We start from the raw sequence: 114,768 nt of genomic DNA, 5'->3' as shown, positions 1-114,768 counted from the left end.
CGAGCCTGGAGACATGTCCAGCGCGTTTCCGATTGCGTTCTTCATGTTTCTGCTCGTCGGCACGGCCTTGTGCTACCTGATCCCCGACCGCGACGTCCCCGAGGCCACCCCCGAGTCCGGCGAAACCGACGAACGTCTGGCCACCACCGAGGACATCCTCGCCATCCGTGCCGAGTTCGACCGGATGCTGGTCGGCAAGGGCCTGGTCACCGACGGTCAACTCGAGTTGATCCGGCATGGCACGAAGTCGCGCGCCGTCGTCACGGGAATGCGGACAACCGGGCATACCCGCGAGGATTTTCGCGAGGTCGAACTCGACGTGATCGTGAAGCGTCCGGAAGGCGGACAGTTTCCGGCCCACGAGAGGGCGCTGATTCCCGCGTCGGCGATCATGAAGGTCTCCCCCGGCAGCATCATCGAGACGTACTACCGCTCGGGCGACGAGTCCGCGGTGGCCGTTTGCGTGTCGCCGCGCTGATCACCGGGCGCCGTCGACGGCGAAGGTCGCCAGTGCCGCCCAATAGAGCGGACTTGCCGTCAGATCGCCATCGCTCCAGCGCCGCAACTGTTTTCGCTGCCAGTCGTTGACCGCACGCCCGGCGTCGGGGGCTTCGTGTGCGTCATCGACGGCGAGGATCGCCTCACTCATCGGGTCGGCGTCGGCGCTCTCCTGCGCGAACAGGCGATAGCCCGCAGCCGTCGGCAGTGACCAGAGGGTGGCCGTCACCACCTCGGCGCCGCCGAGAATCATCGCCGCGACCAGTCCGGTGGCCTCGTCAAACCGGTAATCCCCGCCGGAGGCACACGCCAGCAGGCCGACACGGGGCGGCATCGGCAGCTTCAACGTCATGAGATCCGATGCGGTCAGTGGCTGCTCGTCGGCCAAATGGAGGGCGGCTCGGTCGGCGTGGCCGACGTCGCCGTCGGCAGCGGTCGCGTGGCCCACGTACAGCAGCCGACTGGGCGCCTGGGCCAGCAGCTCCTTCAGCCAGTCACGGTCCGCGTCGGAGCGCCGGAACAGCTCGACGGACGCCGCAACGTCGGGCAACACGTCTCGCCGTTGCATCACTTCGGCGAAGTGCCTGGCCAAAGGCGTGTCGGGCGACGGCCGTCCGAGTACGGAGCCCAGCGGAGAGTCCGGTCGCTGGCCGGGCACCCGGGGATCGAGGACCAGCAGCGGCGGATTGGTCTTTCTGCCGCCCCAGCCGGCGGGTTCGCGCGGCGAGTGCACGATGTTCGGTGGCGCCGCCATCAGCACGTCGACGAGGTCGATGAGGCGGCGTCCATCGTCGTCAGGCATCGCAAGCAGCCCCCAGGGAACGCGGGCCAGTCGAGCGCTGGGTGACACGAACAAGCACGCCCTGGGCGTGGACACGCGGTCCGTCAGCAATTGCCACGCCTCGGGCACGAGCAGATGGGAACCCAGTGTGCGCGCGATGGTGAATTCCGTTGCGGGCGAGCCGAAGGCACCTTCGGTGATCGCGCGTTCGAGTGCATCGCGACGGGTCTCGTCGTCGATTGGATCCGGCAGCGCACCGCTCAGCTCGTCGACTGCGACCTTGAGCGCCGCCTCCTCCAGCACCCACGTCACCGTCCTGGCGGGCTCGCCCACGACGCGCAGGCTGACATATGTGGCGACTCCGACGTCCGCGAATCGCAGGACGAGAGTGGCGGTTTCGGCCATTGTTTCGGTCACGGCCACGTTGCCCACATCGGACCGGGGGCCGTCACGGCGCGACCGTACCGCGCGGCCGCCAGTTCGCGATAGCGGGTCAGTATCGCGCCGGTCCTCGGGTCCATCTGCAACGGCGGCAGCGGGCCGAGCCGCGTTAGCGCCGCGCGTCTACCCGGCACCGACTCCCCGGCGGCGACCAGCGCATAGTCGTCGACGGTCTCGAGCGGCACCGAGACGGTCGCGGTGCGTGTCCAGTCGGCGGGTTCCCGGTCGGGTTCGGCGCTGAAAGTTCCTCGCGCACTGTGATACTCGACCAGCTCGCTGAGCAGTTCGGCGCTACCCCACTCCCAGGCGACGGCGAAGGCGCCGGAGAGCATGCGGGCAGACACGTGGGCGGCCCAGCGCATTCGAGCGTCGGCGTCGGCGATGGCATGTCGCACCGAGTCGACGGCCAGCGCTGCGGGCACCATCAGCTCGGCGGCTATCTCGAGTTTTTCTGCCCTGTTCACCGGGTCGGCCAGGGCGTCGGCCCGCCAGATGCTGCCAATGTGGAAATGCAGGCGGGCGTACTGCAGCCAGCTGTGTCGCGGCCACGAATCGAGCAGTTGGCGCGCTTCTTCGGTCCGCCGGCGCGCGGCGTCGAAGTCGCCGCGGAAGATGTCAACCCAGCTGCGCTGCAACAGAATACGATGAATGTGTATCGGCTTCTCGATCTCGCGCCAGTGCCGCTCGGCGTTTCCGAAGCGTTCGTCGGCGTCGTCGAGCTCCTGGATGGACAGCGAGATCAGCCCGAAGTACAGCCAGCACCGCGACACATCATGTGCGCGCAGCCCCTCGGCGATCGCGGGATAGGACGCATGTGCCAGATCCTGTGCCAACCGACGATCCCCCACCGCCCATGCCACAGTGGCCCGTTCGAACTTCGCGCGTGCCGCACCCAATGCCCAGCCGCGCGCCTCCGCCCGTGCGCCTGCCCGCCGCAGCCACGGTTCGGCTTGCAGCAGTCGGCCTGTCTCGACACAGAACCTGCCGTAGGAGGTGGCGCCGAAAACCAGCAGATAGTCGTCGAACTCGTCGTCGCCGTGCATGGCGTCGATCGCGTCGATGACCTTCTCCCACAGGTGAACCGACTGCACGTGCAGATCGTCCTCGCAGAGCGCGTTGGCGCACAGTATCTGCGCGAACGTGATGTATCGGCGGTGCTCGTCGGCGAGATCCGGAAAGTCGTCGCGGGTGTCCTCGGTGAGGACCAGCAGGGCGGCCTCCGCGGCTTCGTGTTCGCCGTGCGCGGCGGCCAGGCCTGTCTGCAGGAACTGCGTCCGGCGCGAGTATCGACAGATCATGTGGTCGATCTCGGCGTCCGACATCGTCACCTGCGGCACCAGATCGGGCCGGGTGCCCGCCCGGATAGCCGTATACGTGTCAAGGCATTCGCGGATGCGCCGCACGGACTCCTCGGTCCCCTCGTATGCCGTGCGCACGAGGTAGAGCTGGCCCAGCTGCGCGTAGACCTCGAGGAGCCAGTCGTCGCGGCCGGCCGCTTCGATGCCGGGGACGAGGGAGAGCAGCAGATCCTTGGCCGTGAACTCGTCCGCGGCCAGTATCAGGTGGCGTGCCCGCTCGAGGTCGGCCACGATCGTCATTCCTGAATGATAGGAAGCGGCGGACGTGGAGGGTACGTCCGCCGCTTCCGGCAACCTGCCGATCAGGTGCAGGTCACCTTGATCGTGAACGGCTTGGTGATCATGCCGGCCATCGGATTCGCCAGATCGGCGCCTGCGGCCTCACCGGTGATGGTGTAGGTGCTGCCGTCCACCTTCACCTCAGCGGAGCCCGTCTTCGCGCCCATCATGTTGGTGACGGCGAGGGCGTTGCCGTCCACCGTCATACCCAGCGATTCGACGGTCGGTGTCGCCTCGTCCGTCATCACGACGGCAAGACCGGCCTGGCCGTTGATCGCAGCGCTCGCAACGTTGATCTTGCCGCCCTGCTTCACGCAGGTCACCGTGTTCAGGTCCAGACCGGCCAGGTCGCTACCGCCAACCTTGACCTCGGTCGAGCCGCTCGTGCTCACCGAGGTGTTTCCGGTCGCCGGACTAGGCGCGGCCTCTGGCTTCTTATCGTCCGAGCAGCCCACCAGAACGGCCGTACCGAGAGCCAGTCCGACCACACCCGCGACAACTCGATTCATCGATCTTCCCTTCGTCATACGTCGCCCCACTGGCGTCGTCGTGCTGCCCAGTCAAGGCGGCGCAGACCGCTACCGATCCCAAATTTTGTCGGTCTTCGCAGGTAGCGTTCGCAGGCGATGCGGTCATTCACGGTTGCCGAACGGCGGGCCCGGCTCGCGAGGCGGCACTTTCTCAGCGCACCCGCCCAGAGTCCGGTCGATGTCGCAGGCCGTGTCGTCGGGCTGCACGCCACCGATCCGGCGACGCCGTATCTGTCGTTGTGGGCGCGGGTGCCCGGCTTCGCGGTCGCCGATCTGGATGTCGCGCTGTACGAGAGCCGGAGTCTGGTGAAGCATCTGGCGATGCGGCGGACTTTATGGGTGGTGCGGGCTGAGGATCTGCCGCTGATCCAGGCGGCGGCCAGCGACCGAGTCGCCGAGAACGAGCGCCGCAAGGTGGTGGCCGACGCTCAGAAAGCAGGGGTGTGCGACGACGGTGACGCATGGCTGGCTGCCGCCTCCGATGCAGTTCTGGGCCATCTTGCCGAGCATGGACCGACCAGCGCCAAGGATCTGCGCGCGGCGCTTCCCGAGCTGGCGGGTCAACACGATCCGGCACCGGGTAAGCGTTGGGGCGGCGAAACACCCTTGGCGCCAAGGATTCTGACGGTGCTGTCGGTGCGGGGCGACATCGTCCGCGGACCCAACGACGGGGCCTGGACGGTTTCGCGGCCACGTTGGGTGTCGATGGCCGACTGGCTTGGTCCGACGCCCGATGCCGCACCCCCGGAGGCCGCGCGGAACGAGCTGGTGCGCAGGTGGCTGTGGGCGTTCGGCCCGACGACGATTACGGACATCAAGTGGTGGTTTGGCAACACGCTCACGTGGGCACGCCAGGCGCTGGCCGATCTCGAGGCCGTCGAGGTGGATCTGGACGGGACACCGGGCGTCGCGTTGCCCGACGATCTGGAGGAGGAGCCGGCGGTCGAGCCGTGGTGTGCCCTGCTGCCCGCGCTCGACGTCACGACGATGGGGTGGTTCGACCGCGACTGGTATCTCGGCGGGCATCGCAGTCAGGTGTTCGACACGAACGGCAACGGAGGGCCGACGGCGTGGTGCGACGGTCGCATCGTCGGCGGCTGGGGTCAGGACGCCGACGGCAGAGTCGAGGTGCGATTGCTCGAGGATGTCGGCCGTGCCGCGACGAAGGCGCTGCAGCGGCGGGCCGACGAGCTGACCGAGTGGCTGGACGGCGTGCGAATCAGTCCGCGCTTCCCGTCGCCGCTGTCGAAGGCGCGTTGACTTCCCCAGCTGCGCGTTGACTCTGCGTCCACGTCACTGAAACGTTGCGAAACACCGCCCTCAGCGCAGAGTGAACGCGCGCGGCGGCGAACCTTGGGCGCCGAGACTGCGGAGAGACCGCGAGTTGGGGGGGCGGGCGAAATCGCGATCTCGCCGGGCCCACACCGAAAGTAGGGACAGCCTCGGCGAAGTTCGCGAACCGTCACAGGTGCTTGTCCCGGCTGAACGCCCAGGCCTCGCACTGACGCTGACCCCATTCGACGGCGAACGCGGTGACGGCTGCGGCGATCGACGTTGCGATGAAGATTGTCATGGCGACCCCCTCGGACGCTTTGCTGACTATCTGACCAGCGTCACCCACAGCGTCCGCAGTGTCTCCACAGCTAGCGTCCAGACTGACGATGCGTAACCAGAATCCTCAGTACCGGCTACCCGGTATCAGGCGCTGACCTTGCTTCGCTTGCGCTTCTTCGGCGTCGGCCGCGCCACACCCAGCGCCTCGGCGAGGAAGTGGCCCGTATAGCTGTCGGGATTGGCGGCGACGTCCTCCGGCGTGCCCGCCGCGACCACCGAACCACCGCCGGCTCCCCCTTCGGGACCCATGTCGACGATCCAGTCGGAGGTCTTGATCACGTCGAGGTTGTGCTCGATGACGATCACCGTATTGCCTTTGTCGACAAGGCCGTTGATGACGGCGAGCAGCTTGCGGATGTCCTCGAAGTGCAGACCCGTCGTCGGCTCGTCGAGGATGTACACCGTGCGCCCGGTCGACCGCTTCTGCAGTTCCGACGCCAGCTTGACGCGCTGCGCCTCGCCACCGGACAGCGTCGGCGCGGGCTGCCCGAGCCGGACGTAGCCGAGCCCGACGTCGACCAGCGTCGCCAGATACCGGTGGATCGAGGTGATGGGCTTGAAGAACTCCGCCGCCTCCTCGATCGACATATCGAGCACCTCGGCGATGGTCTTGCCCTTGTAATGCACCTCGAGCGTCTCGCGGTTGTACCGAGCGCCCTGGCACACCTCGCACGGCACGTACACGTCGGGCAGGAAGTTCATCTCGATCTTGATGGTGCCGTCGCCCGAGCATGCCTCGCAGCGGCCACCTTTGACGTTGAACGAGAACCGACCCGGCTGGTAGCCCCGCACCTTCGCCTCGGTGGTGGCCGCGAACAACGTGCGGATCTTGTCGAACACACCGGTGTAGGTGGCCGGATTGGACCGCGGCGTGCGCCCGATCGGCGACTGGTCGACGCGGACGAGCTTGTCCAGCTTGTCCAGACCCGTCACGCGGGTGTGCCGACCGGGCACCTGCCGCGCGCCGTTGAGCTTGTTGGCCAGCACCGACGCCAGGATGTCGTTGACGAGCGTCGACTTGCCGGAACCGGAGACGCCGGTGACCGCGGTCAGCACGCCCAGCGGGAAGGACACGTCGATCTCGCGCAGGTTGTGCTCGCGGGCACCGACCACGGTCAGCTGACGCTTGCGGTCGGTGGGCCGCCGGATCGCGGGGACCTCGATCTCTTCCTTACCCGAAAGATACGCTCCGGTAATCGAATTCGGGTTGCTCAACAGTTCCTCGTATGGCCCGCTGTGCACGATCTGCCCGCCGTGTTCACCCGCTGCGGGCCCGATGTCGACGACCCAGTCGGCGTGGGCGATGGTGTCGAGGTCGTGCTCCACGACGATCAGGGTGTTGCCGAGATCCCGCAACCGAATCAACGTCTCGATGAGCCGCCTGTTGTCGCGCTGATGCAGGCCGATGGACGGCTCGTCGAGCACGTACAGCACGCCGACGAGCCCGGACCCGATCTGGGTGGCCAGCCGAATACGTTGTGCCTCACCGCCGGAGAGTGTGGCGGCCGCCCGCGACAGCGACAAGTAGTCGAGACCGACGTCGAGCAGGAACCCGAGCCGCGACTGGATCTCCTTCAGCACCTGACCGGCGATGGCCTGCTCCCGCGCGCCGAGCGTCAACGCGTTGAGGAACTCCGCGCACTCGGCAATCGACAGCTCGGACACCTCGGCGATCGACTTGGCGCCGAAGCCCTCGGCCGTCATCGTGACCGCCAGGATCTCGGGCTTGAGGCGCGTGCCCTCGCACTCGGGGCACGGCACGTCGCGCATGAAGCCCTCGTAGCGCTCCTTCATCTGCTCGGAGTCGGTTTGCTCCATGCGGCGTTGCAGGAACGCCATCACACCTTCGAAATCGGCGTAGTACGAACGGGTTCGGCCGTAGCGGTTCTTGTACCGCACGTGCACCTGTTCGTCGCAGCCCTCCAGAATCGCCTTGCGCGCCTTGGCGGGCAGCTTCTTCCACGGTGTGTCGACGTCGAAGCCGAGCTGGCTGCCGAGACCGGCCAACATTCGGGTGAAGTACTCGGCCGTCTGCCCCATCGACCACGGCGCGACGGCGCCCTCGGCGAGGGTGAGGTCCGGGTCCGGGACGACGAGTTCCGGGTCGACCTCCTTGCGGATGCCCAGTCCGGTGCATTCCGGGCAGGCACCGTACGGCGAGTTGAACGAGAAGGACCGCGGTTCCAGGTCATCGACGGCGAGCGGGTGCCCGTTGGGGCACGCCAGCTTCTCGGAGAAGCGCTGCTCGCGGTGCGGGTGGTCGTCCTCGCGGTCGACGAACTCCAGGACCACGATGCCGTCGGCCAGGTTCAGCGCCGTCTCCACCGAGTCGGTCAGCCGCTGCTTGGCGGTGGCCTTGACCGTGAGCCGGTCGACGACCACCTCGATGTCGTGCTTCTCCTGCTTTTTCAGCGTCGGCGGTTCGGTGAGCGAATACACCACGCCGTCGACCCGGACGCGGCTGTAGCCCTGAGAGTTCAGCTTGTCGAACAGATCGACGAATTCACCCTTGCGGGTGCGCACGACCGGCGCGAGGACCTGGAACCGCAGGCCCTCGTCCATGGCGAGCACCTGGTCGACGATCTGCTGCGGCGTCTGGCGGGCGATGCGCTCACCGCACACCGGGCAGTGCGGGGTGCCAGCGCGTGCATAGAGCAGACGCAGGTAGTCGTAGACCTCGGTGATGGTGCCGACGGTCGAGCGCGGGTTGCGGTTGGTGGACTTCTGGTCGATGGACACCGCGGGCGAGAGGCCCTCGATGAAGTCGACGTCGGGCTTGTCCATCTGGCCCAGGAACTGGCGGGCGTAGGCCGACAGCGACTCGACGTAGCGGCGCTGCCCCTCGGCGAAGATCGTGTCGAATGCCAGAGACGACTTCCCGGAACCGGACAGGCCGGTGAACACGATCAGGGCATCGCGCGGCAGATCAAGATCAACGCTTTGCAGGTTGTGTTCGCGCGCACCCTTGACAATCAGGCGATCAGCCACACGCATTCTCTTTCAAGAAGAAGTCCTCCGAAGACATAGTTGAAGCCCATGCTATGTGCCGCCACCGACAAGTTCTGGGCCAGTGTGCGCCGGGCCGGATACCGTGAGGACATGACCGTCGTCAGCGACAACTACACCGGCCATGTTGACCCCCAGACCGCAGCCAAACGGACGCTTCCGGGTGCGTCGATCGTCAAGGTTTCGGTCGGCCCAATGGACAACAACGCGTACCTGGTGACGTGTTCCCAGACGGGAGAGACGCTACTCATCGATGCGGCCAACGACCCCGAGATCCTGCTCGAGCTCATCGAGCGCTTCGCGCCGAAATTGAGCCTGATCGTCACCAGCCATCAGCACTTCGACCACTGGCAGGCGCTGGAGAAAGTCGCCAAGGCGACCGGTGCGCCAACCGCGGCACATCAACTCGACGCCGATCCGTTGCCGGTCAAACCCGATCGGATCCTGGCCCACGGGGACACCGTGAAGATCGGCAAGCTGTCGTTCGACGTCATCCACCTGCAAGGCCACACGCCCGGGTCGGTGGCGCTGGCGCTCGACGGGGCCGACGAGGCGACGCACCTGTTCACCGGTGACTGCCTGTTCCCAGGCGGCGTCGGCAAGACCTGGCAGGAGGGCGACTTCGAGAAGCTGCTCGACCACGTGACCAGCCGGGTGTTCAACGTCTACGGCGACTCGACGGTCGTCTATCCGGGCCATGGCGACGATACGACACTCGGTACCGAGCGACCCCACCTCGGAGAGTGGAAAGAACGCGGTTGGTGAGCCGTACGAAATTCGTCCGATCAGGCATTTCAGCCGCATCTTGAGGTGACACTGATCGTGTGGAGGGCACGCGGTGTCCCTCATGTGACACCGAGCTAGGCGCGACAGCCAAGTTCTGCAGCGAATGCGGAACGCCGGTGACGCGCGCGGCAGGAGCGGCGGAGTACAAGCAGGTGACCGTGCTGTTCGCCGATGTCGTCCACTCGATGGACATCGCCAGGTCTGTCGGGGCCGAGCGGCTACGCGAGATCATGGCGGGCCTGGTGGACACGGCCACCTCCGTGGTGAAGCGATACGGCGGCACGGTGGACAAGTTCACGGGCGACGGCATCATGGCCGTCTTCGGGGCACCGGTGGCGCTCGAGGACCACGCACTGCGCGCATGCCTGGCCGCGTTGGGAATTCAGGAGGAAGTCGGACCACTCGAGTTTCAGCTGCGCATCGGCATCGATTCCGGTCAGGTCATAGCCGGTGAAATTGGTTCCGGCGCTCTGGGTTACACCGCGATCGGCGAACACGTCGGCATGGCGCAGCGGATGGAAACGGCCGCTCCCCCGGGCGGCGTCATGCTGAGCGCGTCCACGGCCCGTCTCCTCAATGGTGCTGTCACCCTTGGTGAGCTGGAGCTGGTTCAGGTCAAAGGGGCGGAGTACCCCGTTCCCGCGCGCCGCCTGCTCGGCGTCGGCACCGGGAACCACGCTCCCCCACGGATCGAATCGAATCTCGTCGGCCGTCAATGGGAGATGACGGCGCTCGAAGGGCTGCTGAATCGGGCCATCAACGGCCAGGGAGCTGTTGTCGGTGTCTCGGGGCCTGCCGGGATCGGCAAGAGCCGGCTATTACGCGAGCTCACCGCCATGGCGGCGAACCGCGGCCTGCAGGTGTTCACGGCGCACTGCGAATCGCATACCAGCCAGGTGCCGTTTCACGCGGTCAAGACGCTGTTCAGAGCGGCGAGCGGGGTCGAGGGGCTCGACGCGGCTGAGGCCCGCGCGCGGATTGCCGCGCAGCCCCGGGATGTCGATCCGGAGGATCGGTTCTTGTTCGAGGACCTGCTGGGCATCGCCGACCCCGATACCCCGCAACCTCAGATCGACCCTGACGCACGACGGCGGCGACTGACGGCCATGGTCAACTCCGCATCGCTTGGCGTGGCGACTTGCGCGGTCTACGTCATCGAAGATGCCCATTGGATCGACGAGGCCAGCGAGTCGCTGCTGGCAGATTTCCTCTCCGTGGTGCCACAAACACCGTTACTGACGTTGATCACGCACCGCCCCGAGTATCGAGGCGCTTTATCGCAGGTGGTGGGGGCACAGTCGTTCGCTCTGGCACCGTTGAGCGATCGCGAAACGACGACGTTGGTGGCCAGCCTGCTTGGCCCCGATTCGTCGGCGCAGACGCTCGGCGAGACGATCGTCGAAAGGGCCGCGGGCACACCGTTATTCGCCGAGGAGATTGTTCTCGAATTGGCGGAACGCGGCGTACTGCAAGGAGAACCCGGTGCCTACGTAGCGACCGTCGAGGCCGCAGAGGTCACAGTTCCGGCCACCTTGCAGGCCACGATCGCCTCGCGAATCGATCGACTCGATCCCAGGGCGAAACGCACCCTCGGCGCGGCCGCGGCGATCGGTTCGAGGTTCGGCGCGGAACTGCTGACGGCGCTGGGCGTGGAGCCCGCCTTCACCGAGTTGCTGGCAGCCCGGCTGATCGATCAGGTGACATTCACCCGCAGCCCTGAGTACGTGTTTCATCAACCGCTGATTCGCACGGTTGCTTACGAGTCGCAGTTGAGGTCCGACCGCGCCGACTTGCACCGGCGGGTGGCGGCCGCGATCGAAGCCAAATCGGTTGGCTCCGCTGATGAGAACGCGGCGCTGATCGCCGAGCATCTGGAAGCAGCGGGCGACCTGGAATCGGCATTCGACTGGCACATGCGAGCCGGAACGTGGTTGAACAACCGCGACTTCGCCTCGGCGCGGGTCAGTTGGGAGCGTGCCAGTCACGTCGCCGACGCACTGCCGACCGACCATCCGGGGCGCCTGGCGATGCAAATCGCCCCGCGTACCGCGATCTGTGCAACTGATTGGCGTCTCCACGCCGATGACTCCAATGAGCGCTTCGATGAGCTGCGGAAACTCTGCGCGCTTGCCGGCGACAAGACCTCGCTCGCCCTGGCCATCATGGGGCCGATGTCCGTGCACGCGCAGCGTGGCGAGGTGCGCGAATCACAACGACTGGCCTCCGAACTAATCGCACTTCTGGACTCGATAGGCGACGCCGCTCTGGCTGCCGAGGCGGCATTCGGAGCGATAAGCATGAAGGCGCAGGCCGGTGAGATGGAAACCGTGTTGCGTTGGGCTCAGGCCACGATTGACTGGGCGGACGGCGACCCGACGAAGGGCGGCCTGATCGTGGGTTCGCCGTTAGCGGTGGCGCGGGTGCTGCGTGGTCTAGCGCGAGCGTGGCTCGGTCTACCCGGATGGTGCCGCGATCTCGATGACGGTGTTGCGATGGGTAAGCAAAGCGGGGAACCGATGACGCAGGTGGTCACCGTGTCATGGAAATGCGGCACCGGACCGTGGCACGGCCTTCTGTGCGCCGACGACGACGTTGTAAACACCGCCGACGACGGGCTGCGCACTGCGCAGTCATCGGGCGACGATTATGCCGTCGCTATGGCGGAATACATATTGGGCTCCGTCATGCTGCTGCGAGGCCGTCGATCCGACCGGGAGAGCGGGTACGCAATGCTGACGCGCCTTCGCGAGGATTGCATCCGACGCCGATACCTCCTGTCGGAACTTCCGGTGTTCGACACTTACATCGGCCGCGAACTGACCAAGCGCGGTGACGTCGAAAGCGGCATTGTGATGATGAGGAATGCGCTGGACGACATGACGCGAAATGGACAGGTCGGCTACTACATCCCGACTGCCGGCTTTCTGGTCGAAGCGCTGTTGGAGCGTGGCGACAACGGCGACCTGGTCGAGGCCGAATCGGTCGCCGCGGCGATCGGAAGCGCACCGGCCGATGGCTCGGTGGTCCGCGACATCTGGGCACTGCGCATGCGTGCGCTACTGGCCCGAGCACGCGGTGATGGCGCCGACTACCGGCAGCTGCGGAATCGATACCGCGAGATGGCGGCGTCCCTGGGCTTTGAAGGCCACATGCGATGGGCCGCGGCAATGCCGTGAACGCGCTGTCCTAGGCTGATGCGCAGGACTCATCGAGGAGATATCCCAGGAGAAATGGTGAACCAGGATCAGTTGAAGAAGGCGCAAAGCGGCGCCGGTTTCATCGCAGCACTCGACCAGAGCGGTGGCAGCACCCCCAAGGCGCTCAAGCTCTACGGCATTCCCGAGGACGCCTACTCGGGTGATGACCAGATGTTCGACCTGGTCCACGAGATGCGCACCCGCATCATCACCAGCCCCGCATTCGACGGCGACCGCATCATGGGCGCGATCCTCTTCGAGATGACGATGGACCGCCAGATCGAGGGCCGACCCACTGCCGACTACCTCTGGAACGTCAAGAACATCGTTCCCTTCCTCAAGATCGACAAGGGCCTGAACGAGGAGAAGGACGGCGCGCAGACCATGAAGCCGATGCCCGGCCTGGACGAACTGCTCGACCGCGCGGTGGCCAACGGCGTCTTCGGCACCAAGGAGCGCTCCGTCATCAAGCTGCCCGGCGCCGGTCTCGACGCCGTCGTCGCCCAGCAGTTCGAGGTCGGCCAGCAAGTGCTCGCGAAGGGCCTGGTGCCGATCATCGAGCCCGAGGTCGACATCAAGAGCCCGAAGAAGGCTGAGGCCGAGGAGCAGCTCAAGGCCGCGTTGCTCGCCGGCGTGAACGCCCTTGGCGCTGACCAGAAGGTCATGCTCAAGCTCACGCTGCCCGACACCGACAACCTCTACAAGGAGCTCGTCGACCACCCGAACGTGCTGCGCGTGGTCGCCCTGTCCGGCGGCTACAGCCGTGACGAGGCCTGCGAGCGGCTGGCCCGCAACAACGGCGTCATCGCGAGCTTCTCGCGCGCCCTGACCGAGGGCCTCACCGCGCAGCAGAGCGACGAGGAGTTCAACGCCACCCTCGACGCGGCGATCGGGAGCATCGCCAAGGCATCCGCTACCTAAGAGCTATACGGGGCTACCCGGCGGCACTGATCGCCGGTGCCCTACTTGCGCTGGCCTTCCCCGCGCCGTCGTGGTGGTGGCTGGCGTGGATCGGCCTTGTGCCTCTATTGCTCGTCCTCCGGGCGGCACCCACCGCCGCGCAGGGCGGCGGACGGGCCTGGTGCGGGATGGCCGGATTCGTTCTGGCGACCCAGTACTGGCTGGGGCCCAGCGCGGGCCCGCTACTGGTCGTATTCGCGGTCGCTATCGGCGCGCTGTGGTTTCCGTCGGGCTGGGCCGCGCATCGGCTGCTCTCGGGCGACGTCGCGGCACGGCAGGTCCTCACCGCGGTCGCCGTACTCCCCTCGGCCTGGGTGATTGCCGAGGCTGTCAGGTCGTGGCACCGCCTCGGCGGACCGTGGGCGCTGCTCGGCGCCTCGCAGTGGAATCAGCCGGCCACGCTCGCCCCTGCGTCGGTGGGCGGCGTATGGCTCGTGAGCTTTCTGCTGGTCGCGGTCAACACCGCGGTCGTCGGCGCGATTCTGCTTCGCTCCTGGCAAGCCGTGGCGCTCCCGGTCGTCCTCGCCGTCGTCGGCCCGGTGTGGTTCTGGGCGGGACCGGCGCCAGAAGCGGGAGCCACGGCGCGGGTCGCGCTCGTCCAGCCCGGCGACATCGCGGAGTCGACGGCACGACAGGCGGCGAGCGAAGCGCTCACCGAAGGCTTGGCGGGCCAGCGGGTCGACCTCGTGGTCTGGGGCGAGAGCAGCGTCGGGGTCGACCTCGAGAGTCACCCGGAAGCGCTGCGCCGGCTGGTCGACCTCCGCCGCCGGATCGGCGCTGACCTGTTGGTCAATGTCGATGCGCGGGCGCCGGAAGGCGGAATCTACAAGTCATCGGTCCTCATCGGACCCGACGGGGTGCGCGGTTCGTACGCCAAGACCCGGTTGGTGCCGTTCGGTGAATACGTCCCGCTGCGGCCGCTGCTCGGTTGGGCCACCCGTCATACGAAGGCGGCGGGCGAGGACCGTCGGCGCGGTACCGGGCCGGTGGTGCTGAACACCGGACCGCTGACCGTCGGCCCGCTGATCAGCTTCGAGACGACGTTCTCGGACCTGCCGCGACGGGCGGTGCGGCTGGGCGCGGAGTTGCTGGCATACCAGAGTTCGACGTCGAGTTATCAAGGCAGCTGGGCGCAGCCGCAACTGGCGAGCCTCGTCGCGGTTCACGCCGTCGAGGTGGGTCATCCGGCCGTGCATGCCGGGTTGTCCGGCGTCAGTTCGGCGTTCGACGCACGCGGCCACAGACTGGGCTGGCTACCCGCCACTGAACGCGGCGTGTTGGTGGTCGACGTTCCGCTCGGGTCGCGCTCGACCCTCTACGACAAGTTCGGCGATTGGCCGATTGTCTTGGCGGCGTTGGTCTTTACGGCGTGGTGTGCACGATCAGCACGTCGGTCTTAGACCGGCGCGCCACGTTGGCGGGCACCGATCCGAGCAACCGACCCGCGATGGTGGACAGGCCGACATTGCCGACGACGAGCAGATCGGCCTTCACTTCATCCGCGAGGTCGACCAGCGCATCGACGGGGGCCCCGACGATCGCCTTCTCCTCGACGTTCTTCGCTCCCGCCTGGACCGCGCGATCGCGGGCCTCACGCAGGATCGCGTAGATGGGGGCGTTGCCGGACATCTTGTAGCCCTCGTCCTTGAGCACGTCGGCGGCGCGCTGATCCTCGCTCTGCGGGAAGTACGCCGTCGCCACGACAACCTTGGCGTCTGACCCGGCGGCGATCTGGCCGGCCCTCTCCACCGCGCGCAGCGACGAATCCGATCCGTCCGTGCCGACAACGATGGTGCTGTAGCCGCTCATCCAAGTCCTCCCAGTGTCAGTTGGATCGCCACCCGAGACAGTAACCCGTTGTGATGGGAACATGGGTGCGAATCACCACACCTGAATACCATTCGCGTGCCCTTTCGCAAATGCCTCCGGCGCCAACATCACCCCGATGCGGCCGACGTGATCCGGCCTACACACCTCTTCGGACGGCAGAAATGCTGCCGGAGAACAGATTCGATGAGCGCGTGCGTCAATTGTCGTGATGTGCGGCGGCGCTGCGCACGTACTCCCGCGGGGAGCAGCCGTTCACTCGGGTGAACGCGGTCGTGAATGCGCTTGCGGACTGGTAGCCGACCCGGTCGGCGACCTCGGCGAGCGACGGCCGTTCGGCGCGCAACATGTCCTTGGCCAGAGCCACCCGCCACTCCAGCACGTACTGCATCGGCGGCATACCGATGGTGCGGGTGAACCGTTCGGCGAACACCGCTCGCGACATGTTCGCGGCCCGTGCGAGCTTCTCCACCGTCCATGGGCGTGCCACGTCGGTGTGGATCTCGCGCAACGCGCCGGCAAGGCCGGGATCCGACAGCCCTGCGATGAGGCCGTGCTCTCCCGGCGCGGGCCGTTCAGTTCGGAACCGGCAGGCCTCGATCAGCAGCACCTCGACGAGCCGCTCGAGAATCACGTCGCGGCAGGGATGTTGCGCTATCGCCTCCTCGGTGATGAGGTCGACGATCCGACTCAGGCGGGCGGAGCCGGGTTCGCCGTGGCGAACGAGAACCGTTGGCGGCAAAAGCTTTACGAGCAGCGCGGCGTTGGCCCGGTCGAAGCGGAAGTATCCACCGAGCATGCGCATCGGCGACGGGCCGTCCTGGGAGCCGTAATGCGCGTCGCCCGGCGGGTAGAGATCGACGTCGACGGGCTCGAGGGTCAGATCACTGGCCATCACGAAGCTCGGCGTCGCGGGAAGCAACAGGAAGTCACCCTGATGGAGCTCGAACGGGTCGATCCCGTCCGGCTGGAGCCAACAGCTTCCCTCGATCATCAGACAGAAGGACGGATCGGCATATCGCGGCTTGCGGACGCTCCAGTCCCCGGCGCCATTCACCACTTTCGACAGCACAACCTGCGGGCGCAACAACGGAATGATCGCTTCGAGCGGATCGGCGGCTGGTGCGATATCCGTCGGCGAGACGGGCATGCCGACAAGATATCGCTTCCGCCGGTACCTAGTGGGCCGCGGCGTTGTGGGCGTCGGTGTTCGCCAGCTCCACCGCGTCGGCCCCAGCCGGAAACCGCAGCTGCCCCGACGTGTCGGTCGCGGCGCGGTACACAGTCTCGGCGACGTCCGATTCGGTGGTGAAGACGCTGGCCTGCCCAAAGGACTCGAAGACCGGGGCGGCGAACGCCTGATACGGCTCGGGCACGAGCCCGTCCATCCGGGACGCGCCGTTGCGGGTGAAGCTTGTCGACGGGCCGTAACCCGGCTCGACGAGCTTGGCCGTGACGTTCACGGCGTCGAGTTCGAGCGCCAGCGACGCGGTGAACCCTTCGATCGCCATCTTGCTGGCCGTGTACACCGCGGCCAGTGGCATCGCCGTCAACGTCACGCTGGAGGTCACGTTGACCACCACACCCGATCCGCGTTCACGCATCTGGGGCACGACGGCCTGTGTCACCGCCATCACCCCAAAGGTGTTGGTTTCGAACACTTCCCGGATCGTCGCCATCGGCATGGGCTCGAATGCGCCGACGACTCCGATACCGGCGTTGTTCACCAGCACGTCGATCGGTCCGCTGGCCCCGATCGCCGTGGTGATGCTGTCGGGTTTGGTCACGTCGAGCGGCAGCACGCGGATTCGGCCGGATTCGGGCAGTAGACCCTCGCGCGGTGTGCGCATCGTCGCGATGACGTTCCAGCCGTTCGCATGGAAGTGGCGCGCGGTTTCGAGTCCATAGCCTGAGGAGCAGCCGGTGATGAGAACTGTTTTCATGCCCTCGACGCTAGGGACGCAAGGTCAGACGATCAATGGCGTAGAGTCCGGAAAACATTACAGAGCGTCTTGGATTGCGGTTTCGATTGCCGGGTATCCGCATGGCATGGCAGTCACTGCGGACGACTTCGTGCCGGACAGTCGCGACCTCACCGAACTGGCCGACGCCGCGCACAACTGTAAAGGCTGCGACCTGTACCTGGACGCCACCCAGACGGTGTTCGGCGCGGGCTCGGCCAACGCCGCCCTCATGCTGGTCGGCGAACAACCCGGCGATCAGGAGGACAAGGCGGGCGCACCGTTTGTCGGCCCCGCGGGCAGGCTGCTGGACAAGGCGCTGGTGGCCGCGGGCGTGGACCGTGACCGGCTGTACGTCACGAACGCGGTCAAACATTTCAAGTTCACGCTGCCGGAGCGCGGTAAGCGCCGCATCCACAAGACTCCGAGCCGGACCGAGGTGGTGTCGTGTAGGCCGTGGCTGATGGCCGAGTTGGACGCGGTACGGCCCGACGTGCTGATGCTGCTCGGAGCGACGGCCGCACAGTCGTTGATGGGCAGCACGTTTCGACTGACAGCCCATCGCGGAGAGGCGCTGCGTCTCCCGGAATCCGACGAACTCGGCGTCGATCCGACTGTGGTGGTCAGCGCTCACCCGTCGTCGGTGTTGCGCGGTCGCCCGGAAGACCGCGACAAGGCGTTCGAGGCGCTGGTATCGGATCTACGATTCGCCGCAGGGCTTCTGGACTGAGCGCCGACCGCACGCTTGTTATACGCATCGCCCGAGAAGGGCCGCACACAAGCGTGCAGTCGGCGTAATCCCAACGCCGCAGGCACTATTGCGCTGTCGGCGCGTTAGCAGACGGCCGGCGGCACCCAACCCGCTACGGCCGGTGGTACCCATGGGCAGGGGCCAGGGCCGTAGTAGTACGGAGGCGGCGGCGGAGCATCCCAGCGAGCGCCACGCCAATGGTCAGGACCGCGCCAGTCATCCCAATGAGGCTTGGGCTTGTTGAGCTTCCACGTCACTGCGGGTGAATTCGGTAGCGCCTCTTCAGCGTTGGCGAGACCCGCGCTCACCCCGACTGCCGTGAAACCCAACATTCCGATAAACGCCGCACCAGCGGCGATCTTCTTCATCTTCACGATCAACCTCAACTACCGCATCAATTTCAGTTCCGACCCGACATAATCTTAACCCCGTCGCGTAATAAATATTCCGTCGCCACAGGCGTGGGAGTTTCAGCAAACAGGGCGGACCGGGCAATGAACACGCCTCTGCCGCAGACGAATTGGCGATATATCATTTTCGTTCGCGTCAATACTACGATGGTCGCAAAGACTCGCCAAGGGGTGAAAGCTCAGCTGTACAGCGACTCGAAGCGCTCGATCGAGCGCTCGATGTCGCCCTTCACCGCGCGTGCGGCCACCGCCCCGATCGGCCCGAACAGCGGCCTGCCCCCGAGGTCGATCTTGACGGTGAAAGCACAGCCCGACTCGGTCGGCGCGACCGTCATCTTCAACGCGTACTTGGTGCCGCCGACGCCGTCTCCGGTGATCGCGAGCAGCTTCGGCGGGTCGAATTCACGCACGGTCCACTTGACGCGATTACGCATGCCTTTCGCACCTGCGACGCCGACGATCGTCGTGCCCACCGCCAGTTCCGACGGCACGACGCCCCGCCAGCCCTCGTGCATCTGCAGCCAGTCCCCGAGGTCGGACAGGTTCGACGCGTGCTGCCACGCCTCGTCGGGACTCAGCGACAACTCGCGAGTCAACTCCAGCTTGGCCATCCAGAGATACTAGGCAGCGCCGGGCGCGAGATGACGGCGAGTGCGGTGACGCATGGACGCCGAACCGACAGATGCTGAGCGCCGTCAACGAACGTCAGCAACGCTTCGCCGACTGCTACGCCGATCAGCACTCGCAGGCGAGGCCATCCTGATCCCGGTCGAGCCACGGCCCGTAGTACGGGCTACTCGACGGGATATCGCAGTAACCCGACGCCTTCGCCTGCGTGCAGTTCTTAAACGGTGTCTGCGCACTAGCCGTTGGCGCCAAGCCAACAGCGATAGCTACCACCAAACCCCCGACGACCATCATCGAGCGCGACACACGCCACATGTGAATCTCCTGAATACGGCAATGGTGGGCGCAGCTTACGCCCGCGTCAGCAGCTACCGCGCCAGAATTACGGAAGCAGTCCTTGAACAGCAAGAACATTAGCCTTGCCAGCGCACGGTTACCCGGCCGTCAGTGTTTGGGCGTGGAACTTGGGGCACAGGTTGCCGGTTGCGGCGAGGATTTACCTTCATTGACCGTTCCACGCCCACGCCACGGTCGCGCTGTCCGCTCCGATCTGCGGCAGGCCGCGATTCCATCGAGTCCATCGCGGCGTCCATATGCGGACACTCGCGCGGCCAAGTTCCTCGAATATCCAACGGAATCCGCAAGAGCAGGCGAGCGGACCCGGCGGCTGCAGACGCGACCGCCAATCCCGCGACTCCAGACGTAACGATCTTGAACATGCCACGGCAATAAGTCAGCGCTACGCACTGGGATGACCTCGGCCAGCTTCGCCGCGCTGAGCAAGCTCCGGATCACCGCACCTACGCCGCATCTAGCAGCAGATATAGCCCGTATGACAGCCAATCGCGGTCAAGCGTCGTTCAGACGCTACGAGCGAGTGGCGGGATTCGAACCCGCGTAAACGGCTTTGCAGGCCGGTGCCTAGCCACTCGGCCACACCCGCAGCGGAACCGACCCTGCCACGGTGCGATCGGCCGGCCCACCGTTCTGATCGTCGTGAGGCGAACACCGACCGCTCGACTTAGGCCAGAATGCACTGTGACCATCGGACTCATCTGCGCCATCCCGCAGGAGCTTGCCGCCCTCCAGAGCGCCCTGACTGAGACGCACTCCGAAGCGGTGGCCCACACGCGATTCGTCACCGGGGTGCTCGACGGTCACGACGTCGTGCTCGCCGGGTCCGGCATGGGCAAGGTCAACGCCGCGATCGTCAGCACGCTGCTGGCCGACCGATTCGGTTGCAGCACAATCGTTTTCTCCGGCGTGGCGGGTGGTCTCGATCCCGCGCTGTCGATCGGCGACGTGGTCGTGGCGGACCAGATCGTCCAGCACGACGCCGGTGTGCTGGAGAACCAACAGGTCCGAACCTACCAGCCGGGCCACGCACCGATCATCAACCCGTCCGACCGGCTCGGCTACCCGGTTGATCCGGAACTGCTCGCCCGGGTCAAGGAACGACTCGCCGGGTTCCCGCTACCGGGCCAAATCGTCTACGGCACAGTCCTTACCGGTGACCAGTACCTGAACTGCGACAGCACACGGCAGCGGCTGCTCGCCGAACACGGCGGCCGGGCCATCGAAAAGGAAGGCGGCTCCGTCGCACAGGTCTGCGAGGCGTTCGGTCTCCCCTGGCTCGTCATCCGCGCGCTATCCGACCTCGCCGGTGGCAATGCGTTGTTCGACTTCACCGAATTCGTCGAACAGGCGTCGGCGACGTCGGCGAGCATTCTGCGACACCTGCTGCCCGTGCTGTGACCGCCGGGCGCTGGCGCACTAAGAATTGGCCGCGCGACTACCACTTCTCGTAGACGCCACGAGGCCGACGACAGCCAGGACCGCGAACGTCACGAACATCCAGCGCGCCGCCGTTGCATCCCCGCGGTCGGTGGCATTGACCACGATGCCCGCCAGTCCGGCCCCGAACGCTCCAAAGATCAGCTGCACGGTGTTGATGGCCGCCGCCGCGCGGCCGCCCTCGCTCACATCGTCGACGCAGCCCATCGCCCACGCCGACAGATGCGGCCACGCCATGCCGACCCCGGTGCCCGTGAGCGCCAGCGCGACCACCCAGACCGCGATCACCAAGCCCGGCGCGTCCTCGACCTGAGTGACCGCCGCCAGCGCCAACCCGGCAGCCATCACCAGCGGCGCCACCGCGACGATGCGCACGACGACCTTCGTCCTGGTCACCGATGCGCTCACGATCTCGCTCAGCGTCCAGCCGACAGCCAAAGCCACCCCGAGAAACCCCGCCGCCACCGGCGCCAGATGCGCGAGCCGCTGGCCGAAGAACGGCACGTAAAGGTCGACCATCGTGGCGGCCATCAGCATGCCAAGGGTGAGGTAGATCCACTTGAGCGGGCCGGGCCGAAAAGCCGTGGGCGGCAGCACCGCTGCGCTCACACGGCGGTCGACGATCAAAAACACCGCGACCAGCCCCGCGCCCACCCCGACCAGGGCAACGGTCCAGAGCATGTTGCGAGGGACACCCGCGATGCTGATCGCCAGCGCCGCCGCGCCGAGCAGCAGCAGCGACCACACCGGTATCCGGTCACGCACCGCCGGGGCATCGGTGCGGGCGGGCAACGCGAACGGCACCAGCACGGCGATGGCTACGGCCAGCACGACCAGCACACCGAATGCCCAACGCCACGAACCGTATTGGGCGAACAGACCCCCTGCCGCGGGGCCGAGTAGGGTGCCGACGCCCCACATCGCCGAGACAAGGGCCGACGCTTTGGTCCACAACGACTGCGGCAGAGTGGAATTGATGACCGCGTAGCCGAGCCCCGCGAGCAGCCCGCCCGCCGCGCCCTGCACCACGCGGCCGACCAACAGCAGTTCCATCGTCGGCGCCAGGGCGCAGAACAGGCTGCCGAGCCCGAACACGCCGAGCCCGGACAGGTACGCCCAGCGAGGCCCGACCCGTGCGAGCAGGGCACTCACAGTCGTCGCCGCCACCACCGATGCCACCAGGTACACCGTGGTGACCCACACGTAGAGGCGTTGGCCGCCGATCTCGGCGACCGTGCTCGGAAGCAGGCTGATGGTGAGGAACTCATTGGTGGCGTACAACGCAACACCACCGGCCAACACTGTCGAGGCTCCGAGGTACTTCGGGCCCAACAATTCACGCCAGCCGCCGGCGGCTTTCGTTGCGGATACGGTCACGCCGCTCACGCTAAGAGCTCAACCGCGGTTGAGGTCAAGTTATTCCAACACGCGGTCTCCGGACCGCGAAAGTCCCTGGTTGACGCTAGGTTGCAACATATGTTGCGAGCTTTGGCATGCGTTCTCGTCGCTGTCCTGATGGCCGGCTGCAGTCAGAACGGCGACGCCCGAACTGAGCCCGATCCCGTCGCCCCGGATTCCACCGGCACCGTCGGCATCCGACAGGTCGAGTTCGTCGACCGCGGCACGGAGGGGACAGAACGCCATCTGGCTTTGAACGTCTTCTATCCCGCCGAGGCCGCTCCGGCCGACGCCGAGCCGTTCCCGATGCCGTTCTACACCGATGTGACGGTATATCCCGACCTGGCGCCCGCGGACAACGAACGTCACCCGTTGATCCTGTTCTCGCACGGGCGGGGCAGCAACGGGTTGATGTATGCGTGGTTCGCACAGGAACTGGCCAGCCGCGGCTACATCGTCGCCGCGCTGAACCACTACCGCGCGAACACCTATGACTCGTCGATCGTCTACCTCGCCAACAAGCTGTGGCAGCGACCTAAGGACCTGACGCTCACCGCGAATTTCCTTGTCGGCGACGCCTTTTGGGGGACGTTGATCGACGAGGATCGAATCGGGGTATCCGGACATTCGCAAGGCGGGTTCACCTCGCTGTGGATCGGCGGAGCCCGGGTCAACGCCGAGAAGTATCTGGACTTCCAGCGCGGATGGAAGAACAACCGGGCGGTGCCCCAACATCTACGCGATCAACTACCGCTCGACGCCGCTCCCGCGCTCGACGTCGCGGATCCGCGGATCAAGGCGGTCTTCGCCATGGCGCCGGGGATCATCCAGGCGTTCGGGATGGACAAGGCCGGGCTGCACGAACTGAAGTTGCCGACCTATCTCATCGTCGGCGCCCGCGACACCCAGACGCCGCCGGACGAGAACGCCGAATTCGCGGCGCAGAACGTTCCCGGATCTGAGCTGAACATCCTGCCCGGCGACGTCGACCACGAGATCTTCACCAACGAGTGCAACCAGATCGGTCGCGACGAGTTCCCCGAAGCCTGCATCGACGCACCGGGTGTCGACCGGACGGCCCTGCACCGCGAGATCGCCGACGCCGCAAGCCGCTTCTTCGACAGCCACCTGCGCGGCTGACTACTTCAGGCCCGCGGCGTCCATCCCGCGCAGTTCCTTCTTCAGGTCGTGGATCTCGTCGCGGATCCGTGCCGCCAACTCGAACTGCAGATCGCGGGCCGCGGCCATCATCTGCTCGGTCAGATCCTTGATCAGGTCGGCCAACTCGGCGCGAGGCATGTTCGTGGTGTCGCGGCCCTCGATGATTCCCGCGCTGACGGCACGGCCCGGCTCACCCTGGGCGCGGCGGCCACGCGACGCGTTGCGGCCCGAGCCGCCGACCTCGACGTCGTCGGCCTCCCGGTACACCTGGTCGAGAATGTCGGCGATCTTCTTGCGCAACGGCTTTGGATCGATGCCGTGTTCCTTGTTGTAGGCGATCTGCTTGGCCCGCCGCCGGTCGGTCTCGTCGATGGCTTCCTTCATCGAGTCGGTGATCTTGTCGGCGTACATGTGCACCTCGCCTGACACGTTTCGCGCGGCACGGCCGATGGTCTGGATCAGGCTTCGGGGTGACCGCAGGAAGCCTTCCTTGTCGGCGTCGAGGATCGCGACCAACGACACCTCCGGCAGGTCGAGGCCCTCCCGCAGCAGGTTGATGCCGACGAGGACGTCGTAGTCACCGAGCCGCAGCTGCCGCAGCAGCTCGACGCGGCGCAGCGTGTCGACCTCGGAGTGCAGATAGCGCACCCGGATACCCATCTCGAGCAGGTAATCGGTCAGGTCCTCGGCCATCTTCTTGGTCAGGGTGGTGACCAGCACGCGTTCGTCGCGCTCGGCGCGGATGCGGATCTCCCCGATCAGATCGTCGATCTGGCCCTTGGTCGGTTTCACGACGACCTTCGGGTCGACCAGGCCGGTCGGGCGAATCACCTGCTCGACGAACTCGCCCGCGGACTGGCTCAGCTCGTAGGGCCCGGGCGTGGCCGACAGGTACACCGTCTGCCCGATCCGGTCGGCGAACTCCTCCCACGTCAGCGGCCGGTTGTCGATCGCCGACGGCAACCGGAACCCGAAGTCGACCAGGTTTCGCTTGCGGGAGATGTCGCCCTCGTACATGCCGCCGATCTGCGGGACCGTCACGTGCGACTCGTCGATGACCAACAAGAAGTCGTCCGGGAAGTAGTCCAGCAGCGTGGCGGGTGCCGAGCCGGCAGGCCTGCCGTCGATGTGCCGCGAGTAGTTCTCGATGCCCGAGCAGAACCCGACCTGGCGCATCATCTCGATGTCGTAGTTGGTGCGCATCCGCAGCCGCTGCGCCTCCAGCAGCTTGCCCTGACCCTCCAGCTCCGCCAGCCGCTCCTCGAGTTCCTGCTCGATGGTGGAGATCGCGTGGGCCATCCGCTCAGGTCCCGCGACGTAGTGGGTGGCCGGGAAGATCCGCAGCGAGTCGACCTTGCGGACCACGTCACCCGTCAGGGGGTGCAGGTAGTACAGCTCCTCGACTTCGTCGCCGAAGAACTCGATGCGCACCGCCAGTTCCTCGTATGACGGGATGATCTCGACGGTGTCGCCCCTGACGCGGAACGACCCGCGGGTGAACGCCATGTCGTTGCGGGTGTACTGCACGTCGACCAGGAGCCGCAGCAACGCGTCACGCGGGACCTCTTGACCGACCTTCAGCTCCACCGACCGGTCCAGGTACGACTGCGGGGTGCCCAGACCGTAGATGCAGGACACCGACGCGACCACCACGACATCACGCCGGGACAGCAGGCTGGACGTCGCCGAGTGCCGCAGCCGCTCCACGTCGTCGTTGATCGAGCTGTCTTTCTCGATGTAGGTGTCGGTCTGCGCGATGTACGCCTCGGGCTGGTAGTAGTCGTAATACGAGACGAAGTACTCAACGGCGTTGTGCGGCAACATCTCCCGTAGCTCGTTCGCCATCTGCGCGGCGAGCGTCTTGTTGGGTTCCATCACCAGCGTCGGCCGCTGTACCCGTTCGATGAGCCACGCCGTCGTCGCCGACTTACCGGTACCGGTGGCGCCGAGCAGCACCACGTCGTGCTCCCCCGCCTTGATCCGGCGCTCGAGCTCGTCGATGGCGGCCGGCTGGTCACCGGCCGGCTCGTACGGGCTGACCACCTCGAACCGGCCCCCGGAGCGCACGATCGAGTCGACAGGGCGGTACTCCGAGTGCGCCAGGACGGGATGTTCGGTAGCGAAAGCCATATTCACCAGGGTAGAACCCCGCACCGACATGTTCTGTTCCACAGCCCCGAGCGACGTAGGCTGTCCTCATTCATCCGCCCAAGCACGAGACATTCGACCTGCTGGCCCGCACCAATACCGATCCGAAGGGCATTGTGCGGGCCGTGGACGTCTACACCGTCCAGCCGTGGGGTCTGTACATGGCCCGGCCAGCGCCCGGCCGGGCTCAGTTCCATTACCTGGAGTCGTGGCTGCTGCCCGAGCTGAGCCTGCGGGTCACCGTGTTCCACTTCAACCCCGGCCATGAACGCGACCAGGACTTCTACCTCGACGTCGGCCGGTACACACCCGGCGAAACGGTGTGGCAGTCAGAGGATCACTACCTCGACCTGGTGGTGCGCAACGGGATCGGGGTCGAGCTGGCCGACGTCGACGAGCTGCTAACCGCCGTCCGGCACCGGTTGCTCAGCCCCGAAACCGGTGAACACGCAGTTCAGACCGCCGTATCGACCATCGAGGGACTGTCCCGGCACGACTACGACCTCGACCGTTGGCTCGCCGGTCACGGTGTGGTTCTGACCTGGCGGGATGCGACGTAACGCCTGCTCGATCTTGATCGATGACCAGGTGATGACTACTCATGCTGACGACGACTCCGTCGTTCTGACGTGGGCAAAGCCGGTAAAGTCGGCTCTCATGAGTTCTACCAAGCGCCGGTGGCTTGCTCTCGCCGCCGTCGCCGCCGTCGGCGCGGGCTCACTGTGGTCGCCAGCGTCCGCACTCGCGCAGCCCGGCAGCGAAACCGAGGTGCCGCCGACCCCCGCCGCCTCCGAGGATCCCCCGCAGGTGCTGCACAACGTGATCTACCGCGCGCGGGCCGACGGCACGTCGCGTGACGCGGTGGTTGCCTACAAGCAGGACGATCACAACGTCAACAGCGCGACGCCGACGATGCTGCCCGGCCAGACCTTCGAGGTGAACACCGTTCTCGACGATCCCAAGCTGGCGGGGATGGAGCTGTCCATCGGGTGGCCCTACGGATCGAACCTGCATTGCGAGATCCTGGTCGACGATCAGATCGTCGCTCAGGCCGACCAGTTCATCGCGCCGCGGTTGTTCCGCGTCAAGGACGATCCGCTGTACGGCACCCTGCAATGCGGCGCCCCGCTGAACATCCCGAATCCGGTTGCTCCGGCACCCGACTCCGCACCTGCCGAACCGTCCACCGCGGCTTCCGAAGCGGCGGCGACGCAACCGGCCGCCTAATCTCTAGGGCCGCCACCCGGTGGTGTCCGCCCACTCCCACGCCCGCCGGTAGGCGTCGAGGAACCACGGCTCCTTGGCATCGGCGTACGCCCCGGTGTTGACGTGCCCCTGCGCCGCCACCCGCCGTTTCAGCGCGACGTAGTCGGCCTGCGCCGACGGGTTGGCCCGCAACCAGTCGACGAACAGCAGCGCGAACTGCTGTCCCGGCCATCCGTCGACCCGAAGATGGACATGGGTCGGCCGACCGGGGTCGGCTGAGCAGTGCAGTCGCTTGTGCCACAACGCTTCATCGTTGGTGTGATCGAACGCGGCGACGGTGCTGCGGGCATCGGGCTTACCCACATCCGCGGTGATTGGCGTGTGCACGTAGCCCGCGTTGACCAGTGCCTCGGACAGCTCGTCGGCCACCTCGAGCGAGGCGACCGTCACCTGCATGTCGATCACGTCCTTGGCGTCCACCCCGGGAACCGCCGTGGACCCGATGTGGTCGATGCGCACGGCGCGGTGACCGCACGCGGTGTTGAGCCGGGCGGTGATCCGGCGCGCCTGGTCGGGCCACGACGGGTCGCTGGGCACGAGCACCGGCTCGGTGTGCGCGGGCTGCCCGTGGTCCAGGTTGTGGGCGAACGGCAGGATGCGCTGATGCCATAGCTCCCTGGCCTTGCCGATGAGGTCGGCTGTGCTGCCCGAGTTGTCCAGCCACACGTCGGCCACGGCGCGGCGCTGCTCCTCGGTGGCCTGCGCCGCGATCCGGGCCCTGGCATCCTCCTCGGTGAAGCCGCGATGCTCGATCAGCCGCTTCACCCTGACGTCCTCGTCGGCGTGGACGATCACGACCAAGGGGAACATGGGAGCCATCCCAGACTCGACAAGCAACGGAATGTCCTCAACGATCACGGCGTCCTCGGCCGCGGCGGCGATCAGTTCCGACCGGCGGTGCGCGACCAGCGGATGCACGATGCCGTTCAGCAGCTGTCGTTTCTCCTCGTCGCTGAAGGCGATGGCCGCCAGCGCGGGCCGGTTCAGCGCTCCGGCCATCGGCCCGCTGTCGTGCAGGATGTCGTGCCCGAATGCGTCGACGAGCTTGGCCAACCCCTCGGTCCCCGGTTCGACAACCTCCCGGGCGATGACATCACCGTCGACGACGATCCCGCCGAGCTCACTGAACGTCGCGGACACCGTCGATTTTCCGGCGCCGATACCGCCGGACAGGCCTATACGCAGCACCGCACCAGTTTGTCAGTACCCGAAAACAACGAACGCCCCAGCTCTATCGAGCCGGGGCGCACGTTGTGTTCTGAAGGATCAGGCGTTCCCTGCGAGCTTCTCCCGCAGCGCCGCCAGTTGGGCGTCGCTGGCCAGCGAACCACCCGCCGCGGGCTCCTCCTCGGAGCGCGACGAACCGTTGGCCGACGCCGGCTTCGCGGCCTCGGCCGCTTCGGCTGCGGCGAACTTCTCCATCTGCGCGGTGTGCATCTTGTGCCTGCGCTCCGCCTCGGCGTAGCGCGACTCCCACTCCTCGCGCTGCTTCTCGAAGCCCTCGAGCCATTCGTTGGTCTCGGGATCGAAGCCCTCGGGGAAGATGTAGTTGCCCTGCTCGTCGTAGCTGTCGGCCATGCCGTACTTCGACGGGTCGAACTCCTCGGTGTAGTCCTCGTTGGCCTGCTTGAGGCTCAGCGAGATACGGCGACGCTCCAGGTCGATGTCGATGACCTTGACCATCGCGTCGTCGCCGACCTGGACCACCTGGTCCGGGACCTCGACGTGGCGCTCGGACAACTCGGAGATGTGCACCAGGCCCTCGATGCCCTCCTCGACGCGGACGAACGCACCGAACGGCACCAGCTTGGTGACCTTGCCCGGCACGATCTGGCCGATGGCGTGGGTGCGGGCGAAGTGGCGCCACGGATCTTCCTGAGTCGCCTTGAGCGACAGCGAAACCCGCTCGCGGTCCATGTCGACGTCGAGCACCTCGACGGTGACCTCGTCGCCCACCTGCACGACCTCGGACGGATGATCGATGTGCTTCCAGGACAACTCGGAGACGTGCACCAGGCCGTCGACACCACCGAGATCGACGAACGCGCCGAAGTTGACGATGCTGCTGACGACGCCCTTGCGGATGGCGCCCTTCTGCAGCTGGTTGAGGAACTCGCTGCGCACCTCGGACTGCGTCTGCTCCAGCCAGGCGCGGCGGCTCAGCACCACGTTGTTGCGGTTCTTGTCCAGCTCGATGATCTTGGCCTCGATCTCCTTGCCGATGTACGGCTGCAGATCGCGGACGCGACGCATCTCGACCAACGACGCGGGCAGGAAGCCGCGCAGGCCGATGTCGAGAATCAGGCCGCCCTTGACGACCTCGATGACGGTGCCCTTGACGGCCTCGTCCTTCTCTTTGAGCTCTTCGATGGTGCCCCAGGCCCGCTCGTACTGAGCGCGCTTCTTGGACAGGATCAGGCGGCCTTCCTTGTCCTCCTTGGTGAGGACCAGAGCTTCGACCTCATCGCCCACGGAGACGACCTCGTTGGGGTCGACGTCGTGCTTGATGGAGAGCTCACGGGAAGGGATGACGCCTTCGGTTTTGTAACCGATGTCGAGCAGGACTTCGTCACGGTCAACCTTGACGATGGTTCCCTCGACGATGTCGCCATCGTTGAAGTATTTGATGGTTTTGTCGATGGCGGCGAGAAAGTCCTCGGCCGAGCCGATGTCGTTGACGGCTACTTGCGGCGAGGTGACGGAGGGACTTGGCATGTGGTGGGTTGCTCCGGACAGGTTGGGTCGTAGGGACAGTTGTTAAGGGTGTTACCCGCCATAGACCTATAGAAAAACCACAGACAGGTACCCGTAGAGGTTACTCGACTGGGTACATGCAGGACAAACTCGGTCCCAGTAGCAGCGCAACCCACCCCTTCCTTGATTACCCTGCCTAGGTGGCATACGCCGGTCCTCCGCCTCAGTCATGGCCCACTCACCCACCTTTTCAGCGCAAGATCCGCAAAGTCGGCGCGCCGTTGGGTGTGCTCATCCTGCTGGGCGTCATCGCGGGGCTGATCGTCATCGGCCTGACCGCGCTCAACCCGGTCGGCGCCTCGGTCGGGTTCGTGCTGTCCGGGGTGGCGATGGCCGTGGTCGTGTTCGCCTACATCTGGCTAGACCGGTGGGAACCCGAACCGCCTCGACTGCTGATCTTCGCGTTCCTGTGGGGCGCGTCGGTCGCGGTGATCCTGTCCGTGATCATCGGTCTGGTCCTTGAGTCGATGCTCGCCGGGGGTGTGTCGGAGGACGTGAGCTGGGTGTCCGTCGCGGTCGGCGCACCCGTCGTCGAGGAAGCCGCCAAGGGGGCGTTCCTGCTGCTCATGATGACGGGGCGGCGGCGCCACGAACTCAATTCACTGACCGACTGCCTGGTGTACGCCGGCCTGGTCGGCGCCGGTTTCGCCTGGTTGGAGGACATTCTCTACATCGCCGACGGCACGTCGCTGGGCGACTCGCTGCTGACGGCCGCCGTCCGGCTGATCATGGGACCGTTCGCCCACTCGCTGTTCACGACGATGTTCGGCATCGGTGTCTGGTTCGCCCTGCACAAGCGCAGCTCGCTGGCGAAGGCCGGCTGCATCCTGCTGGGCTACCTGGCCGCGGTGATCATGCACGCGCTGTGGAACGGGTCGTCGCTGATCGGACCCGAGACGTATTTCGCGGTGTACTTCTTCTGGATGGTGCCGGTGTTCGTGTTCGCGATCATCCTCGCCGTTCAGAGCCGCAGGAAAGAGCAGCGGATCGTCGCCGAGAAACTGCCGGGCATGGTGGCCGCCCAGCTCGTGACCCCGAGCGAGGCGACGTGGCTGAATTCGATCCGCAACCGCAAGCTCGCGATCGCACACGCCCACCGCATCGGCGGGAAACCGGCCCGCAAGGCGGTCGAGAACTTCGCCGCCCAGGTGGTCGAGCTGGCGTTCGTCCGCGACCGCATCGATCGCGGGTTCGGAGACGAGCGGGTCTACGCCATGCAGACCGAGGAGGCCTACGCGGTGCACGCCGCCCGCATGTCCGCGCCCGCCCTGGCCGGGCTTGCCGGGTTTCACGCGCCGCCGGTCCGATAAATCGTTTGGCGGCTCGGAGATACTGCTCGCATGCAGGTGCAGCATCTGATCGACGTCATGCCCGCGTTCCTGGTCGCGTGCGTGATACTCGCCGCCCTGCCGGGGCCTGCGACCGCGTTGTTCCTGCACCGCTCGATCCGTGACGGCCGTGCGGCCGGTCTGGCCGCGGTGGTCGGCAACGAGATCGGGATCTTCGGCTGGACGCTGGCCGGCGGCGCGGGACTGTCGATGCTGCTGATGGCCAACCGCGCTCTCTCGCTGGTGCTGCACGTCGTCGGCGCGGCGATCCTGATCTGGCTCGGCATCAGCGCGTGGCGCAACGCGAAGCATCCCGCCGAAATCACGGTGACGCTGCCACCCCGGGGCAGAACCCCTGCGGCCGCCTTCCGTGCGGCGCTGCTGTCCATCGCCGCCAACCCGAAGGCGGCGGCGTTCGGCATCGTGGTGCTCCCCCAGTTCCTGCCGTCCAGCGGCCCGCTGATTCCCACGCTGCTGGCGCTGGCGGTCATTCAACTGGTAATTGACACCGCGTGGTGTGCGGGTGTGGTGCTTGCGGCATCGCGTGCACGAGAAGTGTTGAGCCGCACACACATTCGTCGGCGCATCGAACGCGTCATGGGCGCCGTGTTGATGGCACTGGGACTGGGACTGGCCGCCGACGCGCGCTGACTAGTGGGCCGCGGCGTCCCAGCTGCGGCCGTACCCCACGGAGACCTCCAGCGGCACGTCGAGCGGGTACGCGTTGCCCATCTTGTCGCGGACCAGCTTCTCGAGCGTGTCCCGCTCGCCCTCGGCGACCTCGAAGAGCAGCTCGTCGTGCACCTGGAGCAGCATCCGCGATTTCAGACCCGCCTCTTTGAGCGCCGCATCCACGTTGATCATCGCCATCTTGATGATGTCGGCTGCGCTGCCCTGGATCGGCGCGTTGAGTGCGGCCCGCTCGGCGGCCTCGCGCACGTTGCGGTTGCTGCTGTCCAGCTCCGGCAGGTAGCGGCGCCTGCCGAACACCGTCGACGTGTAACCGTCCTTGCGCGCCTGGTCGACCACGTCGCGCAGATAGTCCCGCACCCCGCCGAACCGGTCGAAGTACTGCTCCATTTGCACCTTGGCTTCCTCGGTGGAGATCTTCAGCTGGGCGGCCAGTCCGTACGCGGAGAGTCCGTACGCCAACCCGTACGACATCGCCTTCACACGACGCCGCAGCTCCGGGGTGACTTCGTCGATCGGCACGCTGAATGCCCGCGACGCCACGAACGAGTGCAGGTCCTCGCCGGTGTTGAACGCTTCGATCAGGCCCTCGTCCCGGGAGAGATGCGCCATGATCCGCATCTCGATCTGGCTGTAGTCGGCCGTCATGAGTTCGGAGTAGCCCTCGCCGACCACGAACGCGTCGCGGATGCGCCTGCCGGCCTCGGTGCGGATCGGGATGTTCTGCAGGTTGGGCTCGGTCGACGAGAGCCTGCCCGTCGCGGCGATGGTCTGGTTGAACGTGGTGTGGATGCGGCCGTCGGAGGCCACCGAGTTCAGCAGGCCGTCGACGGTGACCTTGAGCCGGGTGGCATCGCGGTGGGCGAGCAGGTGCTGCAGGAACGGGTGTCCGGTCTTGTCGAACAGCGACTGCAGCGCATCGGCGTCCGTGGTGTAGCCGGTCTTGGTGCGCTTGGTCTTTGGCATCTCTAGTTCGTCGAACAGCACGACCTGCAGCTGCTTGGGTGAGCCGAGGTTGATCTGCTTGCCGATCACGCTGAACGCCGACTCGGCGGCATCGCGAATCTGATCGGCGAACTCGCTCTGCAGCTCCGAGAGCAGGTCCAGGTCGACGGCGATGCCTGCGGTCTCCATTTCGGCCAGCGCCCGCTGCACGGGCAGCTCCATGTTGTTCAGCAGCGGCAACGAGTCGATGCGTGCCAGCTCTTCGTCGAGCGCGTCGGCGAGGTCCATCACGGCACTGGCGCGCAGGATGACCGTCTGGACCGCCTGGTCGTCGATGCCCTCACCGTCGTCGAGCAGCGAAAGTTGTTGCTGCTCAGGGTTATCCGCACGGAGCTCGCGTTTCAGGTACCGCAACGACAGGTCGTCGAGCGCGAAGCTGCGCTGGCCGGGACGCACCAGGTAGGCGGCCAGGGCGGTGTCGGAGGTGACACCGGCGAGCTCCCAGCCGCGCCCTTCGAGGTCGTGCATCGCGAGCTTGGCCTCGTGCAGCGCCTTCGGCTGCTCCGGGTCGGCCAGCCACTTCGCGAGTGCGGCCTCGTCGTCGGGGTGCAGGGCCGCAGTGTCGATGTAGCGGCCATCGCCGTCGGCGGCGACGATCGCCAACGCGGTGGCGTCGGCGTCGAACGCCAAATGCGTACCGACGACGGCCATCCCGAACCGCTTGCCCGATCCGTGTTCGGCCAACCAGCCGGCCAGCTCGCCCTCGACCAGGGCGCCGCCGCGGACGTCGAAGCCCTGATCCACCTCGGGGTCGGCGGATGCCAGCGTGTCGAACAGCCGGTCGCGCAGCACGCGGAATTCGAGGTCGTCGAAGAGTTGGTGGATCTGCTCGCGGTTCCACGGCAGCATCCGCAGCGTGTCGGGCGTCTGCGCCAGCGGCACGTCCTTTACCAGATCGGTGAGTTCACGGTTGAGCACGACGCTGGACAGGTTGGCGCGCAGCGCGTCGCCGACCTTGCCCTTCACCGTGTCCACCTGGTCGACGAGCGCCTGCAACGACCCGTACTCGGCGATCCATTTGGTGGCCGTCTTCTCCCCCACACCCGGGATGCCGGGCAGGTTGTCGCTCGGGTCGCCGCGCAGCGCCGCGAAGTCGGGGTACTGCTGCGGGGTGAGCCCGTACTTCTCCAGCACGGCTTCGGGCGTGAACCGGGTCAGCTCGCTGACCCCCTTGCGAGGGTAGAGCACCGTGACGTCGTCACTGACCAACTGCAGGGAGTCCCGGTCGCCGGTGACCACCAACACCCGGTAGCCCTCGTTCTCGGCCTGCGTCGCCAGCGTGGCGATGACGTCGTCGGCCTCATAGCCGGGCTCGGCCAGCACCGTGATGCCGAGCGCGTTCAGCACCTCCTTGGTGATGTCGATCTGCCCGCGAAACTCGTCGGGCGTGGCCGAACGGCCCGCCTTGTACTCCGGGTACTTCTCGAGCCGGAACGTCTGCCGGGATACGTCAAATGCCGCCGCGATATGAGTCGGCTGCTCGTCGCGCAACAGGTTGATCAGCATCGCGGTGAACCCGTAGACCGCGTTGGTGGTCAGCCCACCCTGGGTCTTGAAGTTCTCGGCGGGCAGCGCGTAGAACGCCCGAAACGCCAACGAATTGCCGTCCAGCAGCATCAATGTCGGCTTTTCGGTCGCCTTCTCGGTCGTTGCGCTCGCGGTCACGGCCCTACTCTATGCACGGCCGCTGACACGCGCTGTAGCCGCCGAGCACTAAATCGGACGTGCCCCGGGCGCCCCGGAACCCGGGACGGCACCCGGCGGCGGTGGACCCAGCTGACCGGTACGGATCCAGTCGATCGCCATATCCACCGGATTCTGCGGATCGACGTACACCGCGAGGGTCATGCCCGGTTGCATCCGTGCGACGTGCATATCGGCCACGACCTCATCGAAGACCGCACCGTAGGCGGGAGCGCCGTCCTCCCGCTGCACCCGCACCTGCAGCCGCAGCACCGGCGACATGTTGAGGTAGGACCCGACCTGCCACACACCTTCGACGGTGACGGTGGCGGGCAGGCCGCCACCGTTCGTCAGCTGCGAGTGCCGCATCATCTTCATGCCGATCTCGCTGGCATCGGCCGCTTCATGGATGCGGTTGGGAATGTCCCCGATCTGGCCGAAGAACGACGACGGGCGGCCCTGCGATTCCAAGTACTGCTTGTTGGCGCCGTACATTCGCGCCCAGTCCTTGAACGGGTTGGGCATCCGGATCAGCCCCGATCAGTAGCCGAGGAACTTGCGGAACTGCTGGCCGACGGCCATCGACTGGCCCATCCGCTGCACCCATCCGTCGAGCGCGGCCTTGGTGTCGGCGGGATCCCACCCGCGCTCCTGGGCGAGGGTGATCATGCCGGCCTCGTCGTTGATGCCCCTGGCCTGCGCGTCGCGGGCCAGCTCGGCGTAGTCCTGAAGCGAGATGCCGTTGATGGGCTGCCAGATCGGATCGTCATTGGCGACCGAACGGGTCGACGGCCCACCCATAAAGGAGGGATCGATCATGCCTCCGGCGCCCTTCACATGCACCCGGCCGTCGTTCTGCGGCGGAGCGAATGCCTGGCTGGCCTGCTGCGCGGCTTGCTTCGCCTTGTCGAAAAACCCCATCGCTGTCTCCAGATCTCTCGGGCGTCCGCCCCGTTGGCGTCGCCGGTGCTGATCAGTACAGACCGTGGCCGTGGCTACCGATCCCAAGAACCACCTCGTCATTTTCGTCCCGCTACGGTCGTCACCGTGGGGAAATGACCGCCGCGAAGCGACTCCGGGTGAAGCACCCCAAACTGGAACACGTTTCAGTTTGGAGCTCGAACTGGGTACGCTAACCGCGTGTCAGCTTCTACTCAGCCCGCGATCGAGGGGTGGTTCGCCACTGATGAGTCGGGTTCGGCGTATTTGATCGGTAGTAAGTGTCATCAGTGTGGGACCTACGTGTTTCCGCCGCGCGCCAACAACTGCCCCAATCCGGGCTGTGTGGGCGACGAGTTGGCACAGGTGCCGTTGTCGCGGCGCGGAACGCTGTGGAGCTACACCGAAAACCGTTATGCCCCACCACCTCCCTACCCCGCACCGGATCCGTTCGAGCCGTTCGCCGTGGCGGCGGTGTCGTTGGCCGAGGAGGGTCTGATCGTGTTGGGCAAGGTCGTCGAGGGCACCCTGGCCGCCGATCTGAAGGTCGGCATGGAAATGGAACTGACCACGATGCCGCTGTATGTCGACGACGAGGGCATCGAGCGCGTCGTGCACGCCTGGAGGATCGCCTCATGAGCCCGCAACCGGTCTACATCCTGGGTGCGGGGATGCACCCGTGGGGCAAGTGGGGCCGCGACTTCACCGAATACGGTGTGGTGGCCGCGCGCGCGGCACTGGCCGAGGCCGGTCTGGACTGGCGCCAGATCCAACTCGTCGCCGGCGCGGACACCATCCGCAACGGCTATCCCGGATTCGTCGCCGGGGCGACGTTCGCCCAAAAGCTGGGCTGGAACGGCGTGCCCGTCACCTCCAGCTACGCCGCGTGCGCCAGCGGATCCCAAGCCCTGCAGTCCGCGCGGGCCCAGATCCTGGCCGGGCTGTGCGACGTCGCGCTGGTCATCGGCGCCGACACCACCCCCAAGGGGTTCTTCGCCCCGGTGGGTGGGGAACGCAAAAACGACCCCGACTGGCAACGCTTCCACCTGATCGGGGCGACCAACACGGTGTACTTCGCGCTGCTGGCGCGCCGACGCATGGACCTCTACGGCGCCACCCTCGAGGACTTCGCCCAGGTGAAGGTCAAAAACGCCCGCCACGGCCTCAACAACCCCAACGCCCGCTACCGCAAGGAGAGCTCGGTGGCCGACGTGCTGGCCAGCCCGGTGGTCTCCGATCCGCTTCGGCTGCTCGACATCTGCGCAACCTCCGACGGAGCAGCAGCGTTGATCGTGGCCAGTAAGGCGTTCACCGAAAAGCATCTCGGCTCGGTCCACGGGGTGCCCTCGGTACGTGCGATCAGCCTGCAAACCCCGCAGTACCCGCAGCATCTGCCCGAACTACCCGACATCGCCACCGATTCCACCGCGGCGGTGCCCGCACCGCAGCGGGTGTTCAAAGATCAGATCCTCGACGCCGCCTACGCCGAGGCCGGGATCGGCCCCGACGACCTGAGTCTGGCCGAGGTCTACGACCTGTCCACCGCGCTGGAGCTGGACTGGTACGAACACCTCGGCCTGTGCGAAAAAGGCGAGGCTGAACACCTGCTGCGCAGCGGCGCCACCACCATCGGCGGCAAGATCCCGGTCAACCCCTCCGGCGGGCTGGCCTGCTTCGGCGAAGCCATCCCCGCACAAGCCATCGCACAAGTCTGCGAACTCACCTGGCAACTCAAAGGCCAAGCCACCGGCAGACAGGTCGAAGGCGCCACCGTCGGCGTCACCGCCAACCAAGGACTATTCGGACACGGCTCCTCGGTGATCGTCGCCCGCTAGCCGAGGCGCGTGTCACGGCCAGATGAGCGAGACAGTCGTCGTTCGGGTGAAACCCGGTAGCCGCAAGGGACCGCTCGTCGAGTCCGCGGACAACGGTGAGCTGACGATCTACGTCCAGGAGCGCGCCGTCGAGGGTAAGGCGAACGACGCCGTCGTCAAACTGCTGGCCAAACACCTGGGCGTGCCGCGCAGTCGGGTCACTCTGGTGTCCGGTGCGACGTCGCGACTCAAGCGGTTTCGCGTCGACTAAACGCGCGCCGAGGCTACGGTTTCTGATGATATCCGGCCGAATTCCGTCACAAACCGTAGTCTCGGCGCCACGACGGAAACTCAGGCGACGCCGAGATAGGCGGCGCGAATGCTGTCGTCCGCCAACAGTTCTCGCGCATTGCCCTCGCGGGTGACCTCGCCGGTCTCCAGGATGTAGGCGCGATCGGATCGACTCAACGCCTGCTGCGCGTTCTGTTCCACCAACAGCACCGTGGTGCCCTGTGCATTGATCTCCGCGATGATCTTGAAGATCTGCGAGATCACCATCGGTGCCAGCCCCATCGACGGTTCGTCGAGCAGCAGCACTCGCGGCCGCGCCATCAGCGCGCGGCCGATCGCCAGCATCTGCTGCTCACCGCCCGATAGGGTGCCCCCGACCTGAGTACGGCGTTCGGCGAGCCGCGGGAATGTCTCGAGTACCCAGTCAAGGCGCTCGTTGTGTTCGGCTTTGGAGGCGAACTTCCTTCCGTAGCAGCCCATTTCGATGTTCTCGATCACCGTCATGCCGGGAAACACACCGCGGCCCTCGGGCGCCTGCACCAGGCCCCGGATCGCGCGATGGTGAGCCTTGACCTTGGAGATGTCGGCGCCTTCGAACCACACCGAACCCGACGTCGCGGGCAGCAGGCCCGAGATCGCGCGCATCGTCGTCGTCTTGCCCGCGCCGTTGGACCCCAGCAGCGTCACCAGCTCGCCTTCACGCACCTGCAACGAGATGCCGTGCAGCGCGCGGATCCGCCCGTACTGCACGACGAGGTCGCGCACCTCGAGCAATACCGGCTTGTCGTCATGCTTGTCTTCACTGGCTGTCGTCATCGGGCACCCCCAAATACGCGGCGATGACCTTCGGGTCCTCGCGGATCTCCGACGGCAGGCCGTCGGCGATCTTTCGTCCGAACTCCAGCACGACGATGCGGTCGGTCACCCCCATCACGAGTCGCATGTCGTGCTCGATGAGCAGCACGGTGTAGCCGTCGTCACGGATCTTCTGGATCAGCTCGATCAGCGCGGCCTTCTCGCGGGGGTTGAAGCCCGCGGCGGGCTCGTCGAGGCAGAGCAGCTTGGGCTCGGTGGCCAGCGCGCGGGCGATCTCCAACCGCCGCTGATCGCCGTAGGACAGGTTCTTCGCCTTCTCCTCGCCGCGATGGGCGATCCCGACGAAATGCAAAAGCGCCGCGGAACGTTCGATCGCCGAATGCTCCTCGCGCCGATGCCGCGGAGTGCGCACCAATGCCCCCGGCACCGACGTGAAGTGGCGGGCGTCGGTGCCGACCATGACGTTCTCCAGCGCGGTCATCTCACCCCACAGCCGGATGTTCTGGAAGGTGCGCGCGATGCCGCGTCGCGTGATCTGATGCCGCTTGATGCGACCCAGCGGGGCGCCATCGAACGTCACCGTGCCAGAAGTGGGCCGGTACACGCCGGTGATGGCGTTGAAGCAGGTGGTCTTTCCCGCGCCGTTCGGACCGATCATGCCGAGGATCTCGCCGCGCCGGATGTCGAACGTCACCCCGTCGAGCGCGGTCAAGCCGCCGAACTTGACCGTCAGATCCTTTGTCTGCAAGAGCGTTTCGCCCTCGGCCGCCTCGATTTCGCGGTGGACGCCCGCCAGTTCCTCAATACTCATTTCGCCGACTCCTTCTCCGGCGACCGCAGGAACTCGCGGGCGGCCTTGCCGTAGGCCAGCAGCTGCTGCCGTGCCGGGAACAGGCCCTGCGGCCGGAAGATCATCAGCGTCACGAGCGCCAACCCGAAGAACAGGTACTTGAGGTCGCCGAGGTTGATCCCGAGGAACTCCACGCCCAGCAGGCGGTTCGGCAGGTAGACGATGATGAACGCGCCGAACACCACACCCAGTTTGTTGCCCTGCCCGCCGAGCACCACCGCGCAGAGGAACAGCATCGAGTTGATGATGTTGAACGTCGGCGGTGCGACGAACTGCACCTGCCCGGCGTACAGCGCACCGGACAGCCCGCCGATCGCCGCCCCGATCACGAACGCCCACAGCTTGAACTTGAACGTGTTGACGCCCATCACTTCCGCGGCGTCCTCGTCTTCGCGGATCGCCACCCACGCGCGTCCGACACGGCTGCGCTCAAGGTTCCCGACGAACAGCAGGATGACGACGATCAGCACGATGCCCAGCCAGAACCACCAGGTGCCGTAGTTGGCGTCACCGATCGAATTACCGCTGGAGAACACGCCATCCGGCAACCGCTCCGTCTGGCCCGCCCGCGGATAGGCCACCTCGTTGAGACCGCGGGGACCGTTGGTGATGTCGGCGAGGTTGTCGGCCATCAGCCGGATGATCTCGCCGAATCCCAGCGTGACGATCGCCAGGTAGTCGCCTCGTAGCCGCAGCGTCGGCGTGCCGAGGATCAGGCCGCTCAGCGCCGTGATGGCCATCGCCAGCGGGACGCACGCCAGCCACGCCCACTTCTCGGTGAACCATCCGGTGGGGCCCAGCTTGTTCCACGGACTGTTCGGACTGGTGAGCAGCGCAACGGTGTACGCGCCGACGGCGTAGAACCCGACGTACCCGAGGTCGAGCAGACCGGTCTGGCCCACGACGACGTTGAGGCCTATCGCGATGATCGCGACCATCGCGAACTGCGCCATCGTGCCGCCGAAGCTGATGTTGGGCGTGTCGAGGAACGGCGGCGGGTACAGCGGCAGCAGGGCCAACAACCCGAATCCGATGACGCCGAATCCCCACTTCTGCACGCGGGACAGTTCGTCCCACCACCGACGCAGCCCGTCGCCGGGGGCCAACAGCTTGTCCGACAGACTCATCGGCTTGTCGCTGGCGCTCATGCCCTTGCCTTCCCGAGGCTTTCACCGAGTATTCCGGTTGGCCGGATCAGCAGCACTAGAACGAGGAGGACGAACGCCACCACGTCACGCCACTGGGTGCCGAACACCGTCTGTCCGTAGTTCTCCATGATGCCGAGCAACAGGCCACCGAGCAGCGCACCGCGCAGGTTGCCGATGCCGCCGAGCACCGCCGCCGAGAACGCCTTGATGCCGAGCAGGAAGCCGCCCGAGTAGATGATCCCCTGGGGCACCTTGAGCGTGTACAGCAGCGCGGCCGCCCCTGCGAGCAGGCCACCGAGCAGGAACGTGGTCATGATGATGCGCTCACGCGAGACGCCCATCAGGGTGGCCGTGGTGGGGTCCTGGGCGACGGCACGGATACCCCGGCCGAACTTGGTCCGGTTGAGGGCCAAGTCGGTGAGCAGCGCGAAGACCAGTGCGGAAACGACGACCACCACCGTGACGTTGGAGACCGTCGCCCCGAAGATCGTGAACTGAGTCTTGGGCTGCATCAGGATGATCGGTTGCTGAGCATTGCTGCCGCCGTAGCCCTTGAGCAGCTTCGGCAGCACGAAGTGCACGAATTCCTGTAGCACGAACGACATGCCGATCGCTGTGATCAGGAACGTCAACGAGCGCGCCCCCCGTTTTCGCAGGGGTCGGTAGGCGACGAACTCGAGTCCGACCGCCGCGGAACCCGACACCAACATCGCGAAAAGCATTGCGATGCCGAGATACACCACCGTCAGCAGGACGCCCTTCTGATAGGCGTTGCCGCTGGGGGTGAAGCCCAGGATGACGTCGAGGCAGAAGTAGGCGCCGAACATGCCGAGCATGAAGATCTCGGAATGCGCGAAGTTGATCAGCCGCAGGACACCGAACACCAGGGTGTAGCCGACGGCCACCAGTGCGTAGATCGCGCCCCAGGAGAGACCGTCGATCGTCAACTGCCAGAAGCCGTTTCGCAGACCGTCGAGATTGAAGTTGATATTCGCGGCCAGGCAGGCGTACTGGACCCCAGCATCTACGCACGGGTTGGTCATCCGGCGGCGGCTCCTCGCAAAATCATCGTGCTAACGAGAACGCGCCCGGGCCAGGGGCCACGGACGCGTCTCGACCAGCTTCCTACTGGACCTTGTAGATCCAGATCAACGTGTTCGTCAGTTCACCGGTGGGACCCCACTGGTACTTGCGACCGACGCCCTGACCGTCATAGGTGCGCACGAACTCCAGCAGGTCGGGCCGGGTGATCTTGCCCGAGTCGATGCCCTTCAGCAGGATCGCGCCGAGGTCGTAGCCCTCGACGCTGTAGGTGCCGGGCTCCTGGTTGAACGCCTTGCGGTACTCCTCGGCGAACTCGCCGGTGGCCGGGCCGCACGGGCAGGCCAGCACCGCGTCCTTGGACGCCTCGCCCGCCTGCTTGACGAACTCCGGATCCTTGGTGCCGTCGGCGCTGACGAACGTGCCCTCGAAGCCGCCGTCCCGCAGCTGCTGGACGAACGGAGCCGCCTCGGCGTAGTAGCCGGCGAAGAACACCGAGTCCGGGCTGGCGCCCTTGACCTGAGTCACCGCCGCCGAGAAGTCCTTGTCACCCTTCTTGACCGAGATGTTGCACGCCGAATCGGCGACCGGGCCGAGCGTCTCACGCACGGCCTGCGCGAGACCGAGACCATAGTCGGTGCTGTCGTCGACCACACAGACCTTCTTGTGGCCCAACGTGTTCTTGATGTAGTTGGCGACCGCCGGTCCCTGCACGCCGTCGTTGGCCAGCCCGCGGAAGAAGGTCTTCCATCCCTTCTCCGACAACGTGACGTTGGTGGCCGACGCGGTGGCGGCGACCAGACCGGCCTGGTTGAAGACGTCGCCGGTGGCATTCGTCTCGCCGGAGAACGCGGGCCCGATGAGGCCGATCGTGAAGGCGTCGTTGATGATCTGCGGTGCGACCTGGGTCGCCTTCTGCGGATCGCCCTCGGTGTCGAACGTCTTCAATTGCACCTGGCAGCCCGGGTTCGCGGCGTTGTGCTTGTCGACGGCGAGCTGGATCCCGTTCTTGATGTTGATGCCCAGCGCGGCGTCAGGGCCGTTGAGCGCTCCCGCCATCGCGATGGACACCGGCGGGCATTGAGCGTTGCCGTCACCCGCCGGATCGAGCGGCGTCGCGCCCTCGGGTGGCGGTACCTCGTTGCCGCTCTGATCGATCTGAACCTGCTCGACGATCTTCAAATCAGCCGGTGCGGCGCCATCCTCGCTCGGCGCGGATTGCTGTTGGCAACCCGCTACGCCGAGCACAACCAAACCAGCGCTACCGATAGCAAATGCTTTCCGTGCCACGCGACCGCGCACGCTTCACCTCCGGGTCAATGTTTTTGTCGGCATCGGCAGCCCTTCCCAGGTCGGCGCGGGCGGCAATGCTTCGGGACGACCATAGCCAACACATGGCGGTGGTGCGCGATCTTGGCCAAGGGACCGTGTCGATCAGACGGGAGATCCGCTCAAACTGCGGCGTCGGAAACGCACAATTAACGGTCGTCCCGGGTCACGGCTAGCTCGACGGTGAAGTGTCCTTGGGCGTGTCGAGGGTTTCCAGCACGACCTCGGCGACACGCTTCATGGTGGTCCGGCGATCCATGGCCGCACGCTGAATCCACTTGAACGCTTCGGGTTCGGTCATGCCCTGCTTGGCCTGCAGCAAACCCTTGGCGCGTTCGACGAGTTTTCGCGTCTCCAACCGGTCCGACAACTCGGCGACTTCCTGCTCCAGCGCGGCGATCTCGCTGAAACGGCTCACCGCCACCTCGATGGCGGGAATGAGGTCGTTGATGTTGAACGGTTTGACGAGATACGCCATGGCGCCCGCGTCGCGGGCCCGCTCGACGAGCTCGCGCTGGCTGAAGGCGGTCAAAATGACGATCGGGGCGATCCGCTTGCCGGCGATCTCCGATGCGGCGTCGATACCGTCGCGCCGCGGCATCTTCACGTCCATGATCACAAGGTCGGGCCTGAGGCTCTCGGCCAGGTCGACGGCCTCCTGCCCGTCGCCGGCCTCGCCGACGATTTCATAGCCTTCCTCGCGCAGCATCTCGGCGAGGTCCATCCGAATGAGCGGTTCGTCCTCGGCGACGAGAACGCGCCGCGGCTTTTCGTCACCAGTCGATGCCCCGGAAGCAGCTGCCATGCAACTATTGTGGCGGTAGTGACCGCGATGGGCGACCGCGGGGGCATCTGCAATCCCGTGCAATCCCGCCGAGTGCACGAATAGCGGCTTCGCCAAGCTTGCCGAGTGATCCGCCGCTCAGCGATCAGCTCGAAACAGCCCGTTAATTCACCCCATTGATTCAACAAAGTGCCCGAGGTGGGAGTCGAACCCACACGATGTTGCCATCGCCGGATTTTGAGTCCGGTGCGTCTGCCATTCCGCCACTCGGGCTTGCGAGAGCAAGGCTAGGGTACGCGAGCAGTCTCGCCACACCACCATCACGCCACCTACGCCTTACTTCACCACTACGTTTCAGCACCCACCTCGACCGAGGAATCACAGCACGGATCGCGCCTCTTACATAGACCTGCTACGGACCACATTGTGATCCGCAGCAGGTACCCCTCGTATTTACGCTGCGCCGATGAAGCGACACGGGCCGGACGAGACGGTGGGGCTTCCCCCGAAATAGCCGCCGCACGTCGAGCCGTCCCAGTCGGACAGAGCACCATTCATCGGTACGAGCAAACTGATTACATCGCTAGACACGAGGGCCTTCGGTTTCGCGGCAACTGCCAACGCGACTCCCAATCGCGTCTGTCGGCGCCTTTCCACAGACCTCATCGCCACTCGTGGTCCAATCTCGTCGAGCACTTCCAGGGACGATGGATTCAAATTACACACTTGGCGCCATCTTGGGGTGCGAAATTGAGATGAATTTTCGGCCTTTTTGAAATCCAGCACGGATAAGGCTCGCCATACCAAACTTCTACGCCAGCCTGTCGCGCCGCCAACGATGCATTCGGAAGCGAATTTGGCAACGTATGGCCCGCCATCGTCGCACGTCACCCGCACTTCGTCAAAATTGACAAAAGGCTTCATCATACCTATAAAACTGCTGGTAACGAAAGTCGGGATTGAATTTCCCGACGGTCGTCTCACTTCCCACGCTGCGTGACGCTACGCCACTATTCAAAGTTGGCAACGTTGCGCTAAAACTAATCAATCATCCGCCCGCGAATTTCGGCACGCGGTGTAAGAATTTGTACGTCATTTCTGTGTTAATTCCGCGTGGCGGAGCACGCCTAGTGCGTGCGGCTGTATGGCACTGAGTGCCAATTCCGGTGCCCAATCTTCCATGCCCCCAGGCTCGGCCCTCGAGGTCGACCCTGCCTCGGCACGGGTCCGGTGCGGGCGCCGGCTCGGCACCCACGCAAACGCCCGCAAACGCCAAGGAATGCAAGAGTCGGTCTTGGAAGCAAAACAGTAAGGCCAGAAAACGAATTAACCGCGGTTCCGGCTGTCGCGAGAGTAAAAACCGCAGGTAGTTCCGGGCGGCGTTACGCTTTGAACTGTGGCTATGAAAGCCCGGCCGGTATGCCTGCCCGACGTGGCGGTGGACGGCCGCGCACCGGGGCGTACGCCGTACCACGCCGAGCGGGCCGCACGGCACCGCCGTGTGCTGAACATGACCGCCATGATCAGCGCGGCCATCACCGCGTTCTTCGGTATCCAGGGATTCCTGATCGGTCAGGACTGGTGGGTGTCTCTCGTCAACCTCGCCAGCGCGGCCGCGTTCGTCGCGATTCCGCGACTCTGCCGTTGGGGCGAGGTGGTCGCGCCGGTGATCTTCTTCGCGGTGTCGTATTTCACGATCCTGGTGCTGTGCATCTATCTCGGCACCGGTTCGGGACTGCAGTTCTACTACATTGTTGCCGCCGCGCTCATGTTGGTCATCCTGGGCACCGACCACATCGTCTTGGCCGCAACACTTTCCGCCATCGCTGCCATCACGGTGATCTTCTTGGAGTTCTACGTGCCCAACGACACCGGCACCCAACCGGCGTGGTCGTTTCGGGTGTCGTTCGTCCTGACGGTCATCACCGCATGGATTCTCGTCGTCGCAACGATCGGATACTCACTGCGCGAGACCCGACGCGCGCGCGAGGCAATGGAAGCGGAGTACGACAGATCCGAGCAACTGCTGACCAACATCCTCCCCGCCACGATCGCCGAGCGACTCAAGGATCCGACGCGCGACATCGTCGCCGACCAGTACGACGAGGCGTCGATCCTCTTCGCCGATATCGCCGACTACACCAAGCGAGCGAGCGACATCTCACCGAGTGAGCTCGTGCGGTTCCTGGACCAGCTCTATACCGCGTTCGATCAACTCGTCGACCGGCATGGCCTGGAGAAGATCAAGACCAGCGGTGACTCGTACATGGTGGTCAGCGGGGTGCCGGAACCCCGGCCCGACCACGCCGAGGCACTTGCCTGCCTGGCGTTGGACATGGCCGAGGCAGTTGCCGACCTCAAGGACCCGAAGGGTCGCGAGGTGCCATTGCGCATCGGCCTGGCGACGGGACCGGTGGTTGCCGGCGTCGTCGGCGCGCGAAAGTTCTTCTACGACGTGTGGGGCGACGCCGTGAACGTCGCGTCGCGCATGGAGACCACGGATGTCGAGGGCCGGATTCAGGTGCCCGGCGACGTCTACGAACGCCTGAAAGGCACGTTCCTCCTTGAGGAGCGCGGCGAGGTCGACATCAAGGGCAAGGGCATGATGCGGACCTGGTACCTCGTCGGGCGGCGCGACGACCGCGCCGTTCGAGACGGTGTCGAACAAGGCGCGGTCGTCGGACCTTCTTAGACCTTGCGGTTCTCCGACTTGATCAGCCAGGCCAGTTTCTCGAGGCCGTCGATGAGCTGATGGAGGATGTCGGCGGTGCTGGGATCCTCGGCGTCCACCGCATCGTGCACGGAGCGAATGGTGTCGACGGCCGCATAGGTGCGTGCGGTGATCAGGTCGACGACCTCGCCGGTGTTGTGCTCGTACGCCGGGAACTGCGGCAGCGTCGTGCTGGCCGCCACGGTGTCGGACCGTCCGTCCGGTACGGCCGAAAGTGCCCGCATCCGTTCGGCAACGGTGTCGCTGGCCTCGCGCGCGAAGTCGACCAGCTCGTCGAGCTGCAGGTGCAGATCGCGGAAGTTGGTACCGACCACGTTCCAGTGCGCCTGCTTGCCCTGCAGGTGCAGCTCGATCAGGTCGACCAGGACCCGCTGCAGGTTCGCGCTCAGCTCTGCTGAGGCCTGGAATTCGGTTACGTCTGTTTCACTGCGTCGATTTGTACCCATGCCTTGATCAACGATTCGCAATCTGGAATGATTCCAAATTACGGCGTGACTCCGCTCACACCTGCTGGTCTTGTTGCTGGTCCTGCTTCTCGAGCAGGCGCGCGTACCCCGCGCCGAGGCCCAGCAGTATCAGGCCGACGACCATGAACACCACCACGCGGAAGATGCCATCGAGAGTGCCGAGGTCGAACAGGAACAGCTTGGCCATCGCGGCCCCCACCAGCGCCAGTCCCCCGCCGATAGGCAGGGACCGGTTGGCCCGCGGGATCCGCGCCGCGTAGATCAGCAGTGCCGCGGCCGCCACGATCCAGCAGATCGTCGCGGCCATGTGCCCGGCGAAGAAGCCGCGCTCCTCGCCGCCGATCAGCACCCCGGCGGTGACGGTGAAGCTGGTGATCGCATAGACCGCCACCACCGCCGAGCCTGCCCACAGCAGCGAATCGCGTTGGTCGGTGGTCCACACGATCACGGCGGCGAACGCGATCAGCAGCAGGCTGCCTATCAACGTGGAAACGGCTGTCGCGGTGGTGGTTTCGGTGGCGAAGGCCAGCGAGCTCGGGGGTGCGTAGCCCAGGTAGAAGGCCGCGCCCACCACGGCCAGGCCCAGTGCGACCCATCTCGCGATGGCCTCATGCCGTGCGGCGACGGCCACGACGATCGCCATCGCCAAAAGGACCGGGCCCGCGATCCGGCCGTCGAACGCGACCGACACGGCGATGGTCGCGGAGACCGCCGACAGCGCCGCCCAGACCTGACGCACGACCTTGTCGACCCCGGGCAGGCGGCCACCGATGAGCACGATAGCCAGCAATACCGCTGCGAGGACCACCGCCATCAACGCGGCGACCGCCCGGTCGGCGACCAGTCTCACGCACAGCAGCGGCAGCACACCGGCACCGGTCACCAGTGACATCAGGATGCGATTGGAGGTCCTGCGCAGAAGTATCAGCGCAGCGACGATTGCCAGGCCTGCGGCGATGGCGCATGCCGCAACGAGCCACGCGTCGCGGCGATCGTCGAAGTACAGGGCGAGCAGGGCGATGAGCAGCGGGAGTGTGGCGGCGGCGATGCGCGAGCAGTGCAACCAGATCCAGTCCTTGCCGAGCTGCACCGGCAGCGATGCGGCGGCGAGCGCGAGCATGAAGCCGACGAGCAGCAGCGTCACACCACCAGCGACCACCGGTGCCAGCACGATGAGTGGAACCAGCACGAGGACGCCGAGTTGCTGTGAGTCCCAGCGCCGCGCCAGCGTCAGACCACCGCCGCCGATGACGGCGGCGGCCACCAGACCGACGGGGGCAGACACCCAGTCATAGATCGCCGTGATGGCGATGACGTCGATATAGGCCGTCGCGATTCCCGTCGCGGCCAGGGCGATGGCACCGACCCGCCCACCGGGGCGTCGGTACAGCCAGACGCCTACCCCCACCAGCGCGGCGGCCAGCGCCGCACCACCAGCCACGCGGATCTCCGGCCGCAGAATGCCCGCCTGAGCGGCCAGGACGAGCAGCAGCGCGACGCCTATCAACGTGACCGCGACGCCTGCGATGGCGAGCAGCTTGCCGACCCAGCCCTCGTCGCGCGGCGGCTTCTGCGCACCCGCGGGCGACACCGGAATCGGCTGCTGCGGTTGGTATTGCGGCTGATAACCGCGTTGATACTGCGGCTGTGGCTGATATTGGGGCCAGTAGGACATCGGGTACGGCTGGGGCTGCTGAACCGGCTGCACCGGCGGCTGAACCGGCTGGGCCGCCGGCGTGACCTGCGACTGCTCGGAGAACATGCGGTCCAACGTCGCCAAGTCCGCCGAAACCCTCGCCATGTACTGCGATATCGCGGCGAAGTCGGCGGACACCCTGGCGATGACGGCACGATGCGGTTCGGTCATGGGTGACATCGTGACAGCCCGATGGCCGTTTTCGGATGAGTAGGACTACTCGTCGAGACCGTGTTCGATCGCGTAGCGGGCCAACTCCACCCGATTGGCCACCTGGAGCTTGCGGAACGTGGCCTGCACATGGTTCTCGACGGTGCGGTGGCTGAGCGAGAGCCTGGCGGCGATCTGCTTGGCCGTCAGCCCCTTCGCGACGTGGCGCAGAATCTCGGTCTCCCGCTCGGTGAGGCTCGGCGTCGGCGTCCCCGTCGGGCTCTTCGCCCCGGATTGCGCGATGCGCCGGTACTCGCCGAGCACCAGCCCCGCGAGCCCAGGTGTGAAGACCGCACGGCCCTCCGCCGTGGCACGCACCGCGTCGCCGAGTTCCTGTTTCGACGCGCTCTTCACGAGATAACCTGTCGCGCCTGCCTTTACCGCCTCCAGCACGTCCTCACGTTCGTCCGATGCCGAGAGCACCAGGATCCGCGAGGACGGCGACACCGCGAGCACCTCGGCTGTGGCCTGCGCCCCGTCGCCGTCAGACAGTCGCATGTCCATCACGACAACGTCCGGCAGCACCACCGCCGCCCGCCGCCGCGCGGAGGCCACGCCGTCGGCCGTGGCGACGACGTTGAACCCGTCTTCGGCGAGGTCGCGGGCCACCGCATCACGCCAGATCGGGTGGTCGTCAACCACCATCACCGTCGGGGTACTGTCAGCTCCCATTCCGTCCCACATCCCGGCGCAGTGGTCAGCTTCGCGCTGCCACCAAGCCAATCCATCCGTCCGACAATCGATTTGGCCACACCCATCCGGCCTTCGCCGACCGCCTCCTCGAGTCGGCCCTCCGCGATTCCGACACCGTCGTCGCGGATGCTGACCGTGACCGAGTCGCCCAGATCCTCGAGCAGCACGTAGGCGCGTGCATCGGGGCCGGCGTGGGCGGCGACGTTCTCCAGCGCGTTGACGGCCGCGGCGTACACCTCGTTCGCCGTGTCCGCGTCCAGTAGCACCGGGTCGGCAGGCACGCTGACCGACACCACATCCGATGCCCTCTTTCGCAACAACGCACCGAGATCGGTCTTCTCGCCGGCCCGCGGTTCGGTGTCGGCCGAGCTGACCAGCCGACGCAGGGCGCGCTCCTGCTCCCCCGCCAACTCGGCCAATTCAGCGGTCTCCCCGCCGATTTCGCGACCACGTCGCGACACCAGAGCCAACACCTGGATGGCGCCGTCATGCACCCGGCGCGACAACCTCTCCCGCTCCTGATGTGCGGCGGCCAGTCGCGCCGCCTCTTCGAGCTCGGCGTGCGCCCGGCGTGCGGTCTGCGCCGCCATCCCGACGGCGAGTCCCACCGCCAGCTCGATGACTATGGTCGCGTTGCGGCCTAGGTCGTAGTTGATGAAGCCCTTGACGATCGTGCTGGCGATCATCACCGCCACCCCGGCCAGCATTCCGGCGATGGGCCCGGACAGGATCGCCGCCGAGATCGTGGCGTTGGTGGCCCACAACGTCGTCGGCCACGACTGGTTGTCGAAGGCCCATTGTTGCGAGGCGATGAATTCGGTCGACAGGATCAGAGCGACCACGACGAGTATCTCGGCGAGCACCCAGTACACACGCCTGCCGAAGCCCTGCAGATATGCGAACGCGCACAACGCACTCCATCCGAGCAGGACGGCGAACAGTGCCCATCCGAGCGCCGGGCGGACGAGTTCGCCGTTCACGGCGATCTGGAAACCGAAGGCGTAGATGCAACTCAGCAGCCGGAAAACCTGCGCCGCCCGCCACAGCGGCGCAGCGGGATCCGGTGAGTGCGCCGGCATCCGATCTAGAGCACCTTTGACAGAAACGCTTTCGTCCGTTCGTGCTGCGGGTTGCTCAGCACCTCCCGCGGAGGCCCGCTTTCGACCACCACGCCACCGTCCATGAACACCAGGTGATTGGCGACCTCGCGGGCGAACCCCATCTCGTGGGTGACCACCACCATCGTCATCCCTTCGGCGGCAAGCTTTTTCATCACCTCGAGAACCTCACCGACCAGCTCCGGATCCAAAGCCGAGGTCGGCTCATCGAACAACATCAGCTTCGGGTTCATCGCGAGGGCACGCGCAATGGCCACCCGCTGCTGCTGCCCGCCGGAGAGTTGTGCAGGATACGCACCGGCCTTGTCCGACAGCCCGACCTGACTCAGCAGGTCCTTGGCTCGGGCCACCGCATCGCTCTTCTTCGTCTTCTTGACGTGGATCGGGGCCTCGATGACGTTTTCCAGCGCCGTGCGGTGGGGAAAAAGGTTGAAATGTTGGAACACCATACCGATGTCGCGGCGCTGCTTGGCGGCCTCGCGCGGCGACATCTCGTGCAGCTTCCCGCCGCGTTCCCGGTAGCCGATCAGTTCGCCGTCGACATAGAGCCGGCCGGCATTGACCTGTTCCAGATGGTTGATGCACCGCAGGAAGGTCGACTTGCCCGAGCCGGACGGGCCGACCAGCACCAGTACCTCGCCCCTGCCGATCTCCAGCGTGATGCCCTTCAGAACATGCAGGGCGCCAAAGTTTTTGCAGACCGCCTCGGCCTTCACCATCGGTGTCATCTGGTCACATCCCCGGATTCTGGACCTGCGCCTTGGCCAGCGCCTCGAGCTGTTTCGAGGTCAGCTTGCGCGACGCGCCGCGGGCGAAGTACCTCTCGAGGTAGTACTGCCCGACCATCAGGATGCTGGTGACCACCAGATACCAGAATGCTGCGACAAGCAGCAGCGGCACCGGCTCGAACTCTCGGGCCGCTATCTCGCGGGAGGTGATGCCGTACAAGTCGAGGGTGAACGGCACGGCGGTGACCAACGACGTCGTCTTCAGCATGCTGATGACCTCGTTGCCGGTCGGCGGGATGATCACCCGCATCGCCTGCGGTAAGACCGTGCGCCGCATCGCCATTCCCCACGACATGCCCAACGCTGTCGAGGCCTCGAGCTGCCCCTCGGGCACGGAAGAGATTCCGGCGCGGATGATCTCGGCCATGTAGGCCGACTCGTTGAGAGCCAGGCCGAGAATCGCCAGCAGAAACGGAATCGACAGGGCCTGCAGGTCGAACTCGAAGAATGCCGGGCCGAAGGGGACTCCGAGCCGGATGTCTTGGTAGATGGTGGGAATCAGACCCCAGAACACCAGCTGCACGTAGATCGGCGTGCCGCGGAAGATCCACAGGTACACCCACGAGACCGCTTTGAAGATGGGGTTCGGCGAGAGCCGCATCACCGCGAGGACAACGCCGAACGCGATCGCGAGCACCATCGAGTAGACGGTCAGCTGAAGCGTGTTGACAAGACCGACCTTCAGCACCCGCTCGTTGAACAGGTACTCCCGGAAAACGCTCCAGCGGTAGGCGTCGTTGGTGGCCGCACCATAGAGGAACAGTACGACCAGAAAGACGATGACGACCGCCGCCACCCACCGCCACGGATGACGCAGCGGAACGGCATCAATGGCGGCCGGAGCGGCAGGCGGCGACGTGTCGACATCAGTCATTTCGGGTTCCTACTTGCCTAGCTCACCGCGCCGTTGATCACCGGCTTGTCGATCATCCCGCTCTCGACGCCCCAGTTCTTGGCGATCTCCTCGTACTTGCCGGTCTCGATCAGATGCTCGAGAGCCTTCTGCAGGGACTGCGCCAGCGGCGAACCCTTCTGAACCGGCCAGCCGTACGGCGCGGAATCGAAGATCTCCCCTGCGGCCTCGAGCTTTCCGTTGCTCTGCTTGATCGCATATGAGGTCACCGGCGAATCGGCGGACATGGCGTCCGCCTGACCGAGGATCACGGCGTTGGTCGCCGCATCCTGCCCGTCGAACGAGACGATCTCGATCGGCGGCTTGCCCGCGTCGACGCATGCCTTGCTCTTGGCGGGCAGCTCGTCGGTCTCCTCGGTCGTGGTCGCCTGTACCGCAACCTTCTTGCCGCACGCGTTGTTTGGATCAATCGGGTCGCCCGGCCGCTGGGCCCAGAGGATGCCTGCGCTGAAGTAGGTCACGAAGTCGACCGACTCCTCGCGTTCCTTGGTGTCGGTGAACGATGACATGCCGACGTTGTAGGTGCCCTGCTGAATCGAGGGGATGATCTTGGCGAAGTCCGACTCGCGGTAGTCCGCGGTCAGGCCGAGTGTGCCCGCGATCGCGTTCATCAGATCGACATCAAAGCCGACGATCTTGCCGCTGGGATCCTTGAATTCGTTCGGCGCGTAGGGAATGTTGACGCCGACGATCAGCTTGCCGGACTCTTTGATCGCCTCCGGAACGGTGTTCGCGATCTCGTCGACCTTCTCGGCCGTCGCCGTCGTCGTCCCGCTCGTCTCTTCGCTCGTGTTGGTACCGCTCGCGCACCCCGACATGAGCAGCGCGCCAGTCGCAGCAAACACCGCCGCGAACTGCCACAGTTTGCCTCGCCGGTCTTGACATTCACGTAGCACGGTTGCCTCTTCTTTCTGCCTCGTGGATCCAGCGCGAAGCGCCGGTACCGGAACATTAATGGAGAGCTACCGCAGCGGCAGGGGAACGATCGGCCATTTGAATTCGGACGCGCCAATGACACAGTTTGCATACGGATCAGGCAAATAGCGGGGCTGCCAATAGCCGTTGTGCGAAACTGCGGCCATGGAAAGTCCTGCTCCTCCGAGCCTGCTGAAGCACCTGTGGTGGTCGACCCTGCTGTCGGGAGTTCTGGCCATCATCCTGGGCGTACTGGCCTGGACGTGGCCGACCCTGACCATCATCGTCACCGCGATCTTCTTCGGCGCCTACCTTCTGGTCACCGGCGTGACGCAGGTGGTCTTCGCGTTCAGCCTGCACGTGTCGGCAGGCGGCCGGGTTCTGCTGTTCATCAGCGGTGCCGCCGCCCTGATCCTGGCGCTGCTCTGCTTCCGCAGCCTGCAGGACTCGATTCTGCTGCTGTCCATCTGGATCGGGATCGGCTTCATCTTCCGAGGGGTCGCCACCGCCGTGTCCGCCATCAGCGACAGCACCCTTCCCGGCCGGGCATGGGAGATCTTCATCGGTCTGCTCAGCCTGTTGGCGGGCATCTTCTTACTGGCCTGGCCGCTGGAGTCCCTGGAAACCCTGACCAGGGTGGTCGGCATCTGCCTGATCGTCATCGGGGTGATCGAAGTCGTGTCGGCGTTCGGGATCCGGAAAGCGGCGAAGGAACTCGGAGGCGGCACGGCGCCGACGCCTGCGGCAGAAGAATCGGTGAGCTAACGCACACCGCGTTCTACTACACTCTGTCGTAGGCTGGTGGGACAGCCGCGGGAGGGTTCATGGACGCACTAGATGTGTCGCGGTGGCAATTCGGGACGACCACCGTCTACCACTTCATCCTCGTCCCGCTCACGATCGGGCTCGCGCCGCTGCTTGCCGCGATGCAGACGGCGTGGGTCGTCACCGGTACTCCGGCCTGGTACCGGCTCACCCGCTTCTTCGGCAAGCTGTTCCTGATCAATTTCGCGCTCGGCGTCGCCACCGGCATCGTGCAGGAGTTCCAGTTCGGCATGAACTGGAGCGAGTACTCGCGATTCGTCGGCGACATCTTCGGGGCACCGCTGGCGTTCGAGGGCCTGATCGCGTTCTTCTTCGAATCGACGTTCATCGGGCTGTGGATCTTCGGCTGGAGCCGCCTACCGCGGCTGGTTCACCTCGCATGTATCTGGATCGTCGCCTTCGGAGTCAACGCATCCGCCTACTTCATCATCGCGGCGAACTCGTTCATGCAGCATCCCGTCGGCGCCAAGTACAACCCGGAGACGGGGCGCGCGGAGCTCGCCGACTTCGGCGCCCTGCTGACCAACAACACCGCGATCTGGGCGTTCCTGCACGCGGTCGCCGGATCACTGCTCACCGCAGGCGTTTTCGTCGCAGCGATCAGCGCGTGGCTGATGGTGAGGTCACACAAGCGCCCGGACGAGACCGACGAGTCCCGCAGCATGTACCGGCCTGCGACGATCATGGGCAGCCTGGTGGCGCTCGTCGCCGCGGGCGGGCTGTTCTTCACCGGCGACATCCAGGGCAAGCTGATGTTCGTCCAGCAGCCGATGAAGATGGCGTCGGCAGAGTCGTTGTGCGACACCGAGACCGATCCGAACTTCTCGATCCTGACCGTCGGCACCCACAACAACTGCGACAGCGTCGAACACCTCATAGAGGTGCCCTACGTGCTGCCCTTCCTGGCGGAATCCCAATTCAGCGGCGTCACCCTGCAGGGTGTGAACGACCTGCAGGAGCAGTACCAGGAGAAGTTCGGCCCCGGCGACTACCGGCCCAACCTGTTCGTCACCTACTGGGCGTTCCGGGCCATGATCGGTTTGCTGCTCATCCCAGTGGTTTTCGCGCTCGCTGCATTGTGGTTGACGCGCCGCGGCCGCATTCCGCACCAGCGGTGGTTCGGTTGGCTCGCGTTGATCTCGATTCCCATGCCGTTCCTGGCCAATTCGGCGGGCTGGATCTTCACCGAGATGGGCAGACAGCCCTGGGTCGTGGTGCCCAACCCGACCGGCGATCAACTCGTGCGAATGACGGTGCAGGACGGCGTATCGGCTCATGCCACCGGTACCGTGGCGCTGTCGCTGACCGTCTTCACGCTGCTGTACGGCGCGCTGGGGGTGATCTGGTTCTGGCTGATACGCCGATACGTGATCGAGGGACCGCAGGAGCACGACTCCGAACCCGTCCCGCCGCCCTCGCCTGACGACGAGGACGTCGCTCCCCTGTCCTTCGCGTACTAGGAGATCGTGATGGGCCTTCAAGAGTTGTGGTTCCTGATCATCGCCGTGCTGTTCGGCGGCTTCGTTCTGCTGGAGGGATTCGACTTCGGGGTCGGGATGCTGATGGCTCCGTTCGGGGCCGCGGGCAAGGCCAGGGGCGCCGATACCGAACAGAGCAGGCGCGCCGTACTGAACACCATCGGGCCGGTGTGGGATGCCAACGAGGTCTGGCTGATCACCGCGGGCGCAGCGATGTTCGCGGCGTTCCCCAACTGGTACGCCACCGTGTTCTCGGCGCTGTATCTACCCCTGCTGGCCATCCTGGCGGGGATGATCGTGCGCATCGTCGGGATCGAATGGCGCGGCAAGATCGACGATCCGCGCTGGCGCGCATGGGCCGACGCCGGTATCGCGGCCGGGTCCTGGCTGCCCGCCGTCCTGTGGGGTGTCGCATTCGCGATCCTGGTGCGCGGGCTCCCCATCGACGCCGATGGCCAGGCGCACCTGGGGATCGGCGACGTGCTGAACGCCTACACGGTGCTCGGCGGTCTGGCGACGGCATCGCTGTTCGCGTTCTACGGGGCGACGTTCATCGCTCTGAAGACCGCAGGGCCGGTGCGCGACGACGCATTTCGCTTCGGCCGGATGTTGGCCGTACCCGCCGTCGTGTTCGCCGGTGGGTTCGGGTTGTGGACCCAACTGGCGCACGGCAAGACATGGACGTGGCTCCCGTTGGGGATTGCGGTGGTCGCGCTGCTGACGGCGGTGGCGTTGATCGCGACGCGCCAGCGTGAGGGATGGGCGTTCGCGTCGATGATGGTGGTCGTCGCCTCCGTCGTGGCGCTGCTGTTCGGCTCGATGTATCCGAAGCTGTTGCCGTCCACGCTCAATCCGGACTGGAGCGTGACGATCTACAACGGGTCGTCGACCCCGTACACACTGACCATCATGACGTGGGCATCGCTGACCCTGCTTCCGCTGGTGCTGGGCTATCAGGGCTGGACGTACTGGGTGTTCCGTCGCAGGATCACCGCCGACGCGATACCGGCCTCGATCGGATTGTCGCGGCGCAGGACGTGAGCGGCCCGGTCGACCCGCGACTGTGGCGCGCATCGACCGCCATGCGCCGCTTCCTCGCATGGTCGACCGTATGCGGTGTGCTGATGGCCGGAGCCACCATCGCCTCCGCCGTCGTGCTCGCCGACATCGTCGCCCGGGTGATCACCGATCCGGACCAGCGCAACCTCGACCACCTCCTGGTGCCGCTGTCGATTCTGTTGCTGCTGTGGACCTTCCGGACGTTGATCACCTGGCTGCAGGGCCGTCTCGCCCAGCGTGGGGCGAGCGAGGTGATCGCCGACCTCAGCAATTCGGTGCTCACCGCGACGACGTCCCTGCCGCCCCGCCGGCTGGCCGAGCGCCGCGGCGACGCCGCCATCCTGGTCACCCGCGGCCTGGATGGCCTACGCCTGTACTTCACCGCATATCTGCCCGCGCTCTTCGTCGCCGCGATCCTGACACCGGCGACCGTCGCCGTCATCGCCTTCTACGACTGGCGATCCGCGGCCATCGTCATGATCGCCCTCCCGCTCATCCCGATCTTCATGGTGCTGATCGGCCTCACCACCGCCGAGCGGTCGGCCGCCGCGCTGCGCGCGATGGCCACGCTGCAGTCGCGGCTGCTCGACCTCGTCGCGGGCCTGCCGACCTTGCGCGCCCTGCGACGCGTCGGCGGCTCGGTGAACCGGATCGCCGAACTCGGTGCCGCGCACCGCCGTTCCACGATGGCGACGCTGCGCATCGCGTTTCTGTCGTCCCTGGTGCTGGAACTGCTGGCCACGCTGGGGGTCGCGCTGATCGCGGTCAGCGTGGGCCTGCGACTGGTGTACGGCGACGTGACGCTGACGGCGGCGCTCACCGCGCTGCTGCTCGCACCCGAGGTGTTCTGGCCGCTGCGCCGCGTCGGTGCTGCATTTCACGCCGCCCAGGACGGAAAGACCGCCGCCGACAACGCGTTCCGGCTGATCGATGAGCTGCCCGACCCGCCCCGCGGAACCCGCACGATCACAGCGGCCGGCACCACCATCGATTTCACGGGATACGACGCCGCCGCCGAGCCCGGCCGGGTGACCGTGATCGCCGGCCCCAACGGCATCGGCAAGTCCACCCTCCTGCAGGCCGTACTGGGCCTCGACGAGCCGCTCTCCGGCCGGGTACGGGTCGACGGCGTGGACGTGGCCGACCTCGACCTGCCCGCGTGGTGGGCGCAGATCGCGTGGCTGCCGCACCGCCCCACGATCATTCCCGGCACGGTGCGCCAGAACCTCGAGCTCTTCGGTCCGCTCGACGACATCGAAACGGCCTGTCGTATCGCATGTTTCGATGAAGTGGTCGCCGACTTGCCCGACGGATTGGACACGATGCTGGGCAGCGGCGGTGTCGGCCTGTCGCTCGGGCAGCGACAGCGGCTCGGACTGGCCCGCGCGCTCGGATCGCGGGCACCCGTGCTGCTGCTCGACGAGCCGACCGCTCACCTCGACGCCGAGACCGAACACCGCGTGCTGGACGCCATCGCGGCGCGCGCGGCTGCCGGGGCGACGGTGATCGTGGTGGGCCACCGCGCACCGGTGCTGGCGATCGGTGACCGCGTCGTGCAGTTGGGGAGCCTCGTCGATGTTTGAGTTGCTGCGCCCGCGCCTGCCCCGGCTGCTGTTGGCGATCCTGTTCGGGGTGCTGTCGCTGGGCAGTGCCCTGGCGCTAGCGGGCGTTGCGGCGTGGCTGATCACCAGGGCGTGGCAGATGCCGCCGGTGCTGGACCTGTCCGTCGCGGTCGTGGCGGTCCGCGCGCTCGGCATCTCCCGCGGAATCCTGGGCTACTGCGAGAGGTTGGCCTCTCACGACACCGCCCTGCGCGCCGCCGCCGGCGTGCGCGAGCGGCTGTACGCGCGGCTCGCGACGGGGCCCGCCGACGCGGTGATGCGCCGACACACCGGCGAGCTGGTGAGCGACATCGGCTCGTCGGTCGACGAGTTGTCCGATGTGCTCGTGCGCGCGGTGGTTCCGATTGCGGTCGCCGCGGTCCTCGGCTCGGCCGCCACAATCACCATCGCGCTCATCTCCCCCGTCGCCGCGGCGGTGCTGGCGCTGTGCCTGCTCGTCGCGGGCGTTGCCACGCCCGCACTGGCCGCCCGCGCCGCGGTGGCCGCCGAAAACCTTGCCGCACTGCATCGTTCGCAGCGCGACACCGCCGCGATGATGGCGCTCGAGCACGCACCCGAGTTACGCGTCAGCGGCCGCCTCGACGAGGTGCTCGCCGACGCCGACAGACAACAACGCGACTGGGGTGACGCCATCGACCGGGCGGCGGCACCGGCGGCGCTGGCGTCGGCGGCTCCGATCGCGGCGATCGGCGCCAGCGTGCTCGGTGCCGTCGTGTGCGGTATCGCCATCGCGCCGACGACGGCACCTACGACGCTGGCGGTGCTGATGCTGTTGCCGCTGTCGGCTTTTGAGGCGGCCACCGCGTTGCCCGGTGCCGGAGTGCAACTGGCGCGCTCGCGCGTCGCCGCGCGGCGCCTGCGCATGCTGACCGACCCCGCTCACGACGACTCACGCCGGCCTGCGGTCCCCACGGTTCATCTCAAACCCGGCGACCGGTTGGCGGTGACCGGGCCGAGCGGATCCGGAAAGACGACGCTGCTGATGCACCTCGCGGGCCTGCTGCCCGAGGAGATCCCGTCGGGCGCCGCGTTTTTTCCCGAGGATGCGCACCTGTTCGCCACGACCGTCCGCGACAACCTTCTGGTGGCGCGCGGCGACGCGAACGACGACGAGCTGCGCGCCGCCCTGGCCCGGGTGGGTCTCGGCGAGTGGCTCGACTCGCTGCCCGACGGGCTGTCCACCGTTCTCGTCGGCGGCGACGCGGCGGTGTCGGCCGGTCAACGCAGGCGACTCCTACTCGCCCGCGCGCTGGTGTCGACCGCGCCCACCCTGCTGCTCGACGAACCGACCGAACACCTCGACGCCGCCGACGGCAGTCGATTCCTCAACGAACTACTCACTCCCGGTGGCCTCTTCCCCGCCGAGCGCACCGTCGTCGTCGCCACCCATCACTTGCCCATCGACTTTGTCTGTAGCACCGTCACGCTCCCTGCCTGCGGGTAACCTCAAGCACCATGAGCGAGCCGGACCGTCCCGAAACGCCGCCAACTCCGCCCGCACCGCCGCCACCGGGTGCGCAGCAACCCTCCTACGGCGCATATCCGGGGAGCTATCCCCCGCCGCAGCAACAGCCGCCGCCGCCGTACGGCGGGTACGCGCCGCCACCCGCGGCTCCCCAGAACGGCATCGGCATCGCGGCGCTGGTAACCGCGATCATCGCGCTGCTGAGCGTCGTCGGCGGCATCGTGCTCGGTGTCGTCGCAGTGATCCTCGGCTTCATCGGCTGGGGCCGGGCCAAGCGCGGTGAGGCCACCAACGGCGGCGTCGCGGTCGCAGGCATCATCCTCGGCATCCTCAGCATCATCGAGGCGATCGCCTTCATCGCTCTGTTCGTCTGGGGATTCCAAGAGGTGGGCGGCACCGATTACGTCGACTGCATGTCCCGGGCGGGCAGCGATCAGGAAGCCGTGCAGCGGTGCGCCGATCAGTTCACCGAGCACATCGAGGATCAGTTCTCGATCACCCTCACCACCCCGGCGGGTTAGCGCGGGAAGTGCTTGACGATCCCTTCCTGTACCACGGTCGCCAACAACTGACCTTCCTGGTCGAAGAAGTGGCCGGTGCCCAGGCCGCGTGAGTCGGCGGCCACCGGGGACGACGTCGAGTAGAGGACCCACTCGTCGAACCGGATCGGGCGGTGGAACCACACCGAGTGGTTCGTGGTGACGGCGAAGATGCGGTCCCATCCCCACGACAGTCCGTGGGTGGTGATGATCGAGTCCAGCACCGTGGTGTCGGATGCGTACGCCAGGGCCGCGGCGTTGACGGCCGGATCGTCGGGCATCGCACCGCGTGTCTTCATCCAGACCCGGTTGTAGGTCAGCTTCTCCCCTTTGTCGCGCATCACCCACGTCGGGTCGTTGGTGTAGCGCCAGTCGATCGGGCGCAGCGCGGAGGCGAAATGCGGGACGACTTCCTCGTATCCGCGCAGCAATTCATCGATCGGCGGGAGCGACTGCGGGTCCGGCAGGTCCGGCGGTTCGATGCCGTGCTCGAGGCTGCGACCGCCCGCGAGGTAGGACACCAGGACCGTGGTCAGCACCTCACCGTTCTGCATGACGTCGACGCGCCGGTTGGCGAACCGCCGCTCGTCGCGCAGGCGGGTGATGTGGAACTCGAGGTCCTTGTCCGGGTCACCGCCCGCGATGAAATGCGCCGACAACGCGGCGGGTGGCAGCTCGTGCCGGAGGCTGCGGGAGGCCGCCACCAGCGATTGCGCCATCATCTGGCCGCCGAACGTACGCACCGGGTTCTTGCTCGGATGTGAGCCGACGTAGATGTCGTCGGCCAGCTGGCGGAGATCGAGTATCGCCAGCAGCTCGTCGAAGTCGGATTCTCCCGCAAGCGGCTCATCGGCCGTCGACACCCGGTTGCCCCTATTCGCCGTGATTAGACGTCGTCCTCCCCGATCCGGTGTACGTGGATCAGATTGGTGGAGCCTACTGTGCCCGGCGGCGCGCCCGCGATGATGACCACCAGGTCGCCCCGCTTGTAGCGCCCGAGCTCGAGCAATGACTTGTCGACCTGCCGGATCATTCCATCCGTGGTCTGGATGTGCGGCACGATGAACGTCTCCGTGCCCCAGCTCAGCGCGAGCTGGCTGCGGACCTCGGGCAGCGACGTGAAGGCCAGCAGCGGCAGCGGTGTGTGCAGACGCGCGAGCCGACGCACCGTGTCGCCGGACTGGGTGTAGGCCACGAGGGCCTTGGCATCCAACCGCTCGCCGATGTCGCGGGCCGCGTAGGAGATCACACCGCGTTTGGTGCGGGGCACGTGCGTGAGCGGCGGCACCACGACGGAGTTCTCCTCGACCGCCTTGACGATTCGTGCCATGGTCCGCACCGCTTCGAGCGGGTACTTGCCGACCGATGTCTCACCCGAGAGCATCACGGCGTCCGCACCGTCGAGCACCGCGTTAGCGACGTCAGACGCCTCAGCGCGGGTGGGCCGGGAGTTCTCGATCATCGACTCGAGCATCTGGGTCGCGACGATGACGGGTTTGGCGTTCTCCCTTGCCATTTGGATGGCGCGCTTCTGCACCAGCGGAACTTCTTCGAGCGGCAGCTCGACGCCCAGATCGCCGCGGGCGACCATGATCGCATCGAAAGCCAGCACGATCGCCTCGAGATTGTCGATGGCTTCGGGTTTCTCGAGCTTGGCGATGACCGGCACCCGCCTGCCCACGCGGTCCATGACCTCGTGCACGAGTTCGATGTCGGCAGGCGATCGCACGAACGACAGTGCGACCAGGTCGACGCCGACCTGCAGAGCGAACTCGAGATCCTCGACGTCCTTCTCCGACAACGCAGGCGCCGACACGTTCATGCCGGGTAGCGACATCCCCTTGTTGTTGCTGACCTTGCCGCCCTCGGTGACGGTGCACACCACGTCGTTGCCCTCGATGCGGTCGACGATGAGACCGACGTTGCCGTCGTCGACGAGCACGCGGTCGCCGGGAGCGGCGTCCTCAGCCAGTCGCTTGTATGTGGTGGACACCCGGTCGTGGGTGCCCTCGCAGTCGTCGACCGTGATGCGCACCGTCTCGTCCTCGACCCATTCGGTGGGTCCGTCCTTGAACCGGCCGAGCCTGATCTTGGGGCCCTGCAGGTCGGCGAGGATGCCGACGGCGCGCCCGGTCGCGTCGGAGGCGGCGCGCACCCGCTTGTAGTTGGCTTCGTGATCGGCGTATTCACCGTGGCTGAAGTTCAGTCGCGCGACGTCCATTCCCGCCGTGACCAGTGCCTTCACCGCATCATCAGTCGCGGTCGCCGGGCCGAGGGTACAGACGATCTTCCCGCGTCTATTCACGGTTGCGAGCATAGTCGTTGATCGATTCAGACGACGGCCAGCGGCAACGCGCCCGGAACCACCGGTGCGGGCAGATCCGACTCCCCCATCAGGTATTTGTCGACGGCGTGGGCCGCGCTGCGGCCTTCCGCGATAGCCCACACGATCAACGAGGCACCGCGGTGCGCATCACCACACACGAACACGCCGGGCGCGTCGGTCTGCCAGTCCGATCCGCACGGCACGGTGCCGCGTCGGTTGAGCTTAAGACCGAGCCCGTCCAGCAGCGGCATGTGCTCGACGCCTTCGAAGCCGATCGCCAGCAGGGCGAGGTCGCACGGCACTTCCAGCGACTCGCCGACCGGCGTGATGATCCGGCGACCGTCAGCGTCGCGTTCGACCTTCACCTCGGCGATCTCCATCGCCCGAAGGCGTCCCTGCTCGTCACCGAGGAAGCGTTGTACCGCCACTTCGTAGCGGCGGTGGCCGCCTTCGGCGTGTGCGGGCGACAGCCGCGTACGCAGCACGATCGGCCACATCGGCCACGGCGAGCGGGATTCGTCGCGATACTCCGGCGGCTCCGGGTTGTAGTCCAGCTGCGTGACCGATGCCGCGCCCTGGCGGTGTGCGGTGCCCAGACAGTCGGCCCCGGTGTCGCCGCCGCCGATGATCACGACGTGCCTACCGGCCGCCGAGATCGGACTGGGTCCGTCGCCCTCGCACTCCTTGTTCGCGGGCACCAGATGGTCCATGGCGAGGTGAACGCCCTTGAGCGATCGGCCTTCCACGTCGTTGTCGCGCGCCCGCAATGCGCCGACCGCGAGCACCACGGCGTCATACTGCTGCCTGAGTTGCTCGACGGGCAGATCCACGCCGACTTCACATTCGGTGACGAAACGTGTTCCCTCGGCGCGCATCTGGGCCAGCCGCTGGTTCAGCGTGGCCTTCTCGAGCTTGTACTCCGGGATGCCGTAGCGCATCAGGCCGCCGATGCGGTCGTCGCGCTCATACACGGTGACGTCGTGGCCGGCCCGCGTGAGCTGTTGTGCCGCAGCCAATCCGGCAGGTCCGGATCCGACGATGGCCACCTTGCGGCCCGTCGCGATGGCCGCGGGTTGCGGTTCGACAATCCCGTCCATCCAGGCCTGGTCGGCGATGGTCTGTTCGATGCGTTTGATCGTGACGCTGCCGCCGGTGCGCTCCTCGCCGATCGACAACACACACGCCGCCTCGCACGGCGCGGGACACAATCGTCCGGTGAACTCCGGGAAGTTGTTGGTCGCGTGCAGGCGATCGCTCGCCGCATCCCAGCGGCCGCGCCGCACCAGGTCGTTCCATTCCGGAATCAAGTTGCCGAGCGGGCAGCCCGCACTTCCGGAGTGGCAGAACGGGATTCCGCAATCCATGCACCGTCTAGCCTGCTGGGAGACCTCGCCGGCGCGCTCGTGCGGATCCTGCTGTTCGTAGACCTCGCGCCAGTCGCCGACACGCTCATCGACGGCCCGCTTGGCGGCTTCGACTTTGGGAACCTTGAGAAAACCTGTCGGATCAGCCACGGCTTGCCTCCATGATCGCAGTGTCGACGTCCCGGCCCTCGCGCTTGGCGACCAGCGTTGCCTCCAGCACACGCTGGTAGTCGCGCGGCATGACCTTGGTGAACTGCGCACTGCGCCTTGGCCAGTCGGACAACACGCTGGCGGCCAACGTGCTTCCGGTGAATCTCGCATGTGTGGCGATGACCTCGTGCAGCCACGTCAGGTCCTCGGGTTCGAGGCGCTGCAACTCGACCATCTCCGTGTTGACCTTCTTCGGATCGAGGGCCAACACGAACGCGATGCCGCCGGACATGCCCGCGGCCATGTTGCGGCCCGTCTTACCGAGGATCACCACGCGGCCGCCGGTCATGTACTCACAGGCGTGATCGCCGACGCCCTCGACGACGGTCAGCGCCCCGGAGTTGCGAGCGGCGAACCGCTCGCCGACCCGGCCCCGCAGGTAGAGCTCGCCGGACGTGGCGCCGAACAACAGGGTGTTGCCCGCGATCACGTTGTCCTCGGGCAGGAACAGGACGTCATCGGGCGGCCTGACGATCACCCGGCCACCGGACAGCCCTTTGCCCACGTAGTCGTTGGCATCGCCGACCAGCTCCAACGTGATGCCGGGCGGCAGGAAGGCCCCGATCGACTGGCCTGCCGAACCGGTCAGCGTGACATGAATCGTGTTGTCGGGCAGTCCCTCAGCGCCGTAGCGCCGGGTGACCTCGGATCCGAGCAGTGTGCCGACGGTGCGGTTGACGTTGCGCACGGGCAGTTCCAGCCTGACCGGATGCGCGTCCTCGAGGGCGCCCTCGGCTAGCTGGATGAGGGTGCGGTCCAGGGCTTCGTCGAGACCGTGATCCTGGTCCCTGGTGCGGCGGCGCTCGCCGTATCGACCTTCGGGCACCGCGAAAATCGGGGTCAGGTCCAGCCCCTTGCTCTTCCAATGGGCGACGCCCTCATCGGTGTCCAGCATCTCCGCGTGGCCGACGGCCTCGTCGATGCTGCGGAACCCGAGCTCGGCGAGGTACCGGCGGATGTCCTCGGCGATGAACCGGAAGAAGTTCTCGACGAACTCCGGTTTGCCGTTGAATCGCGCCCTCAGTTCGGGGTTCTGCGTCGCCACGCCGACGGGGCAGGTGTCGAGGTGACAGACCCGCATCATGATGCAGCCCGACACGATCAGCGGCGCGGTGGCGAAACCGAACTCCTCGGCGCCGAGCAGTGCGGCGACGATGACGTCGCGGGCGGTGCGCATGCCGCCGTCGCACTGCACCGTGATGCGGTCGCGTAAACCGTTGAGCATCAACGTCTGTTGCGTATCGGCCAGGCCGATCTCCCACGGGATACCAGCATGCTTGAGGCTGGTGAGTGGCGCCGCGCCGGTGCCGCCGTCGTACCCGGAGATCAGCACGACGTCGGCGTGCGCCTTGGAGACACCCGCCGCGACCGTGCCCACGCCGACACTGCTGACGAGCTTGACGTGGATGCGCGCGTCGGCGTTGGCGTTCTTCAGATCGTGGATCAGCTGGGCCAGGTCCTCGATCGAATAGATGTCGTGGTGCGGCGGCGGTGAGATCAGACCGACACCCGGTGTCGAGTGCCGGGTCTTGGCGATGTTGGGATACACCTTGTAGCCCGGAAGCTGGCCGCCCTCACCGGGTTTCGCGCCCTGAGCCATCTTGATCTGGATGTCGGTGGCGTTGACGAGGTAATCGCTGGTGACGCCGAAGCGGCCCGAGGCGACCTGCTTGACGGCGCTGCGCCGACGCGGGTCGTAGAGGCGGTCGGTGTCCTCGCCGCCCTCCCCGGAGTTGGACCGGCCGCCGAGGTTGTTCATCGCTATGGCCATGGTCTCGTGTGCCTCGGCGGAGATGGAGCCGTAGCTCATCGCACCGGTGTTGAACCGCGTGACGATCGAGTCGACGGACTCGACCTCCTCCAGCGGGACGGGCGGGCGCAGCTTCTTGAAGCCGAACAGCCCGCGCAGGGTGCCGCCCTCCCGACAGAGACGGTCCACCTCGTCGGAGTACTGCTTGAAGATGTCGTAGCGACCGGTGCGGGTCGAGTGCTGCAGCAGGAACACCACTTCGGGAGTGAACAGATGCAGTTCGCCCTCGCGGCGGAACGCGTATTCACCGCCGACCTCGAGCCGCCGGTGCACCCGCTCGGTCGGGTTCTCCGGGTACGCCCGCCGGTGCCTGAGCTTGACCTCTTCGGCGAGCACCTCCAGCCCGACCCCACCGAGCTGGCTCGGCGTGCCGGTGAAGTACTCGTCGATGACGTGCCTGTCGATGCCGATCGCTTCGAAGCACTGCGCGGCGGTGTACGAGGCGACGGTCGAGATACCCATCTTGCTCATCACCTTCATCACGCCCTTGCCGAGCGCCTTGAGGTAATTGCGCACGGCGGCGGCGGGTTCGATGCCGGTGAGCTCGCCCTCGCGGACGAGGTCTTCGATGGACTCGAACGCCAGATAGGGGTTGACCGCGGCGGCACCGAAGCCGATGAGCATCGCGATGTGATGCACCTCCCGCGCGTCGCCACTCTCGACCACCAGCGCGACGTTGGTGCGCTCCTTGGTGCGGACCAGGTGGTGGTGCACGGCCGACACGGCCAGCAGCGACGGAATCGGCGCTCTGGTGTGGTCGGAGTCGCGGTCGGAGATGACCAGTGTGCGTGCGCCTTTGGCGATCGCGTCGCACGCGCGCAGCCGCAGGTCCTCCAACGCTTCCGCCAGGCCCTCGCCGCCCCGCTCGACGTCGTACAGCGCCTTCAGCACCGCGGTCCGCAGTCCGCCGTGCTCGCCGTCGTCGTTGATGTGGACGATCTTGTTGAGTTCGTCGTTGTCGAGCACGGGCCAGCGCAGCACGATCTGGCGGCAGGACGCCGCGGTCGGCTCGAGCAGGTTCTGCTCCGGGCCCATGACGCGGGCCATCGAGGTGACGACCTCCTCGCGGATGGCATCCAACGGCGGGTTGGTCACCTGCGCGAAGAGTTCGACGAAGTAGTCGTAGAGCAGCCGGGACCGCTGGGACAGCACCGCGGCCGGGGTGTCGGTGCCCATGGAGCCCAGTGGTTCGTTGCCCGAGGCCGCCATCGGGGTGAGCAGGATGCGCAGATCCTCCTCGGTGTAGCCGAAGGCGATCTGGCGGCGCACGACGGACTCGTGGTTCGGCTGGATGCGCACCCGGTCGGGCAGCGTCTTGAGGTCGAGGAGCCCGGAATGCAGCCACTCACCGTACGGCTGCTGTACGGCGAGGGATTCCTTGATCTCGTCGTCGGACACGATGCGCCCGGCGGCGGTGTCGATGAGGAACATCTTTCCCGGCTGCAGCCGGCCCTTGGCGACGATCTGCGCGGAGGGCACGTCGAGCACGCCGCTCTCGCTGGCGAGGATGATCCGGTCGTCAAGGGTGCGCCACCAGCGGCCGGGCCGTAATCCGTTGCGGTCCAACACCGCTCCGACGAGAGTGCCGTCGGTGAAGGTGACGCAGGCCGGACCGTCCCACGGCTCCATCAGTGAGGCGTGGAACTGCCAGAAGGCCCGTTCGGCGGGGTCCATGGCGGTGGCGTTCTCCCACGCCTCGGGGATCATCATCAGCACCGCATGCGGCAGGCTGCGTCCGCCCAGGTGCAGGAGTTCGAGCACTTCGTCGAACGATGCCGAGTCCGACGCCTCCGGCGTGCAGATCGGTGAGAGCCGGGACAGGTCGCCGGGAATCTTGGAGCTGGCGAGCATGGCCTCGCGGGCGTGCATCCGGTTGCGGTTGCCGCGCACGGTGTTGATCTCGCCGTTGTGCGCGACGAAGCGGAAGGGATGCGCCAGCGGCCACGAGGGGAACGTGTTGGTCGAGAAGCGGCTGTGCACGATCGCGATCGCACTGCGACAGCGTTCGTCACGCAGATCCGGAAAGTATTGGGGCAACTGGATTGTGGTGAGCATGCCCTTGTAGACCATGGTGCGGCTGGACAGCGACGGGAAGTAGACACCGTTACGTTCGGCGCGCTTGCGCATCGGATAGACACGACGATCGAGATCGATGCCGCCGACCTGCTGCGGTGAGGTGACGAACAGCTGCTCCATGTGCGGCATACAGCCGAGCGCCGTCGCGCCGACCTCGGCGCCAACCGGGTCGGTGGGCACCTCGCGCCAGCCGAGCACGGTCAACCCCTCCTCGGCGGCGATCGCTTCGACGTGTGCGCGCGCGGCGGCGCGGGCATCGGAGTCCTGCGGCAGGAAGCAGATGCCTGCCGCGAAGGTGCTGGCGCCGTCGGCGGTGGGCTCCGGCAGCTCGAAGTCGACCACCTCGCGCAGCAGTTCCACCGGCAGCTGGATCAGGATGCCTGCCCCGTCGCCGCTGTTGGGTTCGGCGCCCGCAGCCCCACGGTGTTCGAGATGTTCCAAGGCAACCAGCCCGTCGACGACGATGGCGTGGGATCGGCGGCCCTGAATGTCCGTGATCATGGCGACGCCACACGAGTCGGACTCGTTGGCGGGGTCGTACAAACCCTGGGGCTCGGGGAAAGCCGAATATTGCATCGAGGAAAGTACCTCCACAGTCCGGGGAAATCATGGCCCGGGACTGCACCGGCCCGAATGTCGATTGTATCAGCGCGGCAAAGCGGCTACCCGTCGAGAACGGTCGGGACCAGCGGGAACCCCGGCAGATTGCGCACGACCGTCCAGGTGAGCGCGATGCCGAGGATGACGACGGCGGCAACCGGCGTCATCCAGGGCTTTCCGCTGCGCCGACGCACCAGATACCAGGCCAGCAGCAACGGCAGACCGACCAGGGCGACGACGTTGTCGACTACGGCGGCGGCCAGGTCGCCGTGCAGCACGTCGTGGACCATCCGCATGCCGCCGCAGCCCGGGCAGTACAGGCCCGTGATCGCGTAGAACGGGCACGGCCAGAACACGAAGCCCGGCGAATGGGGATCGCCGATGCCGATGTAGGCCAGCGCACCCACAGCCACGGCGCCCGTCCCGAGCGCGGTGTACAGCCGTCCCCGGTTGGGGGCCGTGCTAAGTGCCATCGCGCAGAGGGCGTCCCTCGGAGTCGCGCACCTTGTCGGTGAAGATCAGCACCGCGTCGACGATGCCCCAGATGATGGCACCGAGACCGCAGGTCACGAGGCCGACGATGAGCTGGGCGACGCCGAGCCCGGTCTGGCCGATGTACATGCGGCCGATGCCGACGATCCCGAACAGCCCGAGCAGCTGCAGCAGGCCGGCGATCACCTTTGACTTGTCCGAGAACGGCTCACCCGTCAGCGGGTGCCTGCCGAAGGGCGCGCTGGGATCCGCGTAGGGCTGGGGATACTGGCCTGCCGGCGGCGGATACTGCGGTGCGTAGCCAGGCGGGGGCGGCGGCGTTGGCTGGCTTCCAGATTCGCTACCACTGAACTGCGGCTCAGTCATGGCCACCAGCATGCCAGAACTCACGGCGATTGCTTCCGGTTTGGCGGCTGACCAGGCGCAGAATGTCGACCAATCCGTCGACAGGCACGGACGGGTCCACCGAGCGAATAAAGGCCAGCGGCTCGATCTTCCTGCAGTAGGCCACCGCGAAGTTCAACGACGACGTCGCACGGGCGCTGGGACCCACCGTGTGGAATACCGGTTGTAAGACAATGACCGCGATGCTGAGCCGGCCCGATGATCGCGACTTTCACATTCAGAAGGGCGGCGGCCTGTAATTGGCGGCGAGCCAGGCTCGGTGTTGGCGCTCTTCTTCTGCGATCAGTTCGGTGCGTTCGCGTCGTTCGGCGTTGATGCGGTCCCGACGGTCCTGGGCACGAGTTTGTGTGCGCCGCGGCATCCTCGCCGCGCGGTCGGCCTCCGGATCGGGGATGTGCGGCGGAAGGTCCAGATCCCCGGTAGGGGTGGCGAGCGTGGGGAACATCGCCCCACCATGCGACTCGGTCGAGTAGACGTGTCCGGTCGGTGAGGTCAACACCACGGTGCCATCGGACAACTGCCGATCGCTCCATCCGCCAAAAGTCTTGAGCAGATGGTGAATCCGGCAGTAGTGCTTGGCGTTCGACGGATGCGTCCGCCCCCACGGGTACGGCACCGTGTGGTCGACATCGGACTTCTCAGCCGGCTTGTCGCAGCCCGGCCAACGGCACGTCAGATCCCGCCACTGCAGGAACTCCTTGTTCTTCGCGCTGGGCCGATACCCCGGATCCGGGGCCAGATCAGAGGGAACCGCCAGCGGCTTCAGTGTGGCCGTCTTCGCCACCTGACGTACGCATTCGGCGGGCAGGATCCCGAACCCGGCCAGATACCCCGGCTTATCATTCCTCCCATCAAGGGTGGCCTGTTCGGTCAGCACATGAATCACCGCCGCCTTGGCGTTGGCCTGTACCGCGGCCGCCGCGCAGTCCTCACGCCCACACAAGCACGCCAGGACGGCTTCTTGGCGACCCAATGCGCCACAGGCATCGGCGCGACGCCGCTCCGCCGAGCGCGGATCATGCTCGCACACCGTGGCGGCCAAGGCATCCAGCCGTGCACTGAACGCCGCGGCATCGGTGGCACGCAACTGGCCAGACAGCCACGCCATGCCCGGGCTGCCCGGCCCAGTCGCGACGTAACGGTTGTCCTCGACCTTGGGCGGCACACGTACACCGGCGGAATCGAACTCGGCGACAAACTTATCGATCCGATCACGCAGTTTCGGGCCCGAGAGCTTCATCCACTTCTCGACCCGCGCCGCCAAGGCCTCATCCAGATCCGGCATCACCGCGTCCTCGACGTTGGTGGTGCGGTTGACGATCATCGACACCATCCGCATGTCGATGGTCCCGCGCACGAACACCTTGGCCACCGCTGGCAACCGGTACGCCAACGCACACGCGAACTGCACCTGCCCCACCGCGCGGGCATGGCTGATGTTCTGCACCGCCGACACCTCCGCGGCCACCGCCGCACAGTTGTCAATGACACACCAATCCAACTCAGCCAACGCCGACTCACGCCGGACAAACAGCTCGGCCACGATCAATAATCGCTGCGCAATGCACGTCGACTCCTCCCGAGTCGCCTCACCCATCACCGCGATGAGCTCCGCATCCGACGCCCGATCATCGAACATGTGTTCGAGTATAACCAACTCCACTGACTCGTTGACTCATCAGAAATGCGCGCGAAGGGCCATTCGGCGCCGGGGCCCGACGAGTTTGCCCGTCGAATTCACAACCTGCCCCTGAGCCGATCTCGATACGACCGGCCGTCGGGGTCGTACGTCAGCCGATACACAGGCTCGGCCCACAGCCGCGTGAACACGCCGGGGCGTTCGGCCCGGTGCGGCCGCAGTCGGCCCGGCGGCCTCGGGCCCCGACGGCCGGATGCGTACCACTGTTCCAAGCGTTCTGCCGATTGCACGATTTCGTTTACCGCGGTGGCCGGATCGACCAGGCCACGGTCGTCGCTGCCGTCGTCGGCGCGGTCGAGGTGCTCGCGCAGCAGCCGCAGTCGCAGATCCCGTGCGAAGTCGCCCTCGGTGTCGAGCACGGCACACGTCAGTTCGCTGTCATGCGTCCACGAACGGCGGTTGAGATTGTCGCTGCCCACGCAGGACCAGACGTCGTCGATGACGCACACCTTGGCATGTACGTACACCGGTGTGCCCTCGGCGTTTTCGACGTCGAACACGTGCACCCGCTCCGGGCTGACCGCATGACACGTCTCGAGCGCCTGCCAGCGTCCGATGAGGTTGGGCGGCAGCTCGAGCCGGCCGTCGACGTCGGGATGGCGCGGGATGACCGCCACCAGATGCAGGTCCGGATTGTCGGCGAGCGCGCGGGCGAACAATTTGGCCACCCGCTTCGACCAGAGGTATTGGTCCTCGACGTAGATCAACCGGCGGGCGCGCGGCACCACCTTGTTGTAGGCGCGGGCGATGCTGCGCTCCCCGCGCGGCGCGAAGTCGTATTCGAAATGCGCGTCGGGGTAGGTGCGCAGCACCTGAACGACATGCGGCCCACACGGTGGCGGATCCGGCGGCTGGTCCGGCAACGGATCGGCATTCATGTCGGCCCCGCCTAGCCTGTCCCGCAGCCACGCCAGCGGATTGAGCATGTCCAGCGACGCGGGGTCGTTCCAGCGCTCCCGGAACGTCGTATCGAGGGCACCCACGGCCGGCCCCTGTACCCGCAGTTGTACGTCATGCCACGGCGGATGCTCCGCCGTACCGCTTGGCCATCTGCACGGCCTGCGGATCGCCGCGGTGCGACGCGTCATCACGGCGGGAATGGCACAGATCGATACCACCTGCGAACGCGACGTCCCGCTCCGGTGCGCCGGGATGCCTGATGACGACCAGCTTCTGATGGTGCGACCCGCCGATGCGCACGCGCTGATCGAGCAGCACCTCGCCACCAGCGCGCTCGATCGCCTCGCCGAGGTGGCGGTTCTCCTCCTCGCTGTAGGCGAGCTTGTCCAGATGCGACCGCCACACCAAACCCTTGACCACGACGCCGCGTTCGGCTGCGCGGCAGAACAAGTCGCGGATCGTCGGGCCGCCGTCGCGCAGCTTCTGGTCGGGGTCGCCTCGCCAATCCGTGAAGAACAGATGATCGCCCGTGCTCAGCGCTTCCACTTCGGTCACCAGCTGGTCGAAGTACGTCGAGCCGTGAATCAGCGGCTCGGCGAGATTGCCTTCGCACCAGGCGGGTATCGCGGAATCTGGATTGCCGCGTTCCTCGTCGGTGAGAAACCAGTCCGCGATGTTCATGGCCCGCGCCGCAACAGCCGGTCGGCGTAGGACCGTCCGTCCGGGTCGAAGATCACGCGGTAGGCGGGTTCGGCCCACAGCCGCGTCAGTGGGTCGACGCGCTCGACCTCGTGTGGTCGCAGCCTGCCCGGCGGACGCGGTCCTCGACAACCGGTGTCGTGCCAGTCCTCCAAAGCCTTTGCAGAGGCGATGATTTCGTCGACCGCCGCGGCCGGGTCGTCGAGCCCGCCGTCCTCGCTACCGTCTGCGGCGCGATCGAGATGTTCGCGTAGCAGCCGCAACCGGATGTCCCGCGCGAACGCACCGTCGTCGTCCAGCACCGCGCACGCCAACTCGCTGTCGTGCGTCCACGACCGCCGGTTGAAGTTGGCGCTGCCGACACAGGCCCAGGTGTCGTCGATGACACACACCTTTGAATGCACGTATACCGGTGTGCCCTCATGGTTTTCGACGTCAAAAAGGTGCACCCGCCCCGGGGCGGCGCGCCGGCACGCCTCGACGGCGAGCTGGCGGCCGAGCAGGGTCGGCGGCCGGCCGAAGCCACCCTCGAGATCGAAATACCGTGGCACGACGGCCACCAGATGCAGCTCCTGGTTGGCGGTCAGCGCCTCCACGAGCAGCGTGGCCACCTCCTCCGACCACAGGTATTGGTCCTCGAGGTAGATCAACTGCCGCGCGCGCCTGACCGCCTTGGTGTAGCCGCGGGCGATGGTGCGCTCACCGCCCTTGGCGAACTCGTACTGGATCAGCGCGTCGCCGTAGGTCCGCAGCACCTGTACCGCATGTGGCCCGCACGGCGGCGGATCAGGCGGCTGTTCCGGCAACGGATGCCGTGCCGCGGTCGTGCCGACGAACCTGTTGCGCAGCCACGCCAGCGGATTGAAGAGATCCAGCGGCGCCCTGGCCGTCCAGCGCTCCCGAAACGTGGTGTCCAGCGCGCCGACGACGGGACCGCGCAGCTGCAGCTGCACGTCGTGCCACGGCGGGCGCTCACCGTAACGTCGCGACATCTCCACCGTCTGCGGATCACCGCGGTGCGACTCGCCGTCGCGGCGGGAATGGCACAGGTCGATACCGCCGATGAAGGCGACGTCACGCGAAGGCTCGTCGGCGTGGCGCAGCAGGACCAGTCGCTGATGGTGCGACCCGCCGAGCAGAACCCGCTGGTCGAGCAGCACTTCCCCACCGGCGCGCTCGATCGCCTCGCCGAGGTGGCGGTTCTGCTCCTCGTTGAACTGCAGCCTGTTCGGGTAGGACCGCCACATCAGTCCCTTGACCAGCACACCGCGCTCGACCGCGGAACGGAACAACTGGGCGACCGTCGGCCCGTTCTCGCGCAGCCGCTGGTCGGCGTCGCCGCGCCAGTCGGCGAAGAACAGGTGGTCTCCGGCGCGCAGCTGGTCCACTTCGGCGACGAGGCGGTCGAAGTACGACGCCCCGTGGATGAGGACCTCCGCCTGATTACCCTCACTCCACGCAGGCAGCCGCCAATCCGGATTGCCGCGTTCACCTGACGTGAGAAACCATTCGGCCAGGACAGACACGCAGTGGAGTGCCCGTTTGTGGGCTGGTTTACGCACCGCGGACGTGTGCGAAGATCCCGGCATGCCCGTTGTCCGGCGCCTCCTCGTCGCGCTTTGCGTCCTCGCCCTGACCGCCGGGTGCGCCCCTGGGACCCTGCCCGGCGAAACGACGACGACAACGACCGGCACCGACACCACCAAGGCCGACGAGGTGATGCGCGTCGTCCGCGAGACGATGGCCTCCGAGCACCTGAAGGCTGTCATCGTCCGGGTCACCATCGACGGCAAGGAGATCGTCACCGACGCGGAGGGCGAGTCGATGACCGGTGTGCCCGCGACGCCCCGCATGCATTTCCGCAACGGCGCGGTGGCCATCTCCTACGTCGCCACCCTGCTGCTCAAGCTCGTCGACGAACAGAAGGTGAGTCTCGACGACAAACTGTCCAAGTACCTGCCGCAGATCCCGAACGCCGACCGCGTCACGCTGGGGCAGTTGGCCCAGATGACCTCGGGCTACGTCGATTACGTCATCGGCAACACCAAGATGAACGATGCGGTCTATGCCAATCCGTTCCGGCGCTGGACGGTGCACGAGCTGCTGCAGTTCGCCGTGTCGCAGCCGCTGCTGTATGAGCCCGGCACCAACTGGAATTACGCACATACCGACTATCTGTTGCTCGGTCTCGCGCTGGAGAAGGCAACGGGCGAAGAGATGTCGAAGCTGCTGTCGGAGAAGGTGCTTCGCCCGCTCGGGTTGGCCAACACCGTCAGCTCGCTGACGCCCGAGATACCGGAGCCCGTCCTGCACGCGTTCTCCTCCGAACGTCGCGCATTCCTCAAGATCCCCCCGGGCACACCGTTTTACGAGGAAAGCACCTTCTGGGATCCGTCGTGGACCATCACCCACGGGGCGATTCAGACCACCGACATCTACGACATGGAGGCGACGGCGGTCGGCATCGGTTCGGGCCGGCTGCTGTCGTCGGACTCGTACCAGAAGATGACGTCCACCGACCTGCGCGGCAAGACCCGCAGACAACCTGGCTGCGCCACCTGTGAGCCGTTGGACGATGTCTACACCTACGGCCTCGGCATCGTCATCTCGGGCAACTGGTTGCTGCAGAACCCGATGCTGGCGGGATTCTCTGCGGTCGAGGCCTACCTGCCCGAGCAGAAGATCGCCATCGCCGTCGCCACCACCTACCTGCCCGAGGCGTTCGACGATCAGGGCGACTACACCAATGTCGCGGACATCCTGTTCCGCAGGATCGGCGCCGTTTTGGCCCCTGACGATGCGCCACCGGTGCGCGAACCGAAATAATGGGAGCATGGCGTCCAAGGTTCTGTTCCTGCACAACGAGCATCTCGCGACCGAGGCGCTGCTAGGCGAGGCGTTTTCGGAGCAGGGCTTCGACGTCGACACCTTCGGGGTCGTTCCCCCGCACCGCGTCAACGATCCCGCTGTGGACGTGACGTTCCCCGATTTCACCGGCTACGACGTCGTCGTGCCGCTCGGTGCACGGTGGCCGGTCTACGACGAAGCGCTGCGTCGCGCCTGGGTGGACACCGAGATGCAGCTGGTGCGCGACGCCGCCGACGCGGGCGTGGCGCTGCTCGGCGTGTGCTTCGGCGGCCAGCTGCTGGCCCAGGCGTTCGGCGGGTCAGTGGCGCGGTCACCGCAGCCCGAGATCGGTTGGTACGACGTCACGAGCGACCGTCCGGACCTGATCCCAGCCGGACCGTGGTTCCAGTGGCACTTCGACCGGTGGACCCTGCCGCCCGGCGCCACCGAGATCGCCCGTACCGAGAATGCCTCCCAGGCCTTCCTGCTTGGCCGTGCCCTGGCCCTGCAGTTCCACCCAGAGGTCGACCTTCCCCTGCTGGAGCTGTGGCTGGCCGACGATCGCGACGGCGAAGTCGTCGGCTTCGGACACACCCATGACGAATTACTCTCCTGGACAAAGGAACTTGCCGATGATGCGGCAACGCGGGTGCGAAACCTGGTGCGCGGCTTCGTGACTCACGTCGTCCGTCAGCCGTGCCCCAGTTCGTGAGCGAGCGCACCGTCGATCTCGGGATGCCGGAAGCGATGGCCCACGATGTCGAGCTTGGTGGGCGCCACCCGCTGGTTGGCCTCTGCCAGCTCTCGTGAACCCTGCTCTCCCAACAGTATTCGCGGTCCCAGCGAAGGCACGGGCAGCACCGCCGGACGACGCAGTACGCGCGCGAGAGCCTTGGTGTAGTCGGCATTGCGCACCGGCGTGGGGGCGACGGCGTTGACCGGTCCGGACAGCCGCGCGTCGTACAGCGCCCGGTAGTAGACGTCGAGGAGGTCGTCCAACACGATCCAGGACAGCCACTGACGTCCGCTGCCGACGCGCCCACCCAGTCCGGCGGCGAACAGCGGGCGCAGCAGACGCAGGGTGCCGCCGCGGGCGGACTGCACGATTCCGGTCCTTACGTTGACCACCCGCAGTCCCGCGTCCGCAGCGGGCGCGGTGGCCGCCTCCCAGTCCGCGACGACATCGGCGAGGAACCCGTCGCCGCGCACGCTGTCCTCGCAGAGCACGGCGTCACCACGGTCGAACCCGTAGATACCGATGGCCGAGGCGCAGACGAACGGCCCGGCGAAGGACCCGGCGGCCGCGACCTCGGCCAGCCGACGGGTCGGGTCGATCCGGCTGCTGCGGACGGCCTCCTTGTGCGCGGCCGTGAACCGGCCCGCGATCGAGGCCCCCGCAAGATGCACCACGGCGTCGACCCCCGACAGCAGGTCGGCGGCGGGGCGGTCGGGATCCCACTGTCGCTCGTCCGCAGACCGCGGAGCATGGCGGACCAACCGGATCACCCGGTGCCCGCCGGTGCTCAGGAACGCCGTCAACGCCGTGCCGACCAGGCCGTTCGCGCCGGTGACTGCCACGACGAGGGGGCGCAGGCCCGCCTCGCGCGCGTCGCGATGGGCGGCCAGGTCATCGGCGAGCTGCCGATGCCGGTAGACGAACATCGGCCGCAGCGCGGCGGCCGGCACCGGTGCCTCGATGCGGTCGTACACCCGCGTTCCCGACGCAACCTGCTCGAATTCGTGCGTATGCGTCCAGCGTCCGACGATCCGGGGAGGCCAGGACCGCGGACCTTCCGACGACAGCACGTCGACGAAGCGGTGCGGCGGGTCGAATCTGCTGGCGTCGTGCTGCGCCACCCAGCGCAACCCGCCGGGCAGCCCGAGCACCGCGCGGCCGTCGGCCAGCGAATCGGTCTCGGCCAGCACCTTCATCGGCTGCCATGGCGGCACCAGGCGTCGCATGGCACCGCGTCGCGCGTGCCAGTCGAACACCTCGCTCAGTGGATGGTCGACGACGCTTTCGTACTCGATGCCCACATACGGATATTCGCAGCCGCGGCCGTGACGGATTGGCACCAGGCTGGGTACCCACGGTCGTAGGCTGAAATTGCGGAGAAAGCGATGAGCGGATTGCGCGGTCTGACCCGCCGCGGCGCGGGTCGTGTGTTCCGGGACCGCCGGGAAGCCGGCGACATCCTGGCGCAGAAGTTGGCGTCCTACCGCGACAGGGACGATCTGTTGGTGTTGGGCCTGGCGCGCGGTGGCGTCCCGGTCGGCTGGCAGGTCGCGCACGCTCTCCACGCGCCGCTCGACGTGTTCCTGGTCCGCAAGCTCGGTGTCCCGCAATGGCAGGAACTCGCGATGGGCGCGTTGGCGTCCGGCGGCGGCGTGGTGATCAACGACAACCTGGTGCGCAGCCTCGGTATCGGCGAGGACCAGATCCAGGAAGCCACCGACCGCGAAACCGAGGAGCTACACCGACGCGAAAGCGCCTACCGGGGAGACCGACCGCCGATCGACGTGGCCGGTAAGACGGTGATCCTGGTCGACGACGGAATCGCCACCGGCGCCAGCATGCTCGCCGCGGTGCGCGCGGTGAAAGCCGAGGCGCCGAGTGCGGTGGTGGTCGCGGTGCCCGTCGGCCCGCCGTCGGCATGTCGTGAGCTGGCCGGCGAAGCCGACGACGTGGTGTGCGCGATGATGCCACCGGGATTCGAGGCAGTGGGTCAGGTGTTCGAGGATTTCCACCAGGTCAGCGACGACGAAGTACGCGAATTGCTCGCGACCCCAACGGTTTAGCGATTGGTGTCGTCGCTGGAGATGTCGTCGGCCTGCTCGACGACCGTCGTCTCGGCGTCGTAATCGGGTTCCGGATCGGCGGCCGATTCCTCGGGGTATTCCTCGTCGAACTCCGCGACCCCATCTGGGCCGGGCTCAGGTTCTTCCGGTTCTTTCTTCGAGCGATCGCGCACCGCATCCACGATCAGCAGCAGCACACCGATCACACTCGCCGCGATACACACCCAAGCGATCAGCTCATTGCTGGTGACGACAGCGGTCACCAATGCGGCAAGACCGATGACTGCGAGCACAAGAGCAACGATCAACATCGGTCAACCCCGGAGTCGTTGGGACGCGGACTAAAACGTAAGTGTCTAGTTGTTGCCGCGGTTGAACTGGTTGAAACCGCCGGCCTCGCTGTTGGCGCCGGAGTCCACCGGGGCGGCGGAGCCGCGCTGGCCCAGTTCCTCGAGCTGCGACTCCAGATACGTCTTGAGGCGGGTCCGGTACTCGCGCTCGAAGGTGCGCAGCTGTTCGAGGCGGCCTTCCAGCACCGTGCGCTGCTGGTTGATGGTGCCCATGATCTCGGAATGCTTGCGCTCGGCGTCGGCCTGCAGGGCGTCGGCCTTCTCCTGCGCCTGCCGCAGCTGGGTCTCCGACCGGGTCTGCGCGTCGGCCAGCATGGCGTCCGCGCGCTGACGCGCCTCGGTGACGGTGGTCTCCGCGGTCTGCCGGGCCTCGCTGACGAGGGCATCGGCCTGGGCGCGGGCGTCGGCGAGCATCTTCTCGGACTCGGCCTTGGCGGTTTCGGTCAAGCGGTCGGCAGTGTCCTGGGCCAACGCCAGCACGCGCGCCGCCTTGATCGCCTGATCTTCGTTCGACGAAGGGCTCGCGGGCGCCTCGTAGGCGGGCTGCGGGGTCGGCTCGGGTGTGGGGGCGGCCTCGTATTGCGGTGCGGCCTGCGCCGTTTGTCCTCCGCCACCTGCGGCGGCGAGCTCCTGGTCCAGTTCGGCGACGCGCTGCCGGAGATCGGTGTTCTCCTCGATGAGGCGGGTCAGCTCGTTCTCAACCAGATCGAGGAAGGCGTCGACCTCATCCTCGTTGTAGCCGCGCTTGCCGATGGGTGGCTTGCTGAACGCAACGTTGTGAACGTCGGCTGGTGTGAGCGGCATTGTCTGCCCCCTTGGAGTCTGGACCGTAAACCGATCTCAAAGTGTAAAGCCTCACTGGAACGTAACTGGCGTCCATCCTGTCACACCAGACCCTGCGGTTGCGGAAGAGCCCAATAATTAAGAGCGAATTTCAAAGATCCGCGGTCGGCGTTGAGCGATTCGACTGACGAATATCGACCGCGGCAAACGCCCCGGTTAGCCCGTCGCCGACCAAAGAATCGGCGTCCGGCGGGCGCTTCTCAGACCGCCGCGCCGAATGCCAGCTGCATGCCGATGAACGCCACCAGCAGCAGCACCATGATGGACAGGTCGAAGCGCACGGCACCTATCGTGAGCTGCGGAATCAGCCGGCGCAGCAGCTTCACCGGCGGGTCTGTCAGGGTCATGATCAGTTCCAGGATCACGACTGTCGCTCCCTTGGGCTGCCAGTCACGGGAGAACGAGCGGATGAACTCGACCACGACGCGGGCGATCAGCAGCAGCCAGAACACGAACAGGGCGAAGCCCAGGATGTCGAAGAAGAGCGCCAACTAAGCCGACCTCACTACGTGTGACATTGGATACAGGCACCAACCCGACAACCGATGGCCGGGCGCTGGCGCGCTCCGCCAGCCTACCTGCCTCGTTCACGGACGGCGCCGAGGCTGATCGGCGCCGGCGGTCAGCTACTGATAGGCGTAAAAGCCGGCTTCGGCGATGCGGCGACGTTCCTCGGCCGTGACGTCGATATCGGCGGGCGACAACAGGAAGACCTTGGTGGCGACCTTGTCGAAGGAGCCGCGCAGGGCGAACGCAAGCCCGGCCGCGAAGTCGACCAGCCGCTTGGCGTCGGCGTTGTCCATGGTCACAAGGTCCATGATGACGGGGGTGCCGTCGCGGAACCGCTCACCGATGGTGCGCGCCTCGCTGTAGTCCTTGGGACGCAGCGTGGTGATCTTCGAAAGCGGGCTGCCCGCCTCGAAGAGTTCGGCCATCCGGCGCGGATCCATTGCGAGCGCCCCACGAGTCGAGCCGCGGAGCGCACCCAGCCGCGAGGACGGCCGCTCGAACTCACGCGGACCGCGCAGCCTGCCCTCGAAGCGGTCCTCGTCGCGGTACCCACCGCGGTAGCCGGGACCGTCGTCGTATTCGCGGTCGTCGTAACCGCGCCCGTAGCCGTCGCCGTCGAACCGGTCCTCGAACCGGTCCTCGCGCGAGCGGCGCGAGTAGCCGCGCGAGGTGCCGCGGTCGTCGTCTTCGTAGTACTCGTCCTCGTAGTCATCCATCGGCGCCATACCGAAATACGCCTTGACCTTGTGGAGTGTGCTCATCGCTCGACCCTTCTACCTGTCGCTCTGGTGTCTGTGATGATGATGTGACTGGAGTGACTACTCATGGTGACGTTAGAGGACGTTGTCCCAATAGCGCGGTACCGACACGCACACACGTTGAGCCGTGTTTCACCGCCACCTCGAGATCGCCGGACATTCCTGCGGACAATCCGAGACGCTGGGGGTAGCTGCGCTGGACCCGCGCGAGCTCGGACTGCAAACGGGCGAAGGCCGCGTCGACGTCGGCTTCCAACGGCGGAATGGCCATCAGCCCAACGAACTCCAGCCCCACACCGGCATCGGCGGCGGCGCACAGCTCATCGACGGCCGCGGGGTCACCGATGTCCACACCGCCGCGGTTCGGGTCTCCGTCGAGGCTGACCTGTATATAGATGCGAAGCGGCGCGGCACGATGCCCCTCGTCGAGCGCCTGCGTCGCCGCGCGGTCGAGTGCCTCGACGATGCGCAGGCTGTCGACGGAGTGCGCGGCGTACGCCCACCCGGCTATCGAGCGCGCCTTATTGCGCTGGATCCGGCCGACCATGTGCCAGCGAATGGGAGCACCGCCCACAAGATTGGCGACTTCGGCGGTTTTGTTCACGGCTTCCTGCTCGCGTGATTCGCCAAAAGCGTCGCAACCCAATTGGTGCAGAATTGCCACATCGGTGGCCGGGAAGAATTTGGTAACCGGGAGTAATTCGATTTCATCGGAATTGCGCCCGGCGGCCTCGGCCGCCGCGGACAGCCGGGCCCGGATCGCGGTCAGCGCATCCGCTAATTCGGTTTCGCGAGTCGCCACAGTGCTGGTCATTCCATCCACACCAGGGACGCCAGCCGACCCGTCGGCGCATCGCGGCGGTGGCTGAACAGATTGCGGTCCTCGACCGTGCAACGAGGGTCGATGTCGATCGCCGTGATCCCCAAATCCGTTAACTGCCTGGCGATTCCGGCCCGCAGATCCAAGCCGGGGGTCTTTTTGGCCGTGGTGGTGCGACTGCCAGGAAGGGTCGTCTCCACCTCCTCGGCCATCGCCGCGGGAACCTCGTAATTGCGCCCGCTCACCGACGGACCGAGCAACACCGAGATGTCCTCGACGTGTGCGCCGACGTCGAGCATCGCCTCAACGGTGCGCAGCACGACACCGTTCTGCGCGCCCACCCGTCCGGCGTGAGCGGCGCCCACCACTCCCGCGCGCGCATCGCCGAGCAAGACCGGCACACAATCGGCGGTCACCACCGCCAAGGCCAATCGCGGTGTGGTGGTGACCAACGCATCGGCGTCGTCGACGGGTGAGCCCGGGTGTTCGTCGACGACGACGACCCGATCGCCGTGCACCTGGTTCATCCACACCACACCGTCATCGCCCAGCCCTATCGCCGCGGCGAGCCGCTTACGATTAGCGGCCACTGCGGCGGGGTCGTCGCCGACGTGATCGCCGAGGTTGAAGGTGTCGAACGGCGGTGCGGACACGCCACCGGCGCGGGTGGTGGTCACGCGGCGAATACGAACACTCACGTCCGCCAGTATCGCTGCGACGTCAGTGGCGCATGAACGGCGGCACATCGACGTCGTCGTCGTCGTCCCCGCCGATGCTCACCGTGGCGCCGTTGGTGTGCACGGGCACACTGACGGCGTCGGCCGGCTCGAACAGCTGTGAGGTCACCTTGCCCGCGGAACCCGAGGCAATCGTCTGACCCGAGCTGACCACCGGCTTACGCCCCGGCCCTTGCGAGTCGAATCCCGCGGCGATCACGGTGACACGGACCTCGTCGCCAAGCGAGTCGTCGATGACGGTGCCGAAGATGATGTTGGCGTCGGCGTGCGCAGCCTCCTGGACCAGCGAGGCCGCCTCGTTGATCTCGAACAGGCCGAGGTCACTGCCGCCGGCCACCGACAGCAGCACGCCCTGGGCGCCCTCCATCGAGGCCTCGAGCAGCGGCGAGTTGATCGCGATCTCGGCGGCCTTGAGCGCTCGCCCGTCGCCGCGCGCCGACCCGATGCCCATCAAGGCCGTGCCCGCCCCGCTCATCACGCCCTTGACGTCGGCGAAGTCGACGTTGATCAGGCCGGGAGTGGTGATCAGGTCGGTGATGCCCTGCACGCCGTTGAGCAGCACCTCGTCGGCGCTTCGGAAGGCGTCCATCAGCGACACCGCGGCATCCCCCATCTGCAGCAGACGGTCATTGGGGATGACGATCAGGGTGTCGCAGCTCTCGCGCAGCGCGACGATGCCGGCCTCGGCCTGGTTGCTACGGCGCTTGCCTTCGAAGGAGAACGGCCGCGTGACCACACCGACGGTCAACGCACCCAGCTTGCGCGCGATCGTCGCGACGACGGGCGCGCCACCGGTACCGGTGCCACCGCCCTCGCCCGCGGTGACGAACACCATGTCGGCGCCTCGCAGCAGTTCCTCGATGTCGTCCTTGGCGTCCTCGGCGGCCTTACGCCCGACCTCGGGGTCGGCGCCGGCGCCGAGCCCGCGCGTGGAGTCGCGGCCGACGTCGAGCTTGACGTCGGCATCGCTCATCAACAACGCCTGCGCGTCGGTGTTGATGGCGATGAACTCAACGCCCTTGAGGCCCTGCTCGATCATCCGGTTGACGGCGTTGACGCCGCCGCCGCCGATGCCGACGACCTTGATCACGGCGAGGTAGTTATGCGGGGGGGTCATCGGATCGCCCTTTCCTCCCAGGTTGGCTGTCGACACGCGGAACGCCTTGGCAAACTCTCAACCTCAACCAGAGGGTTATAGTTATGTCAAGTTGTTCCGCGCAACCAGAACGGTAGGGTGCGCCCGCGGGTGATCCGTGCAGGCGCGCCGACACGCACGCAAAGATTTCTCGGGGATTTATTTCACTGTCGGCAGGTCCGGGCTCGAGACGTCGTACGTCTTGCCCGGCTGAGTGAGCAACGCCGCGAGCTTGAGCGCCTTCTCCTCGGTGCGGTCGGTGGTCCCCCAGATCACCTGGCGGCCGTCGGTGAGCTGCAGGGTGATCCCTGCGACCGAGGGCGCGTCGACGCGGGCGACCTGGGCGGCCACCTCCGGACGCAGTGACGTCATGACCTCGAGCGCCGCCTTGGTGGGCGGGTCGTCGGGCCCGGGGTTGGTGGTGTCGAGGTACGGGACGCCGGGCGGCGGCGGGGCGATCGCGAAATCCACGCCGTCGCGGTCGAACAGGTGCGGCCCGTCGGGATAGTCCTTGACCACCACCGGCACCCGTTCGACGACGGTCACGCGCAGGGTGGACGGATACTCGCGCTGGACCCGCACGCTGGCGACGCGCCGGATCGCGGCCACCCGCTCGGCGACTGCGTCGGTGTTGACCTGCAGCAGCGGCGTCCCGGGGGCAACCGCCACCGCGTTGGTGACCTCTTCCTGCGTCAGCGCGCCGAGCCCGACGATGACGATGTTGCGTGCCGACATGATCGGCGTGAAGTACAGCAGCAGGCCGAGCCCGACGACGATCACGCTGATCAGCGCGGACCACATGAGCGCCTTGAGGCCTCGAACCGCGCCGCGCCCAAGCTTTCTCGTGTTGTCGGTGCCGGTGGCGCGGCGCTTGGCGGCGCGCCGGGCCTCTTCGATGGCCATGGCGCGGGCCTGGGCCGCGCGGCGCTCCTCGCGCTCGCGGCGGGCGCGGCGCCGGGGTCCCTCGAAGTCGGTTTCCGCGGCCGGGGGCGTCGGCTGCGCCTCTGTTGTCTGCCTTTCTGCCGCCGCTGCCCCGCCGTCGGGGGTCCCCGCCGGGGTGTCGTCGGGCGCCGGCTCCGCGTTGGTGTCGGTGCCTGCGGGCTCGGCTCCGGCGGGCGAGGCGTCGGGCGGCACGGCCGGCTCGGGTGATTCGGTCGCGTCGGTGGACTCGTTGGGCTGGGTGGGCCCGTTCGGGTCCGTCATCCCGGCACCGCCCCCTGCCCACCGGGCGCACCGCGGTTGGCCCTGACCCGCAGGGCGTTCACGATCTCCGGACCGAGCATGGTGACATCGCCCGCTCCCATGGTGACGACGACATCGCCCGGCCGAACCGATTCGGCGACGCGCTCGGCGACCGCCGAGAAGTCCGGAATGTAGGTGACGGGCACGGTGACGTGTTCGGCGATGATCGCGCCGCTCACCCCGGCGATCGGTTGTTCGCGGGCCGCATAGACGTCCAGCACGAACACTTCATCCGCCTGGTCCAGCGCCTGCGCGAACTCCTTCGCGAAAGCCTTTGTACGCGAATACAAGTGGGGCTGGAATACCACGATCGACCGGCCGTTTCCCGCCACCGTCCGCAGGGTGTTCAGGTTGGCACGGACCTCGGTCGGGTGGTGCGCGTAGTCATCGAAGACACGCGCGCGGTTCACGGTGCCCACGAGTTCCATCCGCCTGCGCACCCCTTCGAACCCGGCGAGGCCGTCGAGCACGGCGTCGACAGGCGCCCCGGCGTTCACCGCGGCCAGCAGCGCGCCCAGTGCATTGAGCGCCATGTGCCTACCGGGCACCGCCAGCCGCATCACCCACGGTTGGGGGTCGCCAGCCAACCGCACGTGCGCGACGGCGCCGGTGTCGTGTTGCTCCCAGCTCAACAGGGTGGCGTCGGTCGCCGTGGCCGGGTCGCTGCCGTAGCGCAGCACGCGGATGCCGAGCGCCTCGGTGCGATCGGCGAGCGCCGCCCCGCCGGGGTCGTCGACGCAGACCACAAGGGCGCCACCGGGTTTGATGCGCTCGACGAAGTCGTCGAACACCGCGCGGTAGGCCTCCACGGTGCCGAAGAAGTCGAGGTGGTCGGCCTCGATGTTGGTCACTACCGCGATGTCGGGGCTGTACTCCAGCAGCGAGCCGTCGCTCTCGTCGGCCTCCGCGACGAAACAGTCGCCGCTGCCGTGGTGGGCGTTGGTGCCCGCCTCGCCGAGATCCCCGCCGACCGCGAACGACGGATCGAACCCGCAGTGCTGCAGGCTGACTATCAGCATCGAGGTCGTCGTCGTCTTGCCGTGGGTACCGGTCACCATCAGCGTCGTGTGCCCGGCCATCAACTTGGCGAGCACGACCGGCCGCAGAATCACCGGTATGCCGCGCCTGCGGGCCTCGACCAGTTCGGGATTCGTCTTGGGGATGGCGGCATGCGTGGTGATGACGGCCGTCGGCCCGCCCGGCAGCAGGTCCAGCGAGGACTCGTCGTGGCCGATCCGGATCGACGCGCCGCGCGCCTGCAGCGCCACCACACCGCGCGACTCCTTGGCATCCGAGCCGGACACCATGGCGCCGCGGTCCAGCAGGATGCGGGCGATTCCCGACATGCCCGCTCCCCCGATGCCGACCATGTGCACGCGCTGCAGCTCGTCGGGCAATGGCTTCTGGTTCACCGCAGGCTCTTTCGGGTCGATGCGCGGGCGACCTCGAGGGCGACCTCGGCCACTTTCTGCGCGGCGTCGCGATGGCCGGCCAGCGCGGCGGCCGCCGTCATCGCCTCCAATTTCCCTGGCGTGCTGAACAAGTCGGTGACAGTGTCGGAGACGAACTGCGGCGACAGGTCGGCGTCGTCGACGAGGATGCCGCCTCCGGCGTTCACCACGGGCAGGGCGTTGAGTCGCTGTTCCCCATTGCCGATCGGCAGCGGCACATACACCGCAGGCAGTCCGACCGCCGTCACCTCGGCGACCGTCATGGCCCCGGACCGGCAGATCGCGAGATCGGCTGCCGCATAGGCGAGGTCCATCCGGTCCAGGTACGGCACGGCGACGTACGGCGGGTCCCCCTCGGCGGGCTGCCGCAGCTGGAGAGTGTTCTTCGGACCGTGTGCATGGAGCACGGAGATGCCCGCCACGGCAAGGTCTTTGGCGGCGGCCGAGACCGCCCGGTTGAGCGACTGCGCGCCCTGTGAACCGCCGAACACCAGCAACACCTTGGCGTCATCGGCGAACCCGAAGTGCGCGCGGGCCTCGGCGCGCAGTGCGGCGCGGTCCAACGCCGTGATCGCGGCGCGCACCGGCACCCCGACCACCTCGACGGCGCGCAGGCCCGGATTGGACACCGCGGACAGCACCCGTTGCGCCGACCGGGCGCCGACCTTGTTGGCCCAGCCCGCGCGGGCATTGGCCTCGTGGATCACCACCGGGACGGGTCTGTGTCGGAGCCCGCGCCGGGCGGCCAGATAGGCGGGCAGCGCGACGTAGCCGCCGAATCCGATGACGACGTCGGCGTCGACGTCGGCGAAGACCGCACGGGTCTGGCGTACCGCCCGACGAATCCGCATCGGCAGCCGGGCCAGGTCGGCGGACGGTTTGCGCGGAAGCGGGACCGGCGTGATCAGTTCCAGGTGATAGCCGCGTTCGGGCACCAGCCGGGTTTCCAGGCCGCGCTCGGTGCCCAGCGCGGTGATCCGCACGTCAGGGTCGATTGCTCGCAGGGCGTCGGCCACCGCCATCGCCGGTTCGACATGGCCTGCCGTCCCACCGCCCGCGAGCACCACGGATATCCCCCGCTGTTGCCCCCGAGGGTCCGAAACCGTGCGTTTCACCCGTAACGCTGACCTTCCAGTGTGCGAACCCGTCGGCCTCTCCGATCATGGCCGTCTCCATGATGCCTTGGGGCTCGCACGGCCCTGCCGGCCGTAGCGGTTTGGCGCCGGTTCTCCCGGGCGGGCTTGCGGGCGGTCCTGGTCGTCCGCGATGCCGGACGCGGGCGCGGTTCCTTCTTGGTCTTGGCCTCCGCACGCGCCTTGCCCTTCGCACCGCGCGTACCCAGCCGGTCGCGCAGCGCCTCGGTACGGGTGGGCACATAGGGCGCCGGTAGCGGCAGTCGCAGCAGCCGGTTGACCTTGTCGTCGCGGCCCGCCCGCAGCGCGGCCACCGCCTCGGGTTCGTGCCGGGCGGCGTTTGCCATGATCCCGATCATCAAAAGCGTTGTCGCCGTTGATGTTCCACCGGCCGAGATGAGCGGCAGCTGCAGCCCGGTCACCGGCAGCAGGCCCACCACATAGCCGACGTTGATGAACACCTGCCCCATCACCCACAGGGTGGCGGTGGCGGTCAGCAGACGCAGGAAGGGATCGGCCGAGCGACGGGCGATCCGCATGCCGGTGTAGGCGAACAGCCCGAACAGGCACAGCAGGCCCGCCGCCCCGACGAACCCTAGTTCCTCACCGATGATGGCGAAGATGAAGTCGTTGTGGGCGTTGGGCAGGTAGTTCCACTTGGCGGTGCCCTGCCCCAGTCCGTCGCCGAAGAAACCACCGTTGGCCAGCGCGAAACGCGCCTGTCGGGCCTGATAGCCCGCCCCCTGGGTGTCGGCGCCCGGGTTCAGCCACGACATCACCCGGTCGGAGCGATAACCCTCGGCCATGGCCAGCGCCGCCGCCGAGACGAGGACCGCCAGCAGCGACGAGACGAACACCCGCAGCGGCAGGCCGGCGTACCAGAGCAGACCGAGCAGGATGATGCCCAGCGACACCGTCTGCCCGAGGTCCGGCTGGGCGACGATGAGCGCCAGGGCGACGACCGCCGCAGGCACCAGCGGGATCAACATCTCGCGCAGCGACGCGCGCTCCATGCGCCGCGCGGCCAGCAGGTGCGCCCCCCAGATCAGGAACGCGATCTTGGCCAGTTCCGACGGCTGCATCGAAAAGCCGTGGATGACGAACCAACCGCGAGAACCGTTGGCCACCTTGCCGATTCCGGGGATCAGCACCAGGATCAGCAGGATGATCGTGACGGCGAATCCGGTGAACGCCAGGTTGCGCATCAACTGAATGGGCATCCGCATCGCGACATAGAAGGCGAAGAGCCCGACCACGGTCCACAGCAGCTGCCTGGCGAACACCATCCACGGCGACCCGTCCGTGTCATAGGAGTACACGCCGGACGCGGAGAGCACCATCGTCAAGCCCAGGATCACCAGCAGCGTCGCCACCGCGATGATGAGGTGGAACGACGTCATCGGCCTGCCAAGCCAGGCGCCGAACCGGGTACGCGGCCCCTTCGCGACCGCCGCATCCTGCGCCGGTGTGTCGTCACCCGTCCTGCGGAGCCGCAATCGGGTCAGGATGTTGCTCATTGCGCTACCCGGACAGAGCGCGCACGGCGGCGGCAAACGCGTCACCGCGATGGCCGTAGCCGCTGAACTGGTCGAAGGATGCCCCGGCCGGTGCCAGCAGGACGGTGTCCCCAGGTCGGGCGAGACCGGACGCGGCCTCGATGACGGCCGTCATCACCGCCTCGCCAGTCACACCAGTCTCATCTTTCCCATGCACCCCAAAATCCTCCCCCGTCACAGGCTCAACAACGGGGACATCTGGGGCGTGTCGCGATAACGCATCGGCGATCTGTGCCCGGTCGCGGCCGATCAGCACCGCTCCGACCAGCCGGTTCGCCACCGTGGCCACGAGGTCGTCGACCGAGGCGCCCTTGAGCAACCCGCCGGCGATCCAGACCACGCGCGGATACGCGGCGATCGACGCCTGCGCGGCGTGCGGATTGGTGGCCTTGGAATCGTCGACGTAGGTGACCCCGTCATAGACGCCGATGATCTCGGCGCGGTGGCTTCCCACCTGGAATCCGGCGAGCGCGTCCGCGATCGGGGCGGGCGGCACACCGACGGCGCGGGCCAGAGCCGCGGCGGCCAGCGCGTCGAGCACCCCAACCGGCCCGGCAACCGGAATCGATGCGGTGTCTGCCAGCGGTACCCGTTCGCCGAACGCGTTGTCGACGAGCATCCCGTCGACCACGCCGAGCTCGCCCGCCGCAGGCTCGCCCAGCCGGAAGCCGACCTTCACCGGGGCCGCGGCCGTGTCCAGGAGTCCGGCGGCGACGGGGTCGTCCAGACCGACCACCGCGACACGGCCCTGGAGCACCCGGGCCTTGTCGCCGGCATACGCCGCCATGCTGCCGTGCCAGTCCAGGTGGTCCTCGGCGACGTTGAGGACGGCACCCGCCTCCGGGCGCACGGATGGCGCCCAGTGCAGTTGGAAGCTGGACAGCTCGACGGCCAGCACATCGGACGGTTCGGCGAGCACGTCGATGACGGGGTTGCCGATGTTGCCGCACAGCACCGCCCGTTGCCCCGCGGCGACCAGCATGGCGTGCAGCATCGATGTCGTGGTCGTCTTGCCGTTGGTTCCGGTGACGATGAGCCACTTCCGCGGCGGACCGAACCGGCCGGAACTGTCCAGTCGCCAAGCCAATTCGACGTCGCCCCAGATCGGCACCCCGGCGTCGGCGGCGGCGGCCAGCACGGGTGCAGTCGGCGGGAATCCGGGGCTCGTCACCACGAGGTCATAGTCGGCAATGCTCGCCTGCGCCTCGGCGACGGTGACCACCGACGCCGGTGTGATCAGACGTTGCAGCGCCAGCGGATCGTCGTCGCAGATAGTCAGCCGCACCCCGGTCGGCTCCAGCACGGCACTCACCGAACGGCCGGTGATACCCGCGCCGGTCACCAGCACGCGCGCCCCAGGCGCCAGCAGATCCAGATCGCTCACGTCAGGCGCCGACGGTGGTGAGCCACTCGCTGTAGAACAGTGCGACACCGAGTCCGCAGGCGATCGCGGTCAACAGCCAGAAGCGGATGATGACAGTGGTTTCGGCCCACCCCACCAGTTCGAAATGGTGGTGGAACGGCGCCATCCGAAACACCCGGCGCCCGGTCGTGCGGAACGCCAGGATCTGCACGACCACCGAGGTGACCTCGGCGACGAACAACGCGCCGAGCACGACGGCAAGCATCTCGGTGCGGCTCGTCACCGACAGCCCGGCGATGATGCCGCCGAGCGCGAGCGATCCCGTGTCGCCCATGAATATCTTGGCGGGCGCGGCATTCCACCACAGGAACCCGATACAGGCGCCGGCCGTCGCCGCCGCGACGATCGCGAGGTCCAGCGGGTCGCGGACGTTGTAACAGCCCAGCCCGGGGCTGATCGCGCACGCGTTGCGGAACTGCCAGAACGTGATCAGCACATAAGCCGCACACACCATCGCCATCGCGCCGGCGGCCAGCCCGTCCAGGCCGTCGGTGAAGTTCACCGCGTTGGACCACGCGTAGATCATCGTGACGCAGAACAGGATGAACAGCGCGGGCGGCAGTGTGACCGTGGCGATCTCGCGGACGTAGGACAGGTCCGCGCTGCCCGGCGTCAACCCGTCGCTGTTGCGGAACTGCAGTGCGAGCACACCGAACATCACGGCGGCGGCCAGGATGCCGACGGTCTTCGCCGTCTTGTTCAGGCCGAGGTTGCGCGCCCGCCGGATCTTGATCAGGTCGTCCACGAAGCCAACGATGCCGAGTGCGGTCGCCAGTCCCAGCACGAGCAGACCCGACGCGGACGGGCCCTTACCGTCGATCACCACGCCCACCAGATGGGTGACCAGATAGGACGCCCAGATGCCCGTGACGATGGCCACCCCGCCCATCGACGGGGTGCCCCGCTTCTTGTGGTGACTGGGCGGCCCGTCCTCGCGGATCTCGTGACCGAAGCCCTGCCTGGTGAACAGCCGGATCAGCACCGGGGTCAGCAATATCGAGACCGTCAGGGCGATGGCGACGGCGATGAGGATCTGCCTCATGCGGTGGTGTCCCCGGTCTCGGTGACACCGTTGTCGGCACTGTCGGCGATCAGGGCGTCGGCAAGGGCGCCCAGCCCGGCCGCATTGGAGCCTTTCACCAGCACCACGTCGCCGGCCTGCAGCTCCTCCCGCAGCAGTGCCAGCGCAGCGTCGGCGTCGGCGACCTGGGTGGACTCAGAGCCCCACGACCCCTCCATCACCGCGCCGTGGTGCATGGCGCTCATAGCCCTCCCCGTTCCGATGACGATCAGTCGTGACACATCTAATCGCACGGCCAGTCGCCCGATGCTGTCATGTTCCGATATCGCGTCGTCACCGAGTTCGGCCATTTCGCCCAGTACGGCCCAGCTGCGGCGTTCGGACGCGCCGCTCCGACTCATCCAAGCCAGCGCCTTGAGCCCGGCGCGCATCGAGTCGGGGTTGGCGTTGTAGGCGTCGTTGACGATCGTGACGCCGTCGGCGCGGGTGGCCACCTGCATGCGATGTTTGGAGGCCGGACCCGCCGCGGCGAGCGCGGCCGCGACCTGTTCGAGGGTCGCACCGCATTCCAGTGCCACGGCCGCCGCGCACAGCGCGTTGGACACCTGATGGTCGCCGTGGACCGCCAGCGTGACGTCGACTTGATCGCCCCCGGCGTGCAGCGTGAACCGCGGGCGGGCCAGCTCGTCGAGCGTCACCGCGTCGGCCCACACGTCGACCTGGGCGCCGGGTTCCCGCGACACCCGCACGACGCGCGCCGCGGTCACATCGGCCATCGCCGCCACCGCGGTGTCGTCTACGTTGAGTATCACCGCACCCGAGGACGGGACCGATTGGGGCAGTTCGGCTTTCGTTTCCGCAATCGCTTCGCGGGAACCGAACTCGCCGAGGTGCGCGGTGCCCACGTTGAGCACGACCGCGATCGACGGCGGCGCGATCGCGGCCAGCGCCGCGATGTTGCCGCGGTGCCTGGCCGACATCTCCAGCACCAGGAAGTCGGTGGCGTCCGTCGCGCGCAACACCGTCCAGGGATGGCCGAGTTCGTTGTTGAACGAGCCCGGCGGTGCGACGACCTCACCGAGCGGGGCGAGCACCGCGGCGATCAGGTCCTTGGTCGAGGTCTTCCCCGACGAGCCGGTGACACCGATGATCGTCAGCCCGCCGTCGACGAGCTTCGCGGCGACGGCCCCGGCCAGGCGCGCGAGTGCCGCCAGCACCGCCGCGCCGGAGCCGTCGACGTCGTGTTCGAGGACGCTGGCGCTCGTATCGCCGGCCGCGGGCTCGACGACGATCGCGGGCACCCCCACCGGCCGCGCGGCCAGCACCGCGACCGCACCCTGCTCGACCGCGGCGGCCGCGAAGTCGTGTCCGTCGGAGTGGGCGCCCGGAAGCGCGAGGAACAGTCCGCCGGGGCCGACGGCCCGCGAGTCGAACTCGACGGTCCCGGTGACCCTGGTGGCGGCGGCCTCTTCGGCGCTGATGTCGGCGAGGCGGCCCCCGACGATGTCGGCGATCTCGGCGATGGTCAGATCGATCACGCGCGACGACCCAACGCCTCGAGCGCCGCGGCGAGCTCGTCGCGGTCGTCGAACGGTCGCGTCACGCCGCGGCTGGTCTGCCCCGGCTCGTGGCCTTTGCCCGCTACGAGCACGGTGTCTCCGTGTTGCGCCCAGCCGACCGCGTAGTCGATGGCCTCGCGCCGGTCGCCGATCTCGACGACCTCTGCGGCGGTGTCCGCGGCGCCTGCGACGATCGCCGCACGAATCGCCGCGGGATCCTCGTCCCGGGGGTTGTCGTCGGTGACCACGACCAGGTCGGCCAGTTCGGCTGCGACCCGGCCCATCGGTTCGCGCTTGCCCGCGTCGCGGTTGCCGCCCGCGCCGAACACCACGGCCAGCCGCCCGGCGCTCTGCTCGCGCAAGGTCTGCAGCACCGCCTTCAGCGCGCCCGGCTTGTGCGCGTAGTCGACCAGCGCGAGAAACGGCTGCCCGCGGTCGACGGGTTCCAGTCGCCCGGGAACGGTCGCGGTGCGCAGCCCCGGCGCCGCCTGTTCCGGCGACACCCCGACGGCGTCCAGCAGCGCGACCGCCAGCAGGCAGTTGGCCACATTGTAGCGGCCGGGCAGGCCGATCCTCAGTCCGTGGTGCACGCCCGCGGGATCGACGGCGAGGAATTCCTGGGACGTCTCGGCGCCTGAGCCGACCGCGCGCACGTCCTCGACGCCCCAGTCGGCGTCTCGCCCGGTCGCGCTCACCGTCACCGGGTCGGAGGCCAGCGCGGCGATCGCCTCGCCCGCCTCGTCGTCGATGCACACCACCGAAGCGCTTGCGTGCGTTGCGGATTCGGGCTTGAAGAGCTGAGCCTTGGCGTCGAAGTAGTCCTGCATCGTCGGATGGAAGTCCAGATGGTCGCGGGACAGGTTGGTGAACCCGCCGACCGCGAACCGCACGCCGTCCACGCGGCCCAGGGTCAACGCGTGGCTCGACACCTCCATGACGACGGTGTCGACGCCTTGCTCGACCATTACGGCCAGCAGCGCCTGCAGGTCGGGCGCCTCGGGTGTGGTCAGCGTGCTGGGCTGATCGCGGCCGTCGATGCGGATGCCGACCGTGCCCACCAGCCCGGACTTGTGCTCGGCCGAGCGCAGCCCGGCCTCGACAAGATAGGTGGTGGTGGTCTTGCCCGACGTTCCGGTGACGCCGATGACACGCAGCTTTTCCGACGGATGCCCGTAGACCGTCGCGGCCACTTCGCCGAGGACCGACCGCGGCGCCGGGTGGACGAGCACCGGTACACCGATGTCGTCCCCGATCTCGGCGACCCCCGCGGCGTCGGTGATGATCGCCACGGCTCCGCCTGAGACGGCCTGTCCGGCGTGGCGAGCACCGTGAGACGCCGAGCCCGGAAGGGCGGCGAACAGGTCGCCCGCCACGACGTCCTGGCTGCGCAGCGTCACCCCGGTGATCCGGAGATCGGGCAGCCGCACACCTTTGGCGGGCACCGCGGACACCTGCTCGGCAAGCAGTGCGAGCGCAATGCCCTCGGGGTGGCTGGGACGCAGATTCATGGCGTCCACACGTTACCGGCCCGGCGCCCGGCCCATTTCGCCGATCAGTCGGCTACAAGCGTCAGCCGCGGGCCTTCGGGTGACAGCGGCACGTTCTCCCGTTGGAGCAACCACGAGGCGATGTTGTGAAACAGCGGCGCCGCCGTCGTCCCGGGCTGACCGTCGGCCGTGCGGTGCGGGTTGTCCATCATCACGCCGACGACATAGCGCGGATCGTCGGTCGTGGCGATGCCGGCGAAGGTGATCCAGTAGACGTCGTTGTAGTAGCAGCCGCAGCCCGGGTTGATCTGCTGGGCGGTGCCGGTCTTGCCCGAGAGCTGGTAGCCCTCGACGGCGCCCTGCGAGCCGGTGCCCTGCTGCACGCCGGTCGGGTCGCGCTGCAGCGTCGCCCGCAGCATCTGCCGAACGGTGCGCGCGGTCTCCGCCGACACCACCCGAACTCCGTCGGGGCGGGGTTCGTCGGTGCGCGTGCCGTCGGGCGCGATGATGGCCTTGACGATGCGCGGCGGAATCCGCACGCCGTCGTTGGCGATGGTCTGGTACATGCCCGTCATCTGCAGCAGGGTCATTGAAAGACCTTGTCCGATGGGCAGGTTGGAGAACGTGCTGCCCGACCACTGGTCGATCGGCGGGACCAGACCGGCGCTCTCGCCCGGCAGCCCGACGCCGGTGCGCTGGCCGAGCCCGAACTTGCGCACCATCTCCGCGAACTTCTGCGGACCGAGGCGCTGGGCGAGCATCAGCGTGCCGACGTTGGAGGACTTCCCGAAGATACCGGTCGTGGTGTACGGCATGGTGCCGTGCTCCCAGGCGTCGCCGACGGTCACCCCGCCCATGTGGATCGAGCCCGGCACCTGCAGGACCTCGTCGGGGTTCGACAGCCCGTATTCGATCACCGAGGAGGCGGTGATGATCTTGTTGACCGAACCGGGTTCGAATGGCGACGACACCGCGGGGTTACCCAGTTGGCGATGTTCCTGCCTGCCGATGTCCTGGCTGGGATCGAAGGTGTTGTCGTTCGCCATCGCGAGCACCTCGCCGGTCTTCGCGTCGAGCACCACGGCTGACGCGTTCTTCGCACCGGAGAGATCCTTGGCCTGCTGAACCTGTTGCTGCACATAGAACTGGATGTCGTCGTCGAGGGTCAGCATCACCGTCGAGCCGTCCACCGCATCGTGGCGGTTGCGGTAACTCCCGGGGATCACGACTCCGTCGGAGCCGCGGTCGTAGGTGACCGAACCGTCGGTGCCGGCCAGCACCGCGTCCATCGAGTCCTCCATGCCCAACAGACCGTGGCCGTCCCAGTCGATACCGCCGACGATGTTGGCCGCCAGCGATCCGCCCGGGTACTGGCGCAGGTCCTGACGCTCCGAGCCGACCTCGGGGAACTTGGTGGTGATGGCGTCCGCGATGGCCGGGTCGACCGCACGCGCGAGATAGACGAACGTCTCGTTGCTCTTGAGCTTCTTGAGCACCGTCGCGGCATTGGGCTTGTTGTTCAACCGCAATGCGACCTCGGCGGCAATGTCACGCATCCGCTGTTCCGGAGTCGGCGCATCGGGAGTCTTCGCCCGCGCCTCTTCGAGCTGCTTGCGGATCTTGAGCGGTTGGAACGTCAACGCGCGAGCCTCGATCGTGAAGGCGAGCTTGTCGTTGTTGCGGTCGACGATCGCACCGCGTACCGCCTTGTCGACGTCGGTGACCTTGAGCTGGCTCGCCGCCTCGGCGCGCAACCCCTCGGCGCGTGGCACCTGGAGGTTGAACAGCTGCCCGGCCGCGATGATCAGCACCAGGAAGATGACGGCATTTCCGACCCGGTGCCGGAACACGAAGGACGCACTGCGCAGACCGGCGTCGGGCGCGGGCATGCGGGTGCGCCGCGAGCGCGCCGAACGCTCCTGCATCTTCACCACGGGGCGCTCCTTCGGCTTGCCGCCGCGTGCGGCGCCCTTGCCGCGGCTCATGCGGGCGCCCCCGGGGCCGGCGCGGTGACCGGGCCGGGCGCCGGCGGCACCGTCAGCGGCTGCTGGAGCAATGGCGCGGACGGCGCGGCCGGGGCGGCGGGCATCGGCCCCAGCGCGGGCAGCGTCCCCGCTCCGTGGGGCACTTCGGCACCGGGTGCGGTCGGCGCGGGAACGGCAGGTGTCACCGGCGTCGGTTGACCGGTACCGGGAGTGGGTGCGAGACCGGTTGGCTGGGGTACCCGCACGGTGAGCTCACGCGGCTCGACGACGCGCGCTTGCGGGCCCTGCGTAGCGGTGGGGGCGGGAGCGGCAGGCGTCTCGTCGGGCAGCGGTGTGTTGAGTGGCGGCGGCGGAACGCCTTCGGCGGGTTTGGGGGTGCCGACAACGATCCAGTTGCCTGCGGGATCCTGCACGAGGTGCGCGGTGTCGCGGGACGGGATCATGCCGAGTTCGCGCGCCGCCTCGGCCAACGCGGGTGCCGCCTGGGCCTCGAGGACGTCGCGCTCGAGCGCTTCCTTCTGTTGCAGCAGAGCCTGATTCGTCTCACGGGCGGAGCCGAGTTGATAGGACCGCTCCGCGGCGTCGGTCGACAGCCACAGCGTGGTGCCCAGGCCGACGCCCAGCGATCCGATGACCAGGACGACGAACGGCACCCTGGCGACCAGGGTGCGGGGGTTCAGGTCGATGGATGCCAGCTTGAGGATGATGCGTTCGCGCAGTGGCGGCCGGATGACCTTGGGCGCCTTCGCCTTCCGAGCCTTGGCGCGGGCCTTGGCCTGACCGGCGTTCTTCGGACGGCCGGGCGCGCCCTTCGGCCGCGAAATCGGGTTGGTCTTCGGCGCCGAACGCGCGGGCCGCTGCTCGCGGGCGGGCTTGCGGCGCGACGGGGCTTCCGGGGCGCGACGACCGTTGCGGGGGCTGCGGCGGCGCTCGTCGTTCCCGCGCGCCGGTGCCGAACGCTTGACCTTCTTGGGCTGCTTCGCCTTCATCGAGATCCCCCAACTTTCTCCAGTGCCCGCAGCCGCACCGACGCGCTACGTGGGTTCAAAGCGATCTCCTCGGCTCCCGCGCGCTCCGCACCGCGGGTCAAGGCGACGAATTCCGGCTCGTGGCCCGGCAATTCAACCGGCAGCCCCGGCGGCGTCCGGGACGACGTGGCCGCCGCGAACTGGTTCTTCACGATGCGGTCCTCGAGGGATTGGTAGGCCATCACCACGATTCGGCCGCCGGGAGCCAACGCGTCGAGCGCCGCGGGCAGCGCGTTGCGTAGCGATTCCAGCTCACCATTGACGGCGATGCGCAATGCCTGGAAGGTCCGCTTCGCCGGATGTCCACCGGTGCGGCGGGCCGGGGCCGGAATCGCTTGGTACAGAAGCTCAACCAGCTCGCCGGTGGTCGAGAACGGTCGCGTGGCACGCCGCCGGGTGATCTGCGCGGCGATGCGGCTGGCGAACCGCTCCTCACCGAACTCACGCAGGATCCGGGTCAGCGTCCGTTCGTCGTAGGTGTTGACGACCTCGGCGGCGGTCAGCGGTGCGTCGGGATCCATCCGCATGTCGAGTGGGGCGTCCGACGCGTACGAGAAACCGCGCTCGGTGCGGTCCAGTTGCATCGAGGACACCCCGAGGTCGAAGAGGATGCCGTCGACGAGGGGCGCACTGCCCTCCCAGTAACCGGATTGCTCGAGTGCTCCTGCGATCCCGTCGTAGCGGGTGCGCACCAGCAGGACCCGGTCACCGAACTGCGACAACCGCTCGCCGGCGATCCAGAGCGCGTTGGGATCGCGGTCCAGGCCGATCAACCGCAGTGCGGGGAATTCGGTGAGGAATCGTTCCGCATGCCCGCCCGCGCCGAGGGTGGCGTCGACGAGCACGGCGCCGCTGCCGTCGGGGGCGGTGCGGGTCAGTGCCGGACCCAGCAGTTCGACGCAGCGGTCGAGCAGGACGGGAATGTGTCCGTGATCGGTGGAGTCTTCTGGAACATCGGGCATCGCTGTGCCTCCGTCTAAGCCTCCGGTGAAGGCCCCTGCATCGAGGTCCCTGCCCGAGAGCGCGGACCTGGCGTCGGGGAAGTACGCCAGGGCCGGTTCGGGCAGAGGCCACGGTGCAAAGGCAACGTGCCGGCTGGCCGGGGCATCAGATGATGTCGTGCAGAGCTTCATCTGTGGCCGCGGAGAAGTTCTCTTCGTGGGACTGCTGGTATTCCTGCCACGCAGCCGAATCCCAGATCTCGAGGTAGTCGACCGATCCGATCACCACGCAGTCCTTCGAGAGGTTGGCGTAGCGGCGATGATCGGCCGACAACGTGATCCGGCCTTGTGAGTCGGGGTGCTGTTCATCGGTGGCCGCGGCGAGATTACGCAGGAATGCCCGGGCCTCCGGATTGCTCCGGGACGCCTGCGATGCCCGTCGTGCCAGTTTTTCGAACTCCGCACGCGGATAGACGGCAAGGCTGTGATCTTGGCTTTTCGTGACCATCAACCCTCCTGCCAGCGCGTCGCGGAATTTGGCGGGCAGTGTGAGCCGCCCCTTGTCATCGAGTTTCGGCGTGTAGGTGCCGAGAAACATCTCGCCACCTCCCGATACTCCGAAGCCTCGGTTGCTCCGTTGCCGCCACTTTACCCCACAATCCCCCACTTTGCTCCAAAAATGCAGGCGAGTTGTGGTGATCTCCCCACTTTGCGCCCTGGATCAGCCGCTTCTGCACGTCGGAGTCGGGTCCAGTCGTCTTCGGGTTCGGCAAAAGTCCAGGTGGGCGTATTGAAAGCCGCTGGTCACCGGCAGTGGGGCGCGGTGGGGGGAAATTCGCACGCGCCCGCATCGAGCGCGCGGTCGCACACACAAAAACAGGGGCGGCCCGAAATGGGCTGCCCCTGTTGTCGTTTCGTACCTACTCGTCGAAGCGGCGGCGGAACCGGTCCTCCATGCGGCTGGTGAAGGAGCCGGAACCCTTGGCCCGCTTCTGCCGCTGCTGTCCGACCTCGTCGGGGGCCAACCGGCCAGGGCCGCCCGGCACGCGCGGACCCGTGATAGCGAAGACCACGCCGCCGAACATGACGATGAAGCCGATGACGGAAAGGATCGCGAAGTCGCCGATCCGGGTGGCCGGGATCGCGATACCGGCTACCAGCATCGCCAGCCCGATCACAAAAAGCGCTGCACCCTGCAGTCGACGCCGGGTGGAAGGTGTCCGCAGCGTGCCCCCACGGACACTCGAAGCGAACTTCGGGTCCTCGGCATAGAGCGCGCTCTCGATCTGATCGAGCATGCGCTGCTCATGATCGGAGAGTGGCATTCGTCCCTCCCTCGGGGCCTTGGAGCCGATGCGACCGGTCTCAATCGTTCAAACTGGTGTCGCCCGTGTGGACGGCCACCTAACAGTCATGATACGAGGTCAATCTGAGCCGTACCACCTAGTTCGACGCCCGATTGTATGACGTACACCGCCACGGGCGAGCAACACCACGCTCCACTCGATAATGGTGTGAAGGTGATCGCAGGACGCTGTTCAGGGACAGGAGCAAGTTGGCGACATTTCTGATCGGCCTGTCGCCGAGCGACATGCAACGCCGGCTCGGTGAAGCGCTGTCCGTCTACGTCGACGCCATGCGCTACCCGCGCGGTACCGAAGACCAGCGCGCATCGATGTGGCTCGAGCACACCCAGCGGGGCGGCTGGAAGGCGGTCGCCGCCGTCGAAGTCCCCGACGTTCCAGAGGTCCCCGAGCGGGGCGGACCCGACGGGTCGCCACCCTCCGACATCGAGCTGGCCTCGGCACCGCTGCTCGGCATCGCCTACGGCTACTGCGGCGCCCCGGACCAGTGGTGGCAGCAACAGGTGATCGCCGGCCTGCACCGGGTCGGTACCGACTCCGCACGCATCGCCGAGCTGATGACCAGCTACTTCGAGCTGACCGAACTGCACATCCACCCCCGCGCCCAGGGCCGCGGCCTCGGGGAGGCGCTGGCGCGGCGCCTGCTGGCGGACCGACGCGAATCGCACGTCCTGCTGTCGACGCCCGAGATCAACGGCGAAGCCAACCGCGCCTGGCGGCTGTACCGTCGGCTCGGCTTCGCCGACATCATCCGCGGCTACCACTTCGCGGGTGACCCACGGGCCTTCGCCATCCTGGGCCGCACACTGCCTCTTTGAGCCCTCGTGTCTGGCACGATGACCGTGTGTTCGCTGTGTCCGCTCACCAGCCGCGCAACCATGGCACCCGACGGTTGCTCGCCGTTGCCCTGCTGATCTTGATAGTCCTGCCGACCGTCGTCGGCTGCGTCCGGGTCCGCACCTCGATCACGGTGTCGCCGGACGACAGGGTGTCGGGCCAGATCATCGCGGCGGCCAAACAGCGCAACCCCGACGACAAGGGTCCGCAGCTACTCAACAACCTGACCTTCGCCAACAAGGTCGCCGTCTCGGATTACAGCCGCGACGACTACGTCGGTTCACAGGCGGTGTTTTCCGACCTCACCTTCGCCGAACTCCCCCAGCTGGCGAACATGAACCGGGATGCGGCCGGGGTGGACATCTCCCTGCGACGGGCCGGCGACCTGGTGATCCTCGAGGGCCGTGTCGATCTGACCTCGCTGAATGACCCCGACGCCGACGTGACGCTGTCCGTGTCGTTCCCCGGCGAGGTCACGTCGACCAACGGCGACCAGGTGTCGGCCGAAATCGTCGAGTGGCGGCTACGGCCAGGTGTGGTCAGCACGATGAACGCCCAGGCCCGCTACACCGACCCCAGCGCCCGTTCCTTCACCGGTGCGGCGATATGGCTCGCCATCGGCTCGTTCATCGTGGCCGCGATCATCGGCGGGCTGGCGTACTACACCCGTGACCAGTCCCCCCGCGTTGGCGAACCCCAAGGCTGAATGCGGAAAAGGCGGTCCTCTGACTTGCTAAACCGACAGTCGCAGGCTCTACTCTGAAGGCACTCGGGGCGAATAGTGCACAACGAAAGGGGCGCCCGCTGACTGTGTACGCAGCGGCACCGTCAGCCGTCGAGTTGACCAAAGCCGTCACCGAGCAACTCCGCGACTATCTCGCCGAGCGCCGCAGCGAGTGCGCCTACATGGGCCCCGAATACGGCGAACTGACCGCGGCGCTGGAGGAGTTCGTCCTGCGCGGGGGTAAGCGGGTGCGACCAGCGTTCGCGTACTGGGGCTGGCGCGCGGTGGTCGACAAACCTAGCGAGCAGGACGAGGAGCAGGCGATACGGCTGTTCTCCGCGCTCGAGCTGCTGCACGCCTGCGCGCTGGTACACGACGACGTCATCGACGCGTCGGCGACCCGGCGCGGGCTGCCGACGGTACACCGACTGTTCACCGAGAAGCACCGCACCAACGCCTGGCACGGCAACTCCGACCAGTTCGGGATCTCGGCGGCGATCCTGCTCGGCGATCTCGCACTCGTGTGGGCCGACGACATCGTGGCGACGGTCGAGGGGCCGATCGACGCTCACCGTCGCGTGCGTGCGATCTGGAGTGCGATCCGCACCGAGGTGCTCGGCGGCCAGTACCTCGACATCGTCGCCGAGGCCAGCGGCGCCGAATCGGTCGCCTCGGCCATGACGGTCAACCTCTACAAGACCGCGTCATACACCATCACGCGTCCGCTGCAACTGGGCGCCGCCGCGGCGGCGGACCGGCCGGACGTGCAGGCCACGTTCAAGGAGGTCGGCAACAATCTCGGCGTCGCATTCCAGTTGCGCGACGACGTCCTCGGCGTGTTCGGTGACCCCGCGGTCACGGGCAAGCCGTCGGGTGACGACCTGCGCTCGGGTAAGCGGACCGTGCTGCTTGCCGAGGCCGTCGAACTGGCCGAGAAGCACGATCCGATGGGCGCCAAGCTACTTCGCACCTCCATCGGCACCGAACTTTCGGACGCACAGGTGAAAGACCTGTGTCTGGTCATCGAATCCGTCGGGGCGCTCGCCGCCGTCGAAGACCGGATCGATACGTTGACCCGCAGCGCGCTCGCGCTGCTCAACGCCGCACCCATCGACCCGCAGGCCAAGATCGGCCTCTCCGAGCTCGCCAGATTGGCCGCCAACCGGTCCGCCTGAGCATGACAACCTCGTCACCGGCGGCGCCGTCGAAGAAACCGGCCATGGCGCAACGCATCTCACGGTTCGCCTCGTTCGCGACGTCTCCCGAGGCGAAACCGGCCCGCATCGGCGCACTCGGCGCCGTCCTGATCACGGCGGGCGGGCTCGGCGCAGGCAGCACCCGGTTGCACGACCCGCTGCTCGAGTCTTTGCACCTGTCGTGGCTGCGGTTCGGGCACGGGCTGGTGATCTCGTCGGTGCTGCTGTGGGTCGGCGTCGCCCTGATGCTCGTGGCCTGGTTGCGGTTGGGCCGCAGCGTGATCGACCGCACCGCGACCGAGTACACCATGCTCGCGACGACCGCGTTCTGGCTCGCGCCGCTGCTGCTGAGCGTTCCGGTGTTCAGCCGCGACACCTACTCCTACCTCGCGCAGGGTGCGCTCCTGCGCGACGGCTTCGACCCGTATGTGGTCGGGCCCATCGACAATCCGAACTCGCTGCTGGAGAACGTCAGTCCGATCTGGACCACCACCACGGCGCCGTACGGACCCGCCTTCATCCTGGTGGCGAAGTTCGTGACCATGCTGGTCGGCGACGACGTCGTCGCAGGCACGATGCTGTTGCGGCTGTGCATGTTGCCCGGTCTGGCGTTGCTGATCTGGGCGGCGCCGCGGGTGGCCCGCCACGTCGGCGCCAACGGCGCTGCGGCGCTGTGGATATGCGTGCTGAACCCGCTCGTGATCATCCATCTGATGGGTGGCGTCCACAACGAGATGCTGATGGTCGGGCTGATGATGGCCGCGATCGCGCTGACGTTCAGCGGTCACCACGTCTGGGGTGTCAGCCTGATCGCCGTCGCGGTCGCCGTGAAAGCCACAGCGGGCCTTGCGCTTCCGTTCATGGTGTGGGTGTGGACCCGGGATCTGCGCCAGCGTCGTGGTTACGGGCCCGCGAAGGCGTTCGCCGTGGCGACGACGGCCTCGATACTCATCTTCGTCGCGGTGTTCGCGGTGCTGTCACTGGCCGCCGGGGTGGGCCTCGGCTGGCTGACGGCGCTCGCCGGCTCGGTGAAGATCATCAATTGGCTGACGCTGCCGACGGCCGCGGCCAACCTGATCAACGTCATCGGCGGCATCTTCCTGCCAGTGAACTTCTACGCCGTCCTCGACGTCACCCGAATCATCGGCATCGCCATCATCGCGATCTCACTCCCGTTGTTGTGGTGGCGGTTTCGCCACACCGACCGGGAGGCGCTCGTCGGTATCGCGCTGGTGATGGGCGTCGTCGTGCTGTTCGTTCCCGCCGCGCTGCCCTGGTACTACACGTGGCCCCTGGCGGTCGTGGCGGCGCTCGCGCAGAGCAGGCAGTCGATCGCGATCATCGCGGGCCTGTCCACCTGGATCACCGTGATCTGGAAACCCGACGGGGCGCACGGCATGTACTCCTGGACGCACGTGCTGCTGGCCACCGCATGCGCGGTCGGCGCCTGGTACTCGCTCTACAACGCACCCGACCGCGGCGCGGTCAGTACGCCATCGCCTGGGCCCGACGAACCACCTCGCGGGCCTGATGCGAGTGCAACGCATCAACCGGCCGGGCATTAGCCTGCTTGTCCGTCGCCCCGTCGCGGGTGATGGTCAGTGAGGGATCCGGCGTGAACAGCCAGCGCACGATCTCGGTGTCGCGGTAGCCACCGTCGCGTAGCACGACGAGCAGGCCGTGCAGGCTCTTCACCACGTGGCCGGTGTCGTCGAAGAAGATCTTCGGCACCACCACCGAGCCGTTGCGCCGGACACCGATCAGGTGGCCCTCCCGGAGTTGGTGGTGCACCTTGGTCACCGGGACGCCGAGCAGATCGGCGACAGCGGGCAGGTCGTAGACGGCCTCGCCGGGGTCAAGAACATCGTCGGCGGCCGGAATGCTGCTCACGCCACCGAGTCTAGGTCTCCGGGGCCGACTCGTAACATGTCTTTGATGGAGACCCACCAGCAGTCGGGGCCACTCGACGGGACGGTGCTGGATGGTCGGTATCGCGTCGACGCCGTGATCGCCACGGGCGGGACGAGCACCGTGTACCGCGGGCTCGACCTTCGCCTGGATCGGCCGGTGGCGTTGAAGGTCATGGAATCCCGCTACGCGGGCGACGAACAGTTCCTCACCCGGTTTCAGCGCGAGGCGCGCGCGGTGGCCCGGCTTTCGGATCCCGGTCTGGTCGCCGTCTACGACCAGGGTATCGACCATAGGCATCCGTTCCTGGTGATGGAGCTCATCGAGGGCGGCACGCTACGGGAGTTGTTGCGCGAGCGCGGTCCCATGCCTCCGCACGCGGCGGCGGCGGTACTGGCACCCGTCCTCAACGCGCTCGCCGTCGCGCACGCCGCGGGACTGGTGCACCGCGACATCAAGCCGGAGAACGTGCTGATCTCCGACACCGGCGACGTCAAGATCGCCGACTTCGGACTGGTCCGCGCGATCGCCGAGGCCAAGATCACGTCCAGCAGCGTCATTCTCGGCACCGCCGCGTATCTGTCGCCCGAGCAGGTCAGTACCGGCGACGCCGACCCCCGCAGCGACGTGTACGCGATGGGCATCCTGACCTACGAGCTGCTCACCGGCACCACCCCGTTCACCGGTGACAGCACACTCGCGGTCGCCTACCAACGACTGGACCATGATGTACCCGCGCCCGGCACGGTGATCGCCGGTGTGCCAAGACAATTCGACCAACTGGTGCTGCACGCGACCGACCGCGATCCGGCGGGACGGTACGCAGACGCCCGGGACATGGCCGACGATCTCGCGGCCATCGTCGACGAGCTCGGGCTGCCCGCGTTCCGCGTGCCCGCCCCGAGCAACTCGGCGCAGCACGCCGCGGCGCTCACCGCCGCGACCGCCGCCCGCAAGCCGGTGCCGGACCGCCAGGTTCCGCCGCAACACACGCGCGAACTCACCCGTGACGGCATCCCTCCGCAGGAACCCGAATACGAGCCCGTATCAAGGCAATTCGCCGGTGTGGACCTCGAGGAGTTCTACTGGGCGCGCCAGCGTTCGAAGCGGGTGCTGACGTTCTGGGTGATCGCCGTCATCACGCTGACGGGCCTGGTCGCCGCCGGCGCATGGACGCTCGGCGGCAACATCAGCGCGCTGCTCTAGTCAGCCGCGCAGCATCTCCGCGACGAGGAAGGCCAACTCGAGCGACTGCTGGGTGTTCAACCGCGGGTCGCACGTGGTTTCGTAGCGGCCTGCCAGATCCGAGTCCGAGATGTCCTGTGCGCCGCCGAGGCACTCGGTGACGTCCTCGCCGGTGATCTCGACGTGGATGCCGCCGGGGTGGGTGCCGAGCGCGCGGTGCACCTCGAAGAACCCCTGCACCTCGTCGACGATCCGGTCGAAGTGGCGGGTCTTGTACCCGGTCGACGACTCATGGGTGTTGCCGTGCATCGGATCGCACTGCCAGATCACCTGGTGGCCGGTGGCCTGCACCTTCTCGATGATCGGCGGCAGCAGGTCGCGAATCTTGTTGTTGCCGAAGCGAGTCACCAGGGTCAACCTGCCCGGGTCGTTGTGCGGGTCGAGCCGTTCGACGTATTCGACGGCGAGCTCCGGCGTCATCGTCGGACCCAGCTTGACGCCGATCGGGTTGGCGATCACCTCGGCGAACGCGATGTGCGCGCCGTCGAGCTGGCGGGTGCGCTCACCCACCCACACATAGTGCGCGGACAGGTCGAACAGTGCTTGTTCACCGGCCTCGTTCTCGGCCAGCCTCAGCATCGCGCGCTCGTAGTCGAGCACCAGGGCCTCGTGCGAGGCGTAGATCTCGGCGGTCCGCAGGTTGGGGTCGTTGACGCCGCAGGCGTTCATGAAGCTCAGGCCGCGATCGATCTCCCCGGCGAGGGCCTCGTACCGGGCACCCGCGGGCGACGTCCGCACGAACTCGCGGTTCCAGTCGTGCACCAAATCCAAGGAGGCGAGACCGCCCGACGTGAGGGCGCGGGTCAGGTTCATCGCGGCGCTCGCGTTGGCGTAGGCGCGGATCAGCCGTGACGGATCGTGCTCGCGCGCCGCGGCGTCAGGGGCGAACCCGTTGATCATGTCGCCGCGGTAGGACTTCAGGCCAAGCGCGTCGGTGTCCGACGAGCGCGGCTTGGCGTACTGCCCGGCGATGCGGGCGACCTTGATCACCGGCATGCTCGCGCCGTAGGTCAGCACCACAGCCATCTGCAGCAGGGTCCGGATGTTGCCCCGGATGTGCGGTTCGGTGTTGTCGGCGAAGGTCTCGGCGCAGTCCCCGCCCTGAAGCAGGAAGGCCCGACCGCGGGCGACGTCACCCAACAGGCTCTTGAGCCGCTCGATCTCCGAGGGCACGGTGATCGGCGGAACGCTTTCCAGCACGGTCCGCATCGCTTTGGCCTGCTCGGCGTCCCAGCTGGGCTGTTGCGCGGCCGGCTTGGCGAGTGCGGAGTCCAGGCGATGCCGCAACTCATCGGGCAGCGGCGGCAGCGCAGGCAGCTGGTCGATGGGTACGTCTACGGTCCAATTCACCCGTCAATGGTAACTGGACGGCGACAGCGGATTTTACCCGCGCATTTATGCCTGCGCTGGTACTTCGCCTTCCGTCATCAACCGGAAGCGCAGCAGATTGTGCCGGGCGTCGACCAGGGCGTCGTGGGCGTCGCGCGGTCGCGGCGGCATTCGCGGTGATCCGCGTTCCTCCCAGAACTGGCGCAGCTCGCGGGTGAACCGTGGAATCGCGGGTGGCAGGTCGGTCATCGGACCCCACAACTGACACAGCACCACGTGGTCGTAGGCCCCGACCCACGCCCACAGTTCGATCGGCTCGTCACCGTCGATGCCGAAGAAGTCCTCGAGATCCGAGCGGATCTGGCGGCGCGAACGCCACAGCTGCGAGGCCGGCGACGGGAGTTTGGGGAGCACGTGTTTGCGCACCCAGCTGCCGGCCCGATCGGGATTGAATTCCGTTGAAATAGCGTAATATTCGCGTCCGTCTTCGGCCGCGACGCCGATCGAGATCAGCTCGATCGTCCGGCCATTGTCGATGAACTCGGTGTCGTAGAAGTACCTCACACCTTGACCGCCGTTCGCCCCGGCGCCGGAGCGGCGGCGTGGATCTCGCGATCGAGCTCCTGATCGACTTCGGAGTCGTCGGGGAACTGCGGCTCGCCCGCGATGACGTGCTGCAGCCAGAGCTTGGCCTGGACCACCGGGCGCCGCAGTCTGCGCTCCCGGATCAGCGCGCGCCGCATCTTGCGCGGCTTGTCCCCGTACCGCCAGCGTGCCCACGGTGCATGCGGACGGGACAGTCGGATCGCCCCGATGAACAACAACGGCGTGATGAACATCCCCACCAGACCGGTCCACACCTTCCCCTTGAGCAGCACAACGACCGCGAGGGCCAGGGTCAGCACCGCCATGACGATCACGGCGGTCCTGGCCTCGATCGAGTGGTCTTCCTGCCAGATCCCGATATCGAAAAATGACAGCGGGTTGAAACCGAGGATCAGCAGACCGGCGACGGCGATGGCGACGAACACCGCATCCACCGAAGTTCGCCCGTCCTCGGCCCAGTAAACATCCTGCAAATGCAGGATCAGCGCGAACTCGTCCAGGACAAGTGCCGCCCCGATACCGAAAAAGGTTGCCGCGACCGTGAATTCGGGTACTCCCCCGGTGACACTCAAAGTCACCATGGAGACCCCGGAGATCATGACCAAGATCACGCCGATCACCACGTGGTGGATGTGCAGCCCGTTGCCGGCGGAGATGTTGCGCGGCTGCCACCATTTGCGCGGCGCGTCGGAATCGGCGTGGCTGCGGATGTATCGCACGATGGTACGTGTCACAAAGAACGTCAAGATGAATGCGACCAGGCAGAACAGCAGCGGTATGCGGCCATGCGGGATGCCCAGGTTCAGAAGGAAGTCCTCGCGCACGGTCGAAAACTTACGCCGACCTGCGTGTGTCGCGCCCGGGATACCCGCCGACGCGCCGGTGACCACCGATAGTCTGGTCGCGAAATGAGTATTCGGCGGTCGCCCGGGGGGCCTGAGCGGGCACGAACGCTGGCCTGGCGGCTGTTTCAGCTGCTCACCGCGGCGGCGTTGGGCTGGGCGGGCTGGCGACTGCTCGGACACGTCCCGTACCGCATCGACATCGACGTGTACCGGATGGGCGGGCAGGCGTGGCTCGACGGGCGGCCGCTGTATGCCGACGGCGTCATGTTCGCCACGCGCGGCGGGCTGGATCTGCCGTTCACGTATCCGCCGCTGGCCGCCGTCGCGTTCGCGCCCTTCGCCTTGTTGTCGCTGGACGCCGCCAGCCTCGCCATCACCTCGAGCACGCTGATCCTGCTGATTGTCGCCACGACCATCCTGTTGACCCGGCTGGACGTGTGGCCGGACCCCGCGGAGGGCAAGAGCCCGGTGACACGGGAGCCCGTCTGGCTGCGCCGCGTGTGGCTGGCCGCGGCCATCGTGGCGCCCGCGGTGATCTACCTCGAGCCCATTCGGTCGAACTTCGATTTCGGGCAGATCAATGTCGTGTTGATGACGCTGGTCATCGCCGACTGCGTACCGCGCAAGACACCCTGGCCACGCGGCATGCTGCTGGGGCTGGCGATCGCGCTGAAGCTCACGCCCGCGGTCTTCCTGCTGTACTTCGTACTGCGGCGCGATACGCGGGCGCTGATCGTCGCCGTGGCCTCGGCCCTCGTCGCCACTCTGGCCGGTTTCGCGTTCGCGTGGCGTGACTCGCTGGAGTACTGGACGGAGACCGTCCGCAACACCGACCGCATCGGCACCGCGACGCTGAACACCAACCAGAACATCGCGGGCACCCTGGCCCGGCTCGGCCTCGGCGAAGAGATCCGGTTCGTACTGTGGACTGTCGCCTGCTTCGCCGCCCTCGCATTGACGGTCTGGGCGGCGCGACGGGTGCTGAAGGCCGAGCAGCCGGTGCTCGCGCTGATCTGCGTGGCGATGTTCGGGCTCGTGGTATCGCCGGTGTCCTGGTCGCACCACTGGGTGTGGGTGCTGCCGGCCGTGCTGGTGATCAGCATCGTGGCCTACCGGACGCGGCATGCGGGGCTGGCGGTCGTCTCGTTGGTGGGCCTCGCGCTGATGATCTGGACGCCGATCCAGCTGATGCCCGAACACCAGGAGACCTCGGCGTCGCTGTGGCGCCAACTGGCTGGCGGTTCCTACGTGTGGTGGGCGATCGCGGTGATCGCCGTCGCCGGCACCGTGACGCTGCGTCCCGCGGCGCGTGATGACGCGGTGGTGGCCGAGGCGCGCGTTCCCGCCGTCAGTTAGCCGGCGGCCACCTCGGGCATCCGCGCCGAGGGCTTGGCCGTGCTGGCCACCTTGCCCTCTTTGACATCGGCGGCGTACAGGTCGACGTATTCCTGCCCCGACAGCCGCATCAGCTCGTACATGACCTCATCGATGACCGCGCGTTCGATGAACCTGTTGCCCGCGAGGCCCTCGAACCGGCTGAAATCCATGGGCTTGCCGAACTTCACCGTGACGCGGCCAAACCGCAGTCCCTTCTTACCCGGCGGGTTGACGACGTTGGTTCCGATCATCGCGACCGGAATCACCGGAACGCCGGTTTCGAGAGCGAGCCGCGCCAGGCCAGTCTTGCCCTTGTAGAGCCTTCCGTCGGGCGAGCGGGTGCCCTCGGGGTACATCCCGAGCAGCTTGCCCTCGCCGAGAATGCGGGCGGCCGTGTTCAACGCGGCCTGGGCCGAGTCGGCGTCGGTGCGATCGATCGGAACCTGGCCGACGGCAGTGTAGAACCACGCGAGAAAACGGCCTTTGAGCCCTGTACCCGTGAAGTACTCGGACTTCGCCAGGAACGTGATCCGCCGCTTCACCACGAGGGGCAGAAAGAAGCTGTCCATCACCGCAAGGTGGTTACTGGCCAAGATCATCGGCCCCGACGCTGGAATGTATTCCAGCCCTTCTGTTCTCGGCCTACCTATGACGGCCAGCAGGGGACCCATCAAGATGTACTTGAACAGCCAATACCACATGGGCCCTCCTGATGATCGAACACACGTCGGTGTTCTGCGACAACTGTACCCACGCACCCCGATTGCGACCACAGCGAAGCCACGGCGTGCAGAGACTATCCGGCTACTCCTCCACGGTCACCGGGATGTGCTGATATCGGCCCGGTGGCGGCGGCGGACCGTCCGGCGGGGGCCCATCACCGTCGGGTGGGGCATCTGATGGTCCGCCTGACTGGGCGGCATCTGTGTCTGCGGCGTCGTCCAGGATCGCCCTGATCACCGACAGCAGCGCGACGCTGTGATCAGCGACGACCGTCAGCAGCGGGTGTTGTTCGCCGGTCGCCAGCGCCGCGAGCGCGCACACCGGACACCACACCTGCTGACACTTGCCGGGACTGGCGGTGCCCGAAGATGCGCGCGCCGCAGCCAACCGCACCAAGGGGTCGATCTGGTCCAGAATCGACTGCGCAAGCTGCCGCAACTCGGGACTGATATCGGGGTGTTCGCCAGTCACTTCGGCCACACCTCCGGATTTGGTCGGAACCGCACTGTCAGCTCACTACCTCGCAGCTGCGCATCCATCACTATGCAGCGACGCAGGACGGAAGCCAGCCGGACACGACGCCGCATCCCCCCGGCACCGATGATCAAGTCATCGTCGACCCGCCCGAGCGAGAGGGCGGAAGAGTCGATCTGCGGCAACTCTAGCCGCAACCGGTAGATGGCTTCGAGTCCGGATCCGGATTCCCTGTCGACCACCGGCTTGAGCGGACCGGGGGGCGGTGCGCCGTCGCGCCTGCGCGCCGCATCCAGCAGTTCGCCGAGCGCTTTGGCACCGATCGGTTCCCCTGCGAGATGCGGAACGAGCACCAACTGCACGTCGCCGATCAGGGTGTCGAGTTCGTCGAGGACGGTCTGCTGTTCGGAGATCCGCTCGGCGTACCAGTCGAAGGCGGGATGCTCGGGCAGGTTGCGGTATTCGTACGAATCGTCTTGCACCAGAATCTGGTTCACGATCAACTCGTCGACCCGGACCCCCATCAGGGCGAGTGAACCCAGCGTGCGTGCCGCCTCGGCAGCGACCACCCGCTCCGCGGTCATCACCAGATGTGCGCTAAGGACGGACCCGTCGGTGAGCAGCTCACTCAGCCGCTCCGTGCTCGCGCCGATGCGTTCGACGAGCCCGACGACCGCCGCCGACCGCGCGTCGTCGATGCTGGATAACCTGCGATGCCGCGGCCACGCCCGCTCCAGATACAGCGCGAAGGCCGCGGGCAGCGTGAGCATCCGCAGGGCGTCGGCGGTGGAGGCGCAGTCCACCACGACGTGGTCCCACTCGCCCGACGCGGCTAGCTCGCCAACCTCGTGCAGGCCGAGCACTTCCTGGATTCCGGGTAACGCCGAAAGTTCTTCGGGCGCAACGCTTCCCAGGTCGGACTCGGGGAACTTGCCGGCCAGCAGACCAGCGATGTCGCGCCAGTGGGTCTCGAGCAGCGCCAAGGTGTCGAGCGCCAACGCATCGAGGAATCCGCCGCCGTCGTCCCGCCCGCTTTCGAGGTGGGCGAACACCCGGGTGGGCGCACGGCGACCGGTGGGGGTGATCGGTGTGCCGAGCACGTCTCCGATCGAGTGGGCCTGATCCGTCGACACCAGCAGCACACGCATGCCCGCGCGCGCGTCGCGCACGGCGGTGGCCGTCGCGAGCGTCGACTTCCCCACGCCGCCCTTGCCGACGAAAAGACTGATCCGGGCCGTCGAGGGACCCGAATTCACACCGCGCTGGGGTGGCGGGAGATCACTCAGCCTCTGCTCGTTTCTTCAGGTCCTTCAACGCGGTGTCGGTGAGGCGCCGTTCAGCCTTGCGCTTCAGCAGTCCGATCATCGGAATGATCAGATCGACCGACAGTTCATAGGTGACGTCCGTTCCAGAACCCTTGGGCGTCAAGCGATATGCGCCGTTCAACGACTTCAGCAGCGAGCTGGACACCAACTTCCACTCCACCGATCCGCGGTCCACCTGATCCCAGTCGTACTCGAGCACCATGGTGTCCTTGAGTACGGCGGCATCAAGCACGAGGCGTGCGGTCTTCGGGTAGCCCTCCGGGCCCGCTTCAAGGACCTCACAGTCGTGATACTCGTTCACCCACTCCGGATAGGACGCGATGTCGGCGATGACATCCATGACCTTCGAAGGTGCGGCCTCGATGTAGATGGTCTGCGCCGTCTTGTCCGCCACTGCCCTCTTTCCCGTCTGTCTGCCGATGGCAGAAAATCTACCCCGCTGCGCTGCCTTCGACCGAAATCTCAGGCCAGCCGGGACACCCCCACCGGGCGCGTCGCCTCCAGGCGCTGCTTGATCTCGAACGCCATATCCTTGCCCGCCACGCGGCGCCGATGGTTCATTTTGGCGAGGTTCATCTTGGCCAGCTGCCACGCCGCCACACCGGAGGGTTCAGCGTGCAGAAAATAGTGCAGGATCACGCCGTCGAGGACGGGTTCCAGCCAGACCTCCATCGTGCCGGTGAGCGCACCGGTCACCGTCCACCGGTGCCCTACCTGACCGCGGTCCTCGACGACCGTCAGTCGCAGATCGGGCCACCAGCGCCGCCAGCTGGCCGGATCGGCGACGGCCATCCCCACCTCGACGGGGTCGGCCGCGACGAACGTCTCGTCCGCGATCTGGATGCTGTTCATGGCGACCAGCTTCACATATGCCCCGGCCAGCGCCCAAGGTGGCCGACTAGGCTGATGACGGCAACGCCGGTAGTCGAGAGGCCATGATCGTGCGCGAGTTCAGTGTCCCCGTCTCTTTCACCGTCGGGGAATACGACAACATTGTCAGCCCGGTTTTCAGCCACGAGCGCGACGATCCCGACCACGTGATCTTCCAGCGCCTCGTCGACGGCGTGTGGACGGACGTCACGTGCAAGGAGGCCGCTGAGCAGATCCGAGCGGCGGCACTCGGGCTGATCGCCGAGGGGGTGGCGCCCGGAGACCGAGTGGCGATTCTGTCGGCGACCCGCTACGAGTGGCCAATCCTGGACTACGCAATCCTCGCGGTGGGCGCGGTGACAGTGCCGATCTATGAGACGTCCTCCCCCGAACAGGTCCGTTGGGTACTCGAAGACTCCGGTGCTGTCCTGGCGTTCGTTGAACTCGAGGCGCATGCGCTCATGGTCAACGAGCTGCTGCCCGAATTGCCGGCCTTGCGCCGCGTAGCAGTCATCGAGTCGACGTCGGAGCCGGCACTGGACCAACTCACCGAAGCCGCCGCATCGGTCGATCCCGGCCAGCTCGATGAACGGTTACGCGGCATCCGGTCCGCCGACCCGGCCACTCTGATCTACACCTCAGGCACCACCGGTCGCCCCAAGGGCTGCCAGCTGACCCATTCGAATCTGCTCTATGAGACTCGAGGGGCATCCGCTTCGTTCCCCACCCTGCTACGGAAGGGCGAACGCTTGTTGGTGTTCCTTCCGCTGGCCCACGTACTGGCCCGGTCGCTGTCCATGACGGCCTTCGCGAACGGCGTCACGATCGGCTACACGAGTGACATCAAGAATCTCGTCCCGATGTTCGGCCTATTCAAGCCGACCGTGATCGTGTCGGTACCGCGCGTGTTCGAAAAGGTCTACAACACTGCCGAGTTGAACGCCCAGGACAGTGGAAAGGGTGCGATCTTCGCGATGGCGGCACAGACGGCGATCGAATGGAGTGAAGCCCAGGACGCCGGCGGGCCGGGATTACTGCTACGCGCCAAACACGCTCTGTTCGACCGCTTGGTGTACGGCAAGCTACGTGCCGCTACCGGAGGCAACTGCCGTGCCTCGATCTCGGGCGGTGCTCCGCTGGGCACCCGATTGGGCCACTTCTACCGCGGCGTCGGCCTCACCATTTACGAGGGCTACGGCCTCACCGAGACGAGCGCAGCGATTACCGCAAACCGGATCGGCGAGCTGAAGATCGGCACCGTTGGAAAGCTGTTGCCTGGCAACAGCATGGCTGTGGCCGACGATGGCGAGCTGCTTGTGAAGGGTGGCGTGGTCTTCAACGGCTACTGGCGCAACGACGCCGCAACTAAAGAGGCCATCGTCGACGGCTGGTTCCACACCGGGGACCTGGGCAGTATCGACGAGGACGGATTCCTGTCGATTGTCGGCCGTAAGAAGGAAATCATCGTCACCGCGGGCGGCAAGAACGTCGCGCCGGCGGTTCTCGAGGACCAGCTACGCGCTCATCCGTTGATAAGTCAGGCCATGGCGGTCGGCGACGCGAAGCCGTTCGTCGCTGCGCTCATCGCCATCGACCCGGAAGCGTTCGATGTGTGGAAGGCGCATCACGGCAAGTCTGCGACGGCCTCGGTGCAGGATCTGGCGGACGATCCCGACCTCGTTGCCGAAATCGATCTCGCGGTCAAGCACGCCAATCAGGCTGTTTCGAAGGCCGAGGCGATCCGCAAGTTTCGCATCTTGCCCGTCGACTTCACCGTTCTCACGGGTGAGTTGACCCCGACCTTGAAGGTCAAGCGCAAGGTGGTGGCCGAGAAGTTCGCCGCCGATATCGAAAGCCTCTACGAGAAGGACTAGAGCAGCTCGGCCAATCGGGCGGCTTGCGCCGTCCACTGCCAGGTGTCGACCACCCAGCGCCGGCCGGCCGCGCCCATCCGC

103 protein-coding genes, 2 tRNA genes and 1 pseudogene (1 of these 106 only partly in view) are annotated in these 114,768 nt (G+C 66.9%); 33 read left to right on the top strand and 73 right to left on the bottom strand.

The annotated features are described in order from the left end of the window. Nucleotides 1-13 precede the first annotated feature (13 nt). The gene (locus tag G6N43_RS15520; RefSeq protein ID WP_083152846.1) at nucleotides 14-478 is read left to right on the top strand and encodes a hypothetical protein; all 465 of its coding nucleotides are present in this window, start codon (nucleotides 14-16) and stop codon (nucleotides 476-478) included. On the opposite strand, the gene G6N43_RS15515 is transcribed toward G6N43_RS15520, so the two are convergent. From G6N43_RS15515 to G6N43_RS15505, 3 genes are all read right to left on the bottom strand, one after another. Continuing rightward, the gene (locus G6N43_RS15515) at nucleotides 479-1,684 is read right to left on the bottom strand and encodes a CHAT domain-containing protein (protein WP_083152939.1); all 1,206 of its coding nucleotides are present in this window, start codon (nucleotides 1,682-1,684) and stop codon (nucleotides 479-481) included. A gap of 8 nt (nucleotides 1,685-1,692) precedes the next feature. Further along, a complete protein-coding gene (locus G6N43_RS15510) occupies nucleotides 1,693-3,318 on the bottom strand; it encodes a hypothetical protein (RefSeq protein WP_083152847.1) in 1,626 nt (541 codons plus the stop codon). Between the two features lie 62 nt (nucleotides 3,319-3,380). Further along, entirely contained in the window at nucleotides 3,381-3,866 is a 486-nt protein-coding gene (locus G6N43_RS15505) for a lipoprotein LpqH (RefSeq protein WP_083152848.1), read from the bottom strand. Nucleotides 3,867-3,983: 117 nt separating this feature from the next. Here G6N43_RS15505 and G6N43_RS15500 point away from each other — a divergent pair, with 117 nt between their 5' ends. Further along, a complete protein-coding gene (locus tag G6N43_RS15500) occupies nucleotides 3,984-5,147 on the top strand; it encodes a winged helix DNA-binding domain-containing protein (protein WP_083152849.1) in 1,164 nt (387 codons plus the stop codon). Nucleotides 5,148-5,585: 438 nt separating this feature from the next. Here the strand turns inward: G6N43_RS15500 and uvrA are convergent, their stop codons facing one another. Further along, nucleotides 5,586-8,489 (bottom strand): excinuclease ABC subunit UvrA, encoded by a 2,904-nt coding sequence (gene uvrA / locus G6N43_RS15495; protein ID WP_083152940.1) that lies wholly within the window; start codon nucleotides 8,487-8,489, stop codon nucleotides 5,586-5,588. A 111-nt stretch (nucleotides 8,490-8,600) separates the two neighbouring features. Here uvrA and G6N43_RS15490 point away from each other — a divergent pair, with 111 nt between their 5' ends. Genes G6N43_RS15490 through lnt form a run of 4 tightly spaced genes read left to right on the top strand, consistent with a single transcriptional unit; the run spans nucleotide 8,601 to nucleotide 14,850 of the window. Continuing rightward, nucleotides 8,601-9,272: an MBL fold metallo-hydrolase gene (locus tag G6N43_RS15490; protein WP_083152941.1), complete on the top strand. Its 672-nt coding sequence runs from the start codon at nucleotides 8,601-8,603 to the stop codon at nucleotides 9,270-9,272. 59 nt (nucleotides 9,273-9,331) lie between these two features. Beyond that, nucleotides 9,332-12,469: an AAA family ATPase gene (locus tag G6N43_RS15485; RefSeq protein WP_083152850.1), complete on the top strand. Its 3,138-nt coding sequence runs from the start codon at nucleotides 9,332-9,334 to the stop codon at nucleotides 12,467-12,469. 57 nt (nucleotides 12,470-12,526) lie between these two features. After that, on the top strand, nucleotides 12,527-13,411 hold the full coding sequence (locus tag G6N43_RS15480; protein ID WP_083152942.1) for a fructose bisphosphate aldolase: 885 nt from the start codon (nucleotides 12,527-12,529) through the stop codon (nucleotides 13,409-13,411). 26 nt (nucleotides 13,412-13,437) lie between these two features. Continuing rightward, nucleotides 13,438-14,850 carry an apolipoprotein N-acyltransferase gene (lnt, locus tag G6N43_RS15475; RefSeq protein ID WP_110810421.1) on the top strand — a complete coding sequence of 471 codons (1,413 nt, stop codon included), beginning with the start codon at nucleotides 13,438-13,440 and terminating at the stop codon, nucleotides 14,848-14,850. On the opposite strand, the gene G6N43_RS15470 is transcribed toward lnt, so the two are convergent. The 3 genes from G6N43_RS15470 to G6N43_RS15460 form a co-directional block, all read right to left on the bottom strand. Then, on the bottom strand, nucleotides 14,813-15,259 hold the full coding sequence (locus tag G6N43_RS15470) for a universal stress protein (RefSeq protein ID WP_083152852.1): 447 nt from the start codon (nucleotides 15,257-15,259) through the stop codon (nucleotides 14,813-14,815). The two genes, lnt and G6N43_RS15470, sit on opposite strands and share 38 nt — an antisense overlap. A 217-nt stretch (nucleotides 15,260-15,476) precedes the next feature. Next, entirely contained in the window at nucleotides 15,477-16,427 is a 951-nt protein-coding gene (locus tag G6N43_RS15465; protein WP_083152853.1) for an AraC family transcriptional regulator, read from the bottom strand. Between the two features lie 28 nt (nucleotides 16,428-16,455). Further along, the gene (locus G6N43_RS15460) at nucleotides 16,456-17,220 is read right to left on the bottom strand and encodes an SDR family oxidoreductase (RefSeq protein WP_083152854.1); all 765 of its coding nucleotides are present in this window, start codon (nucleotides 17,218-17,220) and stop codon (nucleotides 16,456-16,458) included. A 106-nt stretch (nucleotides 17,221-17,326) separates the two neighbouring features. Here G6N43_RS15460 and G6N43_RS15455 point away from each other — a divergent pair, with 106 nt between their 5' ends. Next, nucleotides 17,327-17,968 carry a UdgX family uracil-DNA binding protein gene (locus tag G6N43_RS15455; protein WP_083152855.1) on the top strand — a complete coding sequence of 214 codons (642 nt, stop codon included), beginning with the start codon at nucleotides 17,327-17,329 and terminating at the stop codon, nucleotides 17,966-17,968. A gap of 104 nt (nucleotides 17,969-18,072) precedes the next feature. On the opposite strand, the gene G6N43_RS15450 is transcribed toward G6N43_RS15455, so the two are convergent. From G6N43_RS15450 to G6N43_RS15435, 4 genes are all read right to left on the bottom strand, one after another. Continuing rightward, entirely contained in the window at nucleotides 18,073-18,357 is a 285-nt protein-coding gene (locus G6N43_RS15450) for a hypothetical protein (protein WP_234810122.1), read from the bottom strand. A gap of 221 nt (nucleotides 18,358-18,578) precedes the next feature. Continuing rightward, nucleotides 18,579-19,010 (bottom strand): type II toxin-antitoxin system Rv0910 family toxin, encoded by a 432-nt coding sequence (locus G6N43_RS15445; RefSeq protein ID WP_083152856.1) that lies wholly within the window; start codon nucleotides 19,008-19,010, stop codon nucleotides 18,579-18,581. A 124-nt stretch (nucleotides 19,011-19,134) separates the two neighbouring features. After that, nucleotides 19,135-19,317 (bottom strand): excalibur calcium-binding domain-containing protein, encoded by a 183-nt coding sequence (locus G6N43_RS15440; protein ID WP_083152944.1) that lies wholly within the window; start codon nucleotides 19,315-19,317, stop codon nucleotides 19,135-19,137. Nucleotides 19,318-19,898: 581 nt separating this feature from the next. Then, nucleotides 19,899-19,969 (bottom strand) — tRNA-Cys (locus G6N43_RS15435). A gap of 95 nt (nucleotides 19,970-20,064) precedes the next feature. On the opposite strand from G6N43_RS15435, the gene G6N43_RS15430 reads away from it, so the two are divergent. Next, the gene (locus G6N43_RS15430; RefSeq protein WP_083152857.1) at nucleotides 20,065-20,781 is read left to right on the top strand and encodes a 5'-methylthioadenosine/adenosylhomocysteine nucleosidase; all 717 of its coding nucleotides are present in this window, start codon (nucleotides 20,065-20,067) and stop codon (nucleotides 20,779-20,781) included. Nucleotides 20,782-20,799: 18 nt separating this feature from the next. Here the strand turns inward: G6N43_RS15430 and G6N43_RS15425 are convergent, their stop codons facing one another. Continuing rightward, nucleotides 20,800-22,197 carry an MFS transporter gene (locus tag G6N43_RS15425; RefSeq protein ID WP_083152945.1) on the bottom strand — a complete coding sequence of 466 codons (1,398 nt, stop codon included), beginning with the start codon at nucleotides 22,195-22,197 and terminating at the stop codon, nucleotides 20,800-20,802. A 99-nt stretch (nucleotides 22,198-22,296) separates the two neighbouring features. Between G6N43_RS15425 and G6N43_RS15420 the strand changes: the two genes are divergently transcribed. Beyond that, entirely contained in the window at nucleotides 22,297-23,358 is a 1,062-nt protein-coding gene (locus G6N43_RS15420; RefSeq protein ID WP_083152858.1) for an alpha/beta hydrolase family protein, read from the top strand. Here G6N43_RS15420 and uvrB read toward each other — a convergent pair whose 3' ends face one another. Then, nucleotides 23,359-25,509, bottom strand: coding sequence for an excinuclease ABC subunit UvrB (gene uvrB / locus G6N43_RS15415; RefSeq protein ID WP_083152859.1), 2,151 nt, complete (start codon nucleotides 25,507-25,509; stop codon nucleotides 23,359-23,361). It abuts the gene before it with no gap. A 68-nt stretch (nucleotides 25,510-25,577) separates the two neighbouring features. Between uvrB and G6N43_RS15410 the strand changes: the two genes are divergently transcribed. Both G6N43_RS15410 and G6N43_RS15405 read left to right on the top strand, forming a co-directional pair. Next, nucleotides 25,578-26,087 (top strand): ribonuclease FAU-1 family protein, encoded by a 510-nt coding sequence (locus G6N43_RS15410; RefSeq protein WP_179968037.1) that lies wholly within the window; start codon nucleotides 25,578-25,580, stop codon nucleotides 26,085-26,087. Nucleotides 26,088-26,184: 97 nt separating this feature from the next. Beyond that, complete coding sequence (locus G6N43_RS15405; protein ID WP_083152946.1) at nucleotides 26,185-26,754, top strand: hypothetical protein; 570 nt, start codon at nucleotides 26,185-26,187, stop codon at nucleotides 26,752-26,754. Between the two features lie 3 nt (nucleotides 26,755-26,757). Here G6N43_RS15405 and coaE read toward each other — a convergent pair whose 3' ends face one another. Together coaE and rpsA are read right to left on the bottom strand one after the other, a co-directional pair. Continuing rightward, nucleotides 26,758-27,981: a dephospho-CoA kinase gene (gene coaE / locus G6N43_RS15400; protein WP_083152861.1), complete on the bottom strand. Its 1,224-nt coding sequence runs from the start codon at nucleotides 27,979-27,981 to the stop codon at nucleotides 26,758-26,760. A gap of 78 nt (nucleotides 27,982-28,059) precedes the next feature. Next, nucleotides 28,060-29,508, bottom strand: coding sequence for a 30S ribosomal protein S1 (rpsA, locus tag G6N43_RS15395; RefSeq protein ID WP_083152862.1), 1,449 nt, complete (start codon nucleotides 29,506-29,508; stop codon nucleotides 28,060-28,062). A 179-nt stretch (nucleotides 29,509-29,687) separates the two neighbouring features. Between rpsA and G6N43_RS15390 the strand changes: the two genes are divergently transcribed. Both G6N43_RS15390 and G6N43_RS15385 read left to right on the top strand, forming a co-directional pair. After that, a complete protein-coding gene (locus G6N43_RS15390) occupies nucleotides 29,688-30,857 on the top strand; it encodes a PrsW family intramembrane metalloprotease (protein ID WP_083152863.1) in 1,170 nt (389 codons plus the stop codon). A 30-nt stretch (nucleotides 30,858-30,887) separates the two neighbouring features. Then, nucleotides 30,888-31,526: a LysE family translocator gene (locus tag G6N43_RS15385; protein ID WP_083152864.1), complete on the top strand. Its 639-nt coding sequence runs from the start codon at nucleotides 30,888-30,890 to the stop codon at nucleotides 31,524-31,526. Here G6N43_RS15385 and polA read toward each other — a convergent pair whose 3' ends face one another. The 3 genes from polA to G6N43_RS15370 form a co-directional block, all read right to left on the bottom strand. After that, nucleotides 31,527-34,187, bottom strand: a complete 2,661-nt coding sequence (polA, locus tag G6N43_RS15380) for a DNA polymerase I (protein WP_083152947.1) — start codon at nucleotides 34,185-34,187, stop codon at nucleotides 31,527-31,529. It abuts the gene before it with no gap. Nucleotides 34,188-34,283: 96 nt separating this feature from the next. Further along, complete coding sequence (locus G6N43_RS15375) at nucleotides 34,284-34,778, bottom strand: hypothetical protein (RefSeq protein ID WP_083152865.1); 495 nt, start codon at nucleotides 34,776-34,778, stop codon at nucleotides 34,284-34,286. 15 nt (nucleotides 34,779-34,793) lie between these two features. Beyond that, the gene (locus tag G6N43_RS15370; RefSeq protein ID WP_083152866.1) at nucleotides 34,794-35,174 is read right to left on the bottom strand and encodes a hypothetical protein; all 381 of its coding nucleotides are present in this window, start codon (nucleotides 35,172-35,174) and stop codon (nucleotides 34,794-34,796) included. 219 nt (nucleotides 35,175-35,393) lie between these two features. Here G6N43_RS15370 and G6N43_RS15365 point away from each other — a divergent pair, with 219 nt between their 5' ends. The 3 genes from G6N43_RS15365 to G6N43_RS15355 are packed head-to-tail and all read left to right on the top strand — an operon-like array spanning nucleotide 35,394 to nucleotide 37,277. Further along, nucleotides 35,394-35,831 carry a Zn-ribbon domain-containing OB-fold protein gene (locus G6N43_RS15365; protein ID WP_083152867.1) on the top strand — a complete coding sequence of 146 codons (438 nt, stop codon included), beginning with the start codon at nucleotides 35,394-35,396 and terminating at the stop codon, nucleotides 35,829-35,831. After that, nucleotides 35,828-37,027 (top strand): lipid-transfer protein, encoded by a 1,200-nt coding sequence (locus G6N43_RS15360; protein ID WP_083152868.1) that lies wholly within the window; start codon nucleotides 35,828-35,830, stop codon nucleotides 37,025-37,027. Before G6N43_RS15365 ends, G6N43_RS15360 begins: the two co-directional genes overlap by 4 nt. Nucleotides 37,028-37,049: 22 nt before the next feature. Then, nucleotides 37,050-37,277, top strand: a complete 228-nt coding sequence (locus G6N43_RS15355; protein ID WP_083152869.1) for a DUF167 domain-containing protein — start codon at nucleotides 37,050-37,052, stop codon at nucleotides 37,275-37,277. Nucleotides 37,278-37,357: 80 nt separating this feature from the next. Here the strand turns inward: G6N43_RS15355 and G6N43_RS15350 are convergent, their stop codons facing one another. The 7 genes from G6N43_RS15350 to G6N43_RS15320 form a co-directional block, all read right to left on the bottom strand. Next, nucleotides 37,358-38,113, bottom strand: a complete 756-nt coding sequence (locus tag G6N43_RS15350; RefSeq protein ID WP_083152870.1) for an ABC transporter ATP-binding protein — start codon at nucleotides 38,111-38,113, stop codon at nucleotides 37,358-37,360. Next, a complete protein-coding gene (locus G6N43_RS15345) occupies nucleotides 38,097-38,924 on the bottom strand; it encodes an ABC transporter ATP-binding protein (RefSeq protein WP_083152871.1) in 828 nt (275 codons plus the stop codon). Before G6N43_RS15345 ends, G6N43_RS15350 begins: the two co-directional genes overlap by 17 nt. Then, nucleotides 38,921-40,111, bottom strand: a complete 1,191-nt coding sequence (locus tag G6N43_RS15340; protein WP_083152872.1) for a branched-chain amino acid ABC transporter permease — start codon at nucleotides 40,109-40,111, stop codon at nucleotides 38,921-38,923. The genes G6N43_RS15345 and G6N43_RS15340 overlap by 4 nt, the downstream gene beginning before the upstream one ends. Further along, entirely contained in the window at nucleotides 40,108-41,154 is a 1,047-nt protein-coding gene (locus G6N43_RS15335; RefSeq protein WP_083152873.1) for a branched-chain amino acid ABC transporter permease, read from the bottom strand. The genes G6N43_RS15340 and G6N43_RS15335 overlap by 4 nt, the downstream gene beginning before the upstream one ends. An 82-nt stretch (nucleotides 41,155-41,236) precedes the next feature. Then, entirely contained in the window at nucleotides 41,237-42,454 is a 1,218-nt protein-coding gene (locus tag G6N43_RS15330) for a branched-chain amino acid ABC transporter substrate-binding protein (RefSeq protein ID WP_083152874.1), read from the bottom strand. Nucleotides 42,455-42,653: 199 nt separating this feature from the next. Then, nucleotides 42,654-43,286: a two-component system response regulator PdtaR gene (locus tag G6N43_RS15325; protein ID WP_083152875.1), complete on the bottom strand. Its 633-nt coding sequence runs from the start codon at nucleotides 43,284-43,286 to the stop codon at nucleotides 42,654-42,656. 169 nt (nucleotides 43,287-43,455) lie between these two features. After that, nucleotides 43,456-43,538 (bottom strand) — tRNA-Leu (locus tag G6N43_RS15320). Nucleotides 43,539-44,667: 1,129 nt separating this feature from the next. On the opposite strand from G6N43_RS15320, the gene G6N43_RS15315 reads away from it, so the two are divergent. Continuing rightward, nucleotides 44,668-45,957: an adenylate/guanylate cyclase domain-containing protein gene (locus G6N43_RS15315; RefSeq protein WP_083152876.1), complete on the top strand. Its 1,290-nt coding sequence runs from the start codon at nucleotides 44,668-44,670 to the stop codon at nucleotides 45,955-45,957. Here G6N43_RS15315 and G6N43_RS15310 read toward each other — a convergent pair. Genes G6N43_RS15310 through G6N43_RS15280 form a run of 7 tightly spaced genes read right to left on the bottom strand, consistent with a single transcriptional unit; the run spans nucleotide 45,954 to nucleotide 52,777 of the window. Then, nucleotides 45,954-46,442, bottom strand: a complete 489-nt coding sequence (locus tag G6N43_RS15310) for a Dps family protein (RefSeq protein WP_083152877.1) — start codon at nucleotides 46,440-46,442, stop codon at nucleotides 45,954-45,956. The two genes, G6N43_RS15315 and G6N43_RS15310, sit on opposite strands and share 4 nt — an antisense overlap. A gap of 55 nt (nucleotides 46,443-46,497) precedes the next feature. After that, nucleotides 46,498-48,330 (bottom strand): DUF2339 domain-containing protein, encoded by a 1,833-nt coding sequence (locus G6N43_RS15305; protein WP_165761876.1) that lies wholly within the window; start codon nucleotides 48,328-48,330, stop codon nucleotides 46,498-46,500. A 45-nt stretch (nucleotides 48,331-48,375) separates the two neighbouring features. Then, nucleotides 48,376-49,041 (bottom strand): response regulator, encoded by a 666-nt coding sequence (locus G6N43_RS15300; RefSeq protein ID WP_083152879.1) that lies wholly within the window; start codon nucleotides 49,039-49,041, stop codon nucleotides 48,376-48,378. Continuing rightward, a complete protein-coding gene (gene macS / locus G6N43_RS15295; protein WP_179967874.1) occupies nucleotides 49,014-50,141 on the bottom strand; it encodes a MacS family sensor histidine kinase in 1,128 nt (375 codons plus the stop codon). The genes G6N43_RS15300 and macS overlap by 28 nt, the downstream gene beginning before the upstream one ends. A gap of 5 nt (nucleotides 50,142-50,146) precedes the next feature. Further along, entirely contained in the window at nucleotides 50,147-50,899 is a 753-nt protein-coding gene (locus G6N43_RS15290) for an amino acid ABC transporter ATP-binding protein (protein ID WP_179967873.1), read from the bottom strand. 13 nt (nucleotides 50,900-50,912) lie between these two features. After that, complete coding sequence (locus G6N43_RS15285; RefSeq protein WP_083152881.1) at nucleotides 50,913-51,842, bottom strand: amino acid ABC transporter permease; 930 nt, start codon at nucleotides 51,840-51,842, stop codon at nucleotides 50,913-50,915. A gap of 17 nt (nucleotides 51,843-51,859) precedes the next feature. Further along, the gene (locus G6N43_RS15280; RefSeq protein WP_179967872.1) at nucleotides 51,860-52,777 is read right to left on the bottom strand and encodes an ABC transporter substrate-binding protein; all 918 of its coding nucleotides are present in this window, start codon (nucleotides 52,775-52,777) and stop codon (nucleotides 51,860-51,862) included. A 184-nt stretch (nucleotides 52,778-52,961) separates the two neighbouring features. Here G6N43_RS15280 and G6N43_RS15275 point away from each other — a divergent pair, with 184 nt between their 5' ends. From G6N43_RS15275 to G6N43_RS15250, 6 genes are read left to right on the top strand one after another with little or no spacing between them, the layout of a single operon-like run. After that, nucleotides 52,962-53,561 carry an HdeD family acid-resistance protein gene (locus G6N43_RS15275; protein ID WP_083152882.1) on the top strand — a complete coding sequence of 200 codons (600 nt, stop codon included), beginning with the start codon at nucleotides 52,962-52,964 and terminating at the stop codon, nucleotides 53,559-53,561. 59 nt (nucleotides 53,562-53,620) lie between these two features. Beyond that, on the top strand, nucleotides 53,621-55,081 hold the full coding sequence (locus G6N43_RS15270) for a cytochrome ubiquinol oxidase subunit I (protein ID WP_083152883.1): 1,461 nt from the start codon (nucleotides 53,621-53,623) through the stop codon (nucleotides 55,079-55,081). A 9-nt stretch (nucleotides 55,082-55,090) separates the two neighbouring features. Beyond that, complete coding sequence (gene cydB, locus G6N43_RS15265; protein WP_083152884.1) at nucleotides 55,091-56,140, top strand: cytochrome d ubiquinol oxidase subunit II; 1,050 nt, start codon at nucleotides 55,091-55,093, stop codon at nucleotides 56,138-56,140. 41 nt (nucleotides 56,141-56,181) lie between these two features. Further along, nucleotides 56,182-57,741: a thiol reductant ABC exporter subunit CydD gene (gene cydD, locus G6N43_RS15260; RefSeq protein WP_165761877.1), complete on the top strand. Its 1,560-nt coding sequence runs from the start codon at nucleotides 56,182-56,184 to the stop codon at nucleotides 57,739-57,741. Continuing rightward, on the top strand, nucleotides 57,734-59,224 hold the full coding sequence (locus G6N43_RS15255; protein ID WP_083152886.1) for an ATP-binding cassette domain-containing protein: 1,491 nt from the start codon (nucleotides 57,734-57,736) through the stop codon (nucleotides 59,222-59,224). Before cydD ends, G6N43_RS15255 begins: the two co-directional genes overlap by 8 nt. 11 nt (nucleotides 59,225-59,235) lie before the next feature. Next, nucleotides 59,236-59,766 (top strand): DUF4190 domain-containing protein, encoded by a 531-nt coding sequence (locus G6N43_RS15250; protein WP_083152887.1) that lies wholly within the window; start codon nucleotides 59,236-59,238, stop codon nucleotides 59,764-59,766. Here G6N43_RS15250 and G6N43_RS15245 read toward each other — a convergent pair. The 10 genes and pseudogenes from G6N43_RS15245 to G6N43_RS15200 all read right to left on the bottom strand — a co-directional run bounded on the left by G6N43_RS15245 (nucleotide 59,763) and on the right by G6N43_RS15200 (nucleotide 73,891). Then, complete coding sequence (locus G6N43_RS15245; protein WP_083152888.1) at nucleotides 59,763-60,647, bottom strand: acyl-CoA thioesterase II; 885 nt, start codon at nucleotides 60,645-60,647, stop codon at nucleotides 59,763-59,765. The two genes, G6N43_RS15250 and G6N43_RS15245, sit on opposite strands and share 4 nt — an antisense overlap. A gap of 23 nt (nucleotides 60,648-60,670) precedes the next feature. Continuing rightward, the gene (pyk, locus tag G6N43_RS15240; protein ID WP_083152950.1) at nucleotides 60,671-62,089 is read right to left on the bottom strand and encodes a pyruvate kinase; all 1,419 of its coding nucleotides are present in this window, start codon (nucleotides 62,087-62,089) and stop codon (nucleotides 60,671-60,673) included. A 26-nt stretch (nucleotides 62,090-62,115) separates the two neighbouring features. After that, entirely contained in the window at nucleotides 62,116-63,624 is a 1,509-nt protein-coding gene (locus G6N43_RS15235) for a glutamate synthase subunit beta (protein WP_083152889.1), read from the bottom strand. Next, nucleotides 63,617-68,146 carry a glutamate synthase large subunit gene (gene gltB / locus G6N43_RS15230; RefSeq protein WP_083152951.1) on the bottom strand — a complete coding sequence of 1,510 codons (4,530 nt, stop codon included), beginning with the start codon at nucleotides 68,144-68,146 and terminating at the stop codon, nucleotides 63,617-63,619. The genes G6N43_RS15235 and gltB overlap by 8 nt, the downstream gene beginning before the upstream one ends. 86 nt (nucleotides 68,147-68,232) lie before the next feature. Next, entirely contained in the window at nucleotides 68,233-68,643 is a 411-nt protein-coding gene (locus G6N43_RS15225) for a DUF2752 domain-containing protein (RefSeq protein ID WP_083152890.1), read from the bottom strand. Then, on the bottom strand, nucleotides 68,633-69,028 hold the full coding sequence (locus tag G6N43_RS15220) for an NINE protein (RefSeq protein WP_083152952.1): 396 nt from the start codon (nucleotides 69,026-69,028) through the stop codon (nucleotides 68,633-68,635). Before G6N43_RS15220 ends, G6N43_RS15225 begins: the two co-directional genes overlap by 11 nt. Further along, complete coding sequence (locus G6N43_RS15215) at nucleotides 69,021-69,215, bottom strand: hypothetical protein (RefSeq protein WP_163658121.1); 195 nt, start codon at nucleotides 69,213-69,215, stop codon at nucleotides 69,021-69,023. Before G6N43_RS15215 ends, G6N43_RS15220 begins: the two co-directional genes overlap by 8 nt. A gap of 69 nt (nucleotides 69,216-69,284) precedes the next feature. After that, nucleotides 69,285-70,706, bottom strand: coding sequence for an HNH endonuclease signature motif containing protein (locus tag G6N43_RS15210; protein WP_083152891.1), 1,422 nt, complete (start codon nucleotides 70,704-70,706; stop codon nucleotides 69,285-69,287). Nucleotides 70,707-70,804: 98 nt separating this feature from the next. Further along, a pseudogene (locus tag G6N43_RS15205) lies at nucleotides 70,805-72,347 on the bottom strand (phospholipase D family protein). Beyond that, the gene (locus tag G6N43_RS15200) at nucleotides 72,344-73,891 is read right to left on the bottom strand and encodes a phospholipase D family protein (RefSeq protein WP_234810120.1); all 1,548 of its coding nucleotides are present in this window, start codon (nucleotides 73,889-73,891) and stop codon (nucleotides 72,344-72,346) included. Before G6N43_RS15200 ends, G6N43_RS15205 begins: the two are co-directional and overlap by 4 nt. 61 nt (nucleotides 73,892-73,952) lie before the next feature. Here G6N43_RS15200 and G6N43_RS15195 point away from each other — a divergent pair, with 61 nt between their 5' ends. Further along, on the top strand, nucleotides 73,953-75,191 hold the full coding sequence (locus G6N43_RS15195; RefSeq protein WP_083152893.1) for a serine hydrolase domain-containing protein: 1,239 nt from the start codon (nucleotides 73,953-73,955) through the stop codon (nucleotides 75,189-75,191). A 7-nt stretch (nucleotides 75,192-75,198) separates the two neighbouring features. Beyond that, entirely contained in the window at nucleotides 75,199-75,924 is a 726-nt protein-coding gene (locus G6N43_RS15190; RefSeq protein WP_083152894.1) for a type 1 glutamine amidotransferase, read from the top strand. Here the strand turns inward: G6N43_RS15190 and G6N43_RS15185 are convergent. Continuing rightward, nucleotides 75,903-77,249: a TIGR01777 family oxidoreductase gene (locus G6N43_RS15185; protein ID WP_083152895.1), complete on the bottom strand. Its 1,347-nt coding sequence runs from the start codon at nucleotides 77,247-77,249 to the stop codon at nucleotides 75,903-75,905. The two genes, G6N43_RS15190 and G6N43_RS15185, sit on opposite strands and share 22 nt — an antisense overlap. An 84-nt stretch (nucleotides 77,250-77,333) precedes the next feature. On the opposite strand from G6N43_RS15185, the gene G6N43_RS15180 reads away from it, so the two are divergent. Beyond that, nucleotides 77,334-78,011 carry a phosphoribosyltransferase gene (locus tag G6N43_RS15180; protein ID WP_083152896.1) on the top strand — a complete coding sequence of 226 codons (678 nt, stop codon included), beginning with the start codon at nucleotides 77,334-77,336 and terminating at the stop codon, nucleotides 78,009-78,011. On the opposite strand, the gene G6N43_RS15175 is transcribed toward G6N43_RS15180, so the two are convergent. The 20 genes from G6N43_RS15175 to G6N43_RS15080 all read right to left on the bottom strand — a co-directional run bounded on the left by G6N43_RS15175 (nucleotide 78,008) and on the right by G6N43_RS15080 (nucleotide 99,315). Next, nucleotides 78,008-78,322, bottom strand: a complete 315-nt coding sequence (locus tag G6N43_RS15175; protein ID WP_083152897.1) for a hypothetical protein — start codon at nucleotides 78,320-78,322, stop codon at nucleotides 78,008-78,010. The genes G6N43_RS15180 and G6N43_RS15175 overlap by 4 nt on opposite strands. A 45-nt stretch (nucleotides 78,323-78,367) precedes the next feature. Beyond that, nucleotides 78,368-79,165 (bottom strand): DivIVA-like cell division protein Wag31, encoded by a 798-nt coding sequence (gene wag31 / locus G6N43_RS15170; RefSeq protein ID WP_083152898.1) that lies wholly within the window; start codon nucleotides 79,163-79,165, stop codon nucleotides 78,368-78,370. Between the two features lie 239 nt (nucleotides 79,166-79,404). Beyond that, on the bottom strand, nucleotides 79,405-79,695 hold the full coding sequence (locus tag G6N43_RS15165) for a YggT family protein (RefSeq protein ID WP_083152899.1): 291 nt from the start codon (nucleotides 79,693-79,695) through the stop codon (nucleotides 79,405-79,407). A 135-nt stretch (nucleotides 79,696-79,830) separates the two neighbouring features. Beyond that, nucleotides 79,831-80,475: a cell division protein SepF gene (locus G6N43_RS15160; RefSeq protein ID WP_083152900.1), complete on the bottom strand. Its 645-nt coding sequence runs from the start codon at nucleotides 80,473-80,475 to the stop codon at nucleotides 79,831-79,833. 61 nt (nucleotides 80,476-80,536) lie between these two features. Continuing rightward, complete coding sequence (locus G6N43_RS15155; protein WP_083152901.1) at nucleotides 80,537-81,286, bottom strand: YggS family pyridoxal phosphate-dependent enzyme; 750 nt, start codon at nucleotides 81,284-81,286, stop codon at nucleotides 80,537-80,539. Continuing rightward, on the bottom strand, nucleotides 81,283-81,990 hold the full coding sequence (gene pgeF / locus G6N43_RS15150; protein WP_179968010.1) for a peptidoglycan editing factor PgeF: 708 nt from the start codon (nucleotides 81,988-81,990) through the stop codon (nucleotides 81,283-81,285). Before pgeF ends, G6N43_RS15155 begins: the two co-directional genes overlap by 4 nt. 22 nt (nucleotides 81,991-82,012) lie before the next feature. After that, nucleotides 82,013-83,146 carry a cell division protein FtsZ gene (ftsZ, locus tag G6N43_RS15145; protein ID WP_083152903.1) on the bottom strand — a complete coding sequence of 378 codons (1,134 nt, stop codon included), beginning with the start codon at nucleotides 83,144-83,146 and terminating at the stop codon, nucleotides 82,013-82,015. Between the two features lie 177 nt (nucleotides 83,147-83,323). Next, nucleotides 83,324-84,367, bottom strand: a complete 1,044-nt coding sequence (locus G6N43_RS15140; RefSeq protein ID WP_179968009.1) for a cell division protein FtsQ/DivIB — start codon at nucleotides 84,365-84,367, stop codon at nucleotides 83,324-83,326. Beyond that, nucleotides 84,364-85,818: a UDP-N-acetylmuramate--L-alanine ligase gene (gene murC, locus G6N43_RS15135; protein WP_163658119.1), complete on the bottom strand. Its 1,455-nt coding sequence runs from the start codon at nucleotides 85,816-85,818 to the stop codon at nucleotides 84,364-84,366. Before murC ends, G6N43_RS15140 begins: the two co-directional genes overlap by 4 nt. Beyond that, a complete protein-coding gene (murG, locus tag G6N43_RS15130) occupies nucleotides 85,815-86,879 on the bottom strand; it encodes an undecaprenyldiphospho-muramoylpentapeptide beta-N-acetylglucosaminyltransferase (protein ID WP_234810123.1) in 1,065 nt (354 codons plus the stop codon). Before murG ends, murC begins: the two co-directional genes overlap by 4 nt. A gap of 89 nt (nucleotides 86,880-86,968) precedes the next feature. Then, nucleotides 86,969-88,507, bottom strand: a complete 1,539-nt coding sequence (gene ftsW, locus G6N43_RS15125) for a putative lipid II flippase FtsW (protein WP_083152906.1) — start codon at nucleotides 88,505-88,507, stop codon at nucleotides 86,969-86,971. A gap of 4 nt (nucleotides 88,508-88,511) precedes the next feature. Next, nucleotides 88,512-89,930 carry a UDP-N-acetylmuramoyl-L-alanine--D-glutamate ligase gene (gene murD / locus G6N43_RS15120; protein WP_083152907.1) on the bottom strand — a complete coding sequence of 473 codons (1,419 nt, stop codon included), beginning with the start codon at nucleotides 89,928-89,930 and terminating at the stop codon, nucleotides 88,512-88,514. A 1-nt stretch (nucleotide 89,931) separates the two neighbouring features. Next, nucleotides 89,932-91,011, bottom strand: coding sequence for a phospho-N-acetylmuramoyl-pentapeptide-transferase (gene mraY / locus G6N43_RS15115; protein ID WP_083152908.1), 1,080 nt, complete (start codon nucleotides 91,009-91,011; stop codon nucleotides 89,932-89,934). Beyond that, nucleotides 91,008-92,528, bottom strand: coding sequence for a UDP-N-acetylmuramoyl-tripeptide--D-alanyl-D-alanine ligase (locus G6N43_RS15110; protein ID WP_083152909.1), 1,521 nt, complete (start codon nucleotides 92,526-92,528; stop codon nucleotides 91,008-91,010). Before G6N43_RS15110 ends, mraY begins: the two co-directional genes overlap by 4 nt. Then, on the bottom strand, nucleotides 92,525-94,057 hold the full coding sequence (locus G6N43_RS15105; protein ID WP_083152954.1) for a UDP-N-acetylmuramoyl-L-alanyl-D-glutamate--2,6-diaminopimelate ligase: 1,533 nt from the start codon (nucleotides 94,055-94,057) through the stop codon (nucleotides 92,525-92,527). Before G6N43_RS15105 ends, G6N43_RS15110 begins: the two co-directional genes overlap by 4 nt. Before the next feature lie 44 nt (nucleotides 94,058-94,101). Beyond that, nucleotides 94,102-95,961 carry a peptidoglycan D,D-transpeptidase FtsI family protein gene (locus G6N43_RS15100; protein ID WP_234810124.1) on the bottom strand — a complete coding sequence of 620 codons (1,860 nt, stop codon included), beginning with the start codon at nucleotides 95,959-95,961 and terminating at the stop codon, nucleotides 94,102-94,104. A 56-nt stretch (nucleotides 95,962-96,017) separates the two neighbouring features. Then, the gene (locus G6N43_RS15095; protein WP_083152911.1) at nucleotides 96,018-97,010 is read right to left on the bottom strand and encodes a cell division protein FtsL; all 993 of its coding nucleotides are present in this window, start codon (nucleotides 97,008-97,010) and stop codon (nucleotides 96,018-96,020) included. Next, the gene (gene rsmH / locus G6N43_RS15090) at nucleotides 97,007-98,182 is read right to left on the bottom strand and encodes a 16S rRNA (cytosine(1402)-N(4))-methyltransferase RsmH (protein WP_179968008.1); all 1,176 of its coding nucleotides are present in this window, start codon (nucleotides 98,180-98,182) and stop codon (nucleotides 97,007-97,009) included. The genes G6N43_RS15095 and rsmH overlap by 4 nt, the downstream gene beginning before the upstream one ends. Beyond that, nucleotides 98,157-98,588: a division/cell wall cluster transcriptional repressor MraZ gene (gene mraZ, locus G6N43_RS15085; protein WP_083152913.1), complete on the bottom strand. Its 432-nt coding sequence runs from the start codon at nucleotides 98,586-98,588 to the stop codon at nucleotides 98,157-98,159. Before mraZ ends, rsmH begins: the two co-directional genes overlap by 26 nt. A gap of 322 nt (nucleotides 98,589-98,910) precedes the next feature. Beyond that, nucleotides 98,911-99,315, bottom strand: a complete 405-nt coding sequence (locus G6N43_RS15080) for an SCO2097 family morphological protein (RefSeq protein WP_083152914.1) — start codon at nucleotides 99,313-99,315, stop codon at nucleotides 98,911-98,913. A 230-nt stretch (nucleotides 99,316-99,545) separates the two neighbouring features. Here G6N43_RS15080 and G6N43_RS15075 point away from each other — a divergent pair, with 230 nt between their 5' ends. The 4 genes from G6N43_RS15075 to G6N43_RS15060 all read left to right on the top strand — a co-directional run bounded on the left by G6N43_RS15075 (nucleotide 99,546) and on the right by G6N43_RS15060 (nucleotide 103,676). Next, entirely contained in the window at nucleotides 99,546-100,172 is a 627-nt protein-coding gene (locus G6N43_RS15075) for a GNAT family N-acetyltransferase (RefSeq protein ID WP_083152915.1), read from the top strand. Nucleotides 100,173-100,198: 26 nt separating this feature from the next. Further along, nucleotides 100,199-100,897 (top strand): LppM family (lipo)protein, encoded by a 699-nt coding sequence (locus G6N43_RS15070; protein ID WP_407664901.1) that lies wholly within the window; start codon nucleotides 100,199-100,201, stop codon nucleotides 100,895-100,897. 104 nt (nucleotides 100,898-101,001) lie between these two features. Continuing rightward, nucleotides 101,002-102,090 carry a bifunctional (2E,6E)-farnesyl/geranyl diphosphate synthase gene (gene idsA2 / locus G6N43_RS15065; protein WP_083152917.1) on the top strand — a complete coding sequence of 363 codons (1,089 nt, stop codon included), beginning with the start codon at nucleotides 101,002-101,004 and terminating at the stop codon, nucleotides 102,088-102,090. A 44-nt stretch (nucleotides 102,091-102,134) separates the two neighbouring features. Next, on the top strand, nucleotides 102,135-103,676 hold the full coding sequence (locus tag G6N43_RS15060) for an alpha-(1->6)-mannopyranosyltransferase A (RefSeq protein WP_110810430.1): 1,542 nt from the start codon (nucleotides 102,135-102,137) through the stop codon (nucleotides 103,674-103,676). Here the strand turns inward: G6N43_RS15060 and G6N43_RS15055 are convergent. After that, nucleotides 103,597-104,001: an Rv2175c family DNA-binding protein gene (locus tag G6N43_RS15055; RefSeq protein WP_083152919.1), complete on the bottom strand. Its 405-nt coding sequence runs from the start codon at nucleotides 103,999-104,001 to the stop codon at nucleotides 103,597-103,599. The two genes, G6N43_RS15060 and G6N43_RS15055, sit on opposite strands and share 80 nt — an antisense overlap. A 36-nt stretch (nucleotides 104,002-104,037) precedes the next feature. Here G6N43_RS15055 and G6N43_RS15050 point away from each other — a divergent pair, with 36 nt between their 5' ends. Beyond that, entirely contained in the window at nucleotides 104,038-105,225 is a 1,188-nt protein-coding gene (locus tag G6N43_RS15050; protein ID WP_083152920.1) for a protein kinase domain-containing protein, read from the top strand. Here the strand turns inward: G6N43_RS15050 and G6N43_RS15045 are convergent, their stop codons facing one another. The 3 genes from G6N43_RS15045 to G6N43_RS15035 are packed head-to-tail and all read right to left on the bottom strand — an operon-like array spanning nucleotide 105,226 to nucleotide 108,023. Continuing rightward, entirely contained in the window at nucleotides 105,226-106,614 is a 1,389-nt protein-coding gene (locus G6N43_RS15045) for a class II 3-deoxy-7-phosphoheptulonate synthase (protein WP_083152921.1), read from the bottom strand. Between the two features lie 45 nt (nucleotides 106,615-106,659). Next, entirely contained in the window at nucleotides 106,660-107,157 is a 498-nt protein-coding gene (locus tag G6N43_RS15040) for a polyadenylate-specific 3'-exoribonuclease AS (protein ID WP_083152922.1), read from the bottom strand. Next, entirely contained in the window at nucleotides 107,154-108,023 is an 870-nt protein-coding gene (locus G6N43_RS15035; protein WP_083152955.1) for a hypothetical protein, read from the bottom strand. The genes G6N43_RS15040 and G6N43_RS15035 overlap by 4 nt, the downstream gene beginning before the upstream one ends. Before the next feature lie 84 nt (nucleotides 108,024-108,107). Here G6N43_RS15035 and G6N43_RS15030 point away from each other — a divergent pair, with 84 nt between their 5' ends. Continuing rightward, nucleotides 108,108-109,400, top strand: a complete 1,293-nt coding sequence (locus G6N43_RS15030) for a glycosyltransferase 87 family protein (RefSeq protein WP_083152923.1) — start codon at nucleotides 108,108-108,110, stop codon at nucleotides 109,398-109,400. Here the strand turns inward: G6N43_RS15030 and G6N43_RS15025 are convergent. The 5 genes from G6N43_RS15025 to G6N43_RS15005 all read right to left on the bottom strand — a co-directional run bounded on the left by G6N43_RS15025 (nucleotide 109,397) and on the right by G6N43_RS15005 (nucleotide 112,795). Further along, nucleotides 109,397-110,122, bottom strand: coding sequence for a lysophospholipid acyltransferase family protein (locus tag G6N43_RS15025; protein ID WP_083152924.1), 726 nt, complete (start codon nucleotides 110,120-110,122; stop codon nucleotides 109,397-109,399). The two genes, G6N43_RS15030 and G6N43_RS15025, sit on opposite strands and share 4 nt — an antisense overlap. A 103-nt stretch (nucleotides 110,123-110,225) precedes the next feature. Next, a complete protein-coding gene (locus G6N43_RS15020; RefSeq protein WP_083152956.1) occupies nucleotides 110,226-110,615 on the bottom strand; it encodes a hypothetical protein in 390 nt (129 codons plus the stop codon). Then, nucleotides 110,612-111,874 (bottom strand): ArsA family ATPase, encoded by a 1,263-nt coding sequence (locus G6N43_RS15015; protein ID WP_083152925.1) that lies wholly within the window; start codon nucleotides 111,872-111,874, stop codon nucleotides 110,612-110,614. Before G6N43_RS15015 ends, G6N43_RS15020 begins: the two co-directional genes overlap by 4 nt. A gap of 22 nt (nucleotides 111,875-111,896) precedes the next feature. Beyond that, nucleotides 111,897-112,337, bottom strand: a complete 441-nt coding sequence (locus G6N43_RS15010) for an SRPBCC family protein (protein WP_083152926.1) — start codon at nucleotides 112,335-112,337, stop codon at nucleotides 111,897-111,899. A gap of 68 nt (nucleotides 112,338-112,405) precedes the next feature. Continuing rightward, nucleotides 112,406-112,795, bottom strand: coding sequence for a polyketide cyclase / dehydrase and lipid transport (locus G6N43_RS15005; protein ID WP_083152957.1), 390 nt, complete (start codon nucleotides 112,793-112,795; stop codon nucleotides 112,406-112,408). Nucleotides 112,796-112,884: 89 nt separating this feature from the next. On the opposite strand from G6N43_RS15005, the gene G6N43_RS15000 reads away from it, so the two are divergent. Continuing rightward, nucleotides 112,885-114,687 (top strand): AMP-dependent synthetase/ligase, encoded by a 1,803-nt coding sequence (locus G6N43_RS15000; RefSeq protein ID WP_083152959.1) that lies wholly within the window; start codon nucleotides 112,885-112,887, stop codon nucleotides 114,685-114,687. Here the strand turns inward: G6N43_RS15000 and G6N43_RS14995 are convergent. Then, nucleotides 114,684-114,768, bottom strand: partial view of a glycosyltransferase family 4 protein gene (locus tag G6N43_RS14995; RefSeq protein ID WP_083152958.1) — the end only. 1,043 nt of this gene lie beyond the right edge of the window; 85 of the gene's 1,128 nt are visible here — the last part of the coding sequence; its start codon lies beyond the right edge, outside the window — the gene reads right to left on this strand; its stop codon occupies nucleotides 114,684-114,686. The two genes, G6N43_RS15000 and G6N43_RS14995, sit on opposite strands and share 4 nt — an antisense overlap.

It is taken from the genome of Mycolicibacterium moriokaense, assembly GCF_010726085.1.
GTDB lineage: Bacteria > Actinomycetota > Actinomycetes > Mycobacteriales > Mycobacteriaceae > Mycobacterium > Mycobacterium moriokaense.
The sequence above is the reverse complement of the archived record's forward strand: the minus strand, read 5'-3'. Positions and strand labels throughout refer to the sequence as shown.

What these genes read in the sequence shown, in the direction of transcription:
- G6N43_RS15520 (WP_083152846.1), top strand. Translation starts at nt 14, where the DNA reads ATGTCCAGCGCGTTTCCGATTGCGTTCTTCATGTTTCTGCTCGTCGGC.
- G6N43_RS15515 (WP_083152939.1), bottom strand. Translation starts at nt 1,684, where the DNA reads ATGGCCGAAACCGCCACTCTCGTCCTGCGATTCGCGGACGTCGGAGTC.
- G6N43_RS15510 (WP_083152847.1), bottom strand. Translation starts at nt 3,318, where the DNA reads ATGACGATCGTGGCCGACCTCGAGCGGGCACGCCACCTGATACTGGCC.
- G6N43_RS15505 (WP_083152848.1), bottom strand. Translation starts at nt 3,866, where the DNA reads ATGAATCGAGTTGTCGCGGGTGTGGTCGGACTGGCTCTCGGTACGGCC.
- G6N43_RS15500 (WP_083152849.1), top strand. Translation starts at nt 3,984, where the DNA reads ATGCGGTCATTCACGGTTGCCGAACGGCGGGCCCGGCTCGCGAGGCGG.
- G6N43_RS15490 (WP_083152941.1), top strand. Translation starts at nt 8,601, where the DNA reads ATGACCGTCGTCAGCGACAACTACACCGGCCATGTTGACCCCCAGACC.
- G6N43_RS15470 (WP_083152852.1), bottom strand. Translation starts at nt 15,259, where the DNA reads ATGAGCGGCTACAGCACCATCGTTGTCGGCACGGACGGATCGGATTCG.
- G6N43_RS15465 (WP_083152853.1), bottom strand. Translation starts at nt 16,427, where the DNA reads ATGCCCGTCTCGCCGACGGATATCGCACCAGCCGCCGATCCGCTCGAA.
- G6N43_RS15460 (WP_083152854.1), bottom strand. Translation starts at nt 17,220, where the DNA reads ATGAAAACAGTTCTCATCACCGGCTGCTCCTCAGGCTATGGACTCGAA.
- G6N43_RS15455 (WP_083152855.1), top strand. Translation starts at nt 17,327, where the DNA reads ATGGCAGTCACTGCGGACGACTTCGTGCCGGACAGTCGCGACCTCACC.
- G6N43_RS15450 (WP_234810122.1), bottom strand. Translation starts at nt 18,357, where the DNA reads ATGAAGAAGATCGCCGCTGGTGCGGCGTTTATCGGAATGTTGGGTTTC.
- G6N43_RS15445 (WP_083152856.1), bottom strand. Translation starts at nt 19,010, where the DNA reads ATGGCCAAGCTGGAGTTGACTCGCGAGTTGTCGCTGAGTCCCGACGAG.
- G6N43_RS15440 (WP_083152944.1), bottom strand. Translation starts at nt 19,317, where the DNA reads ATGGTCGTCGGGGGTTTGGTGGTAGCTATCGCTGTTGGCTTGGCGCCA.
- G6N43_RS15420 (WP_083152858.1), top strand. Translation starts at nt 22,297, where the DNA reads ATGTTGCGAGCTTTGGCATGCGTTCTCGTCGCTGTCCTGATGGCCGGC.
- uvrB (WP_083152859.1), bottom strand. Translation starts at nt 25,509, where the DNA reads ATGGCTTTCGCTACCGAACATCCCGTCCTGGCGCACTCGGAGTACCGC.
- G6N43_RS15405 (WP_083152946.1), top strand. Translation starts at nt 26,185, where the DNA reads ATGAGTTCTACCAAGCGCCGGTGGCTTGCTCTCGCCGCCGTCGCCGCC.
- rpsA (WP_083152862.1), bottom strand. Translation starts at nt 29,508, where the DNA reads ATGCCAAGTCCCTCCGTCACCTCGCCGCAAGTAGCCGTCAACGACATC.
- G6N43_RS15385 (WP_083152864.1), top strand. Translation starts at nt 30,888, where the DNA reads ATGCAGGTGCAGCATCTGATCGACGTCATGCCCGCGTTCCTGGTCGCG.
- polA (WP_083152947.1), bottom strand. Translation starts at nt 34,187, where the DNA reads ATGCTGCTGGACGGCAATTCGTTGGCGTTTCGGGCGTTCTACGCGCTG.
- G6N43_RS15375 (WP_083152865.1), bottom strand. Translation starts at nt 34,778, where the DNA reads ATGCCCAACCCGTTCAAGGACTGGGCGCGAATGTACGGCGCCAACAAG.
- G6N43_RS15370 (WP_083152866.1), bottom strand. Translation starts at nt 35,174, where the DNA reads ATGGGGTTTTTCGACAAGGCGAAGCAAGCCGCGCAGCAGGCCAGCCAG.
- G6N43_RS15360 (WP_083152868.1), top strand. Translation starts at nt 35,828, where the DNA reads ATGAGCCCGCAACCGGTCTACATCCTGGGTGCGGGGATGCACCCGTGG.
- G6N43_RS15355 (WP_083152869.1), top strand. Translation starts at nt 37,050, where the DNA reads ATGAGCGAGACAGTCGTCGTTCGGGTGAAACCCGGTAGCCGCAAGGGA.
- G6N43_RS15350 (WP_083152870.1), bottom strand. Translation starts at nt 38,113, where the DNA reads ATGACGACAGCCAGTGAAGACAAGCATGACGACAAGCCGGTATTGCTC.
- G6N43_RS15345 (WP_083152871.1), bottom strand. Translation starts at nt 38,924, where the DNA reads ATGAGTATTGAGGAACTGGCGGGCGTCCACCGCGAAATCGAGGCGGCC.
- G6N43_RS15340 (WP_083152872.1), bottom strand. Translation starts at nt 40,111, where the DNA reads ATGAGCGCCAGCGACAAGCCGATGAGTCTGTCGGACAAGCTGTTGGCC.
- G6N43_RS15335 (WP_083152873.1), bottom strand. Translation starts at nt 41,154, where the DNA reads ATGACCAACCCGTGCGTAGATGCTGGGGTCCAGTACGCCTGCCTGGCC.
- G6N43_RS15325 (WP_083152875.1), bottom strand. Translation starts at nt 43,286, where the DNA reads ATGGCAGCTGCTTCCGGGGCATCGACTGGTGACGAAAAGCCGCGGCGC.
- G6N43_RS15315 (WP_083152876.1), top strand. Translation starts at nt 44,668, where the DNA reads ATGAAAGCCCGGCCGGTATGCCTGCCCGACGTGGCGGTGGACGGCCGC.
- G6N43_RS15310 (WP_083152877.1), bottom strand. Translation starts at nt 46,442, where the DNA reads ATGGGTACAAATCGACGCAGTGAAACAGACGTAACCGAATTCCAGGCC.
- G6N43_RS15305 (WP_165761876.1), bottom strand. Translation starts at nt 48,330, where the DNA reads ATGACCGAACCGCATCGTGCCGTCATCGCCAGGGTGTCCGCCGACTTC.
- G6N43_RS15300 (WP_083152879.1), bottom strand. Translation starts at nt 49,041, where the DNA reads ATGGGAGCTGACAGTACCCCGACGGTGATGGTGGTTGACGACCACCCG.
- macS (WP_179967874.1), bottom strand. Translation starts at nt 50,141, where the DNA reads ATGCCGGCGCACTCACCGGATCCCGCTGCGCCGCTGTGGCGGGCGGCG.
- G6N43_RS15290 (WP_179967873.1), bottom strand. Translation starts at nt 50,899, where the DNA reads ATGGTGAAGGCCGAGGCGGTCTGCAAAAACTTTGGCGCCCTGCATGTT.
- G6N43_RS15285 (WP_083152881.1), bottom strand. Translation starts at nt 51,842, where the DNA reads ATGACTGATGTCGACACGTCGCCGCCTGCCGCTCCGGCCGCCATTGAT.
- G6N43_RS15275 (WP_083152882.1), top strand. Translation starts at nt 52,962, where the DNA reads ATGGAAAGTCCTGCTCCTCCGAGCCTGCTGAAGCACCTGTGGTGGTCG.
- G6N43_RS15270 (WP_083152883.1), top strand. Translation starts at nt 53,621, where the DNA reads ATGGACGCACTAGATGTGTCGCGGTGGCAATTCGGGACGACCACCGTC.
- cydB (WP_083152884.1), top strand. Translation starts at nt 55,091, where the DNA reads ATGGGCCTTCAAGAGTTGTGGTTCCTGATCATCGCCGTGCTGTTCGGC.
- cydD (WP_165761877.1), top strand. Translation starts at nt 56,182, where the DNA reads ATGCGCCGCTTCCTCGCATGGTCGACCGTATGCGGTGTGCTGATGGCC.
- G6N43_RS15255 (WP_083152886.1), top strand. Translation starts at nt 57,734, where the DNA reads ATGTTTGAGTTGCTGCGCCCGCGCCTGCCCCGGCTGCTGTTGGCGATC.
- G6N43_RS15250 (WP_083152887.1), top strand. Translation starts at nt 59,236, where the DNA reads ATGAGCGAGCCGGACCGTCCCGAAACGCCGCCAACTCCGCCCGCACCG.
- gltB (WP_083152951.1), bottom strand. Translation starts at nt 68,146, where the DNA reads ATGCAATATTCGGCTTTCCCCGAGCCCCAGGGTTTGTACGACCCCGCC.
- G6N43_RS15225 (WP_083152890.1), bottom strand. Translation starts at nt 68,643, where the DNA reads ATGGCACTTAGCACGGCCCCCAACCGGGGACGGCTGTACACCGCGCTC.
- G6N43_RS15220 (WP_083152952.1), bottom strand. Translation starts at nt 69,028, where the DNA reads ATGACTGAGCCGCAGTTCAGTGGTAGCGAATCTGGAAGCCAGCCAACG.
- G6N43_RS15210 (WP_083152891.1), bottom strand. Translation starts at nt 70,706, where the DNA reads ATGTTCGATGATCGGGCGTCGGATGCGGAGCTCATCGCGGTGATGGGT.
- G6N43_RS15195 (WP_083152893.1), top strand. Translation starts at nt 73,953, where the DNA reads ATGCCCGTTGTCCGGCGCCTCCTCGTCGCGCTTTGCGTCCTCGCCCTG.
- G6N43_RS15190 (WP_083152894.1), top strand. Translation starts at nt 75,199, where the DNA reads ATGGCGTCCAAGGTTCTGTTCCTGCACAACGAGCATCTCGCGACCGAG.
- G6N43_RS15180 (WP_083152896.1), top strand. Translation starts at nt 77,334, where the DNA reads ATGAGCGGATTGCGCGGTCTGACCCGCCGCGGCGCGGGTCGTGTGTTC.
- G6N43_RS15175 (WP_083152897.1), bottom strand. Translation starts at nt 78,322, where the DNA reads ATGTTGATCGTTGCTCTTGTGCTCGCAGTCATCGGTCTTGCCGCATTG.
- wag31 (WP_083152898.1), bottom strand. Translation starts at nt 79,165, where the DNA reads ATGCCGCTCACACCAGCCGACGTTCACAACGTTGCGTTCAGCAAGCCA.
- G6N43_RS15160 (WP_083152900.1), bottom strand. Translation starts at nt 80,475, where the DNA reads ATGAGCACACTCCACAAGGTCAAGGCGTATTTCGGTATGGCGCCGATG.
- G6N43_RS15155 (WP_083152901.1), bottom strand. Translation starts at nt 81,286, where the DNA reads ATGACCAGCACTGTGGCGACTCGCGAAACCGAATTAGCGGATGCGCTG.
- ftsZ (WP_083152903.1), bottom strand. Translation starts at nt 83,146, where the DNA reads ATGACCCCCCCGCATAACTACCTCGCCGTGATCAAGGTCGTCGGCATC.
- G6N43_RS15140 (WP_179968009.1), bottom strand. Translation starts at nt 84,367, where the DNA reads ATGACGGACCCGAACGGGCCCACCCAGCCCAACGAGTCCACCGACGCG.
- murG (WP_234810123.1), bottom strand. Translation starts at nt 86,879, where the DNA reads ATGGCGGTGGCCGACGCCCTGCGAGCAATCGACCCTGACGTGCGGATC.
- ftsW (WP_083152906.1), bottom strand. Translation starts at nt 88,507, where the DNA reads ATGAGCAACATCCTGACCCGATTGCGGCTCCGCAGGACGGGTGACGAC.
- mraY (WP_083152908.1), bottom strand. Translation starts at nt 91,011, where the DNA reads ATGAGGCAGATCCTCATCGCCGTCGCCATCGCCCTGACGGTCTCGATA.
- G6N43_RS15105 (WP_083152954.1), bottom strand. Translation starts at nt 94,057, where the DNA reads ATGAATCTGCGTCCCAGCCACCCCGAGGGCATTGCGCTCGCACTGCTT.
- G6N43_RS15100 (WP_234810124.1), bottom strand. Translation starts at nt 95,961, where the DNA reads ATGCAGGAGCGTTCGGCGCGCTCGCGGCGCACCCGCATGCCCGCGCCC.
- G6N43_RS15095 (WP_083152911.1), bottom strand. Translation starts at nt 97,010, where the DNA reads ATGAAGGCGAAGCAGCCCAAGAAGGTCAAGCGTTCGGCACCGGCGCGC.
- rsmH (WP_179968008.1), bottom strand. Translation starts at nt 98,182, where the DNA reads ATGAAGCTCTGCACGACATCATCTGATGCCCCGGCCAGCCGGCACGTT.
- mraZ (WP_083152913.1), bottom strand. Translation starts at nt 98,588, where the DNA reads ATGTTTCTCGGCACCTACACGCCGAAACTCGATGACAAGGGGCGGCTC.
- G6N43_RS15080 (WP_083152914.1), bottom strand. Translation starts at nt 99,315, where the DNA reads ATGCCACTCTCCGATCATGAGCAGCGCATGCTCGATCAGATCGAGAGC.
- G6N43_RS15060 (WP_110810430.1), top strand. Translation starts at nt 102,135, where the DNA reads ATGGCGCAACGCATCTCACGGTTCGCCTCGTTCGCGACGTCTCCCGAG.
- G6N43_RS15050 (WP_083152920.1), top strand. Translation starts at nt 104,038, where the DNA reads ATGTCTTTGATGGAGACCCACCAGCAGTCGGGGCCACTCGACGGGACG.
- G6N43_RS15030 (WP_083152923.1), top strand. Translation starts at nt 108,108, where the DNA reads ATGAGTATTCGGCGGTCGCCCGGGGGGCCTGAGCGGGCACGAACGCTG.
- G6N43_RS15025 (WP_083152924.1), bottom strand. Translation starts at nt 110,122, where the DNA reads ATGTGGTATTGGCTGTTCAAGTACATCTTGATGGGTCCCCTGCTGGCC.
- G6N43_RS15005 (WP_083152957.1), bottom strand. Translation starts at nt 112,795, where the DNA reads ATGAACAGCATCCAGATCGCGGACGAGACGTTCGTCGCGGCCGACCCC.